The organism is Flavobacterium sp. CECT 9288 (genome assembly GCF_918731615.1).
Taxonomy (GTDB): domain Bacteria; phylum Bacteroidota; class Bacteroidia; order Flavobacteriales; family Flavobacteriaceae; genus Flavobacterium.
This window is the reverse complement of the sequence record NZ_OU957226.1, coordinates 1-115,343: the sequence shown is the minus strand read 5'-3', so window position 1 is coordinate 115,343 and position 115,343 is coordinate 1. Positions and strand designations below refer to the sequence as shown.

Here is a 115,343-nt window from a genome sequence, read left to right as displayed (position 1 = left end):
ACATCAAATGGAAATCCATTATAAAAAGAACTAACCATAATATCCAACTGCTCATCATCAATATCCGAGGTTCGACCTATTTGTACTGGAGTTTTCCCTATAATTTCATCTTTAGAATAACCCGTATAGGTGGTATAAGCATCATTACACCAAAATATTTTACCATTAGGCTTGGTAAACACAATACCATTATTATTTAAACTTGCCACGAGTGACAATCTTTTTAGCTCTTCTTCATCTTCCTTTTTTGCTGTAATATCCTCTATTAACGCAAAATATTCCTTTACATTTCCCTCACTGTCAAATAAAGGTTGCCCTTCAGCTTTTGCCCAAAACCACGTACTATCTTTTTTATAATGTATTAATTCCTGACTAAAATGCTCCCCTTTTGCTTTAGCGATTTTTATAGCCTCAAAGGTGGATTGATCCACTAGTGCTCCTTGAAACAAATCCTCAGTGGTACGACCTATTGCTTCCTTCAAGGAGAAACCTGTAAGTTTCACAAATCCTTCATTGGCCCAATTGATAGTTCCATCTAGGGCTGTAAAAATTACTGCATTAACATTAGTACTAGCTACAAGAGACAATCTATTTATCTCTTCCTGACTTTTTTTCTGTTCAGTTACATCACGGCCGTAAATGTTTACATAACCCAAATCCTTGAGTGTCTTGCATACAAAGGAATAATCTCTATTATTAGTTTGCGCTTCAAAAATCCATCGATCTGTATCAAAATCAATTTTAGAAGCAATGTGTTTAAAAAATGCCTCGGTTGAATATTCTATTTCGTCATGAACAAATATTGTTAATTTTTCTCCTGCTGGATTACGTTTCAAAAGATTTCCCTGCGTGTCAATTCGGATTAAAGGATCTGGATTTTGAGTAGGAAAAAGTGCAATATCTTGAATTTCTTTATTGGCTTGTTTTAACTTGTTTTTTTGTTCGTTAATGGTTGCCAATAATTCCTTTAATTCCTTAGAAGTGTTATCGGCATTATTAAGCACATGAAGTAAATCAATAGAAGGATCATTAGGAGCAAAATCTTCAAAAGTCAAGCCTTTATTCATCAATTCAACCATTGATGTAAACCAAGGGGAACCTACAAATAAAACATTATCTCCCATTAATTCAAACTGTCCTCTTAAATTTAGACCAGATGAACTATGCTGTAAAACAAGATGATTATTACAATGTGATACTATTTCCTGGAACGAAAAAGTTTCTAAATATGGTCTAGTAATTTTAAATAAATCCGAAAATAATTTAGTGTTACTTAAATCATGGCACACTTTACCTAAGCTAGAACCAAAATTTATAATTTCAAAATTTGGTGAAACCAATATGTAAAATGGAAACAATCTATTCAAACTTTTTTCATTAAAACAAAGTGCTAGATTCTTCATGCAACTACCAATTAATTTGAATTTTTAATAAGATTTATTTTCTTTTATTGATTAAAGTTAAGATATGAATACTTATGTTTTTAAACAACACATAATCACTGAGAGTTTATTAAAGATACCGTACATAATCCCTAATTTGTGATTAACTCATTTGCACTCCAATATTCAACAAGCTTAGTAACCCTATCCACATACTCATCGTATTTTAAGGGTTTTAGTAAATATCCTGCGATACCTATTTTATAACACTCAAACAAATCAGACCTATTACTTGATGTGGTCAATATAATGGCTGGAATGTATTTTAAATATTCATCTGACTTTAATATTCCTAAAAACTCTATTCCATTAATCTTAGGCATATTTAGATCTAAAACAATGATATCAGGAATCATTTCTTTTTCTTTTAAAATTGTAATAGCTTCTTCACCATTATTTGCTTCAACAATTTTATGGGTTGTTTTTAAATTGCTCAAAACTCTATTGAACTTCATTACTTCAATTTCATCGTCTTCTATTAGCAAAATATTTAGTGCCTTTGTCATGGTATTTAGTTGTTATTTTAAAAAACTAAAAGTACTAAAGTTATACCTAGCAATTGGGCTCAATCGGTAATACTGAATTTGATATAGACCAAAACCCATTTAGTGTCGATAAGTGGTCGTCATAAATTATGCTCTACTCGAACTTTTTTAGGCAAACTTTTACAAATTAATTCATAAGAATGCTGAATCAAGTTTTTTATCATATCATCTGGAACAGATTGATTTATAGCAATCGTGTTCCAATGTATCTTACTCATATGAAAACCTGGCTGAATATCATCATATTCTGCACGCAATTCAAGAGCACGCTCAGGATCACACTTTAAGTTAACAGCTGGATTGCCTTTTTCCCATTGGCTTAAAGACGATAGCGCAAACATTTTACCGCCTACTTTAAAAACCAAAGTATCTTGATCAAAAGGAAAATGTTCTGTCACACCTTTTTTTGAAAGGCAATATTCGTAGTAGGTTTCTAAATTCATAGCTATTGAATAAGGTATAAAACAGGTTTACTCGGACTAGCGTCATTCTCAAAAGAAGCAATCTGTAAATTCAGTACATAGCTACCGTCAAGAACTTCATCAGGCACATAAATCATCTCTGTAATCGTGCAATCTAATCGTGCATCAGGATTGAGATTATGAACATCGGTTACATTCCAAAAGGCTTTGTGTGCCACTAATTTCCCATCATCGTGTTCTTTGTCCACACTCGGTAAATCAATCAGCAAATGTTTAATTCCGCTTTCGCGAATGAAACGCGCGGCATCTTCAGCTAAATATGGCGGATTGGTATTCGAATATTTCAGATTCTTTTTGCTCTCTAAATTGGGTAATGTTCTAATAACAATTGCTTCAGGGAATTTCCCATTCAAAGCTTTTTCAATTTGATTTTTGGTAATCACTAAATCATCACCAATAATTTCCGGTTGAACCGAAATTAATTCGGCCAAAAAGAAAAACTGTTTCAAACATTGATTGATGCTGTAAAAGTCTCGGGTGATATGCCCCAAACACTCTGTGTGCGTTCCGTGTCCGTGTGGATTAAAGAAAATATTATTAAAGTTCGTTGATGATTTCCCTTCAGATACTTTCCCAATCCAATCCCCAAAAATAACGGGTTCAATTGTTGGTTTTTCAATATACCAAGCAATTGGGTTTTCATCAGTATTGGTTAATGGAATCGAAATATCAATGGGTTTTGATAGGTCGATATTAATGTTGTTGTTGATGGTTGCTATCATTTTTCTTTAAACACTAAGTTCACAAAGAAGGCACTAGGCACACAAAAGCTTAGTGAACTTTGTGCGTTCTTTGTTTCTTTGTGGTTAATTTGCTATTCCAAATTTAAGTAAAATAAGTCTGATGCAATTCCATCTGTCAAAAACTTTCCTTTGGGTGTTGGCTTCAAGATGTTGTTTTCAATAAAAACCAAATCATCATCAAGGAATTTCTTAGATTGTTTATTCATATATTCTAGATATTCGCTTCCAAATTCAGTTTGAATTCTAGTTAATGAAACGCCCCAAATAGTACGCAAACCCGTCATAACATATTCGTTGTAACGATCTGACACCGAAAGAATTTCTATTTCATTAGGTAATTTATCCTGCTGAATACCTTTTAAATACAAGGCATTATTTGCTATGTTCCAACTACGAGTAACACCATCATAACTATGTGCCGAAGGACCAATTCCGATGTATTTTTTACCCAACCAATAAGCCGAATTATTTTTAGAAAAATAATTGACTTTGCCAAAATTTGACAATTCATAATGTACAAAATTATTAGCCTCGAGCTTGGTAACCAAAATCATAAAATGCGCCTCGGCAACTTCATCTTTTGGAGCAGCAACAGCGCCGGTTTGAATTAGTTTTTTCAAAGCTGTTTTTGGCTCTACCGTTAAGGCATAACTGGAAATATGCGGGATTCCAAAACTCAAGGCTGTGTCGATATTTTGCTCCCATTTCTCATTGCTCATGGCAGGAATTCCGTATATTAAATCAAGAGAGATGTTATCAAAATATTGAGTAGCTACTTGCAAACATTTTTTGGCTTCAGCAGAATTATGAGCTCGATTCATCAGAAGCAAATCTTCCTCAAAAAAAGACTGAATCCCGATACTCAAACGGTTGATTTTACTTTTTGATAATTCGATAATGCGTTCCTCTGACAAGTCGTCTGGATTGGCTTCGAGCGTAATTTCGGGATTTTCAATTACTACATAATGACTATAAACCGTCTCAATCAAAAAATTAATTTCTTCTGAAGTTAAGACACTTGGCGTTCCTCCGCCAAAATAAATAGTCTCAACTTGTTCCTTTTCAAACTCGCTTTTACGCATTTGCAATTCTTTGGCAATAGCCAAAACCATCTCCTCTTTCTTCTTCATAGAAGTCGAAAAATGAAAATCACAGTAATGACAAGCCTGCTTGCAAAAGGGTATGTGTATGTAGATTCCGCTCATTTCTATAGTATTCAGTCACAGTCGCAGTTTACAGTTGCTGCGACTGAAAACTATTTCTTCACTCGTTCCTCATTTTGTTTCACAAAAGCATCCCAACCGGTATAACTTTTAGCACCAACCACTTTTCCTGAATTGAAAAAATGACAAACTGCTGCTGCCAATCCATCCGTACTATCGAGATTTTTAGGCAATTCCTTCAGTCCTAAAAGTTGTTGCAGCATTTTGGCTACTTGCTCTTTTGTGGCATTTCCGTTTCCGGTGATAGCCATTTTAATTTTCTTTGGTTCGTATTCCGTAATAGGGATATCTCTAGAAAGTCCCGCCGCCATGGCCACACCTTGGGCTCGACCCAACTTGAGCATCGACTGTACGTTTTTACCAAAAAAAGGGGCTTCAATTGCAATTTCATCTGGATGGTGAGTATCGATTAACTCAATCGTTCGTTCAAAAATGATTTTAAGTTTTTGATAATGATTGTCGTATTTAGACAATTGCAATTCGTTCAACTGCAAAAAATGCATTTTTTTATTGACAATTTTGATCAATCCAAAACCCATGATCATGGTTCCAGGGTCAATTCCTAATATGATGCGTTCGTTTGCCAATTCTTTTTAATTTATACTTTTTTGTTATTACACGAAGATGCTCTAATGAACCACAAAGGTTCACTAAGCCTACCATGCTTCTACTATTTTTGTAAATCTTCGCGAATTCTTTGTGAATCTCTGTGAAATAGCTTTTTCACAATAGTTTTCCTTTACTTTGCAAAATGATTTCAATTCCACACAAAACTAAGCAATTCCTCGTACTTCTAATCAAAGTTTTGATTGTGGCCGGTGCGTTTTATTTTATTTACAATCAACTAGCCCATAATGATAAATTAGATTGGCAAAAATTCATTGTTCTTTTCCAAAAAAACCAATCTATTACTGGAATTGCGTTTCTTTTATTGCTAAGTGTTTTGAATCGATTTTTTGAAATATTGAAATGGCAAAACCTAGTAGCATTTATCCATAAAATAACTTTAGGCGAAGCCACAAAACAAGTTCTGGGCGCACTAACTGCTGGTCTTTTTACGCCAAACGGAGTGGGAGAATATGCCGGAAAAGCACTGTTTTTTGAAAAAAAAGAAACTAAAAAAGTCATATTCCTAAACCTGATTTGCAACGGAATTCAAATGATTCTGACTGTTATTTTTGGGCTTTTTGGGTTGCTATATTTTAATGCACAATACCATGTGATTACAATAAAAACAGTTGCGTTGATTTTTGGAATGGTTTTACTCCTTTTTATCATTTTATTTTCGGTCAAAAAAATTACTATCAAAGGATATTCAATCGAAAAACTGATTCATAAAATTAATGAAATTCCAAAACCCATACATCAAAAAAACATCTTATTGGGTATTTGTCGCTATCTGGTTTTCTCGCACCAACATTACTTTTTGTTTTTAGCTTTTGATGTAAATTTACCTTACTTCACCCTGATTGCAACAATTTCATCCGTTTATTTTTTAGCGTCATCCTTACCCACTTTTCAATTTTTAGACTTTGCCGTTAAAGGAAGTGTTGCGGTTTATTTCTTTGGAATTCTAGGCGTAAACGAATGGATTGTAATTTTTATTTCGACTTTGATGTGGTTTTTAAATGTAGTTTTACCTGTTGTAATTGGTACATATTATGTTTTGAATTTTAATAGTAAATCCATAATAAAAGAAACTAAAAAACAATAAAAAGATGCTGTTTTCAATTATAGTTTCCCTCATCATACTTTTGTACTGCTTAGCAATACTGGCGTTAATTTATGGTTTTAAAAAGGTAAATACAATAAATTACTTGGGCTTAAAGCCAAAAACAAAATTCTCAATTATTGTTCCTTTCCGGAATGAAGCCGAAAATTTACCCATTTTATTAGAAAGTTTGTCGAAGTTGAATTATCCAATGGAATTGTTTGAGGTGATTTTAGTAGACGATGAATCGGAAGAGGTGTTCAGTCCCCAGTATTCAGTTCTCAAAGTTCGAATAATAAAGAATATTAGGGTTTCTAATTCTCCTAAAAAAGATGCTATAGTAACTGCAATGCAAATTGTGAACTCCAATTGGGTTATTACCACCGATGCCGATTGTATAGTCCCAGAAAACTGGTTATTAACTTTAGACAATTACATTCAGCTTCATGATGTAGCTATGATTGCAGGAGCGGTCACGTATGCGTGTACTAATTCATTTCTACATCAATTTCAGCAATTGGATTTGGCAAGTTTACAAGGCGCAACCATTGGAAGTTTTGGCATTAACAAAGGATTTATGTGTAATGGCGCCAACTTTGCCTATACCAAATCCTTTTTCCAAGACCTCAATGGTTTTGAAGGAAATGACAAAATTGCTAGTGGTGACGATGTCTTTTTACTCCAAAAAGCAATTGCAAAATCACCCGAAAAAGTGCATTATCTAAAGTCTAAAAACAATATTATCATTACAAAACCAATGAACGATTGGAAATCTTTGTTCTACCAACGCGTTCGTTGGGCTTCTAAAACGGGTTCTTATCAAAGTAGTTTCGGAAAAGGATTGGGATTGATCGTTTTTGCTGGGAATTTGAGTTGGGTGTTGATTCTTGGATCTTGGTTCTTAGTTTTAACTACTTTTCAAGATGTCATTTTAGCATCTACTTTCAAGTTCACTGTTGATACCGTTTTGATCTACAAAACCAATCATTTTTTATCTAAAAGGAAAATGCATCATTTGATTTTAAGCAGTTTATTTTATCCTTTTTTTAGCACAACCGTGGCTTTATATTCCCTATTTGGAAACTACGAATGGAAAGGCAGAAAATTTACTAAATAATTTTTTTATTTCTAAAAATCAAACCTGTTAAAGTAATAGCCAGTATTATTGAAGAAATAATAGTCACAATAACATTACCTATTTGATTCAATTGTGTTCCAAAATAAAATCTAAGAGTAATAAAAACTACAGTAAAAAAAATAGACAAATACCAATAATTAAAATTAACTATTTTACCGTTTTCATATTTTTCTGGAAGTTTATAAATATAAAACAAGATCCACAACAAACCAATAACGGAACTTGAATGCTGAGCTATTTTATAAAACGGAATTGAAAAAAACTTTAGATTAAAAAAATAAAATTGTTGTACTATAAAACCATCCCAATGCGTCATTGAATCCCATACTATATGAGTAACCGCTCCTAAAAAAAAGGATATCAAAACTACAAAAAAATTACTTTTGAAATAAAACAACCAATTGAATTTTCTTAATTCCTCTACCCTATTTTGAAGAAAATGAGGCAAATTTTCAATGAAAGGACGTTTTATAATTTCATGAAAAACAAACATAACTATAAACCCAAGAGGAAAATCAATTAGAAAAATTCCTAAAAAAGTATGACTAATTTCGCTTTGTATTTTCATTCTGAAAAAATATTCAAAATCAGGAGACATAGAGCCAACTATCAAAGCGGTAGCTGATAGTTTTTTATTTTTTAAAAAAGGCAAAAGTATGGCTGGGTGAGAAAATGTAAATGGCATTAACTACTCTACTTTTAAAATCACCGGAAGAACAAATTGTGTTTTCACTGGAACACCACGTTTTATGGCTGGATTAATTTTTGGAAAATCAACTAGACGAACTTTGAGTATGCTGTCAATTTTGATTTTGTCATACGCTATAGAATCTTTTGGAAATTGAGGTTCAAACTGCATCGTTGCATTTGGAAAAATAGTAACTTTAACTTCAATTGTATCCAGCTCAGGATAAAGAATTGAAAGCGTATCTACACTCAATTTCTCTTGAATCAATTGAGTTAAAACCTCAAAAAAACACTTTTGGCGCTGCTTTTTATCTTCTATTTTTTCACAATCTACCACAGATGGATACTCATCAACCTCTTTCCAATTGATGGATTTCAGTTCCTTTTCTAAAAGCTCTTGCTCTGAAGGAACAGGAGTCTCAAAATACTGACATGAGTGAAAAATAAGAAAAACTATTAAAAGATAATATGGCTTCAAAATATGTGTATTTGCTATTTTTTTTTAAAGGATAAAACTACAACTATTTTTTTTGCGAATTTTTGATTTTCAAATAATCCTCATAACTTTCAGCAAACCATTTATTCCTACTCTCTATAGCTACTGCTTTCTGGTCTGGGTATAAAGCTGCAAGACGTTCAGAGAATATTGCAATTCGAATCGTATAAGAATAAAACTCCACTTTATTTAAAACAGTTGGGCTTGCTTTTTTATCAAAAAATTCAAAAAAAAGCGCATCAAAATCTTTCATCGAAAAATTTAAAACTTTCATTTTATTCTTATTGTATATGCTATCTTTTACTAGAACATCTTTTTGATTATCAAAACCACTTTGAGCATAAATAGAATTACAACTACTCATAATTAGCATTAAGAACACTAAAAGTGACAAACTATTTATTGCTTTCATTTGAAAAATTCGAGTTATATTTATGTTGTACAAAAATACTAAAAATAAATTATGGATTTATTTCTTTTACTCCTTGGATTTTGTTGTGTCATTATCGGGATAATAGGGAGTTTTTTACCCGTATTACCAGGCCCTACAATTAGTTGGCTTGGGGTTGCATTACTTTATTTTACACATGCTGTACCCATGAACCACTGGATTCTTTGGAGTACCTTACTCATTACTATTGTAATTTCTATTTTAGATTACATTATTCCTGCCAAAGGAACTAAAAAATTTGGCGGCAGTAGTTACGGTGTTTGGGGTACCAATATTGGACTTGTAATTGGGATATTTGCACCAATCCCTTTTGGATTTCTTATTGGCCCTTTCTTGGGTGCTTTAATAGGTGAACTTATTTATGATTTTAAAGATCATAATAGAGCTCTAAAAGCCGCTACTGGCTCTTTCATTGGCTTCCTGGCCTCTAGCTTCATGAAGTTTGTTCTATGTATGGTTTTTTTAGGACTCTATATTTGGATTGTTTGGCAATACAAAGCAGTTTTGTTTTAATTTACGACATGTAAACTAAATACATAATAGCAACTATTTTATTTTACCAAACAAAAAAGTCTTTCTTTCGAAAGACTTTTTTTAAATACTAGCGGTCTGGACGGGACTCGAACCCGCGACCCCATGCGTGACAGGCATGTATTCTAACCAACTGAACTACCAAACCAGTATTATTTTATATCACTTTTGATTCTAAAATTTAATTTATTAACGAAATTAACTGAGGTTCAAACAATTAAGAACTAAATCCATTTCAATCTATAAATTAAAACCGTTCCTTCAAATTAAATCAAAAAAGCTATTCGCCGAGGCGAAAAGCTTTTCATTGGTCTAACTACTAAACCCGCTACGAGTTACAAATTCGTAGCAAACAACACAACTAACGTTAAAAACCGTAAAGGGGCAAAAAAGCCTTTCTGTTACGAAAGGCTTTCCCCAATATTGCGGTCTGGACGGGACTCGAACCCGCGACCCCATGCGTGACAGGCATGTATTCTAACCAACTGAACTACCAAACCTCTGCGTTATTGCGGTGGCAAAGATACAATAGATTTCCGTTTGCGCAAGCGTTTTTTAAAAATAATTTCAAAAAAATTATCACTTATTACCCAAAGTTTTGTTTTTCAGCTAAATATGTCATCATTATTTTTTCAAAATTTTCATCAACATGAACTGGAACGTACTTAATTCTGTTTTGTGAGCAAGTCATAGACAGCTTTTTTAAGTATAATTGCATCTGATTTTGGTATTCTTCTTGTACTGTATCTGAGAAAACAGCAACTTCTTCTCCTGTTTCCACATCAACAAACTTCCTAGGTGTGTTGTCAAATTCAAAATCAAGCTCCGTTTTGCCATCAATTACATGAAACAAGACTACTTTGTGCTTATTGTGCTTTAAGTGCTGTAGAGCACCAAATAAGGCTTGTTCTTTTTTAGAATCAACAGACTCATCAAAACTCTGAAACATATCCGTAAACAAGATAATCATAGACCTACGATGCATCTTCTCGGCTATTTGATGTAAATATGTTACGGTATCTGTACTTTTTGCAACCATAGGCTTTTGGAGTAAGCCTTCAAGGGCATTCAAAATCATTCTGTGGTGTCGGTCGCTTCCTTTTTCTGGCGCATAGTACTCATACGTATCCGAAAAAACACTTAAACCAACTGCATCTCTCTGTTTCTTTAATAAATTCATCAATACCGCTGAGGCCAATACTGAAAACCCTATCTTGTTCTCAAAAAAGTTTTGGTTCGCTAACAATTGAGGATAATGCATAGAAGACGAATTATCAATTATAATATGACATCTTAAATTAGTCTCTTCTTCATAACGTTTGGTATACAACCTATCGGTTTTGGCATACAACTTCCAGTCAATATGCTTTGTGCTCTCTCCAGCATTATAAACTTTATGCTCAGCAAACTCTGCCGAGAAGCCATGAAACGGACTCTTGTGCATTCCTGAAATAAATCCTTCTACAACCTGATTAGCCAGTAATTCAAGATGCTGGAAACTAGTAATTTTTTCTATTTGCGATTCAATCTTCATAATCCAAATATATTAAAAGATTAAATGATTTAAAAATTAAAGCGCCACATAACAAGATTAGCCCAAAATAAAACACAAAACTGTTCTTAAACAAAAAAAAGGTTTGACTTGCGCCAAACCTTTTCTATATCTAAAATTGATTCTAAAAGTTCAATGTTAATTACAACAAAGCGTCAAGACTATCTGCATACGTTTGCTTAGGAGCAACTCCTACTTGCTTTCCTACTACTTCTCCGTTATGAAAAACCAATACTGTTGGGATGTTTCTAACGCCGTATTTTGCAGCAAATTCTTGATTTGCATCAACATCAACCTTACCAACAACCACTTTCCCTTCGTATTCGTTGCTTAATTCATCAATGATTGGACCTACCATTCTACATGGTCCACACCATGCTGCCCAAAAATCTACCATTACCGGTTTGTCTGATTTCAAAACTACTTCTTCAAAAGTAGCATCCGTTATTGCTAATGCCATAATATATATTTTAAGTTTATGATTTGAATTTTTAAATATTCAAACTAGAGTACAAATTTATAAATTAAAAACAAATCAATCACTATTCCCAAATTAGTTTTGACTATTAATCTATTATCAATTCCTATATACTTACTTTATACTAGAAATTTATTTTCTTTTGGAGCTTTTTCCCGCTGTACGCTGTATTCCCGATAAATAAAAACTACGGCAAAAAAGCCTTATTTTTCTAAATCGGGAGATGCCGCTTCCATCAGGGCTAACTCTGTAATCAAATTAACAGAATTAAGCCATTTTTTTTCAATTATGTTACTAATTCTAAAGATATTTCACAGCTAACATAATTTAAGTTACTCTTCGTTTTAAATACTAGTTCTAATTCATAGTGATATTCAAAAATATTTAAATGCTTTTAATAAAATACATCGATAAAACAAACATAGTTATCAACAAATACAGACTAGTCACAAAATTAAATTACCTTAAACTTTTTTTTAAACTAAATAATAAATTCAAAGCACTTACGGATTAGACCTACTATTATTTTCCTATTAGTCTATACACTTTAATTCTACATATTTTTTTTTAAAACTATCATATATTAATCTAAAAAAAATTATTTTTGCCGAATAAACAATTTATCAAAATATAATGAACAAAATTTTATTTTTTATTTTAATGTTAGTTACAACGACCGCATCTGCTCAGTATTATGTTTCAGTGTCAGGTGGCTATTCTATACCTAGCTCAAGAATGATACTTGGAACTTCATTGAATAGTGACCAATCTATCGCAACAGTAAAAAAGGGCAGTTACGGCGAAGGATTCAATTCTCAATTTAGAGCTGGATATTTTTTTTCTGAAACTTTTGGAGTAGAGTTAGGATTTGCATACCTGCATGGTAATGACCAAAACGTAGATTCTTACAGAACTAATGTATCTGCCGCTAATGTTACTTCAATTGTGGAGCGAACTACAGGTACTGCGCATGCACGTGCATACGGATTAAACCTTGCCTTAATTTACAACTTTAACGATAATATTTATGGTAAATTTGGGGCGATTACAAAAATTGCGGGAGCAACTAAAGCTGAGTTTGTAAAAACAACCAATACAGCTTTTGGACCAATTATAGCAACAGGAAAAATAGATTATAGCGGAAGACTTCCACTAGGTTTTACAGCTTCTATTGGGTACAAACATAAAATTTCTAGTAATGTAAGCTTATTTGCTGAATTAGAATACTTGGGTATCAATCTAACAAGAGACTCATCAGAATATACTAAATTAGCCGTTGCATATCCAGCAGTTCCACAAGGTTCTTTAGATGGAGGCCAACCAGCTCAAACAATACCAGCCTATACATGGCAATTGGGTCAGGCCAATCATCCTGTATTCCCAACACCTACAAAGGACATTGAATATGTTGATTCTTTAGACCCATTAAATAAAGATCAATCAAAATCATTAACCTCTGTAGTCCCTTATTCTTCTTTTGGACTTAATATTGGTGTTATTTATTCTTTTGGAAAATAATTCACATCTCATTTTTAAACAAAAATGTCTCGCCAATGCGAGACATTTTTGTTTAAAATAACCATAACTAAACTAAAACAGCAATTTTAGATAATCATCATCTTTCATAACTATTCAAATAACTAACGTAATTAAATGATATTAATTCAATTTAAAGTTTACTTGCATTTTCTCCAATGCTATCAGTAACTCGTTTGAAATTCTAACTTTCAATTTTCTACTAGCCATTGCTAGCTTTGTAACTACTTTTATCTCCTCAACCTCTTCAACTTTTACAACTGTAGATGCTTCAGCTAGTTCTCCATTTACAGTATCAACCTCTTCTAAATCATCTGCAAAACTCATCTCTTCTGGATCTATATCTGGTGTTGCAACAGGAATTAATTTTTTTATTTTTTCTAGCTCCATTACTTCAAATGAAACGGTGTTATCTCCTTTATACTCCTGAAAAAGTCGACTTAAATTGTGAATAAAATCAGCATGTAAATCATTTATGTTAAGATATAAAATGAGTTTTTTGGCAAACGTAGCCAATACATCCTGCAATTGCTTAACCTCTACAAATTGCATTCTTGGCTCACTTTTTTTGCCTGTATCTTGATTGACCCAACCTTCTTTAATGAGCACTTTTATAAATACAAATTGATTATTGTATAAAAAATGATAAAACTTGAGGTACTCTTCTCCAAAAATTTTGAACTCAAAACTTTCTTCAAATCCCTCCAGTGTAAATATTGCCCAGTCCTTACCATTCTTAGCTGTTCGGCGTTGAAAATTACTTACAATACCTGCAAAAGTTAAATTCTTACCTACATATTGTTCCATATTTCTGAGCGCATCTAAACGAGCATTGCAAAAATATTTCATTTCAAATCTAAAATCATCCAGCGGATGCCCAGAAATATAAATACCTACAACCTCCTTTTCTCTTGATAACTTTTCCATCGTACTCCAATCTTCACATGGAGGCACAACTGGCTCAGCAATTTGCACCTCGCTAGCATCGCCAAACAAACTTACCTGAGAGGAATTTTCGTTTTCCTGGAACTTAGCACCATACCGAATCGCTTTTTCGTAAAACGTTATTCCGTCTCCATCATCATGAAAGTATTGCGCTCTCGTTGTATCGCCAAAAGAGTCAAATCCCCCAGCCAAGGCTAAGTTTTCTAACGCTTTTTTATTGGCAGCACGTAAATCAATTCGTTTGGTCAAATCAAAAATAGACTTGTATTTCCCGTCTTTTCTTTTCTCCACTATGGTTGCAACCGCTCCAGAACCGACACCCTTTATAGCTCCCATCCCAAAACGTACCGCATAATCATCATTTACAGTAAATTTATAGAATGATTCATTTACATCAGGACCCAAAACTTGCAAGCCCATTCGCTTACACTCTTCCATAAAGAACGAAACTTGTTTGATATCACTCATATTATTAGAGAGTACCGCAGCCATATACTCTGCAGGGTAATTTGCTTTTAAGTAAGCCGTTTGATAAGCAATCCAAGCATAACAGGTAGAGTGGGATTTATTAAAGGCATATTCTGCAAAGGCTTCCCAGTCTTTCCAAATTTTCTCCAGTTTATCTTCGGCATGCCCTTTGGCGGCAGCCTGACTGATAAATTTAGGTTTCATTTTGTCCAAAACGTCCTTTTGCTTTTTTCCCATTGCTTTACGCAAAACATCGGCATCACCCTTAGAGAAATCAGCCAGTTTTTGGGATAAAAGCATTACTTGCTCTTGATAAACGGTAATTCCGTAGGTATCCTTAAGTAATTCTTCGCAAGCTTCAAGATCGTAAATAATCTCTTCCTCACCATTTTTTCGCTTGACGAAACTCGGAATATAAGCTATCGGACCCGGACGGTATAAGGCATTCATGGCAATTAAATCGGGGAAAACCGTAGGCTTTAACTCCTTCATGTATTTTTGCATTCCAGGACTTTCATACTGAAAAATACCAACCGTTTCACCGCGCTGAAAAAGCTCGTATGTTTTTAGATCATCAATAGGAAACTCATCTGGATTGAGCTCAATTCCGCTTCGGTATTTTACTAGCTTAACGGTATCTTTTATCAACGTTAGGGTCTTCAAACCCAAGAAGTCCATCTTTAATAAACCAGCGCTCTCTACCACCGAGTTATCAAATTGAGTCACATACAAATCCGAATCTTTGGCCGTAGCCACAGGAACAAAATTGGTAATATCACTTGGTGTAATAATCACTCCACAAGCGTGAATCCCCGTATTTCTTAGATTCCCCTCTAAAACTTTGGCTTGCTGAATGGTTTCACCTCCAAGGTCATCTTCACTTGCAAGTCCTATTAATTCTTTTATTTTATCATACTCTTCCGGACGAACCGCCTTTTTTATGATGTCTTCTTTTTCATTTAAAAACCGAGCTAAATTCCACTTAGACGGCATCATTCCCGGAATCAATTTCGCAATTTTATCTGCTTCAAAAAGTGGTAAATCTAGTACACGAGCAGTATCACGAATTGCTGATTTGGTAGCCATTTTACCATAGGTGATAATTTGCGCCACTTGCTTGGAACCGTATTTTCGGATCACATAATCCATCACACTGCTTCGGCCTTCATCATCAAAATCGATATCAATATCGGGTAATGACACACGATCCGGATTCAGGAAACGCTCAAAAAGCAAGTTGTACTTTAAAGGATCTATATTGGTAATTTTCAAACAATAAGCCACCACAGAACCCGCCGCAGAACCCCTTCCTGGACCTACCGAAACGCCCATACTTCTGGCTTCGGCGATTAAATCCTGTACAATCAAGAAATATCCAGGATAACCAGAATTAGAAATGGTCAATAATTCAAAATCCAATCGTTCCTGAATTTCTTCAGTAATTACTGGATATCTTTTTTTAGCTCCTTCAAAAGTAAGATGTCTTAAATAGGCATTTTCGCCGCGCACTCCGCCATCAACGGCGTCTTCGGGATTATTAAATTCAACTGGAATTTCAAACTTGGGGAGCAATACTTCTCGTGCCAAATCGTAAATTTCAATTTTATCTACAATCTCCGAAATATTTGAAATCGCCTCAGGTAAATTTGCAAAGAGTTGCTTCATTTCGTCCCCAGACTTGAAATAATATTCCTGATTAGGCAATCCATAGCGATAACCGCGACCACGACCAATAGGTGTAGTTTGTTTTTCACCATCACGCACACAAAGCAAAATATCATGTGCATTCGAATTTTCTTTGTCTATATAAAAGATATTGTTTGTAGCCACAATTTTGACCTCATGTTTTCTGGCTAAAGCAACCAAAGAAGAATTCACCCTATTTTCATCTTCTTGATTGTGGCGCATGACCTCAATATAAAAATCATCCTTGAATTCATTTTTCCACCAGATCAAGGCTTCTTCGGCTTGGTTTTCACCAATGTTTAAAATCTTATTTGGTATTTCTCCGTACAAATTTCCAGACAAAACAATAATATCTTCTTTGAATTCCTGAATGACTTTTCGATCAATTCTAGGTACATAATAGAATCCTTCTGTGTATGCAATAGAGGACATTTTAGCCAAATTATGATATCCTTTTTTGGTCTTCGCCAAAAGGACTATTTGGTACCCATTATCCTTAACCGACTTATTTTTATGGTCTTCACACACAAAAAATTCGCAACCAACGATAGGTTTCATAGGAACTTCGGTAGGTTCCTCCCCGTTTTCAACAGCTGCTTTATTTTTAGCCACAGCTGCTTTATTGTGATTTAAAATATCACGCACAAAGTGAAAAGCTCCCATCAAATTCGCATGATCGGTCATGGCAACCGCAGGCATTTTTTGTTGGGCTGCCGCTTTTACTAATGCCGCAATACTAATGGTAGATTGCAATACCGAAAACTGGGTATGATTGTGCAAATGAACAAAGGGCGCATCAACTAAAACTTTCTTATTTTCTGAAAGGTCCTCTTTTGAAACAGTTGGCGCTTGCTTATCGCCAAATTGTTGTCGGATTTTATCTGAAGCCTCTTTTAAATTGATATGCTTTAACCCAATGAGTTTGATTTCGGTTGGGTTTTTACTTTGGAAATCTTTGAAATATGAAGCTGGAACTTCTAGTTCTTCTTTCGTAAAAATTTCACGACGAATTAATTCTAAAAAACAGCGTGTTGTTGCCTCCACATCGGCAGTAGCGTTGTGTGCTTCGCCAAAAGGTTTATTAAAAAGGTACGAGTGCAACTCCGTCAACGTAGGTAACTTGAATTTTCCTCCTCGACCACCCGGTAATTTTAATAATGAAGCAGTAACTTCAGTACATGTGTCTAAAATAGGCATCGAGCTCATTTGGCTTTCCACTCCCATTCGATAAAATTCGCAACCCATAATATTGATGTCAAAACCTAAATTTTGACCCACAATAAACTTCGCTTTACCTAAGGCTACGTTGAATTTCTCTAAAACTTCAGACAATGAAACGCCATTGGCCTCTGCCAATTCAGTAGAAATACCGTGAATTCGTTCCGCATCATACGGTATATTAAAACCTTCGGGCTTGACCAAATAATCTTGATGCTCGATGAGTTTTCCCATATCATCATGCAACTGCCAAGCAATTTGTATACATCTTGGCCAATTGTCTGTGTCAGAAATAGGAGCGCCCCAGCGTTTTGGTAATCCTGTGGTTTCGGTATCGAATATTAAGTACATAAATCCCCTCCCCAGCCCTCCCCAAAGGGAAGGGCGCCTAAACCCATAGATTTAGACTGTGTATTTAACTGGCTTTAAACACTTTAAAATTAATGAAAGTAGCAAAAAATGAAATTCAAATTTAGTTTTTTTTGAGTAGAACTGAAGCTATGTTAACAATAAAAAACAAATTTATTTTCCAAGACTATTCTCCTACTAAAACCAAAATCACTTGGAACAAATCGTCTAAAACGTAATTTATAATAAACATAAAAGACCACATATTGATTTTTGGATGTCGTAGTATTTCATCAAAAAAAAAACTAAATACAAATGAAAAACAACCAACTTATTCCTAAAATTAGGTTTAAAAAAAGCTTCGTCAAAAGTCAAAAAAAACGAATTTAAAATTGAAAAAAAAATTAATTTTAACCTAATTTAATTAAATATTCTCAATCCAAACCACTTGAAAGATACAAATACTAACTATTCAATAAATATCAAAAATTAAAAAAAACGACGATACATTTTATCAAAATAAAAACCACACTTAAAAAAAAGAAGTCAAAAAGACGAAATTTAGTTATGAAATATTCGGTTGGGATTTTGGGCATCGTATAAATTAGAAAAATCAAAAATATACATTAACTCCTTTTTTTAGTTTTGCGTTCTTGATTATCCTAAGGCCTATTTGGCCATAAAACTAAAATTGATACAATGAGTACTACATTATTTGACAAAGTATGGGATGCACACGTGGTGCGCAAAATAGAAGATGGGCCCGATATTTTTTTTATTGACCGTCATTTCATTCATGAAGTTACCAGTCCAGTAGCTTTTTTAGGTTTAAAAGAAAGAGGAATACCCGTTTTATATCCAGAACGTACATTTGCAACTGCAGATCACAACACCCCAACCATAAACCAACATTTACCCGTACAAGATCCGTTGTCTGCAAACCAGTTGCAAGCTTTAGAGGACAACGCAGCCGCTCATGGAATCTCTCATTGGGGACTGGGACATCACAAAAACGGAATTGTGCATGTTGTAGGACCTGAAAACGGAATTACACTTCCGGGAGCTACTATTGTTTGTGGAGATTCCCACACCTCTACGCACGGTGCCTTTGGCGCTATCGCTTTTGGAATAGGAACTTCGGAGGTCGAAATGGTTTTGGCAACCCAATGCATCATGCAACCCAAACCAAAAAAAATGCGCATCAATGTAAACGGAACTTTAAGCAAAGGTGTAGGGCCAAAAGATGTGGCATTGTATATCATATCCCAACTGACCACTTCTGGCGGAACAGGGTATTTTGTTGAGTACGCAGGAAATGTTTTTGAAGAAATGTCTATGGAAGGCCGTATGACTGTTTGTAACCTAAGTATCGAAATGGGTGCTCGAGGTGGCATGATAGCTCCAGATCAAAAAACATTTGATTTCCTTGAAGGAAGATTATATGCCCCAAAAGGCGAAGCTTGGACAAAAGCAGTTGCATATTGGGAAACCTTAAAAACCGATGCTGACGCCGTTTTTGATGCTGAACTAAATATAAATGCAGCATCTATTGAACCCATGATTACTTACGGTACAAATCCAGGGATGGGAATTGCTATTTCAGCAACTATTCCAAATGCAAGTCAAGTAGAAGGTGGAGCCGACACCTACAAAAAATCGTTAGCTTATATGGGATTCCAAGAAGATGATGTAATGATAGGCAAACCAATTGATTATGTTTTCTTAGGAAGCTGCACTAACGGTCGTATTGAAGATTTTAGAGCTTTTACAGAAATTGTAAAAGGTAGAAAAAAAGCAGACAATGTTACCGCTTGGTTGGTTCCAGGTTCTCACGTTGTGGAAGCACAGATTAAAGAGGAAGGTCTTCTAGACATTTTAACAGATGCTGGTTTTGTATTGCGTCAGCCGGGTTGTTCTGCCTGCTTGGCCATGAACGATGATAAAGTTCCTGCAGGAAAATATGCTGTAAGTACATCAAACAGAAACTTCGAAGGTCGTCAAGGTCCTGGTTCAAGAACGCTATTGGCTAGCCCAATTATGGCTGCAGCTGCTGCAGTTACTGGAGTTTTAACAGATCCAAGAAAATTAATGTAGCCTCCTAACCACAAAGGGGGAATTCCCAACATAGTAAATAGTACAATTAAAGAAAATAACTTTCGCCTCCAACAACTTCCCATTCGAGGGTTGGGAGCTAATAAAAAATAAAAATGGCATACGATAAATTCAATATACTAACGAGCACTGCGGTACCCCTACCTATAGAAAACGTAGATACGGATCAAATTATTCCAGCTCGTTTCTTAAAAGCCACTACTCGAGAGGGTTTTGGCGACAATCTTTTTAGAGACTGGAGATACAACCCTGACGGATCTATTAAAGAAGATTTTGTTTTAAATAACAGTACTTATAGCGGTAAAATTTTAGTGGGCGGAAAAAATTTTGGCTCTGGTTCTTCTCGTGAACACGCCGCATGGGCGGTATATGATTACGGATTTAGAGCAGTTGTATCTAGTTTTTTTGCAGATATCTTTAAAGGAAACTGTTTGAATATTGGCGTTTTGCCTGTGCAGGTGAGCCCCGAATTTGCCGATTCTATTTTTAAAGCCATTGCCGAAGATCCTTCTACGCAACTAGAAATCAACTTACCAAATCAAACCTTAACCTTGTTAACCACAGGTCAGCAAGAATCTTTTGCCATTAACGGCTACAAAAAGAACAACATGGTCAACGGTTTTGATGATATTGATTACCTACAAAACATGAAAAAAGATATTAAAGAATTTGCAAACACACGTCCCTTTTAAGTACAAAATCAAATACGAAGCACTATCGTAAAACCTAAAAATACAGCTAGTAAAAAGTTGGTTTTTTGAGTTCCAAATTTATAATGATGAAAAGAAAAATTGAAATAATGGACACAACGCTCCGTGATGGTGAACAAACCTCAGGAGTATCCTTTTCTGCTGCAGAAAAATTGACCATTGCACAATTATTGATCGAAGAATTAAATATTGACCGTATAGAAATTGCCTCTGCACGAGTGAGCGACGGAGAATTTCAGGGAGTAAAAGGCATTATGGCCTGGGCCAATAAACAAAATTATACAGAAAGAATAGAAGTGCTCACCTTTGTAGATGGCGGATTATCTATTGAATGGATGAAAAAAACAGGTGCTAAAGTTCAAAATTTATTAACCAAAGGATCCTTGAATCATCTAACGCATCAGTTAAAAAAAACTCCCCAAGAACACTTTGATGAAATTACTGCAGCCATTGCATTAGCCCAAGAAAATAACATTTCTACAAATGTATATCTAGAAGACTGGAGCAACGGCATGCGTAATTCTCCTGAATATGTGTTTCAATATTTAGATTTCCTAACACAACAGCCCGTGAAAAGAATCTTACTTCCAGATACATTGGGAGTATTGATCCCATCAGAAACATTTGAGTTCATTTCGAAAATCACAACTCGATATCCTTCTATCCATTTTGATTTTCATGCCCACAATGATTATGATTTAAGCATTGCCAATGTTATGGAAGCTATAAAAGCTGGAATTCATGGTTTGCATGTTACCGTAAATGGTATGGGGGAGCGTGCAGGAAATGCACCACTAGAAAGTGCCGTTGCCGTAATCAATGACTTTTTTCCAGAAATAGCTATTGGCGTAAAAGAATCATCTTTATATTCTGTGAGTAAGTTGGTCGAAACTTTTACAGGATATAGAATTCCTGCAAACAAACCTATAGTAGGCGATAATGTATTTACCCAAACAGCCGGAATTCATGCTGACGGAGACAATAAAAACAACCTTTATTTTAATGATTTATTACCGGAACGTTTTGGTCGAAAAAGAAAGTATGCTCTTGGAAAAACTTCTGGCAAAGCTAATATTGAAAAGAATCTTCAGGAATTAGGCCTTCAATTAAACCCTGAGGATTTAAAATTAGTTACGCAACGCATTATAGAACTTGGAGACAAAAAAGAAACAGTAACTAAAGAGGACTTGCCCTATATTATATCTGATGTTTTAGACAGCCAAACCTACCAAGATAAAATAATTGTAGAATCCTATATATTATCTCATGCAAAAGGCATGCGACCATCAACCACTTTATCATTAAAAATGTATGGTGAAATCATAGAAGAACATGCACAAGGTGATGGACAATTTGATGCTTTTATGAATGCCTTAGCCAAAATATATAAAAGTAAAAACCTTGAGCTTCCACATTTAATAGATTATGCAGTACGAATCCCACCCGGAAGTAGTTCTGATGCCTTATGTGAAACCATCATAACATGGACCAACGGAGGAAAAGAGTTTAAAACACGAGGATTAGATTCTGACCAAACCGTAGCAGCAATTATTGCAACACAAAAAATGCTAAATGTAGTATCTAATTAAAGGTATAATGGCTAAGAGTGGCAAAGGTTCAAAGTTTTTCTTTGTTGCTTTGACTTTGAATCTTTAAATCTTTGATCCTTTGAATCTTTGAATCTTTGAACCTTTGAATCCTTGAACCTTAAATAATAAATACTTAAAAAATGAAATTAAACATAGCCCTTTTAGCCGGAGACGGAATTGGACCCGAAGTAATCAACGAAGCCGTAAAAGTTTCTGACGCCATTGCAAAAAAATTCAATCATGAAATCACTTGGACCCCAGCATTAACAGGCGCATGTGCTATTGATGCTGTTGGTGTGCCTTATCCAGATGAAACCCATGAAATTTGTCTTGCTGCAGATGCAGTACTGTTTGGAGCTATTGGTCATCCAAAATACGACAATGACCCAACCGCAACGGTCCGACCAGAACAAGGACTATTACTCATGCGAAAAAAATTAGGCTTATTTGCAAATGTGAGACCAACTTTTACTTTCCCGTCTTTGATTGACAATTCTCCTTTGAAACGAGAACGCATAGAGGGAACCGACTTGATTTTCCTAAGAGAATTAACTGGTGGGATCTATTTTGGAAAAAAAGGAAGATTAGACGAAGGCGAAACCGCGTACGATACGTGCACCTATACCAGAGCAGAAGTGAAACGACTGGCAAAAAAAGGCTTTGAATTGGCCATGAGCCGTTCTAAAAAACTATGTTGTGTAGACAAAGCTAATGTTATGGAAACTTCCAGGCTATGGAGAGAAACCGTTCAAGCCATGGAAAAAGACTATCCTGAAGTTACAGTTTCCTATGAATTTGTTGATGCCGTAGCAATGCGATTAGTGCAATGGCCCAATTCTTATGATGTGTTGATTACTGAAAATTTATTTGGTGATATATTAACGGATGAAGCTTCGGTAATATCAGGATCTATGGGATTAATGCCTTCTGCATCTGTGGGCGAACATACTTCTTTATACGAACCCATTCACGGATCATATCCTCAAGCAACAGGCCTCAATATTGCAAATCCGCTGGCAACAATTTTATCCGCAGCAATGATGTTTGAAGACGCTTTTGGATTAAAAGAAGAAGCAGAAGCCATAAGAGCAGTTGTAAATAGTTCCCTTGAACAAGGAATAGTAACGGAGGATTTAGTCAGCAAAGGAAACAAAGCTTACAAAACAAGCGAAGTAGGCGACTGGCTTGTTGCAAACCTATAAAAACAAAAAAGGTGTCAATTTTCATTGACACCTTTTTTTATAGCTAGAAAAAAATATTAATATCCTCCTCTGTTTCCACCACCACGGTTGTCTCCACCACGGCTGTTTCCACCATAACCACCACGTGAGTCACCTCCACGGTTGTTATTAAAACTTCTTCTTTCACCTTCTGGTTTAGGCTCAGATTTGTTTACTACAATTGCACGTCCTTGAACAGTAGCACCGTTCAACTCGTCAATTGCTTTTTGAGCTTCATCATCATTTGGCATCTCAACAAAACCGAATCCTTTACTTCTTCCTGTAAATTTATCTGAGATAATTTTAACTGAATCAACTGCTCCGTAAGCCTCGAAAGACTCTCTTAAATCTGCTTCCTCAATACTGAATGGAAGGCTTCCAACAAAAATATTCATATGTACTTATTTAAATAATACAACAAATGTACTGCTATTTTTCTCTAATCTACTATATATTAGCTTATTTATGATTTTATTTTTAATTTGCGTTTTTAAAACTAAGAAATAAATACAGCAAACTGGTCTTTGTTTTTCTAAAACTATCCTATTTCATTTCAAAAAGAACAGATTAAAAAAATTATTTAACAAATTTTAATTGTTGAAAGAAATAGAAATGTATTGACCCAAAAATCATAACAAAACCACCTAACCTATTCCTTTACATTATTTTAAAATTCACAGTAGTAATTTTGAATAAAAAATGTATCTTTGCACCCTTAATTAATCGAGGTCGAGTACCTCAAAATTTAATCACAAGATTATGTCAGTAAAAATTAGATTACAAAGACACGGTAAAAAACAAAAACCTTTTTACTGGGTTGTAGCTGCAGATGCACGCTCAAAAAGAGATGGTAAATACCTAGAAAAAATTGGTACTTACAATCCTAACACTAACCCAGCGACTATCGAGTTAAACCTTGAAAGCGCAGTAAAATGGTTACACAATGGTGCACAACCCACAGATACTGCAAAAGCAATTCTTTCTTACAAAGGTGCTTTATTGAAACACCACCTTGATGGAGGTATTCGTAAAGGTGCTTTAACACAAGAGCAAGCTGATGCAAAATTAGCGGCTTGGTTAGAAGCTAAAGCTGGTAAAGTTGACGCTAAAAAAGAAGGTTTGACTAAAGCTCAAGCTGCTGATAAAGCTAAAGCTTTCAAAGCAGAACAAGAAGTAAATGCAAAACGTTTAGCTGCTGCTGCACAAGCAGAAGCAGATGCTATTGCTGCTGCAACTCCAGCTGCTGAAGAAGTTGCTGAAGAGGCTCCTGCTGCTGAAGAAAACAACGAAACTACTGAAGCATAATTTATAAGGCGACGATGCGTAAAGAAGACTGTTTCTACTTAGGTAAAATCGCTAAAAAATTTAGTTTCAAAGGGGAAGTTCTTGCCTATTTAGACACGGACGAACCTGAGTTATACGAAAACTTGGAATCAGTGTTTGTTGAATGCAACAAACACTTGGTTCCTTTTTTTATTGAAAGCAGTTCGCTGCACAAAAACGATTTTTTACGAATCCGTTTTGAAGATACAAATACCGAAGAAGAAGCCGATGCATTGATAGGCAATGATTTGTATTTACCCTTGAAAATGTTGCCAAAACTAACCGGTAACAAGTTTTATTTCCACGAAGTAATTGGTTTTGAAGTTGAAGACAAACGCCTAGGAATCGTTGGTAAAATAGAATCTATCAATGACACCACTGCACAACCCTTATTTGAGGTTTTAAATGGTAGTGTAGAAATCTTAATCCCTATGATTGACCATTTCTTAGTTAAAATTGATCGTGAAAACAAAAAAGTAATCATGGATTTACCAGAAGGATTAATTGAAATGTACCTTTAGTTGAAATTCCAAAAAATAAATTCCAAATTCCAACCCAAAAAGTAAGTTCCAAAAAAAGGATTCTAATTTATAATTTCGTTGTAGAAGTTCGAATATTTAACCTAAATTTGATTACTTAACGAATTTTGAAGAGCATATTCTTCTATTGTGGAATTTATCATTTATTCGGAATTTGCCAAAATTATGGAAAAACCTTATAACCTTGAAGAAAGAACTTTTTTGTTCGCTAAAGAGTGTAGATTGTATGTTCAAAAACTACATAAAACTATTTCAAATATTGAAGATAGTAAGCAATTAGTAAGGTCCTCTGGATCAATTGGAGCTAATTACATAGAGGCAAATGAGAAGCTTGGAGACAAAGACTTAGTCTTTCGTTTAAAAATCGCAAGAAAAGAAGCTAAAGAATCAATATATTGGATTCGCTTATTAAATGCGCTGAATCCAGAACATAAAGAAATATCAGAATCACTTCTATATGAAGTTGAGGAATTAAGAAAAATTTTATCCGCAATTATAACAAAAATAAATCCTAATATTTAAATCTGAGATTCTAACAAAAAGTAATAACGTCCTCAAGTTTGGAATTTATCTCAAAAAGTATTGGAATTTGGAATTTAAAAAATTGGAATTTTAATTTATGTTTACATTCAAACAATTTGCTGTTGAGCAAGACCGTTGTGCTATGAAAATTGGAACCGATGGAGTTCTTCTTGGCGCTTGGACTCCTATAACCAATAATCCTTTTAGTATTTTAGATATTGGAGCTGGAACTGGAATCATTGCCCTGATGCTAGCACAACGAAGCAACGCTGAACAAATTGATGCTTTAGAGATTGACGAGGATGCGCATGAACAAGCAACCGATAATTTCGAAAATTCGCCTTGGAGCGATCGCTTATTTTGTTATCATGCTGGTCTAGATGAATTTGTTGAAGAACCCGAAGACGAGTACGATATAATTGTTTCCAACCCACCTTTTTACACCGAAGATTACAAAACGGAAAATGAGCAGCGTGATATCGCCCGTTTTGCTGATGCCATGCCTTTTGACGAATTGATTGAAGCCGCCGATTTATTACTTTCTGAAAACGGAATATTCGCCGTAATCATTCCTTACAGAGAAGAAGAAAACTTTATTGCTTTGGCCAATGAATACGAGTTATATCCCTTAAAAATTACTCGTGTAAAAGGATCACCAACCACTGAAATCAAACGCAGCTTATTAGCTTTTACTCGAAAAGAAACTACTAATTTTGCAGTTGACGAATTGATTATCGAAACCGCAAGACACGTTTACACTCCAGAATATATTGCCTTGACAAAGGATTTTTATTTGAAGATGTAAAGACTTTAACTACACTCAACTAACAAATACTACTCTTGATAGAAAAGGTAAAACTATTTATAAAAAAAGAACAGTAAAGTCCTTTTCTAAAATTACTTAGTTCCCTTCTTACATAATATTCATAAAATAAAATGCAATTGTATTTTATTTCATGTATATTATCAACTTATATAGCCCCCAAAAATATAAATAACAAGTGAGAAATGAATCCTAAATAAATGCTCTAATCTTAAGAAATTAAAAAGCTAATTAAAAAATTCTTCTATCAGGAGTAAAGCTCAGTGTAAATTGCACGATTTTTTTTAAAAAAAATAGAAAATGATGCATATTAATTGAGTTAACCGATCAATAAATATATAGCAAGATTAAAAGGGAAAGGTAGTTTATGTTTTAACTATGCAGGACTAAAATCCAAAAAAATGACCCTTTGAAGAATGTCTCCAGTGTAACTAAATCTTAAAAAATAAAAATTCTATTTTAAATAAATACAAAAACAACCTTTTTTTAACTCACAATCAATTAAATTGGAATAAAGCACAAACAAAACCAGATACAAATTAATAAAAAAAGCACAAAAACTTAATTATTTCTGACTTGTCTATTATTTAACTTCATTTACACTTTAAGTGTAAAGCTAAACTCTACTTCAGTAATATCTTTGTCCTATAAATTTCTTTTAAAGATATCTAATAGGTAAGATTTAATAGATCAAACAAAAAATTCTATCTTTTATCAGTCTATAGGTAATTGGAAAATAATAAGAAACCAAAAAGTTTGAATTTTGCTTTACATCAGCTTTTTAAACAAGTAATCAATAGAATTTAATACAACAATAGGCATCAATACAAAAGTGCCAAAAAACAGATTAGTTTTTAAAACTATCGTGTTAATCAAAAAGATTTTCTCGATTCTAGATTGTAAAATTACACACAAAATAGAGCCGTCTAAATAAACCGCTTGCAAGCAAAAATTAATGTTACTTTTTAAAGAGTTGGTTTGGTAACATTTCTGATAAAAAAATCAACCACAAAAAAACAGCCATACTTCAAAAATGTTTTCGACGACATAAAGTATGACTGCAAATAATTAAAAAACAAAAATATGAAAAAATTATTATTTGGCCTAGTGGCTACAATTATGTTTTCTTTTACAGGGTCTGCAAACACTATTGATCCTACTTTGAATTCAATGAATGAGGTAAGAACAGAAAAAGCATCTATATCTATTCAAACTGCTGATGCTAAAACAGTTTACAATTTTAATTCCATCAATGATTTTAAAAATCATACCAATGAAATCATAGAAGATGTAAACAATCAATCACTTGATGAGGCTTGTACCGTAACTATTACAATGACAGTTACTGTTACTGTAAGTGGTGGTATACCTGGTGTAGTGGGCGGAGAAGTGTCAACTACTGTTTCAGGCTCAGTTACAGCTTCATGTGCAGGAGCTGTTGCTGCTGGCAAAAAGCTACGTGCTAGTCTTGTAGAGATGGCCCAAGGTTAAATAATATAAAAGCCCTAACTTTACAGTTAGGGCTAACTTAAAAAATAGTTATGAATATAAACAAAATTCTTTTTTTACTTTTTTGTGGAGTAAATAGTTTCTCTCAAAACTTTATTTCTGCTGGGAAAATAGACTATGAAATGATGATTTATTCAGGAACTTCATATGATAACTATACCGCTTCATTATTGTTTAATGACTCTTTTTCGAGATTTAATTATAATAGTAAAGATATTGGAGATAGAGTTACTGAAAACAAAGTGAACGATAATAACACCTCAATAATTATCAAAAAATCAGACACTACTAATTATGCTATTTTTAATGATTTAAAAAAAGTGGTCTTGTATACTGTAGGTGGTAATGAAGTTATTTTTGAAAATGGAACAAAACAAGAATGGGAGCTAGTAAACGAAGAAAAAAAAATAGGTAATTTAGTTTGTTTCAAAGCGACTTGCGACTTTAGAGGACGCTCATACACTGCATGGTACGCTATTTCTATTCCAATTCCGTTGGGTCCATGGAAATTTAAAGGACTACCTGGATTAATTATTGAACTTTCGGATTCCAAAAATGAAGTGATTTTTTCTGTTAAAAAAATAGAAATCCCTTTTCAAAGTGAAGTAAATGGTATAGATCCTAAATACAATTTAATATCAAGGGAAGAAGCCAAAATAATTACTAGTGCACAATTGATCAAGCAAAAAGCTAAGTTGGAAGAGCGAGCTAAAATTTTGGAAAGTAAAGTTTCAAAAGGAGAGCGTTTGAAAATAAATGTATCTACACCTATTTTAAAAAAAGGAATTGAATTAGATTAAGGTGTAAATATTTAAAAATTAAAACATTACGAACACATAACATAGGAAAAGACGTTAAAAAACTATGAAATTATTACTCACTTTTCTGTTATTACCCTTTTATCTACTTTGTCAAAATTCGACAAGTGAAATTGTATATTCATGTAATGTAAATAATGGAGGTTATTACAAATCAACCCCTTTCAATTTTTCAAACTGAAAATTTATTTAAGAAAACTATAAAAAGGGTTGCTGTTAAGTTCAATGATAAAAAGAATGAAGTCGATTTAAGTTTCAACTAGATTCTACAATCCCAGATGCATTAGGGATGCTTACCAATTTAAAAGAAGGTTTAATTATTGAAAATTTTTATCTTTATGTAGGATTATGAAATATAAATGACACGCTCTATGTAAAAGATAAAACGAGAATTATTGATTGGGAAGTAAGTGAAGAAACAAAAATGATAAGTTAGTTTCTATGTCAAAAAGCCATGGGGAAATTTCGTGATAGAGTTCATACGGTATGGTTTACCAATGAAATTCCACTAAGTTTTGTTCCATGGAAATTAAACGGATTGCCTGGTATAATAATTGGAAGCGCAAGCTAAACAAAAACATTTATGTTTTTTACTAAAAATGTAACACTAAATAAATCAAGATAAATTTATTGTTAAAAAATACACTACACCTATCAATGCTAAAGACAAGTCTATTGCTATGTAAAAAAAACAGAAGAAGATATTTCAATGAAAATAAGAACTTCTTTACCTAGAGATGTAAAAATAACTAGTACAAAAACTGAAACAAAAGGAGTTGATGAAAATGATTTTATTGAAAAAAGTTTCGATGACATAAAATAAAAATAACGTATTACATTCTAATACGACGATACGAAAATGAACAAATTTCTCTTTCTCCTTTTACTAAGTTTTACCATACAAGCACAATCGACTCTGACAGGTCACATACATGACATTGTAAAAAATCCCATTCCGTTTGTGAATGTATATATAAAGCCAACCGGGAGCAATGCAATTGCTGCTTATACCACTTCTGATAAAGACGGGAATTACAGTCTGACAACAAAAAAAACAGGAACCTTTGAGCTTAGTTTTAGTGCCATGTCCTACAAAACGGCTACTTTTTCAGTAGAAATAGAGCCCAATAAAGCATCTGTACAAAACGCAGTGTTAAGTAACGAGCAACTAGTCCTCAAAGAAGTAATTGTACAGTCGGAAAGACCCGTAACTATCAAAAAAGATACAATTACGATTAATGTGAAAACATTTTTAAAAGGTAATGAAACTGTAGTTGAAGATCTACTAAGAAATTTACCTGGTGTGAATGTAGGTGACGATGGCACGATTAAAATAGGAAATAAAGAAATTGAAAAAGTAATGGTAGAAGGTGACGATTTCTTTGAACGGGGCTACAAATTACTGACGAAAAACTTGAATGCAAACACAATCGATAAAGTAGAAATTTACCAAAAATACTCTAACAATAGATTACTCAAAGGAATTGAAAACAGCGACAAAGTAGCGATCAATTTAAAACTTAAAAAAGATTTAAAATTGCAGTGGTTTGGCAACATGAGTATGGGTTATGGCGTGGTAAGTGAAAATAGATATGAACTAAGAACCAACTTAATGTCTTTTGGTAAAAAAGCTAAATACTACCTCATTGGGAACCTCAACAATACAGGAATTGATGGAACTGGTGATATTGACCAACTCATTCGACCGTTTCAAATGGATGACATAGGTACTTTGGGTGATGATGAACAGTCGAATAGTTTGCTAAGTTTAAATAGTACAAGTCCATCTTTGAAAAAAGAAATCACCAATTTTAATAATGCCGAAATGACATCGCTTAATACGATATTTACATTATCTCCAAAAGTTAAAATGAAAACCTTGGGCTTTTTCAATTGGGATGAAAATGATTTTTTTAGAAATGGATTCCAATCATACAAAATCAACAATACCTCTTTTACCAATACCGAAGATTATGCTTTGAAGAAAAAAAAGGTGATTGGTTTTGGGAAAATAGATTTGACTTATGATGTGTCCAAAACCAAAATGTTGGAATTTACTAGTAAGTACAACAATGGTCGACATGATAGTCAGTCTAGTTTGGTATTCAACAATGATCCTACCATTGAAAAACTTAAGGAAGACAACCAATTGATTGATCAAAAATTGGTTTTTACCAATAAAATATCCGACAAAAAAGTGTTTATTATATCTGGACGATATATCAATGAGAAATCGCCACAACAATATAATATTAATTCGTTTTTGTTTCCTGATTTATTTCCTAAGCAAAGCAATACTGAAGCTTTGTCGCAAATGAGTGAAAACAAAATGCAATTTGCCGCCATCGATGGTCATTTATTAGACCGAAAAAAGAACGATAATTTACTTGAAATACAAGCGGGTTTTAAATTCCGTCATGATATTGTAAATACATCCTTGTTTTTTGAAACCAACAATACAAGCTCATTAGCTTCGCAAGATTACCAGAACCAAGTACAATACAACAGTAGCGATTTTTATTTTAAATCGAAATATCTATACAAAAAAGGGAAGTATGGCCTTGTTGCTCAAATAGATGCACATCAACTTATTAATCATTTCTCTTCTTTTAATGAGGAGCAAAAGCAACAACCGTTTTTTGTGAATCCAAAAATTGGCATAAACTGGGAAATCAACAAAAATAACAAAGTAGTTACCTCTTATTCTTATAACACGACCAATGCTAAAATTCTTGATCTCTATTCTAATTATGTACTTACAAGTTATCGCAACTTTGATAAAGGAGTTTCTAGCTTAAACCAGCTTAACGCGAGCACATTCTTTTTTAATTATGGCATAGGCAATTGGGGCAATAAGTTTTTTGCTAATTTCTCGGCGGTTTATAACAAAGACCATGATTTTTATTCCACTAACACTACTTTAGCTCCTAATTATTCGCAAACAGAAAAAATCATTATCAATAACCGTGATATGTTTAGTTTGAGTACTAATGCTGATTATTTCATTAAATATATTAGTTCCAATCTAAAACTGACTTCGAGTTATTCGAAATCCAATTATAAAAACATTGTGAATAGCACCAACTTAAGGGAAGTAATCGCAAACAATTACAATTATGGCTTTGAACTGAGATCAGGTTTTAAAGGGATTTTCAACTATCATATCGGTAGTAAATGGACAACAAGCGAAGTGGAGACATCGATTGTAAATACAAATACAAACAATATGAGTTTTTTAGATTTGAATTTTAATTTTTCTAAAAAATTCAATGTCGATATTCAAAGTGAAAGGTACTTTTTTGGCAACCTAAATAAAAACAACAACCGATATTACTTTTTAGATTTAGAATCAAAGTACACTGTTAAAGATAATAAATTATCGTTTGTTCTCTCTGGCAAAAATCTTTTCAATACTAAAAAATTCACCGAATACTATGTGAGTGATATCTCTGTATCTTCTACAGAATATCGTTTGTTATCTCGATATGTACTATTAAAGATTGACTACAGGTTTTGATGAACTTATTGAAGCAACGGAAGACGAACCGAGCGATAGCGAACTGGCGCAGCAATACGATGTAATTGTATCCAACCCTCCCTTTTATACAGAAGATTACAGAACAGAAAATGACCAACGTGATATCGCCCGTTTTGCTGATGCAATGCCTTTTGAAGAATTAATCGAAGCCGCAGATTTATTGCTTTCTGAAAACGGAATGTTCTCCGTAATCATTCCTTACAAAGAAGAAGAAAACTTTTGGCTATAGCCAATGAATAAGAATTATATCCCTTAAAAATCACTCGCGTCAAAGGAACACCAACCACGGAAATCAAACGTACATTATTTGCTTTTAGCCGAAAAGAAACAATACATTTTCCAATTGAAGAATTAATTATCGAAACCGCAAGACACGTTTACACTCCAGAATACATTGATCTAACTAAGGATTTTTATTTGAAGATGTAGTGGTTTGATTTTGTACATTAAACAGATCTCTAAATTGATACAACAAACGTTCTATTAATCTCAAATCTTCGGTCACAATATCTGCAGACCCCTTCATCTCTTGCTGAAAAGGGATTTGCTTTTTATAAGAAGACTCCAATCCTTTTGGCAGAGACACATCTATTAGTAAATTACCATCTTTGTCTGGTACCAGAGAAATATTACTTACTTTACCACTCAAAACACCAAATTCCCTATCTGGAAAATTAAACAAGCGAATATTTACTTTTTGCCCTACTTTAATTTTACCAGAATTTAATGAAGCTGCTTTTACTTTACCAACATAACCTTCTTTTATTGTGGGTATAACAGAAAACACATTATCTCCTGAAACGATAGTCTGATTTTTACTCCAAACTTGCAAAAAAGAAACAGTTCCGCCAACAGAGGATTTTAAAGTATAAGTCAATTCCCAATCTTTTATTGCTTTTTTTAATTGGTAAAAAGCCTGGGTAACATTACGATCTAGGTTTACAGTTTCTCTTGTTCCATTTATTTGTGAGCTTTGACTTGACCTTGTATTATCAATCAAGGATGATTTTAATTGAGAAATTGAAGACAATAAACTCCTATAATTCTTGTCAGCCTGAAGATATCCTAATTTTTTATTTTCAAGATCCTGTGTAGAAACCACTCCTTTGTTATATAGAATTTCATAACGATTGACATCATTTTTTTGAAGCTGTAATTCACTTTCATTAATTGTTTTTTGTTGCTCTAATAATCGTAAACGTTCTTTTATCTGAGCATTCTCTAAATGTTGCGAATTGTTTTCCAATTGGAAAGGTTGCAATTGCGAATTTAACTCCTCGGCAATATACTCTTTTTGAAAAATAGCATACGCGTTTTCTACATCTCCTAATTGTGCATTATCAAGTAAATGAAAAGGAAATTTTGTAGTTCCGTTTAAATCAAAATGTTCCATACAGTTCTTCAAAACAAATACATCTTTATAATTGGCATTATTCTCAATTATAGCAAGTGTTGTGTTCCCTGTAGTTACTTCTTTATCTCTTACTAAAATAGCCTCGATTCTTCCCGTAGTTTTAGCCACTATCTTCTCAGGCGGAATATTAGTCGTAATTACCACCTCTGTACTAACGATATCTGGATATTTCAAAAACCAAGACACAAAAAAGAGCATCACAATGATAGCAAAAATCAAAACGGTTCCCCAGCGAATCATCCAATGTGGAACTTTTGAAAGTATGTCTTGAACTTCTTCGCTTCTTAGCTCAAATGAAGTGTCGTATTTTTCTTGTACCATAATTAATTTCCTAATTGCAATTGATTTCGAACCAATTCAAAATAATTCCCTTTTTGTTCTACCAATTCAGAATGGCTTCCTATTTCAATGATTTTTCCTTTATCGAGTACTACAATTTGATCTGCATTCATTACGGTACTCAAACGGTGCGCTATAACCACTACTGTTTTGTTTTTGAAAAAAAGATCTAATTTACTCATAATTACTTTTTCATTATTAGCATCCAAAGCCGAAGTAGCCTCATCAAAAAACAACATTTCTGGGTTTTTATATACTGCTCTAGCAATAAGCAATCGCTGCTTTTGCCCAGTACTCATTCCTACTCCTTCCGAGCCAATTTTAGTATTGTATCCTAATGGAAGACCATTAATATAATCGCTAATATTAGCCACATCTGCTGCATACACTAAGCGGTCTTTATTGACTTTATCAACACCTACCGCAATATTATTTGCAATAGTATCATTAAAGATAAATCCTTCTTGCATAACCGCTCCAATACAATTTCTCCAAGCCCTCTGAGAAATATTTTTAAGTGGCGCATTACCCACAAGGACTTCTCCTTTCTCTGGTTCATAGAATTTTAAAAGTAATTTCATTAAAGTAGTTTTACCGCTTCCACTAACACCCACAATTGCAGTTACTTTCTTAGCAGGAATCACCAAACTTAAGTCTTCTAGAACAGGCACATCTGAACCTAAATATCTATAAGTTAAATTTTTTATAGAAATATCTTGATTACTTGGTACCTCATGCATTTGAAATTCTTCTTGTTGTACCTCATCCTCCTTTTCATGAATCTCTGATAAGCGTGCTAAAGATATTTTAGCATCTTGCAATTCTCTAACAAAACCAATTAATTGGGCTATTGGACCATTTAATGTACCGACGATTCCATTTATTGCTAACATCATCCCGAAAGTCAACTGCCCATCAATAACTAATTTTGCTGAAACAAAAGTAATCATGATATTTTTCAATTCATTTATAATAGAAGACCCTATACTTTGAGTTTGTTCAAGTACTAAACCTTTCATAGAAACTTTAAACAACCTTGCTTGAACATGTTCCCAACCCCACCTTTTTTGTTTTTCAGCGTTATGCAATTTTATTTCCTGCATACCGTTAATAAGCTCCATAACTTTACTTTGCTCCTGACTCACTTCTGAAAACCGCTTATAATCCAAGGCTTCTCTACGTTTTAAAAACAAAGTAATCCAGATAAAATACAATAAACTACCTGCAAAAAATATAAAGAAAATCTGAAGATTATAATAGGCCAAAACCCCACCCATGACAATCATGTTAATGACAGAAAAAATCACATTTAGTGATGAAGTAGTCAAAATTCTTTCAATTCTACGATGGTCATTGATACGCTGCATGATATCTGCTGTCATTCGCACATCAAAAAACGAAATTGGCAAATTCATCAGCTTAATGAAAAAATCAGAAATTAACGATATATTAATTCTTGTCGATAAATGTAGTAGAATCCAACTTCGTATGAGTTCGATTCCTGTTCTCCCTACAAATAAAAAAATTTGCGCAAAGAGAATAAGATATACAAAACCCATGTTTTGATTTTGGATACCTATATCAACCAAACTCTGATTTAGAAATGGAAAAACTAATTGTAATAAAGTTCCTGCTAGTAAGCCAATACTTAACTGCACTAAAAAGGATTTATATTTCCATAAATATTGATAAAGAATACCAAAGCCTAAAGCTTTCTTTTCTTCCTTATCAAAATCAGTTTCAAAAAATTTGGGTGTAGTTTCTAACAATAATGCAACTCCTTCCTGAGTTTTGTCATCAGCATTGTTACCAATCCAAAATTTCAAAAATTCATTTTCATTATACTCTATTAACCCAAAACCTGGATCAGAAACATAATACCTGCCTTTTTTAACATGATATAGCACCACATAGTGTTCTTTATTCCAATGTAAAATACAAGGCAAAGGCGCCTCTTTAAGGCTTTCTAAATCAAGTTTTACTCCTAAAGTTCTAAAGCCCACACGATCTGCGGCATCACTCAAAAAAAGTAAATTACTACCTTCACGGGTAGTTTCAGAATAATCGCGTAATTGCTGAATATTAATTGTTCTACCATAGTATTTCGAAACTATTTTTAAACAGGTAGGTCCACAATCTTTCGCATCCGCTTGAATGTATGATGGAAACTTTTTCAATTTAAGGATTTATTATTATGAAGGCAAAGTAATACTAATATTTCAAATCTACACTCTGAAAAAATTAGAGAGAAAATAAATTTTCTCTCTAAGAATTTTGAATTGAAAAATTTGAACTAAAGACAAATATTTTCTGTTACTATGCATTTACCTAAAACGATTACTCCACCATCCATTGCACACTGAGCTGGTGTCGCAATATACCTGAAAGTTCTAAGACATACATTAATACCTCCGTTAATTTCTTTTTGCTCCTTATTTGATAATTGTTGAGCACCTTCTAAGTTTAAAATGTTTTTTAACATGATTTAATGATTTAATAATTTATTATTAATAACAACATTTTCCGCAAGCTGCAATGATTGAGTTCCCATTTGCATCTTCAACAGGACATCCTGTCGCAGGTTTTGGATAGCAAATGCTATTAGACCATACATCAGCACATACCTTGGTAATTCCTCCTTTAATTGATTTTTGCTCATTGCTAGATAATGCAATAGCACCTTCTAAGTTTAAAATGTTTTTTAACATGATTTAAAGTTTAATAATTTACTTTTCTCAATCATTTAAAGACAGTTGAGATTTCTGTCTATTCTTGGCCAAGAATATTTTTTATAGTATTTTAATTTTTATTTATTTTTTAATGTTTGTCTTTCTTCTTCAAAATCATTCAAGAAATATTTTATATCAGTCAATTCATATTCATCAGGAAACAATTCACCATTAACAATTTTTACTGGGGTAAAATTGAAATTGTTTACCAAACACCATTCATACTGTTTTATCATTTGATCATTCACTATCTTATCAAATGACGATGAAGACCATTTTACTTTCCATTCTATCAAACTCATGTTTTTAATGTGCCAATCTACTAGAGCTTCTTTAGCCACCTCTTCATTAGATGTATTTAATACCAATAAAGTTTCCACAACTGACAAATACTCATTGCTGCTGTTTTCAGGGTTTACATTAAACAATATGTTGAGATATACCTTGCTTTTATTTTTTTGGAATAAATCCAATGCATCTTGAAATGCCTTATGACAATGACCACAACTTGGACTTAAAAAAAGAGTCAATGAAATAGTTGCATTACTATCACCGTATTGAATTCCTTTTAATTTTTCAAAACCTTCTACTACTTCTACTTTTTTACTAAAAGATTTAAACACTTTAAAATTTCTTTTAAGACGTTTGTAAACATTTAATTTGTCTTTCAACATAATATTCTCTTCCATTATGGGTCTGATAAAAAACCAACTTGAGGTAATCAATATGGAAGATATTACATAAGCAAAAGAATTACATAATGTGAAATAGTTAAAAGGTTCTAAATTTAAAAAGATAAGCATTCCTTGTGCCAAAATAACTACTGATACTAATAAACACAGAAAACACCATTTTTTTAAAGTCACTTTTTGAAGCCATACTGAATAACCTAAAAAAGGAATTGAAATCAAACTCAAACCAACAATCAATGAGCTTGAATTAATTGGATCTATAAGCAATGCTAAAAAATTAGTTCCAAAAAAAAGAATAGGCAAATCATAAAAACTTAACCCTTTAAAAATTTCACTTTTTTTTGATTTTATTACGGATTCACATGAAGCTTGGGCGCTTACGTTACAAAGTTTTGATCCAATTTCTGTTTTGATTCCAAATTTTTCTTGCAAAATCAAAACACTTGCTAATAACCCCATAATTGTTAGCCCTAACATAGAGAAACTAAGGGCTGAAAAATTAAATAAAGAAAGTGATAAAGAAACTAATAGTACGACAGGCAATAAATACCATACCCATTTTGAAAAACCATTTTTTATTTTAATATTATTTAACTCGATATTTGATCCTATAATAACAACAATCTGACTCCATTCTTTTAAAAATTCATCAGAAGAGATAATGCGTCTTTTCCCTTTTTCATTCTCAATTAATACTGATGAATTTTCTTTTTTAGTTAGAACAAGTTCTCCATTATGCATGGTCAAAAAATATTCAGGCAATTCAATAAATTGTTCTTTGGGAATTTTAACTGCTAAATTATCAATCGACAAATAACTTAATGTATCTGTAACTGCATATAAACTTGGATAATTGGGATGAGATAAAAAAGCCTCTTCAAATAATTCTTTTTGATTATAATACTTGTTTAGGTTTAAGTATTTTTTTATGATGTTTAACATAGTATTAGCCTCTTTATATTTTATTGACAAGGCAAATTTTAATGTATTTTAAGTGTAAACAAAACAAATACAACCGCAATTTTTAAATTGTAACTGATACAATTTATAAATTAACATAGTGTAAAAAAAATACAATTAATTAATAATCAATTATTTGTAAATTAATTTTTCAAAGTAAGTCAGGACTTTAAAAAACAAACTAAATGATTAACTAAATTTGAAGAAATAAATATTGAAAGAAAATGAAAAACAACAAATCGAAAATTAGTGAATTTGAGAAGTACTCTTTGTCAACTAAATCTCAAACTATAATTAAAGGAGGTCAACCTGATGGGTGGTTAAATACAAATGATCTTGATGAAAATGAATTACCTGAAGACCCCACCAACCCAGGGGGGCAAAATGGAACAGGTGGACCAGGTGGATCACCAATAATTTCAACTTATATCAAATCGGAAATAGTTGATCAAATTAAACCAAATACACAATACTTTACAATTAAACCTTAATTATCATTTACATCTAACTTATCCAATTTTTGGGCAAATTGAACTGGACTAAGTCCAGTTTTTTTGTTAAATGTCCTTGCAAAAGAAGTTGCATTTTTATACCCAACACTTTCAGCTATGGCTTGAGTAGAGTATTTTCTATATAATGAATTCTTGATCATTTGCGCTACAACATAGTTAACTTTCAATTCGTTTGCATATTCACTAAATGTTTTTTGAAAATTTTTATTTACCACATACGATAAATATGTTGTATTTGTTTTGATTTTTTTAGCCACAAATTGAAGTGTAAAATCTTGATTTAAGAAAACTTCTTTTTCTTCAAGTTCTTTTAATTTATTTAATAATTGAATCTCTTTCTCTACGTCTAAATTTAATGAAGCACTACTATTTTGTAGATTTTCAATACTCGCTTCAAACTCAACATTAGAATCACTTACAATTTTGTTATCTAACTTTTTATATTGGTCCATAATGTCATTAAACTTGGCTTCCTCGGTTTTCCTAAGTTTATAACCTCGTACGACAAAAAAGATTAACAAAGCAATAGTGATTAATAATAAATACAAACCTAATTTCCTTAAAACAACTTGAGTGATATACTTATCATGTAATTGCTGCATTTCATTTTTTAAACCCAAATTGTTTTGAATAATGCTAATTTTTTGTTTTTCTTCTACTAACTTCAGCTCATTTTTCTCAAAATTTTTGAGATAGATAGAAGCATATTGAATTGCTTTATCGTAATCCTTTTTAATTTCATAAATTTTAGATTGATAATATTTGGAATTAGTATATTCATCAGGCCTAGAATTATCAATATTATATAGAGAATCTACTTTATTAAAATAAACCAAAGACTTTTCATACTTTTTAGCCACGAAATAAGAATATCCTAAATTATAGGAGGCAATGTAAAGCTCTTCTTTTAAATTATTATCTTTACTTTCAACTAAAACATTTTGATATATATTTATAGCACTATCTATTTTATTTAATTCTGTATAAAGCAGTGCAATGTTGTTTTGAACTTTAATTTTATTAGATAAAGCGTGCTTAGAATAAGGAATCGCCTTTTTGTAAAAAAACATAGCCGAATCTAAAAATTTCCTATTCACTTTACTTGTATCATTTTTAAATAAAGCTTCATAGTTTACACCCAAATCAGAAAACAAATTAGATTTAGTTATAAAAAAGTCATCATGATTAAATAAAATATTATTTTTTTGGATTAACTTTTCAGAATTTTTAAGTGATTTTATTGCTAACTTATAATTTCCTATTCCGTAGTTAATTCCCGCAATATTCATTTCCATCTTTACAACCTGTATAATATCATTAGCCTTTTTTGAAAACTCTAAACCTTTGTTAAGTTTTAATAAAGCTGAACTTAATTTACCTCTTAATCGGTCAATAACTCCCATGTAGTTATTTAAATAAGCTAAAGTCCTGTATTTTTTTTCTGAATTTGGAATTTTTGCAGAAAGCCTAATTGCTTCATTAATTTCTTGATTTGATCGTACTGTATCGCCTTTGATTTGATTTAAAAATGCAATAGAGCCTTTGGCAAAAATTTTTTGTTCAAAATCTATTGATTTTTCTAATCTCTTTGCAACAATTAAAGCACTATCAGGGTAAGAGCTTGCTAATCTCCTAATTTCATCTTGAAAATGTGTGTATTGATTTATTTCAAAAACCTTTTGTGCTTGAAGTGGTAAATAAAAAAATGAAAAGAAAGAGATCAGATATAAAAAATAAGTTTTCATTTGTTGTTTTTTTGAGCCTGTAAAGAAACTCATTTTTTAAGAGATATCAGAATTTCACAAATAATCTATAAAAATCAATTGAAATTTAATTAAAAAATCAAGTCGTACAAAAATATAACAATTGTTAATGGTTTTGTTATATTTCTTTATGTAAATTTGTAGCTATAAAATTCTAAACCATGAAACCAGACTTATTTCAATCACCAGATTATTATAACTTAGACGATTTACTAACCGAAGAACACAAACTAGTGCGCGAATCGGCACGTGCTTGGGTAAAAAAAAAAGTATCGCCTATTATTGAAGACTTTGCACAACGTGCTGAATTCCCGAAACAAATTATAAAAGGTTTGGGTGAAATTGGTGGTTTTGGTCCGTACATCCCTGTTGAATACGGAGGTGCTGGTTTAGACCAAATATCATACGGTTTGATCATGCAAGAAATTGAGCGCGGAGATTCTGGTGTTCGTTCTACTTCATCTGTGCAATCCTCTTTAGTGATGTATCCTATTTGGAAATATGGAAACGAAGAGCAACGCATGAAATACTTACCAAAATTAGCTACCGGAGAATTCATGGGTTGTTTTGGCTTGACCGAACCTGATCATGGATCTAATCCTGGTGGAATGACAACCAACTTTAAGGACATGGGTGACCATTACCTTTTAAATGGTGCCAAAATGTGGATTTCTAATGCTCCGTTTGCAGATATTGCTGTAGTTTGGGCTAAAAATGAAGAAGGTAGAATTCACGGTTTGATTGTAGAGCGTGGCATGGAAGGTTTCACTACTCCAGAAACGCACAACAAATGGTCGCTTCGTGCATCATCTACAGGAGAATTAATTTTTGACAACGTAAAGGTTCCAAAAGAAAACCTTTTACCAAATAAATCTGGATTAGGAGCACCGCTTGGTTGCTTAGACTCGGCTCGTTACGGAATTGCTTGGGGCGCTATTGGTGCCGCTATGGATTGCTACGATACTGCTTTGCGTTATGCTAAAGAAAGAATTCAGTTTGACAAACCAATTGCAGGAACACAATTACAACAAAAGAAATTGGCGGAAATGATTACCGAAATCACCAAAGCACAATTACTAACTTGGAGACTTGGTGTTTTACGAAATGAAGGAAAAGCAACAACGGCTCAAATCTCGATGGCCAAAAGAAACAATGTTGACATGGCTATCAATATAGCTCGTGAAGCCAGACAAATTTTAGGTGGAATGGGGATTACTGGAGAATACTCAATTATGCGCCACATGATGAACTTAGAATCTGTAATTACATACGAAGGGACACACGACATTCACTTGCTAATCACAGGTATGGATATTACTGGAATTCCAGCTTTTAAGTAGTAGTAAACGTTTATTAAAGTATACTTAAAAATGATAACAAAGGCTTCTTGGAAACAAGAAGCTTTTTTATCTTTACACAAAAATACCACCTATGAATATTGCCACAATAAACAAAAGTATTCAATCACAAAAAGAACAATTACTGCAGCACACATTGTACAACAAAGTGAGAACAATTGAAGATTTACAGTGTTTTCTTGAAAATCACGTCTACGCTGTTTGGGATTTTATGTCACTTTTAAAAGCGCTTCAGTCAAAGCTTACCTGCACAACAACACCTTGGTTTGCAACTGTAAATCCTGAAACGAGATATTTAATCAATGAAATTGTATTAGCCGAAGAGTCTGATTTGACTCTTGATGGTAAACGTTCCAGTCATTATGAAATGTATATTGAGGCCATGGAAGCGTGTCAAGCAGATACCAATGGAATCAAAAGCTTTTTACAAGAAGTAGACTCTTTGAAAAATATTTTTGTTGCTATTAAAACAAGTAATTTACATCCCAACATTAAAGCTTTTTTAGACTTTACTTTCCGAGTTATTGAAGAAGGTAAATCTCATGAAATTGCCGCTGCTTTCACTTTTGGTAGAGAAGATTTAATTCCAAGTATGTTTACTGAAATCTTGAAGAACTTTCAAGCTAATTTCCCTGAAACAGACTTGAGTAAACTTATCTATTATTTTGAAAGACATATTGAACTTGACGGTGACGAACACGGACCAATGGCCATGAAAATGATCACAGAGCTATGTGGTACTGACGAACAAAAATGGTCAGATGTGGAGGAAGTTTCGAAAATGGCATTAGAAAAAAGAATTGGACTTTGGGATGCTATAGAAGAGTCATTAACACTAAATGTCGCTTTGGCTTAAGCCAGGATTTTAAATAATAAATACGGTAAAGAGTAGGCTTATGGACTACTTTTTACCGTATTTTTTTTATCTTTATTGCACTAAAAAGCAAAGATGTCATCCCAAAAAAGATTAACAAGAGCATACACAGAAGCAGCAAGAATTCCCTTTGATGACACATCAAAATTCATTTTATTTAGTGATTGCCACAGAAGTGATAATAGTTTTGCAGATGACTTTGCAGACAATAGAAATGTGTATTTTCACGCCATGACCCAATATTACAAAGAAGGCTTTTCTTATTTTGAACTTGGTGACGGTGATGAATTATGGGAAAACGTCTATTTCAAAACCATTTTTGAAGCCCATAAAAGCGTGTACTTGTTGTTAAAAAAATTCCACGATTCAAATCGGTATTTTAAAATTTGGGGGAATCATGAAATGAATTTTAAGGACAAAAAAAATGTTGAAAAAATACTGTTTACCTATACCAATACTCAAAACGATACCGTTCAGCCCCTGTTTACTGGTATTCAATGTCACGAAGCTTTAGTTCTACAACATAAAGAAACCAAACAAGAATTGTTTTTAACCCACGGTCATCAAGCCGATTATATGAATTATGTAGGTTGGAAAATAAATCGGTTTTTAGTACGAATATTATGGAGACCACTGCAAATATGGGGAATTTCTGATCCTACAAGTCCAGCAAAAAATTATGTGGAACGCATAAAAATTGAACTCAGAATAAAAAAATGGATTGCAAATAACAATAGGAAACTTACCATTGTAGGACATACACACAGACCTAGTTTTTCTTATCCCAATGCTCATACTGTTCCTTATTTTAACGACGGTAGTTGCGTACATCCGCGTAGCATAACCGGAATAGAAATCGTTGAAGGAACCATAACATTAATAAAATGGTTTATTGATACTAAAGAAGATGGTACGCTGCAGGTAGTAAAAGAAATCCTTGAAGGCCCCACACTTTTAAAAGACTATATTTAAACTGTTGCGAAAAGATTACTTCGCAGAACGAAAATTAAAAACCGACTTTACACAGCAAATTTTTACTTGGATTTCCAAATAAAACCATCAAGCAAGTAATGGGTAAATTGAGGTACTGTGAGTAAGGGAACCAAGATAAATTGCCAGCTAGAAAAATCATAATTAACAACAGCAAACTGATCGTTCCAAACCAATATTTCCCAAAAATATTCTTCGCAAAAAGCGATAAAAAGCACAAAACTAATAAAAAGAAGTACTCCTCTAGCGCCACGCAGAGAACCTAAAAAACGATATGAATTGGTACTATTTTTTTGAATGTCATTAAGATAAATCAAAGCCATATACGGAATACCGTGAGAAACCACATTGAGTAACGTAAAAACCAAATCATTATTAAAATATACGATTCCGAAATACCATGATAAAAAAGTTCCGGCAATAATGGCATTTTTTGGAATATTAAAATACTGATCTTTTACATATTTATACCCCGTAAAAACTAGATAACTTACAAGAATTAGTGCGTAAACCCAACCCAATACACTTAAAATCCCTTGATGTTCAAGTTTTACAAAATCATGGGGCGTGAACCAGTTGAAAGCTCTAGGTGTTGAGAAAAACCAATACAACATAGGATATCCTGTAGCGGTATAAATAACTAAAGCATCGAAAAAAGTACTCCACTTGGTTTTTACTTCTTTACGTGAATACAAGCGCATGAATCCATATTGCTGCCTTATAAAATGAAAAACAGCTACATACGCCAAGACTGACCAAAAGACAAGGCTTCCAAAACTAAAGAGAATCATACCAATTACAAAACATAAAATCGGGAGAAAAATCAATAAAGACCGTTTTTTTTGAAATGCCTCTGGAACAAAATACGTTTTAAACAAGGTAGCATACACATGAGCCACATCTATAAAAACAATCAGAAACAACCAGGTATAAAAGGAAAAATGCTCCTCCACATACTGTAACGCATCTTGAAATAAAAAAACAACAGCAACCAGAAAAAAAGCAGGTGCTAGAATAAAAACAACATCTGTTTTAGGCTTATCAATCCACGGTTGTTCCATCTAGAATTGTGTTAACAATATTAATACCTTGATGAAATGCTTCTTCAAAAATTGAAATTCCAGCCAAATCAGAATGAGCAAATAAAATCCGATTATCAATGCTAGCTGAAGCTTCTTTTTTGGCTTGACCAAAAATAAAATCCGGAACAGGACTAATCATTCCATGTCCCAATCTATGAATGTGTATGTCCTCTATAAAACTTTCAATGGTGGGATGTGCCATTTTTAAATCGTTAAGAACTATTTGTTTCCAATAGCTTTCTTTTTGGGAGTACAAAAGTCTGCGATTTTCCTTGATCTCAACCGTTGAAAAACTATAGTAGTACGTAATCACTTTTTTGGGTTGGATTTGCTCTAAAGTTTGATGTTGGTCGTAGATATACCCCAACCCTTTTGAACCATAAATTACATTGTCCCAACACAAAGGAAAACTACCATTATCTGGAAGTTCTGAAACTACTAGAGTTGCCAAAAACCATGGTGCGTAATGAAAATCTTTAGTGATTTTTTTTCGATCCTTAAAAAAGTATTGATTGACAAACTGAGGTGTAGCCATAATAACCTTATCGGCAATTATCTCAAGTGAAGTTTGATTTTGCGCATCATATGTGGCAGCAATTACTTTCTTATTTTCAATTTTTATATCAAATACAATGTGATTGGTTAGTGTTTTAGAATGAGCATATTTTTTTAAATGTGATGCTAAACGCGCATTTCCTTCTGGCCAAGTAAGTACGGTATCATTTCCATCTGGAGCCGTGTCTTGCTTACGAGCTGCAAAGTAGTGTATACCGGCCCAAGCCGAAACTTCTTTGATCCCTAAACCAAAATCATCTCTACAGCAATAATCAATGTAATTCAAGAGTGGTTGCGCTGTATACCCATCTTGCGCGCACCATTGCAGCATTGTCATTTTGTCTAAAGCTCGTATGGATGAGTCCTGAGAAGACTTGGATAACGGAATATCAAAATAATACACTCCATCTTTATCTTTACCCGTTCTAAAAGTACTCATCTTCAAGAAAAAATCTTGAATTTGTGCATCTTCATCTGGCGTGTTTCCAGTTTTTGGCACCAAACCTTCCTGCCAATTGTTTCTATAAAACAATCTTTCATCTGGTGCAAATGTGAGTTGTTGCGCATCAAATATTGGAAAACCCTCATGGTCATAACCTTGAATAATGGCTTCTTCCTCAAGAAAATCAAGCAGTTCTTGATCGGCTTTATTAGGCAATGGTAAGTAGTGCGCTCCTAGCGGATATTTAGAATACTTATTTTCTCCACTTGATGAATTTCCTCCCAAATGGTTTTCTAATTCCACCACTAAAAAATCATGAATTCCTTTTTTTGAAAATTGCCTAGCAGCACTTAGCCCGGATATTCCGCCTCCCACAATTAAATAGGGAATATGAATTTGCTTGGTTGGTTTTGGAAAGTTTTTGGTACGCAATCGGTGACCCAAGATATGATTGGTGCCAGACAAACGAATAAGAACCTGAATCACCTTTTCTTGACAAGCCTGCAAAAACGGAACTGCTAATAAAGCTAATCCAACCGTCTTTACAAAAAAGCGTCTCGAGGTATTATAATTTTCCCCATTCTTCATCAAAGTAGCGCACTAAAATTTGGTTATCTAATCGATTGATTTCAATGTCTTTTGAAATCATATCTTTGGCAAAATAATTGAATTTATCAAACTGATAATTGTAAAAACGCAACCCTTCTACTTGTCTGTTGACCCTGTTAAAATTAGTTTGAAACCCATTCAGAGCAATGGAAAACCCCCATTCTCCAAAAGAGGGAACATAGGCATGATACGCATCCACCTGAGGAAAAACTTCCATCATGGTTTTATTGATACACCAAAACGATTTTGGAGCAAAATACGGCGAGGTTGTTTGCACTACCACCACGGCATCAGGAGTTAAAATTTGTTTGAGGGTGCTGTAAAAACTCCAAGAATACAACTTCCCTAAGCTGTAATTTGAAGGATCTGGAAAGTCCACCACCACTACATCATATTGTTTTTTGGTATTCTTAGCCCATACAAAAGCATCTCTGTTGAGTACTTCTACTTTGGGATTATTCAAGGAATTTGCATTGAATTTAGTTAAAACAGAATTGGTTTGAAACATCTTGGTCATTCCTTCATCAAGATCTACAAGAGTAACATGCTTTACATCTTTGTATTTCAAAATTTCTCGAACGGCTAATCCGTCTCCACCGCCTAAAACCAAAACATTATCTACTTTTTTAGCCATAGACATAGCAGGATGCACCAGTGCTTCATGATATCTGTATTCATCTGTTGAGCTGAATTGCAAATTATTATTCAAGTACAAGCGGTAATCACTCTTGTTATGAGTAAGCACAATGCGCTGGTAGGGAGTTGCATTTGAGTAAATAATATTTTCCCCATACAGTTTACCCTCAGAATATGACAAAATAGAATTTGAAAACAAGTACACTACAAACAAGATTAAGAAAGCTCCAATGGCCTTGGTTCTTAATAGATATACGCTCTTCAATTCGGCTTTTAAAAGAAAGCACAAGGCAATGGCAATACTCACGTTGATCATCCCAAAAAACAAGGAAGTTCCCATGATTCCGAGTTTAGGAACCAACACTAACGGAAATAATATGGATGCCAATAATGCACCGATATAATCAAAAGTAAACACATTAGAAACCAAGTCTCTAAACTGTACTTTGTCTTTTAAAATGTTCATCAACAATGGGATTTCAAGTCCTACAAGACAGCCTGTTACAAACACCAAAAGGTATAAAATAAATTGAAAAGAGTACACGCTCTCAAACAGTAAGAACAGCACCACTGAACTTAAACCACCAATAAGTCCAACCAAGATTTCAATTTCAACAAAGGTGTTGAGCATGTTCTTAGTTAGGAATTTAGAAAAATAAGAACCTACTCCCATGGAGAAAAGATAGACCCCTATGATAAACGAAAACTGTTTCACTGAATCGCCTAATAAATAACTGGCAAGCGTTCCTGCGACTAGTTCATATACCAAACCACAGGTTGCAATTGTAAAAACAGCAAAAAGAAGTAGGTATTCAAACTTTAAAAATTTTTTACCCATGTATTGCGGCACTAATAATCATTGAAAAACCAATAATAAGTGCACCAAAAACAATAGCTACAGCGGTATTATTTTTTTCTGTAATTTGTTTCCAAGTATTCTCGGGAGTTAGTTTTTCAATAATAAAGTACGCTATCAGCAAAATGATAATTCCTAAAAGTGAAAAAACAAGCGAGTTTAAAATAGGTTTTGAAGCGATAAAATCCATATTTGATAGTTTAAAATTAATTTATTTATGATAAAAACGGTTTACTGCACCGCGTGAATTTGAAGAGGAAGGTCTATAATTTTCGGTAGATTCGCAATCACACAACTGACTTCCAGAGGTGTTGTAATATAAAAACAATGCATAAAAAAGTGCTCCTATTACAAGTGAAAGAGCATTACTGCGCATAAAATCTAAAATCTTATCCATACTTAAGAATTAAAAAAAGACTCGTTAGTTTCTCCCCATCTTTTAGCTTCGAAATTTTTCTCTACATAATACAAGACCAGTACAAAAACAACCATGATTATTAAAATGAGCCAAATATTTCTGGATGAAGGCTCGCTCCATACCACTTTTACATTCATAAAATCACTGGTCACATCCTCTGGTGCTTTCATTGGGGTGATGTTTAAATGATAGGTACCCGCTGGGACACCACATAAATTAAACTCCTCCGAGTTTGAACCTTCGGTCCATGACTCACCATCTGTGTAGCCTGAATAATGCTCAATATCTTTACTAGCATAAACTTCTTCACCTGTTTTTTCGTTGATCAGCGCCACTTGAACATTGACCCATGAATTGCTCACGGGTGCATACAACTGTACTTTTAATGGTGCAGCGCTACCGGTGAGTGTAAAACTAGGACTTACAAAATCTTTATTAGTAAAGTTAGCCAACGCTAATTGGGTATCCAGGACTTCTGTTCGAACACGATCTTTGTTTAAATACCAGTTAGACACTAAAATTAATGCCAAAACACAACATAAAGTAATGGCTAAATTACGCAAGTTAAACAGAAAAGGCTGCACCATTCCTACACCAACTTTAGTGGGTAAATAAGAAGCATTGAAGGCTTTTTTTACAGCTGCTTTAGAAATGTGTTTCCCCAAAAAAGCATTTTGTTCGCTTCCATTTCGTTCAAAAGAAAGTACTTGAGGCGGATTTATATACTCAATGAGCTCTGCTTTCTCAAAAATATCAAAGTCAAAAAAACCGCGAGCTGCTATTAATTTGGGATAGAAATAATCGTATCTGTCAAAAGTTAGTTCTTCATAATCAACCGTTAATGGATGATTCCCTACTTTTGAAGCAAATTCTATTTCTTCAAGAATAATCCAGTGCCCATCGGCTTCGGATAGATATAAAAAATTTTCTTTGCCTTGCAGGATGTATTCCGTCCATTCAAATCCTTCATTTTCTTTGACCAAAATCCCCGTAATGGTATAATCGGTATTGTTAAAAAAACCTACTTGACCCACTAGTAATTGATCTGAAAATGTAAATGGTCTTAATTGATCTTTAAATAGTAAACCATCTCGTTCTTGATAAACATAAACGCAATTGGTACACGCATAGATTTTTACATCAAAGTTTAGATCTAATTGTGTGGTATGATTGCAATTTGTACAGGTAACTTCCATGCGTATTATCTGTTAATTTCGAAATCTTTTATAAGCACCCCATCAAAATAAGAAACATAGGCAGCCATTACATCTTTTACTTTTTGTGAATTGTCTTGTAAATAATTGCACAAATAGACATCTAAAGTCAGCTGGTTGTACTCAGGCCAAGTGTGAATACAAATGTGGGATTCTTTGAGGCAAAATGAAATGGTGAAACTTCTATTTTCGAAATCATGAACTACGACACCTACTTTTTCTAGCGAAAATTGAGTCAGAATTTCTTCTGTAACCTTAGTGAAACCGGCACTATCCGTTAATTTTTGAGAGTCCTGAACTTGCAAGGTAACTAGTTTATGCAATCCAGGGGAATAGGTCGTAAGGTCCATGTATTCGTAATGAAAATTTGAAATGTGATTTTTACTGTACGAATATATCTCTTTTATTTTGAATAAAAAAAAACCTCAAATAATTTTCATTATTTGAGGTTGTATGTTAGTGGTAACTTTTGCTTAATTTTCAGGAGCTAATTCTAATTCTAATCCTTCTAACTCTTCTGTAATTGGGATTTGGCATCCCAAACGGCTGTTTGATTTAACATAAAAAGCTTCAGATAACATGGCCTCTTCATCATCACCCATTTCTGGCAGGGCAACATCATTTAAAACATAGCATTGGCAAGAAGCACACATGGCCATACCGCCACAAGTTCCTTCTACAGGAAGTTCATAAGCTTTACAAAGCTCCATTATATTCATTGCCATATCTGTAGGAGCTTGTAATTCATGCACTACTCCTTCTCTATCTTTTATTTTGATTAATACATCCATGCTATTCTATTGTGTGTGTTACGATTATGTAGTTAGTTGCGCCCGCGTGAAGGATAGAAGCAATCCGCCAAAGCGGAGCGGATAGCCTGACCGTTTTATTAAAATAGGCTTCTCAGTTGTACTACTTGTAGCCTATTTTAATAAAAGGGTCACGCCATACTGATGTTATAAAATATTGACAACAGTTTCTATTTGAGGAGCAAATTTTTTGATGGTTGTTTCAACACCTGCTCGCAGCGTCATTTGGTTTACGCTACAACTGGTGCAAGCTCCTTCAAGACGAACCTTTACATGCTTGTCATCTTCAATGGAGATAAGTGTAATATCGCCCCCATCTGAATTCAAGAAAGGTCTTATTTCTTCGAGTGCTTTTTGAACTTCTATTGTTAATTCTTCTGTTGTCATTTTCTTTATTTAAAGAGTGAAAGATTAGAAAATTGAAAGATTATAAATCATTTTCAAAAAATTCTAATATTATTTTTTTACCGCTGAGCAACCGGCCATTGTTGTTATTTTTACTGCTTCGGTGGCTGGTAAACTTTCGTTACGAGCTACTACCTCACGCACTACATTGCGGGTTACCTCATCAAAAATATGTTCTACTACTGAGGCCATTTGCATGGCTGCAGGACGACCGTAATCTCCAGCTTCGCGAATAGATTGTACAATTGGAATTTCCCCCAAGAAAGGTACGCCTAAATCCTCTGAAAGATTCTTGGCTCCTTCTTGACCAAAGATGTAGTATTTGTTTTCTGGTAACTCTTCGGGTGTGAAATACGCCATGTTTTCAATAATTCCTAAAACAGGAACGTTGATAGCTTCAGACAAGAACATGGATACACCTTTTTTGGCATCAGCCAAAGCAACCGCTTGTGGTGTACTTACTACAACGGCACCGGTAATAGGCAATGATTGTACAATAGACAAGTGAATATCTCCTGTTCCTGGAGGCAAATCAATAAGCATAAAATCAAGTTCTCCCCAATCAGCATCAAAAATCATTTGGTTCAATGCTTTGGAAGCCATTGGTCCTCTCCAGATTACGGCTTGACTTGGTGCTGTAAAAAACCCAATAGATAGAATTTTAACTTCATAACTTTCTACTGGTTTCATTTTAGACCTTCCATCAACAGTAACTGATATTGGTTTTTCATTTTCAACATCAAACATAATAGGCATAGATGGTCCGTAAATATCAGCATCTAAAATCCCTACTGAAAAACCCATTTTTGCTAATGTTACAGCTAGGTTTGCTGTAACTGTTGATTTACCTACTCCTCCTTTTCCAGAGGCTACGGCTATAATATTTTTGATTCCTGGTATTGATTTTCCTTTAATTTCTGGCTTATCAGCTACTTCAACTTTCGTATTGATTTTAATTTTGGCTTCAGCCGAAACCAATTCAAGGATCGTTTTTTTGATATCATCTTCAGCGCGTTTCTTGATGTGCATCGCTGGTGTATGCAATACTAAATCAACAACTACCTCATCTCCAAAAGTGATTACGTTTGTAATTGCACCGCTCTCTACCATATTCTTTCCTTCACCAGCAATTGTAATTGTTTCTAGGGCTTTAAGTATTTCTTTTCTATCTAGTTTCATGGTGTGTTTATTTATTCTAATAGTATTTTTAGAATGCTACATTATGTTTATTTAAACTCATTTCAGATTACAAAGATAGGATGAAAAGTTAATATTTTAAAGGATTTACATTGCATTTATTGATTTATCAATCAGTAGGAATTATAACTGATTTTCAGCTTAAAATTGTTACTCAACGGCGGTTTCGGGCTGCCAAAAATGTTTCTTAAAATCAACAATTTGGTTGTCTAGCACTACAATTCCCTCGTTTTCTAGAAGTTGTTGCATTAAATTGGTGCCATCAAAGTGCATTTTGCCAGTAAGCAAACCATTTCTATTAACAACTCTGTGTGCAGGAACATCCTCAAGAGTGTGTGATGCATTCATGGCCCAACCCACCATTCTGGCTGATCGCGCTGCTCCTAGCGCTTTTGCAATAGCGCCGTATGAAGTTACTTTACCATGAGGTATTTGCCTTACGATATCATAAACACGTTCAAAGAAATTAGTATCAGTCATGATTGTGGAGTTCTACAATGAGTTACAAGAATTATCCCCAATAGTATCGAACAATATTTACTAAGGTGAAAAGAGATATCAAACCTGTAATACTGCCAATTATGGTATTCATGTTGCGCATGAGATAATCTGTCTTATCTTGAATTTTTTGAAAAAAAGTGATGTAACAATAAAAGACTAAAAAAGATCCTAACACTACCCCAGAAACAAAAATAAAGACATGGGTAGTATCAAAATAAAATAAGTTGTAGGAAGCAAGTGTAACCCCTACAAAAACATAATACGGAATAGGGAAAAAATTAAGTGCAGACAGTAGCATGCCTAAGAAAAAACGTGTGGACGTACTTCGTTTCTTGATTTTGTCTTTTTTCTTAACCGGTTTTTTGGCTAAAAACAAAAAATAAATGGTGAGTAAAGCAAATATTCCAAAACCTATTTCACGCAAGAGCACTATAACATCTGGACGTTCTTTGATAAATTGGGCGAAAAAAAGTGCCAAGGCCGCCTGAAAAAAGATCACAATTACAGCGCCTAGTACAAACCAGTAGGCACTACTTTTCCCTTCCTTGATATTGACTTTGGCGGCAGTCATATTGATTAAGCCCGGAGGTGTAATCCCTACAAAAGCGGTAATAAAACCCAAAAACAAGGAAGTGATTAAATTCATAGTCAAAGTGCTAGTACAGAAATATCTGCCTCAAATATAAAACTATTCTTTGATTTTGAATCGAATATATGTTATTGCTTTGTTAATTTCTAAGTATTGTTTTTCATAGAACGTCTGAAAAGCAGTTACCTCTTCTGGACTTCCTTCATTAACATACACATTGTGATTGGCATACAAAACCTCATGACCTTCACCGTGTAGCAAACCTAGCGTATATCCATGCATGAACTCACTATCGGTTTTTAAGTTTACAACACCGTCTTTTTTGAGGATTTTTTTATACAATTGTAAAAACTCTGAATTTGTCATTCGGTGTTTTGTTCGCTTGTATTTTATTTGTGGATCTGGAAAAGTGATCCAGATTTCATCTACTTCGTTTTCAGCAAAAATATGGTTGATGAGTTCAATTTGAGTTCGAATAAAAGCCACATTATACAAGCCGGTTTCAACCGCTGTTTTAGCTCCACGCCAAAAACGAGCTCCTTTGATATCGATACCTACAAAATTTTTGTTTGGATATCTTTCAGCAAGTCCCACAGAATATTCGCCTTTTCCGCAACCCAATTCTAAAACAAGTGGATTGTCATTTTTAAAAAAATCTGTATTCCACTTTCCTTTCAACGGAAATAAATCACCTACTACTTCTTCTCTCGTTGGTTGAAAAACGTTATTGAATGTCTCGTTTTCTTTGAACCTCTTTAATTTATTTTTGCTTCCCACTTTTTTTGAATATTTGGGCAAAATTAAGGAATTATATAAGATAGAATGTCAAAGTATCAAAAAAATGAAAAATCAAGAGACAAACTCTCGATAACGAAACCTTTTCTTGCTTAAAAAAAGAACTAGCTCTTAGTTTTTTATTCCTTGAGCTTTGAGCTTATCGATAATAACCGACTCGCTTGCTGCTTTCAATTCAATCACTTTGCTAGAATTTTCATTAGGAATGGTCATGGATAAAACATAATGCTGTATTTTCCACTGATTTCCCACTTTTATCAAAACACCAGATCCTCTGCAAATTTTCATTTGGGTGTCAAGCAATTCATCAAACCAAGCTGTAGTTCCGGTTTTATCAAAAAACAAATGTCGTTCCAGCGGTGTAAAACTCCAAGCTTTACCTTTATCAAAATGAGGTTTTGCGTAGGCTTGAAAGGCTTTTTTATCCCAATTTTCTGTTGCATCGGTGCCAATAAAAACGGCATCATCGGTCATTAAACTAAAATAGTCTTTATAGTTTGCTTCTGCTGCGGCTTTGTGCCAATTATTGAGTACGGTATGAATGGCGTCTTTATCTTTTTGCTGTTGTGCTGTTGCAAAAGGTGCTCCACACACCAAAAAAACTACTACAAAAAGACATACAGACTTACTGAAAAAAATTGCTTTATTCATGATTTTTGTTCCATTTAATTTTAATTTTCCCATCGACATCTGCGGCTAGTAAGTGCAACACGATGCCTTTGGTACGTTTTTCTTCTCGCTCTTTATCCGTTGCGAGTAAGTGATCTTTTTTTGGATTTCGCAATGGAATAGTCATAGCCAAGCGAGTTCCTCTACCATACGAATATACTCCTTTTGCATCTAAATTCAGCACATTCGAACTCACTTTTAAAGCGTTTACCTGAATTTTTTCACCATTTATTTTGAAATCACCTGATAAATCACTGAAGGAAATAGTATTTACATCACGAAAAGGAAAGGCAAACTTGGCAATGTTAGTAATAGGTTTAAAATCTATCAACGCTCCTTTTACCACTTCAAATTTGGCTACACCTGTCATGGAGTTGGTTTTAAGCTGTCCGCCAGGTTGCAACAGTCCTTGCACGGCAGCAGTTGCGGTAAGCTTCCCTTTGACATTGCGAGGTTCAAAAGATGTGATGCCAAAGTTGTTCAATCCTTCTAAAAATTGATTCAAGTTTACTTTCTGTATTTTTGTTTCTGACTGCCATTTAAAATGATCTTTTTCTGGAGTCAATTGCCCTTCAAAATCTACGGTTCCGCCTGCACATTGCACGCTGGCATTATTTACGCGTAAAGAATTATTTGCCAATACAATTGTTGCTTTGGTTTGGGTAGCCACAAGTTTGCTGTACGTCATTTTATCTGCTTTTAGCTTTAGTACAACTTGGCATTTATCTATGACTTCATACAATTCTTTTGAGAATGAATCTTGTGATTTTTCTTGAATGGCTGGCTTACCACTGCTACTCGTTAAGGCTACTATACATTGTTTCACATCTAAAAAAGGAGCGTAGATATCCCAATTCACAATCATTTTTTCAGGATTGTCATAGTACAGGGTCATGAAATTGTCTATACGACCGTCCATAAAAACCGAGTTGCGGTTGTCCTTGAAATTAATTTTTTTAATGAGCAACGCTTTCTCTGTAAAGTCAAGTTGTATATCGGTTTTAAGAAACGTCAGGTTTCGTGGGCCATAATTTACAATAGCATCTTTAACATAAACATTACCAGTAAACTTGGGTTTTTTAATGCGTAACTTTTGAACATCAAACTTAAAATCTAAATTCACTTTGGCTTGACCGCCAGAAAAATGCATCAATTCTTTATTGATCACTTGATTCAATTGTGTAATCGAGAAATTAGATCGAAAACTTCCAGCTGCTTCTGTTTTCTCCAAATTCAAAATGATTCCGATAGGAATTTCAAAAGGGATGGTTTTAAACTTTCCTTTCATATCGGTAATCGTAATGGCTGAATTAGCATCATTAAAACCCGCTCCTTTTTTATAATTATTGGTAAACGTAGCATCAAAGGTGCAGGCTGTAATTAGTCCATCAGGAAGTTTTAAATCATTGTTTTTTATTTTGGCTTGCACTATAATTTCCGGATCACCCGTTTTACTCATGTCTCCGTTTATAGTACAACCCACCTGAATGGGTTTTTTAAAATCAAATTGATTTACCTTTTCACTAATGTTATTGCTCAATAAACTTGAGGCTTCACGCCAAAGCAAGGTCGCGTTTAACGCAATTTTAAAAGGTGATGTATTAGGGTCTAAATTAAAACGGGCATCAACCTCAAAAAACGTATTTCCTATAGCCAGTTCCTTAGACACCACAGCAATGGAATTACTTTCGGCATTAAAATCTAAACCCAAAAGGCCTTCCACTTTTTTATTTTCTATAAAACTACCTCTTTGTGTGTTAAATGCCATGCTTCTTGCGTGTGTACTCAAATCAGCGAAGGCATGCCAATTATCTCCATCATATTGCACTTTACTTTGCAAAGAAATGGAATCAAAATCAAACAGTTTGTGGTTTTCTTGATGCTCAGATATAAACCGAACTTGGCTTAAAATTATTTGATCAATGGATGGTGGCGATTTTTTATTCTCCTCTTTATTTTTGGGTTTAACCCGAAACAAAAGCGTATTGTCTAAACCGTTTTTCCCTTTAAAAAGATGGATTTTGGCATGCTGAATTTCAATTTTATCCATTTCAATTTGATTGCCCAAAAGTGCTATTACGTTCAATCGCAACTCGATTTTTTCGGCACGAAGCAGTGTCCTTTTGTGTGCTTGCCACATGCTATCTCTTACTACAACTTGGCTTAAAGCCAATGTCATGCTAGGAAAACCCTTGAACAACTTATAATCTATGTCACCTATAACTACTGACGCGGTGCTTTTTTCATTGATTTTAGCATTTACAAGTGCTACAATTTCTTTTTTATGGCTTGTAAAATACCAAGAGAAGAGTCCGGTAACTAGCACCAATACAGCCACAAGTACCACTATAAAAACACCAACACCCTTTAAGATTTTATTGTAAGGCATGGCTTTGAGATGGTTTATTATATTCAAGATTCTTTTTTTCATACTACATGGTGCATTCCGTCAAAATAAAGGTACAGGATTATCAGCTTTATATCTTTGGCAACAGCCTGAAATACAAAACTATTTGGCACCAAAAAGCTATTCAATACTCACAACAGTACCAAACAACAAAATAGCGCCATAAAAACTAGATATTAGTTACAAGTATTTGCTCATTTGTTGTATAATTATTGGATTAGAACCCTTGTTTTGTAATCCTAATGCAGTTAAACAAAACAAAAATTACTTTGCAAAACGTTTATTTACAGTAATTTACTATTTTTACTTTTTAAAAAAATATAAAATAAAACAAACAGTAGTAGTCTTACCACAAGCTTGACACTATTTCATTGTGGTCGGTGAGGTTCCTATTTACCTTAATTTTGCATCACAAAACCGCTGTTTTTAAAATATTATTTGGTCTTATGAAAAAACTGTACGTTACCGTATTTTGCCTTGTTTTTATCTTGTTGTTGACCTTTGTTTCTTGCAAGAAAAAGGAACTCGCCACAAACGCTACAAAAAGCACCCCTGTATTTGAAGCCACTTTTGATAGCACTCAAATTCAAACTTTTTTTACCCAGCATCCCGCCTTGCAACAGTATCAAACCGAAGTGGCGCAATTGTACCGCAAACATCAGTTCAAGTACATTTGGTATGATAAAAACGGTATCAATGAGTTTGCTGGCGTTATGTACAATAAAGTCAACAACATCAGTGAAGAAGGCGTGCGAACCAAAATACCCTACAAGGAAAAACTGGATGCTTTGTTCACAAGTCCTGCCGAAACTAAAAAACCCAATATCAACACGGAGCTGCTATGCTCTGCCATATATTTCTTTTATGTAGACAAAGTATTCCACGGTATTGATCCAGAGAAATCTAAAGAACTAGGATGGTTTCTACCAAGACAAAAACAATCCTATGTGGACTATTTGGACTCCTTATTAGTTGATCCTAAGTTGATTCATAAAAATGAAAAAGGTGCCATCAAGCAGTATTATTTATTAAAAAACGTTCTTGAAGAATATAGAAAAATAGAAAAAAAAGGCGGCTGGAAACCCATTCCTATTGACTCCACTGTTGCGTCCTACAAACCTGGAGACAGCGCAGCCACCATTGCAGCCATTCGCACCCGCTTGTTTATCACTAAAGATATTTCTACCGATTCTAAAAGTGCTGTTTATGACGAGGAACTAGCTGAAGGAATACTACACTTTAAGAAAAGAAGCGGCAATCTCTTGAACAAAACGATTTTACCAAAACACATTCGGTATATGAATGTGCCAGTGGAAAGTAGAATTAGGACCTTAATGATCAATATGGAACGCTGCAGATGGATATCAAAAGACATCACAAAATCCAAAGAACTGATTGTAGTTAACATTCCTGCCTACGAACTTACTTTTTTTAGAGACGGAAAACCCGAACTCCAGTCGAAAGTTGTGGTGGGCAAGACCCTGAATAAAACAGTGATTTTTAGCGCGCCCATGAAGTATATTGTTTTTAGACCGTACTGGAATGTGCCGCAAAGCATCATTAAAAAAGAAATCTTACCCGCTATTGCTAAAAACCCCAATTATTTGGAGCAACACAATATGGAGTGGAAAGACAATCTGGTGCGACAAAAACCCGGAAATCATAATTCTCTAGGTCTTGTGAAATTTTTATTTCCCAATTCAAATTCAATTTACCTGCATGATACGCCCTCCAAAGGTTTGTTTGGCAGAGAAGACCGCGCTTTTAGCCATGGATGTATTCGGGTTGCAAAACCAAGACAACTAGCGGCAGCCATTATGAAAGACGACCCAAAATGGAATCCTGAAAAAATTAATGCCGCCATGGATACCGGCGATGAAAAATGGTATACGCTAAAAAATAAAATTCCGGTTTACATAGGTTATTTTACCGCTTGGGTAGATCCCGATGGTGTGATTCATTTTTACGAAGACGTCTATGAGCGTGATGAGGCGCTGGCCAACTTACTGTTTGATCAGTAACCAGTTCCAGTAATACTTTTACGTATGCTACCAAAAAAAATGACACTATCTCCATAAGACAGTGTCATTTTTTTTGGTGTGCCAAAAGGCTATGATTTAAAACGTTCTAAAACTAGTTCATCGTTTAATTTGTTGTTTCAACTATTCTTTTAATTTATTATTATCTTCTTTTAAAACTTTAGCATTTTGTGGGCTAACAATTTTTTTACCCGTTTGTTCTTCAATTTGCTTTCGGGTATTTCCAGCAATTTCACCGCCTTTTCGGGCAATTTTTTTATTATCTGCAAAGGTTTTAGGATTGTTTTCTTTACTAATCTCTGTTGTGGTTGCTTCCGCCAACATATTTAATACCAATTCTAAATTGGTCATATTATCTCTTAGATTTTCTTTTTTTAAGCCTTTTAAATTCTTGTACTGCTTTACTGTGTTTCCGCTCCAAGCTTGGGTAATTATATCAGTAAGTGAAGCAAATTCCTGCCCTTTTTTAACACCTCTATTTTCCCATTCATCGGTGAGTTCTTTTCTAACTTCGATGCTTTTCAAGCGCTGATTAATCCATGCTGTAGAGTATCCTAATTTCAAATAATTTTCCATAGCACGATCAATCGCCTTTTCTGGATCTTGACTCTCTTCTATTCGTTCGTAGCCTATTTTAGCTAACCATTGTTTAAAAGGCTCTGCTTTTGGCGAAGGAATAGATTGAATCAAACGGAATAGTTGCTCTGTATCAGCAACATCTGTTAAACGCATTTTACCATCAGGAGCTACCATTTTCAAACCGTTACAATTTGTAACGGTTTCATTTCCCTCAGCCAAAAGTCGTTTTTTTAAAACACGCCAATACACTTGTGGATTATTACTATCAGTTAAAGCAGCAATGATATCTACAATGGAGAAAAACCATTTCTCTTGTTCATTATCCCACAAGGAACGTATTTTTTGGCTTTCGAATAATTTTATGTTTTCCATTATTTTGTTCTAATAAATTTCGTTTTCTCAAATGACTACTTTTCAATACTTTTTGGAATCACAGCGAGCATACTAATTTACTATTAAAATAATAAAAACTACTATTGCAATTCTAAAGATTCTTAACCAAAAAAATGACACTATCTCCACAAGACAGTGTCATTTTTTTTTAGTGTGCCAAAAGGCTATGGTTTAAAAAGCTCTCTTTTTCTCGAAAGAGGTTTCTAGTACTTTTTTTATTTTATCAAGTGCGCCGTGAAAAGCTTTTTCAGTAGTATCGGCGTGGTTTGTAACTGCTACAGGCTGCATGTTGATAGGTCTAGCCTCAATGGTACAACGCTTGTCATTTACTCCGCCTTTATCACTATTTTCATCTCCTAAATGTACCTCAAGGCGAGTTACCTTTTCCTCAAAACGAGCCAAAGTAGTGGCTACCTCATCTTGGATATATGATTTTAAGCGTGCATGTCCCTCTACGTTATTGTCGGTGTTAATTTGTACTGTCATAATTTTTATTATTTAATGTTCTATTCTCAAATTTACCGATTGCTGTATGAAAAACCGAACACCTTAATAAAATATTGGGAAAATAAAGCACACTTGATTATCGAAGTTGTTGCGGATAAACATTATTGAAAAAGTTTTCAAAAGCCTCACAGAGCAATTCTTTATCAAGATCAAATAACTCCTTTCTATCATCCCTATCCTTTATATATTCTTCGTCTTCTTTACAAATTGCTTCTCCATTAAGCTTTTTGGTAAGAATATCACTTAATAAAACTTTATCACAATTGGAATATTTTGGATAGTATTTTTCTATGAAGGACCAATAATCAAATTTACTTTTTTGGACTTCCATGGCAGCATTTTTCTTTCAAAGATAACAAAAACCGGACTATACTCCGTTGCAATATAGACCACATTTTGTAATATTTGTCAACATGAATATTAAACAAAAACTAGGTTTAAAAATAAAAGAGCTAAGAAAAGCTAAAGGTCTTTCACAAGAAAGACTTGCAAATCTTGCTGAAATTGACAGAACCTATTTACCAACAATTGAAAAAGGTGAAAGAAATGTTTCTATTGAAGTTGTTGAAAAATTGGCAAAAGCTCTTGATGTAAAAATTAAAGACTTGTTTGATGAATAGAGCTTACTATTCCAGCACCATTAATGAATTTATTAATGAAAATTCCCAAACTATTTTCGGTAAAATTTCTGGACAATATGATTTGAATAAATTGAATATTCTACAATCTAATGCATGGAAAAGTCAAATAGAAATCCTAAAAGACACCATCTCCTTTTTTACTGGAAAAATATATTTTGAATTTACTATTCCTAGAATGGGAAAGCGTGTTGACAATATATTAATCATTCAAAACTGCATTTTTGTATTGGAGTTTAAAATAGGGTCAAATACCTATGACAAATATGCAACCAATCAAGCTTTTGATTATGGTTTAGATTTGAATAATTTTCACGAAGGAAGTCATAACAAAATAATCATTCCAATTTTAGTCGCAGATAAAGCACCTTATTTAGAAAATATTTACTGTCCTAGTTTTGATAATTTATATGAAACAATTTATGCGAATTCTAGTAATTTGTCAGAGGTAATTAATGCTGCATTAATACATTTTGAAGATACAGAAACAATTGACATCGAATATTGGGAAAACTCAATTTACAAACCGACTCCGACTATAATTGAAGCCGCTACGGCATTATATAAAAAACATAATGTAAGTGAAATTTCAAGAAGTGATTCGGGAGCTGAAAACTTATCAGTAACGTCAGAATGTATTTCTCAAATCATTGATTTTTCAAAGGACAACAATAGAAAATCTATTTGTTTTATTACTGGAGTTCCTGGCGCTGGGAAAACTTTAGCAGGTTTAAACATTGCCAATCTTCGCTCAAATTATAAAGAAGAAGAACACGCAGTATTTTTATCAGGAAATGGGCCTTTAGTCGATGTACTAAGAGAAGCATTAGCCAGAGACAAAGTAATTACAGGAAAAGAAAACGGCGAAAGCTTAACAAAAGATATAGCAAAATCGCAAGTAAAATCATTTATACAAAATATTCATCATTTTAGAGACGCTTCTATAAAAGATGGAAAAGCACCCATTGAAAAAGTAACTATTTTTGATGAAGCGCAACGAGCTTGGACCAAAGAACAAGCTTCTAATTTTATGAAACGAAATAAAGGAATTACTGATTTTGATAAATCAGAACCTGAATTTCTTATTGAAGTTATGGACAGACATCAGGATTGGTGCACAATAGTTTGTTTAATTGGAGGAGGACAAGAAATCAATACTGGTGAAGCTGGATTAGAAGAATGGATTAGACCATTTGCGGGTAAGTTTAAAGATTGGAATATTTATTATTCTTCAAAAATTATTGAGGATGGAAATTACATTAAAGACAAAGAAGCATTGACTGTTTTAAATGAAAGGAAAGCTATTAAAAAAGATCAACTACATCTATCCATTTCATTAAGATCATTTAGAAGCGCTCAATTATCAAATCTTATTCAAGAAATTATTAATAATGATATTGACAAAGCTAAAAGTATTTATATAAATTTTATCAAAAAAGACTATCCAATTAAAATAACCCGAGATCTAGACAGTGCTAGAGGTTGGTTAAAAAAATCAGCAAAAGGTTCCGAAAGAACCGGAGTTGTGGCTTCATCTGGTGGAATTCGCTTGAGACCTTTTGGATTAAATGTGAAAGCTAAAATTAATGCGCCAATTTGGTTTTTAAATGATAAAGATGATATTCGCTCTTCTTACTTTTTAGAAGAAGTTGCAACAGAATTTGACATTCAAGGCTTAGAATTAGATTGGACATGTGTAGCTTGGGATGGTGATTTATTTTACGACAATAATCAATGGAACTACAGAAAATTCAAAGGCACAAAGTGGCAAAATATAAATAGTAATGACATTACTAACTATTTAATTAACTCTTACAGAGTTTTACTTACAAGAGCAAGACAAGGAATGGTAATTTATATTCCATTCGGCAATAATGAAGATATTACAAGACCAACTTATATGTATGATGGTACTTTTGATTTTTTCAAATCATTAGGGATTGAAGAAATTTAGCGAGAACTACATTCCAAAAAAAAAAACGCTACTCTTTCGAATAGCGTTTTTTGAAATTTGTGTGGTGACGACTTCATTTCTCGTGAAGAAAATCGTCTGAGGAGTTGAATGCCCTAGCCCTGATTACTTCACTATACTTTTATTTCCATAGGAGTTCAGTGAATTCCATTTGAAGTGAAAATCCTTTATTTCCGCCTTTTCGGCGGATATAAAGATTGTAACGGATAGCAGGATTAAGCTCCTAAAAAAGAGTAACCGCACCGTACCTCTTTTGCTTTTATTTACTTGCAGGGATGGTCATAATCCCCATGTTGTAGAGCGTAAAGGCTTGTATGTCTACGTTTTCTTGTATGGTTGCTGCTACTGATTTTCCAGCGCCGTGTCCTGCATTGATGTCTATGCGAATAAGGGTTGGGTTTGTTCCTACTTGTTTTTCTTGCAACTCGGCAGCAAACTTAAAGCTGTGTGCCGGAACTACTCTATCATCATGATCTCCTGTAGTAACCATAGTGGCTGGGTACTGGGTTCCTGTTTTTACATTGTGTACCGGTGAATATCCTTGAATGTAGTTGAACATTTCTTTGCTGTCCTGAGCTGTTCCGTAATCATACGCCCAACCTGCTCCTGCGGTAAAGGTATGGTAACGCAACATGTCCATCACACCTACTGCTGGCAAGGCTACCTTCATTAAATCTGGGCGTTGTGTCATGGTAGCGCCTACTAACAAACCTCCGTTTGACCCACCACGAATGGCTAAGTATTGTGAAGAGGTGTATTTTTGTGCAATTAAATATTCGGCTGCTGCAATGAAATCGTCAAACACGTTTTGCTTTTGCATTTTGGTTCCGGCATCATGCCATTTTTTTCCGTATTCTCCACCACCACGTAAGTTGGGTACGGCATACACGCCTCCGTTTTCCATCCAGATGGCATTGGCTATGCTAAAACTTGGTGTTAAACTCACGTTGAATCCGCCATATCCGTAAAGCATGGTTGGATTTGTCCCATCAAGTTTTAATCCTTTTTTGTGGGTGATAATCATTGGGATTTTGGTACCGTCTTTTGAGGTATAAAACACTTGTTTAGACTCATACAGATCTGTATTGAAATCTACTTTTGGTTTTTCATACACAACAGAGGTTCCTGTTTGTGTATCTAAAGTAAAAATAGAACCCGGTGTGATGTAATTTGTAAATGAGAAATAAAGGTTTTTCTCTTTTTTCTTTCCGCTAAAACCGCCCGCAGTTCCTACTCCTGGCAGTTTGATTTCGCGTATCAATTTTCCTGTGTAATCATATTGTTTTACTAATGAAACGGCATCTTTCATGTAATTTGCAAAGAAATAACCGCCACCTGTTGATGGTGATAAAACATTCTCTGTTTCTGGAATGAAGTCTTTCCAATTTTCTGGTTTTGGATTTTTGATATCCACCGTAACAATGCGTTTGTTGGGTGCATTCAAATCAGTTTCTATGAATAATTTTCCGCCTTCGTTTTCAATGATACTGTTGTCACTCTTGAAATTATCTACAATGGTCACAATAGGAATGTTGGGTTTTGTTAAATCTTTGATGTACAACTCATTCCCATAGGTGGAGTTTGCCGCTGATATGATAAGGTAGCGGTCGTCTTCAGTCACGCCACCGCCTACATAACGGCGTTTTTGATCGGCACCAAAAATAATTTGATCGTCTTTTTGAGCTGTTCCTAATTTATGAAAATAGAGTTTGTGCTGATCTGTTTTTGCTGATAATTCACTTCCCTTTGGTTTGTCATAACTGGAATAGTAGAACCCTTCGTTCCCTCTCCAGGACACGCCGCTGAATTTTACATCGACAATGGTGTCTTCAATAATTGTATTGGTAATGGCATCCATGATGATTACTTTTCGCCAGTCGCTTCCACCTTCTGAGATGGCATAGGCTACTTTTGAACCGTCTTTGGAAAAATCCAATCCGCCAAGTGATGTGGTTCCGTCTTTAGAAAAGGTGTTGGGATCTAAGAAAACCGTTTCGGTTCCTTTGACATCTTTTCTATACAACACCGACTGGTTTTGCAAACCGTTGTTTTTGTAGTAATATGTGAAATTCCCTTCTTTGAAAGGCGCACCTATTTTTTCGTAATTCCACAGTTTTTCCATTCTTGCTTTTAATGCATCACGAAACGGAATTTGGTTGAGATACCCGTAGGTTACTTCGTTTTGGGCTTTGACCCAAGCACCGGTCTCAGCTGATTTGTCGTCTTCTAGCCAACGGTAGGGATCTGGGACTTTTGCATCAAAATAAGCATCTACCGTAGTACCTTTGCTGGTCGTTGGGTATGATATTTTTTCGTTTTTATTTTGGCCAAAAGTTGCCATTGCAGAGGTTACAGCCATTATTAAAAAGGATTTCTTCATTAGTTATTTTTTTAGGTTGTTACAAAAATAGGGAAATAGTTAGTGTGGTAAAGGTGGAAAAGTCTTAAATAAAACTAAAAAAACGTTACTCTTGCGGGTAAAGTATTTTGCTACAGTTTTGTCGTTTCCTTAATTATTTTCTTTGGCTTCCTCAAAATTTTGCAATTCTATATTTACAGCTTCCAGCAACTGTTGTTCAGTAGGTAGGTATAGTTTATATTGACTGGCTACAATATTTTTCTCGTTTTCCGGCAGCGTAAATTTTACAACGCCGTCATTTTTATTTGCACAAAGCAAAATACCTATAGTTGGATTTTCACGAGGCAGTTTTTCTACTCGATCGTAATAATTCACATACATCTGTAGTTGCCCTATATCCTGATGCGTAAGTTTATCTGTTTTGATTTCGATAATGACAAAGCATTGTAATATCCGATTATAAAAAACTAAGTCTGTAAAAAATTCATCGCCATCAATGTGTATTCTTTTTTGTCTTGCTACAAATGAAAATCCATTTCCTAGTTCCAATAAAAAATCTTGCAAATGAGTAATTATAGCACTTTCTAAATCGTTTTCATAGTAAGCCGCTTCTCGTTTTAACCCCAGAAATTCAAGATACATAGGGTCTTTTATAATCTCTTTAGTATCTGAAGGAAGTTTTTCATTTTTGGCAACAGCGAGTACGCTTTCTTTATCATTGCTCATTAAAAGGCGTTCGTATAAGCTACTGTTAATTTGACGTTCGAGTTGTCTTGACGTCCAATTATTCTTTACGCTTTCCGCAATGTAAAATTCTCTTTTATACTGATTGTCAATTACCAAAAGGAATTTATATTGTGTCCAACTCAATTGCGTCCGCAGTGCGGACGCAATTGGAAACATTCTGTAGAACTGTCGGTATCTCTCTAATTGCCTCACTGAAAAACCACTCCCATATTCTGGCTGTAATTGTTGAGAAAGAAATTTAATTAAATAAGTCCCATAATCAGCACGGTCCTTTCCGTTTTGTTCTTCCTCGAAAATCCGTTGCCCAATATGCCAGTACATCAAGGTTCTTTCATTGTCAACCGCCCTAATTGCTTTGTCTTTTGAAGCTGCTATAATGGCTTTAATATCAGGAATTACAGATTGGTTTTGTAGCATCGTTATTTTGGATTATAAAAATTTAACTCGATTACACATACAATAATACGAAAAAAAGAACTGAAATGGTAACCCGTACTTTTGCACTTAAACCCAAAAAAAACGCTACTCTTTCGGGTAGCGTTTTTTTGGGTATAAATTGGTTTTAACCTTATTTAACTTGAACTGGGAAAGTCACCTGAGCATCTGTGGCACCGCCTGCATTAGTGATTGATCCAGTAGCTACTCCTGCAGCGTCTTTGTTTGGTTCGTGTCTAAGTACTACTGTTAAGGTTCCAGTTGCTGGAGCTGCTGCTGTTCTTAATGAAAAAGTTAACCCAACAGGTTTTCCGTTTTTGTCCGCATCTGTATACGTGAAAACTCCTATTGTAGTAGGCGCTTGATAGAACAATTGGTGCTCATAACCCTCTTCTTTAACCTCGGCAGTGATGTTGTCTACTGGCGTAACCGACTCATTTAAGAACGTGGTACTTCCTGTATAAGTAGTATTCACAAGTAAATCGCCTGATACGGTTACAACGGGTGCATTTGGCCCATCGCCATCAAGATCTTTTGAGGTTAATGTTACCGTTTGATTTCCAGCCACAAGTGTTGTGGTCACTGTAGTTATTAATTCTTCCTCATTTACTGCAATAGGATCATCTTTTTCACAAGAGGTAAAAGAAAAAAGAGCTATTAATGCTACTGCTGCGAATTTTGAATTTTTCATGATTTGTTGTTTTTTTAATTTTTTAATAATTGAATTTTAATTGAATTTGGAAGTTTCTACCCATTTCGTCAGCAAAAAAACGCTGTCTGTTTAAGTAGTCCCTGTACGTGGTGTTTGTTATATTTTGAACAGAAAACGCTAAGGCTGTCTGGGTTTTACCAATGCTTTTGAACTTAATTTCGGAGTAAAAATGAAACAATTGAAAACCTTCTGGCGGCGTACTGATATCTACCTGAACCGGAAACAACTCATTGTTTACAATAATATTTGTTTCAAAATTATTATTAGGAAATCTGTTCTGCCTTTGGAGTGCTTCATACTTTAGCTCCAATTTTAGGTTCATCCAACTTGGTTTTGAAAACTGCACTTTTTGAGTCATGGCAAATGGCGGAATGTCTATCAAGGCTTCTCTGTTTGAGATATCTTTGCCGTTTACATAAGACATTGTAAAATCATGTTGCCAGTTGTTGTTTATTTTCCAATGGGTTTGCACATCAAGACCTGCTAATTGCGCATTTGTTTGCTGGTAATCCCACACTGGAAACGCACCACGAATGGTATTCTCAAAACCCACTGGGCGCAAGAACATAAAATTACGAATGTAATTGATATACGGGTTTACCTCAACAGAAAAAGCAGTCCATTTTTTTTGGAGCGTTGTAGAAAACTTGGTAGATTGTTCTTTTTTTAGTGCTAAGTCTCCTATCTCTATAACTCCAGTAGAATGATGCAAACCATCACTAAAAAACTCCGATGGGTTTGGATTTCTTGTAGCCAAACTAACATTGGCATACCAATTTAAATCTTTCTCAAACTCTTTGTGAAATCCCACACTACTTGATAGGTTATGAAAAGCAAAGCTGGGTTTTACGAGCCATTTATCACCATCTTCGCCAGTTATAAAACGAGAAAACTGCGATTGATAACCACGTTCATTCCATCTTGATTTTGAATAAAACTTGGCAGCATCTACTTGAGAATAATCATACCGAAGTCCTGCATCAAAGACTAAACTTTCTGAAACGTCATAAGTTGCAATGCCGTATGTTCCCCAATCTATTTTATTGTATGTTGGGATCAAAGGGTTAACATTTGTAGTGACTACATTCGCAAAATTATTTTGAAATGCAGCTACCGTTCCCGTCTTTAATGTCCAGTCATGCAGTACTTTTTTATAATCAACATTAATGGCATGAGTTGCTAACTCAAGATCAAGTGCTGGTTTATTTTTATTTTCGCCTCTGCGTAAATCAAATTCGAACCTTTTGTTAAACTGAAAAGAATACTGTACCCCCAATGAAGCCGTTTCATTGAAAAAATAGTTGTAATTCAGCTTTGCCAAGTGATGTTGTACTTCTTGCTTAGGATTTTTAATTGAATAGGTAAAATCATTGACCACAGCAGGAACTTTATTCGTTATTGCGTTGTACAAATCATTAACATTACCAATGTGTGAAGCGCTCAAAATCCCAATAGTAGTATTGTAATAGCTATAAAAACCAGTAAAGTCATACTTTTTACCTGTGAATTTTAAATCGCCAGAGAAATTTGCTTCCCTATTTCCTGTATTTGATAATACATAATCTGGAGCTTCTCTATCACCAGCATATTTAAATGTTCCTAATACGTTCCAACTCCATCCTTTTTCGTTCCCTTTGTGCAAACTAGAACTAATAGAACCACCTCTACCATTTGAGGCTAGATTCACTATTGATTTGCCATAAATTGTGTCTTTTTTTACCTGAATAGGCTCAATAATAACTAAGCCACCCACGGCATCACCACCATATTGCAAGCCCGATGCACCCTTGATTACCGTAATTTTTCCTGCAGCGTTCACGTCAAAATTAGGAGCATGTTCTGTTCCCCATTCTTGATCTTGCAAACGTACGTTGTTATTAATTACAGGAACGCGACTCCCAAACAATCCATTGATCATTGGTTTTACAACATTACTTCCTGTTTTTAAACTTGAAACACCCGCTACCTCTTTAAGTAAATCTCCTAATGTTTGATTGCTATATTTTTCAATAGTTTCTGTTTTAATTTTTTGTTCCAATAAGGATTTATTGAGCGTATTTATTTTTTGCCTCACAATCACTTCTTGAAGGTCATCGGCTTTTTCTTTTAAAACAAAATCAAATACTTGATCACCCGATAAAGTAACAAGCGTATCCACAGATTGAAAACCTATGTAAGAAACAAATATTTTTTGGTTACCCAAAGGCAGTTTTTTAATGACATAATTGCCCGCAGCATCTGAGGACACTGTCTTTTTACCAATATGTATGTGACTTCCAGAAAGTGGTATTCCAGCTGTAGTAGTTATTTTTCCGCGTACTGTGCTTTGCGCAAAACCTATGGTGCAAAACAAAGAGATACAGAAAAACAGAAAGTTTTTTGTGTGCATTTTTTTTGTTCAAAATATATAAACATCCCTTGCATTTCCAAGATATGAAAATGCTATTGTTGTGTGTACTAATTTTAAACTAAAGGGGGTGCTCTAAGCCCGAAAAGGCTTCCTTTAAAATAGGAAATAGATACAATAGACTCTGCATCTATTGTGTTTTTAAAGTTGTCAAAATAAAAAGTGTCAAGAGATAAAAAATCTTGCGAAATAAAACCGCTTAATTTATAATCACACACGGCACACAATTCAAAACTGTGGTGCTGGTGTGTAATTTCTGGACCTTCTCCTTTTTCATGAACACATTCTACATGAGCAAGTTGCTGTGCTATATGCTCGTACTTGTGCAACGATTGAAACAGCATGGATACCAATACTGAAATCGTAAAAAGCAAACGCAATATAGAAAGTTTCTTTTTCATGAATCGCAAATATAACAATCCTTCACTAAAAAATCCATTTGTTTCAAAAAATTTACATTTTTAAAAACAAATGGATTATAAAGTTTTGCACGTTTCAAAAGGTGCTTAGTAAAATACGTTACAGGATTATACCAAATTATTAGCAACTAAATATTCAGCAATTTGAACGGTATTTGTAGCAGCTCCTTTACGCAAGTTATCTGCAACAATCCACATGTTTAGCGTGTTTTCTTGACTTTCGTCACGACGAATTCTACCCACAAAAACAGCGTCTTTCCCTTCGGCATAAAGTGGCATTGGATAGGTAAAAGCATCTATGTTATCTTGAAGAACAACTCCATCGGTGTGGTGTAAAATAGATCTCACCTCACTCACATCAAAGTCGTTTGTGAACTCCACATTCACAGCCTCACTGTGTCCACCTACAACAGGAACACGTACAGCGGTAGCCGTTACAGCAATAGTTCTGTCATCTAATATTTTTTGTGTTTCGCGAACCAATTTCATCTCTTCTTTGGTATAACCGTTTTCCTCAAAAGAGTCACATTGTGGAATCGCATTGCGGTGAATAGGATACTTATAGGCCATTTCCCCTTGTACGCCTGCATATTCGTTTTCTAATTGTTGCACTGCCTTAACTCCCGTTCCGGTGATGGATTGGTAAGTAGAAACAATCACACGTTTGATATTGTATTTACGGTGCAATGGCGCTAATACCAACACCATTTGAATAGTCGAACAGTTTGGATTGGCGATAATTTTATCATCAGCCGTAAGTTGACCCGCATTAATCTCTGGAACAATAAGTTTTTTGGTAGGATCCATTCTCCAAGCCGATGAGTTATCAATAACCGTAGTTCCGGCCGCAGCAAATTTTGGAGCCCACTCCAAAGAAGTTTCTCCTCCAGCTGAAAATAAAGCAATATCTGCTTTCATGTCAACAGCAGTTTGCAAGCCCACAACAGTATATTTTTGACCTTTAAAATCAATCTCTTTCCCTACAGAACGTTCTGATGCTACTGGAATTAATTCTGTTACTGGAAAGTTTCTTTCGGCTAAAACTTTTAACATGATCTCGCCTACCATTCCTGTGGCTCCTACAACTGCTATTTTCATCGTATGTGTTTTTTCTAGGTTTACATTTGAAGAACAAAAGTAATTAATATTAAAAACATTTCAATACCGTTCACAAAAAATAACAAAATGTTACAAAACAAACTTTTTATTAAACATGCTTCATTTGGCTTATGCCAAAACTTAGATACAGAATAAAATATACACAAAGAAAAACCGCCACAATTACGTAGCGGTTTAGTTAGAATATATAATGTAGCGGAAATTACTTTTTTAATAAATCTCTAATTTGAGTTAACAACTCTTCTTGAGTAGGACCAGCAGGAGCAGCTACAACTTCTTCTTTCTTTTTAGCTTTTTCAGCAGCTCTTAACACTACAAAAATAAAGAAAGCAATAATTATAAAATTGATGATTGCTTGTACCAAATTACCATAAGTAATTACGGCAGCACCAGCAGCTTTTGCAGCAGCTAAATCTGGGTATGAATTCCCGTTTAAAGCTACAAATTTCTGAGTAAAATCTATTCCACCTGTTACTAAACCTACAATAGGCATAATTACGTCATCAACAGCAGATCCTACAATTTTACCAAAAGCACCACCCATTACTACAGCAGTAGCAAGACTTAGTACATCACCTTTCATCAAAGAAGCTTTGAAATCACTAAAAAATCCCATAATAATTTAAATTTAAGTTAATATTTGTTTGTGACTACGAACTTAAATAAATTTTTAATGCAAATAAGCAGAAAATTAACAAAATTATAACTATTCTCTATAAAAGACACGTTTTACCCGTTGAGATACATTCGTTAATATTTCATACGGTATCGTATTGAGTTTTTCTGCAATTTCATTCACTCGGAGCTGCTCTCCAAAAAGCACCACAACATCTCCTTCTTTACAATCAATTCCAGTCACATCAACCATCAACATATCCATGCACACACTACCCACAATGGCCGCTTTAGTATTGCGCACTAGTACATGACCTACACCATTGCCCAATCCTCGTGAAATTCCATCTGCGTAGCCAATAGGTATCGTGGCAATTACCGTGTCTTTTGAAGCAACAAATCGCCTGCCATACCCTACGCTTTCTCCTGTTTTAATAATACGTAATTGTGAAATTATCGATTTAAGTGTCCCTACATTTTCAAGTTTAAGTTGTTCGTCACTATCATTTGAAACTCCATACAAACCAATTCCTAACCGAACCATGTCATATTGAGAATCCATAAAATTACTAATTCCAGATGTGTTCAAGATGTGTCGCAATGGAATATTTGGCAATTGAGCCATCAGTTTTGAAGATAGTTGCTCAAAAAGTGTTATTTGTGATCGAGCAAAATCATGCTGAGAAGGATCATCACTGGTTGCTAAATGTGATAAAATACTTTTGACTTGCACTGTTTTGTTTCCTTGCAAAGCCAAAATCAATTCGTCTATTGTAGCCGCTTCAAAACCCAATCGATGCATTCCAGTATCCATCTTAATATGAATGGGGAAATTCTCCAATCCCTTTTGTTTAGCAATTTTTAAAAAGGCGTAAAGACCTTTTAAACTGTATATCTCCGGTTCTAATTTATGTTTAATAATCGCTGAAAAACTGGTGCTTTCTGGATTAAGAACCATAATAGGAACTTTAATGCCGCCTTTTTTCAATGCTATTCCCTCATCTGCAAAGGCCACACCTAGGTAGTTTACTTTATTAAATTCTAACAATTTTGCAATTTCAAGACCGCCATTACCATATCCAAAAGCCTTGACCATTACCATAATTTTTACATTTGGCTTAAACTTAGCTTTGAAAAAATTTAGGTTGTGCGTGATGGCGTTCAAATTGATTTCTAAAACAGTTTCATGTGTTTTCTCCTCGAGTAAATACACTATTTCTTCAAATTGAAATACTCTAGCTCCTTTTATTAAAATGGTTTCATTATAAAAATCTAGTTGTGCTATATCGGCAATAAACTCGGCTGTAGTTTTGTAAAAAAGAGCATTGGTAAACTTATCTTGAAATCTACTAATAGTTTCACCAATAGCGATTACCCGATCAATATTATTGACTTTGATGAGATGCGAAACTTTATCATACAACTCCTCAAGAGACAAACCGCTTTGAAAAATATCCGATAAAATCAAAGTCTTTTTCTTAGACTGTTTTTGATTTTCTAAAAAGTCCAATGCAATTTTTAACGACTGAAAATCACTACTATAACTATCATCAATAATATTGCAGTTGTTGATACCATTTTTTAATTTCAATCGCATTTCAACAGGATATAATTGCGCTGTACGCTCCTGAATAGTATTGACCTCAACATGTAAAAACAACAAAACTAAAATACAAGAAATGGCATTTTCTATTGAAGCTTCATCAAAAAAAGGAATTTTGACATCAAAAACCACTTCTCCGTAATGAATGTGTAAAATAGTATTGGAATCCTTCACTTCTTTAGTAACAAGTACGGTTGCTAAGGGGTCTGAAAAACTCCAAGAGAATCTTTGTAAGTCTGGCTGTAAGTGCTCTTCAACAGTTTCATTTTTATTATAAATTAGTACATCAGCATTTTGAAACAATAATAGTTTCTCTTTAATTTTTTCAGTTGTATTGGTAAATCCTTCGTCATGTGCAGTACCTATATTGGTGAGCACTCCTATGGTTGGCTTGATGATTTTTTCTAAATTTTTCATTTCACCACGAGTTGAAATACCAGCCTCAAAAATACCTAAATTGTGCTTTTCATTGATTGCTATTACAGACAAAGGCACACCAACTTGTGAGTTATAACTTTTTGGACTGCGAATAATATTATAATCTGGGGCCAATAAAAAATTGAGCCACTCCTTAACAATGGTCTTTCCGTTGCTACCAGTTAACCCAATAACTGGAATTTGAAAAAGCGCTCTGTAATATGCTGCAAATTCTTGTAAGGCCGTCATCGTATTAGAAACAACATAAAAATTAGCTTTTCCTTCGCAGTCTTTTGGGATAAAAGTGACTACAAAGTTTTGAACTCCCGATACAATAAGATCATCTATGTAGTCATGCGCGTCATGCTGCACGCCAACCAAAGCAAAAAAAAGCGTTTGAACTCCGTTTTGTAACGATCGACTATCAATAGAAACCGCATCTAAGTCATCATTATCAAAATCGCCATGACGCACGGATTGAATTGTTTGCAAACTTGCTAAAATTTTTTGACTCATAGTTCTCCTTATTATCATGCTTAAAATTGCAATTAAGCTTTAATTTTTTATCAAAAATACACAAAAATAATACGCTCTTTCTACGATAAAGCTTCTAGAATTCAAAAAACAAGAGGCAAAAGAAAAAGGGTGTTTTTTACACTTATAAGATTCATTATATTTGTTTTCAAAAAAAAAATTGTCTTGAAAAAAATTCTTCCTATTTTCTCTTATATCTTTCACCCTGTTTTTATACCAACTATAGCAGCTTTACTATATATGTGGTATAGTGGAAACACGTTTCAATTTCAAGAAAAATTATTTGTGCTTTTTCAAGTGGCTTTATTAACCTCGTGTATTCCTATTTTGGGATTTTTTATCCTAAAGGTTTCTGGACAAATTGACTCTGTAATGGTTTATAAAATTGCACAACGAAAGATTCCGTTATTATTGCATTGTTTTTTAATTATTTTGCTAGTCAAAAACACAATCGTGATTAATCGTTATCCTGAATTGCATTTCTTTTTAATTGGCGGGCTTTTTAGTAGTTTAATGGCATTACTCTTGCTCTTTATGAACATTAAAGCAAGCTTACACCTACTAAGCATAAGCTCTTTGACTGTTTTTATTATAGGTTTAAGTATGCATTTGCAATTGCAAAATACAATTACCGTTGCATTACTCATTTTATTGAACGGACTTATAGCATCGTCCCGATTGGTAATGAACGCGCACACCTATAAAGAACTCGTTATTGGTTTTGCATTAGGCGCTGTACCGCAATTGTTTTTATTGTTTTTGTGGTTATAAAATATAAAATATAACTCCCAAATTAAACGCTCTCATGTTTACAGAAGCACCATTTAATGTTGCTTTTTGAAACAAAGGATTTAAACCATAATACATATATAAATTTACAGTGTTGTAGCCTGCAGCAAGATACGTCCCGTACTGAAGTGCATTAAAATCAGCATTGTTTTGAACTACAATACGCTCTGGACTTCCGTTAAAAAGGGAACGATCATACAACAAATAACTAAATTTTAAACCTGTATAAATGCGCCAAAATTTATGACTTTCATAATTAGATGTACGCCATCTTAATTCTATGGGCACATCCACAGACAGTTGAGAAAACTTGTTTTTATCAACACTTACATCGGCAGGAATGAGTTGGTAATCCACAACACCATTTTGCTCCTTCACTATAAGATTTTGATTGAAATTGTTATATGTAAATCCTAGTCCTGTGGCTATGGCCCAAGTTCTATTAGCATTAACAGGCATGTCTCTTAAAAACCCCAACGATACACCCGAAGAAAATTTATTTTGAGACACTCCTGTAGGTGTGTTTACCAATGAGTTATATGTTACAGCAAAATAAAACTGATCTTCTCTGTATAACGAATCTACCTTCACAATTACCTTTTCCTCAAGAGCTTGATTCTCTTGACCAAAAGCAGACATACTAATAAAAATACATCCTAAAAGAAAACTGTTTCTATATTTTTTTAGAACTTTTATCATTCCGTCTTACTTAATTTAATGTATTATACATCTTAGATTACGTTACAATTGTAGAAACAAAGATAGCATTTCCTTAGTATGAAGAGCACATTTATTGCTGTATTAAAATAATTCACTTCATAAACTAGCTGCAACTCTATTGCTTGTAAATAAACACCTAAGTTTACACTTGATACTGTGAATTCAAATATTGTAAATCTAAAATGTTGATTGATAAATGACTGATTGCGGATTTAGTGAGTCGCGTTGCAAACGTTATGGCTTTATTATAAGGTATGCAATAGTTGAAAACGAGAACAGGTGGGAAGTATTTGTAAACTACATAGAATTTTTTTTGAGAAAAAATGATAATCAGAAAATAACCTTCAATAAAAAAAGCCATAAACAATTTTATTTAAAAAATTATTTATGGCTTAAAAGGAAAGAGAAAAATAGAACTTCTTAACTCTTAGTAATCGTTTTTTCCAGATTTACGGTTGCACCTTCCTCAAAAACGCTTGTCGCAAAAAACCATTCTGCTTTTACATCTGATGCAGAGAAGGTAGCTTTTAAATACCCTCTTTTTGACAAATTAGAATATTCTAAATCATCAATTAACAAATTTAAAGCTTGTTCAAATTGTGCTAATTGAGTTCCACCTAATCCCAAATAAGTTTCTAAACCTGGGGAAGTAACAGATGAAGTTGCTAGTTCTAAACCTACCACTTTATTTGATGACGATTTTAATTCGCCTTGCCATGCATTGTGCGTATCTCCTGCTAATGTAACCATCTTTTTTCCGTTCAAAAGAGCAAATAACTTTTCTCTTTCTACCGGATAACCATCCCAAGCATCTAAATTATAGGGTAAAACAGTAGACAATCGTAATTTATCAGCTGCACTTACGGTAGGGTCATTAGCTAATATTCTTGATTTTATGGTCACTAAACCTCCTACTGATGTTTGAAACGCTTGCAAAGTAGCTGGTTGCGCGCTTCCCAGCGCATCAATTTCGCCATTAATTTGAGCCATTAGCATTAAAAGTTCTGACGGAAGCATCATTTTAGTCATTAAAACCTGTTGACCAAGAACCTGCCATTTTGAAGTACTCGATGCAATTTTAGATCCCAACCAGCCTAGTTGTTCTGCACCTAAAAGCTGTCTACTTGGATTTAACAGATCGGTTTGAAAAGCAGTTGCATTAAAAGAACCGTTAGAAGAAAAGTAAGTAGCATATTCTAATTGCTTATCTCGTGCAATAACACGAGTGTCTAGCATATACAAAGAGAGTAAATTTCCAAAATGGAAATCTCTATATATTCGGCTATCATTTCCTGTTTTAAGCGGAATATACTCGCTGTAAGCTTTTAGAGCTGCTAATTTTCTTGCTGAGAAGTCTCCTTCATTTGGTTGATGATTTTGCGCTCCATCTTTATAGGTATCATTGGTGATTTCATGATCATCCCAAACCGCAATAAAAGGTTTCTTTTGATGTGCTAATTTTAACTTTTCATCTTTTCTATATTGCTTATAACGTGCTCTATAATCATCTAAAGTGATAATTTCTTTAGCAGGAACATGCGTTCTACCTAAACTACTTGTATATTGATTTGTACCATATTCACCAGCACCATATTCATAAATATAATCGCCTAAATGTACAATTACATCAACATCTGATTTTGCCATTGCTTCGTAAACATTAAAAAGTCCTGCCGCAAAATTAGCACAGGAACAAACTGCCATTCTTACCTGCGAAATAGTATCAGATGAGGAAGGCAAAGTAATCGTTTCCCCTATTACCGAAACTTCTTTGGTCATCACGTTATAAAATCTATAATAAAAAGATTTGTTCGAAGGCAATCCTTGCACATCAACAGCTATTGTAAAATCTCGAGTTTCATCTGTTACTACCTTTCCTTGTCGTAAAACTTGACTAAATTTAGCATCAGTACTGATTTCCCAAGATAAATTAACGCTTCCACTTTTACTGGCAGTGTATCGAGTCCAAAGAATAATACTCGTAGCAGTTGGATCAAAACTGGCAACCCCTTCATTAAAATTAGATAGTTTTAAATCAGTCGGTGCTTGATTGATTGGTTCATCATCTTTAGAACAACTAATAAAATTGGGAGCTAATAAAACTCCTCCTGAAAACAACAAAGAGTTTTTAAGAAAAGCACGACGGCTAAAATTGGATTTCATGGTGTAGTTTTGTAAAATTTTAACAAATATACCGATGCTATGCAAGCATAGTATTTGCTAATCTTTAACAATATATTACCAATAGTTGACGCTAATGTTACCAACATTAACAAAATATAAATTAATTAAAACATCTTTTAAGAAAAGTTCGTCCAAATAAATGAATTCATTTTTTATATAAACTTCGCCTAGTTATCCCAAACTCGCTGATAAATATTCTCTGTTCATAAAAGCTATATTCTCTAATGAAATTCCTTTTGGATATTCTATCCTATCAAATTAAAAAATAAATCGTAGCATTGGCGCTAGCTTAAGATAGCCATGAAATGCAACCCATTTAAGTTATATAAGCTTTAAAACAAAAAATGCTCTCCTTGCGGAAAGCATTTTTTTTTTGCAGAGAGGAAGGGATTCGAACCCTCGATACAGTTACCCATATACTAGCTTTCCAGGCTAGCTCCTTCAACCACTCGGACACCTCTCTAATTAGGTTTGCAAATAACTTAAAAAAAACTGACTTTGAAAAGCAAAATCTAACTTTAAATCATTTCGCCACGCAATGGTGTTTCAAAAAAATCTTTAAAATCCTTGTTAGCAATATTTTGACCTAATACATACATGAGTTTTGTAATTGCAGCCTCGGTGGTGATGTCTTTCCCTGAAATTACTCCTATTTCTTTCATTCCTGTGCTGGTTTCATAATGTCCCATGCTTACACTTCCGCCAGAACACTGTGTTACATTCACAATATGCAATCCTGCTTTGATTGCTTTTTGTAATAAATCAAGAAACCAACTTTCTGTAGGTGCGTTTCCTGATCCATAGGTTTCTAGAACAATTCCTTTTAAGTTTGGGATATCAAAAATAGCCGCTAAAACAGCCTCACTTATACCCGGAAACATTTTTATAATGGCAACATTATTATCTAACTTCTTATGTACTTGAAATGATTTAGTAGTGCTTTTAGGCAAAAACATTTCAGGATTTATTTTCAAATGCACGCCAGACTCTACCAGCTCAGGATAATTAGGAGAGGTAAAAGCTTTAAAATGTTCGGCATTTATCTTTGTGGTGCGGTTTCCTCTGTACAACTTGTACTCAAAATAAAGGCAAACCTCTTGTATCAAAGGACCGTTTTCATCTCGTAACGACGCTATTTGTATGGCAGTAATTAAATTTTCTTTGGCATCAGTGCGCAAATCACCTATTGGCAATTGAGAGCCTGTAAAAATTACAGGTTTATCTAAATTTTCGAGCATAAAACTCAATGCCGATGCAGAGTAAGACATGGTATCTGATCCATGAAGTACTACAAAACCATCATAGCTAGTGTAATTCTGCTCAATTAAGGATGCTATTTTTGACCATTCAGCAGGATTCATGTTTGAGGAATCAATGGGCACCTCAAATGAAACTGTTTCAATATCACAATCTAATTGTTTTAGCTCTGGAATATTTTGCAATAATTTACTAAAATTGAAGGCTTTGAGTGCTCCTGTATCAAAATCCTTGCGCATACCAATGGTTCCGCCGGTATAAATTAAAAGTATTTTAGCTTTATACAATGTCATGGTATTTTAATTTATTGACAACAGGATTAGCATACATGGCTAAAAAACCATCAAGTGCCACAGGATTATCATGATCTATACGCATTTCTAATCGGCGTTCAAACAATGATTTTTCATTTTCAGTGTACAAGTGCGCGTATCTATCTGTTTTGTTAACAATATCATACGCAATAAAATTAGTGGGCCACAATTTGTAATTACTCAATATCGTATCGTCAATTTCTTGAGCCAGTGCTACAACTTGCTTGTTTGAATTGTCATTATCCGCTTTTATACGATCGATCTCGGCATCCAAAACAGTGCCTACATGAATATGAATTCGTTTCTTTTGACCTAAAGCTCCGCTAAGAATAGTCATGAAATCTTCATTTTTCTCCTTTACATACACCTCATTATTAGCTTCGGCCATTAATTGAGGCATTTTTAAGGCATCAGTAGGATCATATTCATAAGAAATAGAAACAGGAACTATTTTTATTTTCTTAAAATAGTCCATAACATTTTTCTCATCAGATGCCATTCCAATCATTTTTAAAACACCCGGATTTGTCTCGTCATTACCATCTTTTGTTCTTCCTTCGCGTTGTGCAATCCATACCGAACGATTTTCATGCAAAAGCAAATTACCCATAAACTCAGATAATAATTTAGAGCTTTGCAACATTTCTCTTGGCGTTAATCCCCTTTGCACTAAGAAATTCCTGTTGAGTTTTGCTAATGTTTTTAAAAATGATTTTTTAACTAAATTATCACCTATTGCCGATGCTGTCATTACTAAACCATGTTCAAACAAAGCTGTATTTAGCAAAGTTGTGTCTAATAAAATATCCCTATGATTTGAAATGAACATGTAAGACGTATTAGCCTCTAAGTTTTCAAATCCCGAAGTTGTAATACCGTCAGAGCTTTTCTCTAGCACTCTTTGTACAGATTGATATATAAAATTACATTGAAAATCACGAATAGAATGCGTTTTTTTCAGTTGCTCTTTCCATACCTCATCTGCCACATCTGGAAATGTAAAATTCATCAATGCCTTCATCATAGGATGATTTACCACATCATGAAGTGCTTCATTTATTTCCGAATCATAAAAGGGCCTAATAGCGTCAAATTTCTGCATTTTGGTTCTCAATTTTTGTGTGGGCAAATGAACAAAAAAAATATTAAAATAAAGTAAAATCTAGTTTAAATCCCAAAAATAGCTTTTGAATTTGCGGTAGTTATCGTAGCAATTTCATGTGCTGAAAGACCATAAAGTTGAGATAACTTTTCTACAACGCTTACAATATAACTGCTCTCATTTCTTTTTCCTCTATACGGCACGGGTGCTAAATAAGGAGAATCGGTTTCTAGAACAATATGCTCAAGGTCAATTTGATTTAAAAACTGATCTATTTTTCCGTTCTTGAAAGTAGCTACACCACCAATTCCTAGTTTCATGTTATACGAGATAGCCTGTAATGCTTGCTCATAGGTTCCTGAAAAACAATGAAAAATACCAAATAATTCGGGAGATTTCTCTTGTTTTAATATTTCAAATATTTCGTCAAAAGCTTCGCGACAATGAATCACAATAGGGAGTTTGTACTCTTTTGCAAGTTGTATTTGTTTTCTAAAAGCAATTTGTTGCTGTGGCAAATGAGTTTTATCCCAATACAAATCAATCCCTATTTCACCAATAGCATAAAACTTTCGCTTTGAAAGCTCGTCTGCAACATGCTGTAACTCTTGCTCATAATTTTCCTTAACATAAGTAGGATGCAATCCCATCATTAAGAAAATATGATCCGGATAATTCTGTTCTAAATCATACATAGACTGTGTGCAAGTAGAATCGATTGCGGGAATAAAAAAACGCGAAACACCAGCATCAATGGCTCGTTGAATCATTTGGTCTCTATCTTGATCAAAATCTTCGGCATAAAGGTGTGTATGTGTGTCAGTGATGACTATATTTGTTTCCAAGTGTATTTTTTCAGGTTTGAGATGCAAAATTACGATTATTAGACGTAGTTTCCCATACCTATAAACTATCAAGTTGTTAATTTAATGACTTTATTATCGCAAAATAAAGATTCAAAATCCCAACAGAAACTATGAAAAATTTAGATAAAATTCTCAAGAAAGTAAGCTACAAAAAAATCCCATTCAAGATTATGAAAACACAGCACTTGTTGATAAAAGCCAAAATCAACGGGATAAAAGGGAATTTTATTTTAGATACTGGCGCCTCAAACAGCTGCATAGGTTTTGAAAGTATAGAAGTATTTCAATTACAACCAAAAAACTCAGAGACTAAAGCCTCTGGTGCTGGTGCCACAGGCATGGAAACCCAACTGGCATTAAAAAACAAACTTCAATTAGGCACTTGGAAAGACAACCATTTCAATCTCGTAATTTTTGATTTATCACACGTAAACACGGCTTTATTGGCCCACAAAGCTAAACCCGTTCACGGAATAATAGGTGCTGATATCTTGATGAAAGGAAAAGGAATCATTGACTACTTTAACAATTGCTTATATTTGTTAAAGTAACGTACCTAAAAAATTCGATAACTGTTTTTTTTATACGCCTAATACCTAATCAACTATGAAGAAAATTTTACTTTCCTTTTTTTTATTCACGTCATTGAGTTTTTACGCTCAAGTTGCTAATTTGACCAATTGCGCAGGCACTAAAATTTTTAATTTAACACAAAACTACTCTTTACTGGTTGGGAATTTAAACCCTACTCAAACTACAGTAACGTATCATCTTACAGCCGCAGATGCCTTAAGTGGTGCCAATACAATCTCTAACCCTACTAATTTTACCATTACTGCTACTCCAGCTAATGGCGTGACATCGCAAACTATTTATGCAAGAATTAATAACCTTGGAAACATTACTACAAATTATTTTAATTTGATAGTAAACTCCACTATTATTCCTACTGCGATCATTAAACAAATAGATTGCATAAACAATGGCTCTGTAACCGTTACTGCGATAGGAGGCACTGCTCCATACACCTATTCTAAAAACGGAAGTTCATTTACACCAAATAATGTTTTTGATAACTTACTTCCTGGTAGCTACTCTTTCGACGTAAAAGATGCCCTTGGCTGCTTGAATGTTTTTAATATGGTTATAACTATTAATCAACTACCACCTCTTGTAATTACCGCTGCTAGTACATCCGTAAATTGTAGTGGTAATGCGGATGGCTCTATTACCGTCATTACAGCAGGAGGTACTTTACCTTACAAGTATTCATTAAATAACGGACCTAGCCAAGCCAGTACTGTATTTACAGGCTTACCAGCTGGAACACATATTATCACCGTAACAGATTCTAGCAATTGCCTGGCTACTGCAACAGCAACCATAACCGAACCTCTTGATTTAACAGCCACAACTGTTAGCAGCAATCAATCTGTAATAGTAACTGCATCAGGCGGGGTATCTCCTTATTCATATTCAGTAGATAATGGACAGGTTTTCCAAGTTAATAACACCTTTAATAATCTAATTCCAGGAAATTACGTAGTTACTATAAGAGATAATAATGGATGTACAACCCAAAATCCAATTGTTGTAAATACGCCATCTCCGCTGATAAATGGACAACCCAAATTAACCATAGAATTCAAGGCCGGTCAAACATTGGCCGATCTTGTCGTTGAAGGTCAAAATATTAAATGGTATTTGAATCAGAATCCATTGGCTGGAAAAACAAATAAAACAAGCCAAGTTCCTTTGCCATTAACCACTGTTATTGTGGATGGAACCACTTATTATGCATCACAAACGATAAACGGAATTGAAAGTGTGCAAAGACTAGCGGTAACTGTAAAATCTAGCACGTTGGGCATAGATGAATTGGCATTAAAAAACTTTTCTTATTATCCAAATCCAGTGAAAAACGTTATTTCAATTTCAAATGATTCCATTATTGACGAGCTAATATTTATCTCTGTAAAAGGAAAAACTATTTTAACCCAGAAACCTAATAGTCTGAGTGCTGAAATTGATTTATCTAATTTCTCTGCAGGTATTTATTTTTTAAAAGTAACATCAGATGGAGTTAAAAAAACAGTAAAAATTATAAAAAACTAAGTAAATATAAACCATCAAAAAACCCGACTTGTTGAGTACAGTCGGGTTTTTTTATTTTGAAAAATTATATTCTTTCTGATTACAATTCTAATGCTTTTTTAGGATTGTTGTCCATCAATAATTCCATTGGGTTTTCTAAAGCTTCTTTTACTGCTACTAAGAAACCAACAGACTCACGACCATCAATAATTCTGTGGTCATAAGAAAGTGCCACATACATCATTGGGTGAATTTCCACTTTACCATTTACAGCAATAGGACGTTCAATTATGTTGTGCATTCCTAAAATTCCTGACTGTGGAGGATTGATGATTGGAGTTGACAACATAGAACCAAACACACCACCGTTAGTAATTGTGAACGTTCCACCAGTCATATCATCTACTGTAATTTGACCGTCACGTGCTCTTAAAGCCAAACGTTTAATCTCAGCCTCAACACCACGGAAAGTTAAGTTTTCAGCATTACGAACCACAGGAACCATAAGACCTTTTGGTCCAGATACAGCAATAGAAATATCACAGAAATCGTAAGCTACTTTGTAATCCCCATCCATCATAGAGTTTACATCTGGATACAATTGTAAAGCTCTAGTTACTGCTTTTGTAAAAAATGACATGTAACCTAATCCTACTCCACCATGTTTTGCTTTGAAAGCATCCTTATATTCATTACGGATCAAGTTGATAGGTGTCATGTTTACTTCATTAAAAGTAGTCAACATGGCTGTTTCGTTTTTAGCAGCAACTAATCTTTCTGCTACCTTACGACGCAACATTGATAACTTCGTACGCTCTGTACCACGAGATCCTCCAGTAGGAGTTCCCATTGATGGCACTGCATTTACAGCATCTTCTTTTGTAATTCTTCCGCCTTTACCCGTACCTGAAATAGTGGTTGGCGCTATGTTTTTTTCGTCTAATATTTTTCTTGCTGCTGGAGATGCATGTCCTTCAGCTGCTGATGGTGGTGTTTGTGCCACTGGTGCCGCTTTTGGAGCTACAGTTTCTACAACTGCTTTTGCTCCCGAAGTCTCGGGATCAACTGCTGCCGCTGGTGCATCACCTGATGGTTTAGCTGCACTAGTGTCAATCAAGCAAACTACTGCTCCTACTGCTACAGCATCACCTTCTTCAGCTTTTAATGTAATGATTCCGCTAGCTTCAGCTGGCAATTCAAGTGTTGCTTTGTCTGAATCAACCTCTGCAATTGCTTGATCTTTTTCTACATAATCTCCATCTTTTACTAACCAAGTTGCAATTTCAACTTCTTTTATAGATTCCCCTGGCGAAGGGACTTTCATTTCTAAAATCATCTTTGTTATTGTTTAAGGTGTGAATTGTTTAAAGTTCAAAGTCACCCAAAAGTAGCTTTAAACCTTAAACTTTAAACTATTTTTTATCTAAATAAATTTTTGTCAAATACCATTCTAATTGCATCAGCGTGACGTCTTTTTGCTCTGGTGTAACTTCCTGCTGCTGGTGCCGCATAAGCTTTTAGAGATGCTAATCTCCATTTTACCAAATCAAAGTTCATCAACATATAACTGTAAGCTCCCATGTTCTTAGGTTCTTCTTGTGCCCAAACATAATCATCTGCATTAGGATACTGCGCAATTATTGCTTTAAGTTGGTCAACCGGCAGTGGAAACAATTGCTCCACACGAACTACTGCAACATCATTACGACCGTTGTTGGTTCTTTCGGCTACAATATCATAGTAAAATTTACCTGTACAGAATACTAGGGTCTTAACTTCTGCTTTGTTTACTGTAGCGTCATCAATAGTTTCTTGAAATTCTCCATTGGCTAATTCCTCAACTGTAGAAACACATCTTGGATCACGCAATAAACTTTTTGGTGAAAACACAACTAGCGGCTTACGGAAATTGGTTTTCATTTGTCTTCTCAACAAGTGAAAAAAGTTGGCTGGCGTTGTACAATCGGCAACGTACATGTTGTGACGTGCGCAAAGTTGTAAATAACGTTCCATTCTTGCTGATGAGTGCTCTGCTCCTTGCCCTTCATACCCATGAGGCAACAATAAAACAATCCCGTTCTGGTTGTTCCATTTGTCTTCGCCACAAGAAATGTACTGGTCAATCATGATTTGAGCTCCATTAGAGAAATCCCCAAATTGTGCTTCCCAAATGGTAAGTGCATTAGGATTTGCTAGTGCATACCCGTAATCAAAACCAAGAACACCATATTCTGAAAGGAAGGAATTGAAAATACGGAAGTTTCCTTTTTTGTTTTGGATGTGATCCAATAATACTACTTCTTCCTCAGAATCCTCAACTTTAACAACAGCATGACGGTGCGAAAAAGTACCACGTTCAACGTCTTGCCCTGAAATTCGAATATCATAACCTTCTGTCAACAAAGATCCATAAGCAAGAGTCTCTGCAGTTCCCCAGTCAATGGTATTGTTATCATAAACTGTTTTTCTATCAGTAACAATTTTTGTGATTTTGTTGATGAATTTTTTATCTGTTGGTAAGCTAGAAACCGTATTTATTATAGAATCTAAAGTGGCTTTGTCAACTTTAGTGTTCACTTTTTCTAGCATCACATCATTAGAAACTTGCTCGTATCCATCCCATTCGTTTTGCATGAAAGGGGTAATGATTGTTAAATCTTTTTTACGGGAAGCTTCTAGGTTGTGATCTAGATCGTCTTTATATTCTTTTTCTAATGTTTTTACTAAATCAGCAGTAATAACTCCTTCTGAAAGTAATTTTTCAGCATATAAATCTCTAGGATTTTTGTGCTTTGCAATAATTTTATATAAAACGGGCTGTGTAAAACGAGGTTCGTCACCTTCATTATGTCCGTATTTTCTATATCCTAATAAATCAATGAATACATCACACCCAAACTGCATACGGAAATCTAATGCAAACTGCATAGCATGCACAACAGACTCTGCATCATCAGCATTTACATGCAATACCGGCGAGAGCGTAACCTTTGCAACATCGGTACAATACGTAGATGAACGGGCATCAAGATAATTTGTGGTAAAACCTACTTGGTTATTGATCACAATATGAATGGTTCCGCCTGTTTTGTATCCGTCCAGTTGTGCCATTTGAACAATTTCATACAAAATTCCTTGGCCTGCAATGGCCGCATCACCGTGAACAGCAATAGGCAATACTTTAGAGAAATCTTCTGGGAAATATTTATCTTGTTTGGCACGCGTAATTCCTTCAATAACTGCTCCTACAGTCTCTAAGTGAGAAGGGTTAGGAGCTAAATTGATATTTATTTTTTTTCCTGATCTGGTAACTTTATCAGCGGTTAAACCTAAATGGTATTTAACATCTCCATCAAAATACTCTTGGTCGTAATCTTTACCATCAAATTCACTAAAGATATCTTGAGTAGATTTTCCAAAAATATTGGCCAAAACATTCAATCTACCTCGGTGAGCCATTCCCATTACAAACTGCTCAACACCTTTCTCTGCTGCTCTCTCGATAAGTGCATCAAGTGCAGGTATAACTGATTCCCCACCCTCAAGTGAAAAACGTTTTTGCCCCACATATTTTGTGTGTAAAAAGTTTTCAAAAGAAACAGCTTGATTTAATTTATTTAAAATAACTTTTTTCTCCTCTGCAGAAAACTTAGGTTGATTATCATTAACCCCTAGTTTTTTCTGAATCCACTCTACCACCTCAGGTTTACGAATGTACATATACTCAATACCTATGTGCTGGCAGTATATTTTATCTAAGTGTGTTACAATTTCTTGAAGCGTACATGGCTGGATATTGATTGCTTTTGCAGCATCAAAAACAGTATTTAAATCTGCAGCTGATAAGCCAAAATTAGTAATATCAAGTGTAGGAGATGCAGTACGTCTTTCTCTTACTGGGTTTGTTTTTGTAAACAAATGACCTCTGGTGCGGTATCCATCTATCAGTTTAAGAACATTAAATTCTTTTTGTAGTTTATCCGAAACTAAACTTACATCAGTATTTGTCGAGGCAAAATTTGCCAACTGTGCTACTGGATTTTCTTCATTGTAAGTTGTCATTCCAAAGTCAAAACCTTGAAAAAAACTTCTCCAACTTGGCTCCACGCTATCTGGATTCTCTAAATATTGATCGTATAACTGGGCAAAAAATTCGGTATGTGCTGCGTTTAAAAATGAAAACCTATCCATAATATGTAGTGAATATACTTTTTTGTTAAAATAGTTTGGCAAAAGTACGATAATACAATAAATTTATAATTTATTTTAAGATACTTTTACATTGAATATTGTTAAAAAACTAAAAACTTATAGCTATGAAATGTTTTTTCAATCGTTTTAGAAACCTTTTTGTATTATTTGCCTTGTTTTTTTTAAATGAGATGAAGGCACAGCAAGACAATACATCTACTCCAAAAGAGCAACAATTTTGGGATAAAGTACAATTTGGCGGCGGAATAGGTCTTGGTTTCGGATCGGGATTTACAGATATTTCTTTGGCACCCAGCGCCATTTATAATGTAAATGAATATGGATCCATAGGACTTGGTTTGCAATATAAATACCTAAAACAACAAAACAGTTTTGCCTCACACCTATACGGAGGAAGCGTTATCGGGTTATTAAATCCGTTACCAGAAATCCAGCTTTCTGCAGAATTAGAACAACTTAGAGTAAACGTAAACTTAGACGGATCTAATAGCAATTCTCAAAGTTTCTGGAGCACTGGTCTATTCTTGGGAGCAGGTTATCGCTCTGGATTTGCAACTATGGGTGTGCGCTACAATGTTCTTCAAGATGAAAACAATATTTACGGAAGCCGTTTTATGCCTTTTGTGAGGTTTTATTTTTAGTTTGAATTTACTTAAACAGTTGCTTTGAAAGCTTTATTTGTATTTGTTTTTAAACCATACTTTTTGCCATTCTCTTTTTAGAATTAAGAAAGCAACTTGTTCCGCTAGAATTACCAAATCAGATCCATCGAGTTTTTTGATTTCTTCTTCGGAGACATCAATGATGTAAAGTAAATTAAGGTATTCAGCAAACTTGTATTGAATGAGTCGGTAGATTTTTTCATGTAATTGCAACTTCAATTCAGTTGGAGAGGTGCTCAACGGAAAATCTATAGCTTCATTAGCTAAATTAAAATCCTTGTTCAATTGTTCTACTAATTTTAAATACAAGTTGTGGCCTTCTGCTTCAGAAAGTAGTAAATCGGTGTTTTTAGGGGCTACAAACATATGTTTAAAATTTCAATGGCAATGTTAAGATCAATTTTCAATTGTTATTAGGTATAATTTACTTCTTTTTAAACACTAAGTATCAATTTTCAATATCAACAATGTTATTGAAATTTAAAATTGTTTTTGAATTTGAATTATACTTTCCTTCCCATTAGGTTTTCACCAAAAGCTCTCAACATTTCCTTTTTCTCGATACTGATGTTCATTTTGTCCAGCGTTTGGAACGCCTTAAACGTAAAATCTTGAATGGCATCCTGAGTAGCTTTGGACGCACCTGAACTATTAAAAAGTGCCTTTACACGTTCTATCTTATCTGTGCTGTCTTCTGGCTGAATTGAAAAAAGACTTTTCAGTTCCTCCGCTTCTTTTTCATTTGAAAAAGCAACTGCTTTAAGGTATAAATAGGTTTTTTTGTTTTCAATGATATCTCCGCCTACTTGTTTTCCAAAAGTTTCTGGGTTTCCAAAAGCGTCTAAAAAGTCATCTTGCAATTGGAAAGCCAATCCTAAGTTAAGTCCAAAATCATAAATTAAATTTGCATTCTCTACTGAAGTTTCGGCAATAATTGCTCCCATTTTCATGGCTGCTGCCACTAAAACAGCTGTTTTATACTGAATCATTTTTAAATATTCAGGAATAGTAACATCTGTACGATCTTCAAAATCAACATCCCACTGTTGCCCTTCACAAACTTCAAGAGCTGTTTTGCTAAATAACTTGGCTAAATCTCTAAAAATCAACGGCTCGTATTGCTCAAAATACTGATAAGCCAAGATCAACATCGCATCCCCAGATAAAATTCCAGTATTGATATTCCATTTTTCATGAACCGTTTCATGTCCTCTTCTCAAAGGAGCATCGTCCATAATATCATCATGTACCAATGAAAAATTATGAAAAACCTCCACCGCTAAAGCTGCTGGAAGTGCTTTTTTATAATCGGCATCAAAAACTTCAGCACTCATTAAAGTAAGTACAGGACGCATTCTTTTACCACCTAAATCTAAAATATAATGAATAGGCTCATATAAATTCCTTGGTTCTTTGGTTTCATATTGAGATTGCAAATAAGCAGAAAGGAACTCTTGATATTGAACGATATTGTGCATTGTTGTTTTGTTTAGCGTTTAAAATTAAAAAAGGAATACAAAATATCCCAACTTTTGAACTTTATATCCGCAAAGAAACTCAAAAAACTTCAAACTAGCTAAAATGTTAAAGTTACTCAAACGTTAAATAAATCTAAATACTCAGGAAACTTATTTGGTATTTAAAGTTTCCGTCTTACATTTGCACTCGAAATTGATGGTAACTGTTTTCTACTTTCCCAAATGAAAACATTGTTGCTTTCTTTTCTAATTTTAACCTATTCAAATCCTTATGAAAACCACTTGGACCATTGACTCGAATCAATCTGATGTTCTTATTAAAATGAGACACTCTATCATTGCGTATTTAGCGGGCAGCATCAATGAATTTGACGGTCATATTGACATAGATAATAATGAAATAGCCGATGCATCAATCGCTTTTTCACTAGATGTAAATAACAGAGACGCTACATTAGAACAAATAGACAATCACTTAAAGATGAATGATTTCTTTAATGTGAAGGAATATCCATTGATTAGCTTTAAATCTACTTCATTTGAAAAAGTCACTCCCAATATCAATTTCTTAAAAGGAAATCTTACCATTAAAAATATCACCAAATCGGTAGAACTTGATGCAGAGTTTATTGGAATTAACGCGTACAATGGCAACAAAAAAGCTGCTTTTGAAATCACGGCCAATATCAATCGCAAAGACTTTGGGTTAACACCAAATACTTTCCAACAAGCAGGTGGACTATCTCTAGGTCAAGACATTAAGTTAATTGCCAATCTAGAATTTACAGTTTAACAAATTATAAAAAGCTAACGTTAAATAATTACTAATAAAAAGGAAACTTATTTAGTATCTAAAGTTTCCGTATTATCTTTGCATAGATTTTAAACAGCTGTAGAACAGCTATAAACTCCAAAAAGAAAACCAATTATAATTGCACAATTACAATGAAAGAGAAAATTATATCTAAAGCTAAGGAAATGTTTTTGAAACTCGGTTTCAAGAGTATCACTATGGACGATATTGCTGGCGAAATGTGTATTTCAAAAAAAACAATTTACAAGTATTTTGCTAACAAAGAGTTACTTATCGAAGAGAGTGTTCAAGTAATTCATACCGAAGTAAACACGATCATAAACACGATAACCTCTCAAGATTTTAATGCCATTGAAGAGAATTTTGAAATCAGACGTATGTTTGAAAACATGTTTAAGTCTACTGATACTTCGCCGGTGTACCAATTAAAAAAACATTACCCCGAAGTGTACCAAAAAGTATTATCTGATCAAGTGGAAATGTGCGAGTCCTGTTTTAGGAAAAACATAGAGAAAGGAATTGTACAAGGTTTATATAGAAAAGACTTAAACATAGACGCTTACATCAAGTTTTACTATACTTTAATTTTTTCGATTAACGAAAACATTAGATCAGAACGAGAAGCATTTGCACTTGAAATGGAAGCATTACAATACCATACCAGAGCTATGGCAACAGAAAATGGCATACTGGAACTAGAAAGAAATTTAATTAAATCAAGTTTATAAAATGAGAAAAATAATCATACTAATGACCGTGCTGCTGTCCATAAGCATTCATGCACAAGAACTAAAAAGCCTAACTTTAAAAGATGCTATTACGTACGCACTTGAAAACAAAGCCGATGCGAAAAAGGCAAGATTACAAGTAGAAAGAGGGGAATACGAAATTCAAGAAGTTCGTTCAAGGGCTTTGCCTCAAATTTCAGCAAATGGTAGCTTAAACTACAACCCTATCTTGCAAACTACTGTAATTGACGGCGCTGGATTTGGCGCACCAGGAACCACAATTCAAGCTGCGTTTGGTCAAAAATGGAACTCAACAGCGGGAGTTTCCCTTAATCAAGCCTTATACGACCAAGCTGTTTTTATAGGTTTGAAAGCGGCAAAATCAACTCGTGAGTTTTACCAAATAAACGCACAATTAACTGAAGAGCAAGTTATAGAGCGCGTAGCTAATGCATACTACCAAGTTTATGTAACGCGTCAAAACTTAACTGTACTTGATAACAACCTTAAAAATACCACAAAAGTTAAGGACATCATTCAAGGACAATATGATAACGGACTGGCTAAAAAAATTGATTTAGATAGAACGCTAGTTCGTATCTCAAACATTAATACTCTGCGACAACAAACTCTGAACGCTGTCACTTTACAAGAAAACGCTTTAAAATTTTTTATGGGTTTACCTGTAAATACGGCCATTTCTATTCCAGAAACAGAATTTGAGATTACTCCAAGTGCACTTTCACTAGCTCCAGATACAACAACTAGAACTGAATATTTGCTACTTAAAAAGAACGAACAATTACTGGAGTACCAAAAAAAATCTATTGAAGCAGCTTATTACCCAAGTTTATCGCTTACAGGCGGATATAACTTCATCGGTCAAGGTCCAGAAATGCCTTGGTTCAAGAAACCATCAGATGGCGTTTATTGGTCAGACTTTGCTTCTGTAGGACTGAATTTACGTATTCCAATCTTTTCAGGATTTGGAACAAAAGCAAGAGTAAGCCAAGCTAGTAACAAACTTGCTTCTATAAAAGTAGATTTAGAAGAAACAAAATTGGCATTGGATTTAGAATACAGCAATGCAAAAACGCAAATCGAGAATAGTATTGTATCGATCAACAATCAAAAAGAGAACGCAAAACTTGCTCAAGAAGTTTTAACAAATACGAACAACAACTACATTCAAGGCTTAGCATCACTTACTGATTTACTTGAAGCAGAAAGTGAACTTGTTGTAGCTCAAAACAATTACACATCGGCCTTATTAGATTACAAATTAGCTGAAATACAATTAATAAAAGCAAAAGGAGAACTAAAAACATTAACCAATAAATAATCAAAATGAAAAAAATTATAATAACCGCTGTAATCATCATAGGTAGTTTAGGTGTAATTGGATATATTTTAACCAATAACAAAAAAGAAAACGAGGCTAAAACTGCAGTAGTTGCTGAAAAAAATGCAACAGTATCGGTACGAACTGATGTGGTAAAAACAGAAGTAGTATCTCTTGACTTTACCTCAAATGGAAATTTTGAACCGGTGCAAGAACTAAAATTTTCAGCGGAGAAATCAGGAAAAATAACTAAAGTTTTAGCCAAAGAAGGTGATTACGTGAGCGTAGGACAAACTCTTGCTATTGTGCGTAGTGATGTGGTGAATGTAAATGCGCAAAATGCAAATGCTATTTATCAAAACGCAGTGGCTGATTACAACCGATTTGAAAACGCATTTAAAACCGGTGGTGTGACCAAGCAACAACTAGACCAAGCCAAACTACAAATGGTAAATGCTAAGTCACAATTGACACAAGCCAACATTAACGTAGGTGATACTAGAATCAAAGCACCAATAAGCGGATTCATCAATAAAAAACACATTGAGGTAGGATCTATAATTACCGGAATGCCTGCAACACAATTATTTGATATTGTAAACGTATCAAAACTAAAATTAAAAGTTAACGTAAACGAAAGTCAAGTAGCTGGATTAAAAGTAGGAAACGCTACAACAGTTGTTGCCAGTGTGTATCCAGACAAAACTTTCTCAGGAAAAATTACATTTATTGCTGCAAAAGCGGATGAAACTTTGAACTTCCCAGTAGAAATAGAAATCACAAACAATGCCAATAAAGACCTAAAAGCAGGAATGTATGGTACGGCAGAATTTGCATCAAACCAACAAAAACAAGCTTTAAAAATTGTTCCTAGAAATGCCTTTGTAGGTAGTGTAAGCAGCAATCAAGTATTTGTAATTGAAAACGGAACTGCTAAATTAAAAACAGTAACTGCTGGTAGAATTCTAGGTGATAAAGTAGAAATCTTAAACGGTCTTGAAGAAGGAGAGCAAATAATTGTAACGGGACAAATCAATTTGCAAGACGGTAGCAAAGTGGAGGTTATTAAATAAGACTAGAGACCGAAAGTCTTAAAGTCATAAAGAAAAAAAAGTATGAAATTAGCAGAAATATCCATAAAACGTCCGTCGTTAGTGATTGTATTGTTTACAATCCTAACACTTGGTGGACTGTTCAGTTACAGCAATTTGGGGTACGAATTGATCCCGAAATTTGAAACGAACGTAATTACTATTGCTACCATTTACCCGGGAGCATCGCCTAGTGAGGTAGAAAATACCGTTACTAAAAAAATTGAGGACGCGATTGCCTCTCTTGAAAACATAAAAAAAATAGACTCTAAGTCGTACGAAAGTTTATCTACTGTATCGATCACATTGACTTCAACAGCCGATGTTAATATTTCAATGAACGATGCGCAACGTAAAATTAATGCCGTTTTAGGAGAACTTCCTGACGATGTAGAAACTCCCTCTTTAACTAAATTCTCCTTGAGTGATTTACCAATTATGACTCTTGGTGCCAATGGAAATTTAGACGAGGTAGCTTTTTACGATCTTGTTGACAAAAAATTAGCTCCCGTTATTTCACGTGTTGAAGGTGTGGCACAAGTAAATATTATTGGTGGACAAGAACGTGAAATCCAAGTGAATCTAGATGCTGTAAAAATGCAAGCCTACGGACTTTCTATTCCACAGGTTCAACAAAATATTCTGGCTTCTAACTTAGATTTCCCTACCGGAAACATTCAAACTCGTGAGCAAAAAATATTAATTCGATTAGCTGGAAAGTACAAAAACGTTGACGAATTAAGAAACCTAATTGTTTCCTCTAGAAATGGTATCCAAGTACGTCTTAGCGATATTGCTGATGTACAAGATGGTCAAAAAATTACTGAAAAAGTAGCACGTGTAAACCGAAAAAGCGCTATCATTTTACAGATTATCAAACAATCTGATGCGAATGCGGTTGCGGTAAGTGAAGAGTTGGTGAAAACCATTGCTAAACTTGAATCGGATTACAAACCAGTAGGTCTAAAACTTGCAGTAGCTAAGGACAGTACTGTTTTTACACTTGAAGCGGCTGATGCAGTAGTTCATGATTTACTTATTGCGGTGCTTCTTGTAGCGCTAGTAATGTTATTCTTCTTACACAGTATCAGAAACTCATTGATCGTAATGGTATCTATTCCGGCTTCGTTAATTGCAACGTTTATCGGAATTTATTTGATGGGCTATACCTTAAACTTAATGAGTTTATTAGGATTGTCTCTTGTAGTAGGTATCTTGGTGGATGATGCCATTGTGGTACTCGAGAATATTTATAGGCACATGGAAATGGGCAAGAACAAAGTGCGAGCTGCTTATGATGGTACTGCCGAAATTGGTGGGACCGTAGTATCGATCACTTTAGTAATTGTGGTGGTATTTTTACCTATCGCTATGAGTACAGGTTTAGTATCAAACATTATCACGCAATTTTGTGTAACAGTAATTATCTCAACCTTATTGTCATTAGTAGCATCGTTTACTATTATTCCTTGGTTGTCTTCAAGATATGGTAGATTAGAACACATTACTGGTAAAAACCTTTTTGGAAGAATAATTCTTGGGTTTGAAAGTTACTTGACTCGTTTTACAAACTGGATCTCTAGATTATTAGAGTGGTGTTTGGATCATTATGTAAAAACCTTAGTGATTATAGTTGTGATCTTCTTTGGATCGATGATTAGTTTATTAGGTGGTGGATTCATTGGTGGAGAATTCTTTGCAGCTTCTGATAGTGGTGAGTTCTTGGTTCAAATAGAAATGCCAAAAGATGCGTCATTGGAACAAACCAATTTCATGACTCAAAAAGCAGAAGATTTCTTGTCGAAAGAAGAATATGTTTTTAGTCAAATTACAACTGTAGGACAAAACAGTACTGGATTAGGTGCTTCACAAGCTACGGCTTACAAAGCAGAAATCAACGTGAAAATGGTAGGCTTAGACAAGCGTGATGAACCTGCAAATGTATATGCAGCTAAGACCAAACGTAAACTAGAAAAAATTTTAGTGGGTGCAAAGGTAAAAACAGTTCCTGTTGGTATTTTAGGTACTGCTGAAGATGCTACTTTGAATTTAATTGTAACAGGTCCTGATGTAGCTAGCGCTATGCTTTTTGCAAAAGCGGCCGAAAAAGAATTACGTACAATTCCTGGAGCTACCGAAATTGAATTATCTGTTGAAGACGGTAATCCAGAAGTGAACGTAAAAGTAGATCGTGATAAAATGGCTGCTCTTGGGTTGAACCTGCAAACAGTAGGTATTACAATGCAAACGGCCTTTAGCGGAAACACTGACGGACGTTTTAGAGCGGGTGAATACGAGTACGACATCAACATTAAATACAACGCTTTTGATAGAAAAAGTATTGCCGATGTAAGCAACTTGATCTTCATAAACGATATGGGTCAGCAAATTAAATTGAATCAATTTGCAACCGTAACCGAAGGTTCTGGACCAAGTCAACTAGAACGTAGAGACAAATCAGCATCGGTAACGGTAAAAGGTCAAAACGTAGGAGTTGCTTCTGGTACCATTGTAGGAATGTGGCAAGAAAAAATTGATAAGCTTAAAAAACCTGTTGGGGTAAATTACATTTGGGGTGGTGATCAAGAAAACCAAGCTGAAGGTTTTGGAACGTTAGGAATTGCATTATTAGCGGCTATTATTTTGGTTTATCTGGTAATGGTTTCGTTATATGACAGTTTTGTGCATCCATTTGTAGTATTGTTTGCCATTCCGCTTTCGTTTATTGGAGCAATGTTGGCTTTGGCTTTGACCAATAATACATTGAACATATTTACCATTTTGGGTATCATAATGCTTATTGGTCTGGTTTGTAAAAATGCGATCATGTTGGTAGATTACACCAATCAAAGACGTAAAGCTGGTGAAACAGTAAGAACGGCTTTAATTCAAGCCAATCATGCTAGACTACGTCCTATTTTGATGACTACAATTGCCATGGTTTTTGGTATGTTCCCTATTGCATTAGCATCAGGAGCTGGAGCCGAATGGAAAAACGGTCTGGCTTGGGTAATTATTGGTGGATTAATATCTTCATTATTCTTAACGCTTGTTGTGGTTCCTGTAATTTACCAAATTATGGAGAAAATCATAAACAGAGTTTCTAAAGGTGAAAAAGTAGACTATGAAGCTGAAATGATCGCTGATTACGAGCACCGAGAAGTGAGTGAACACTAAACACTAGATCATTCTTATTTTATACAAAACCGACCTGCTATAGATAGATGCAGGTCGGTTTTTTTTTTGAATGTCATGCATTCAAATATCAAATTTAGATGTTCAAAATTCAGATTCAGGAGTTATAAAGAAAATCTAACTTTGAATAACAGTTGTCGTGGTCTTAATAGAAAATTAGTTGTCACATAACTATAATCATTGACATTGATAGTTTTGAAATTATTGGTACCAAAAATATTGTTCATTTGCATCTCAAAATCAATTTTTTTCTTCTGACTCGTGTATCTATAAATAAAATCTGCAAACAAATTTTCGTTTCTTTTATTGAACAAGGTCGTACTTACATACTCTGACTTTAGACCTAAATATTGTTTGTTTTTCAAATTAAAATTCAGATTCAAAACATGATTTTGTTGTTTTACTTGCGGTTGTTTTAGTTCCTCTAATTTGTTATTCGAGAACGTCCAACTTCCTGCGTATTCCAAGTTAAGCCAATCCGTTAAATCGGTATCTATTTTACTTCCAAAAATTAAATTTTGATTTGCTATATCTACTAAATTACCATTAATGCTTTGCTGAAATTCCTGCAAAGCAAAACTGCTATTAAGCGTTAGATTTGATTTAATAGCTGAAACATATTTCCCAATTCGGGTTGAAAAATTATGACTGTATCTTGTATTTAATTGTTCAATCGCCTCAATTGAAACTGCTCCATTTGCTAAAACTTCACTTTGGTACAGTAAATTATTCTCACTTTGCACATTGCTGTAGCTGGAATTAAAAAAAAGTGATTTCACAGGATTCCTAAATGAGACTCCCACATTAAAATTTTGAATTGTGGATTGTGGCAAGGAAGAATCAATTCTCTTAATGCTTCGGTAATTTTGTAAAATATAACCGTAATGCAACTGGTTTATAGTACCAAATTGATTCGAAATTCCTGCTGAAGAATTAATTTTCCAATATGAATTTATGTCATAGTTCACTGTCAATCTCGGTTCAAAAGTAGTTTGATTTACGTTTTCCGATTGTTGAAGTGGAGCGTCTTTTATTGTGTACGAATACAAATTAATTGGGGTTGACAATTCAATTCGCCAATTCGCTTTTTTAAATTGAGTTTGCAAATCAACATACACTTTAGAACGAAACCAATCTAAAGTATTCGAAAAATCAGAACTTAAAACGCTATTAGTTGATGTAGCTATATCACTATTGAGTTTTTGATTTTCTAATTGTAAACCTACTTTTGACTCCAATGTAAAATACTTTACCGCTTTGATCATCGATAACGTATTGTTTGTGTAATAGGTGAGTAAATCTGTTTGTTGTGTAACGGAGTCGTAAGGTTTGCTTTCGTTAAGTAAACCTTCAAACTGTCCGGGATTTACGCGAAGTTCTTGTGGTGTTTTGTTTAAACCTAGGTATGAAAAAAGTACAAGCTTTTGTTTTCCTAATGAAAAAATTGATTTCAAATTATTTGAAAACCTAAAATATTCATTTCCTAACTCCTGCTTTAAACCCTCGTTATTCAAAACGATATTACCGCGCTGACTATCCCAAAAGCCTTGAAACTCCAGACTGTTTTTAAAATAATTTTTGGTTGTGTTTTTTTGAAGCGTAAAATTTGTTTGCAAGGAATTGTAATAAAATTGATTGTATTTTTCTTCTAACAAATCAATTGTACCCGAAGGTGTAAAAAACTGCGTATTGGTAAAACCCTTTTGCTGTTGATAATCGTTTAAATACGAAACATTCACACGCAATTCATAGTCTTTCTGTAGCTTTTGCAAATAATTGCTTGACAATAAGTGAATGGAATTATCAAGCCATCTCTTTTCAGAAAATTTCGGATTAGCTAATTGCTGTACTGCAAGCCAATCTATTTTCTCTGAATTGTTTTCAAATTGATTTAGTAAATCTTCAATTGTTAACTTTTTAAGCTGCGAAGCTACATTATCTCCTGTATTATTCGTTTGGTAGGTAGTGAGCATTTGTCTTTTTTTAGAGAAAAGCATCGGAGTAATATTGGCATCCCAAAGTAATGGGCTAAAACCAGTGCCAATTCTAGCTTGACCTGTAAAAGTATAGGAGTTTTTAAGTTTGATATTGAGTGCCGTTCGATCAGAAAACTGTAAACTATCCAGCGTTTTTATAGGCTGATGGTTCTCCAGAATTTGTACTTGAGAAACCTCTTGATACGGCAAGTTGTCATTGGCTAAATTGTATTTTCCTTCTAACAAATCTAGACCTTCAATATAATATTTATTAATTGCTTTACCTTGATATAAAATTTTACCATCAGGTAGCACTTCAATTCCTGGCATTCTCTTTAACACATCACCAATGCTTCGATCTTGCTCTTTTGAAAATGAATTTACCAAATAGCGCAGAGTATCGCCCTTTTGTAAAATAGGTGCTGCTTTTACAGAAACCTCCTTTAAGACAAATGACTTTTCAGAAAGAATGAAATTTTTAGTTTGCGGAGTATTATTAATTGCACTTAATACTGTTTCATATCCGATACAGCGTACCTCCAAATCTACTACAGGATCAGGACTGACAAAGGTAATTGCAAACAGACCTTTACTATCTGTAATGGCATAAGCAATGATAGCAGAAGATGATTTTTTATAAATGGATACACTAGCACTAACAATTACCTTGCCTCGTGTATCCGAAATTTGCCCTTTAATTACGGTTTGAGAATACAAGCAATTACATAAAAATAACAGCAGCCAAAAAAATATTCGCATTAATCTGTAAGCTCCATAGGGTTGTTTTCAAACTTCATCTTTTCCTTGGCTCTTTGATCTGCTAAATCAAGCATTTCCTTTGGAAAAGTCATTCCACCTGAATTAATCAAGGTCGATGGTTTTTCCTTGTATCTCTTTTTTAGTTGTTTATACTCTTCATAAGTTATTTGAGTAGGTTTTTGTAATTGCTCCCCAGTATTACAAAAACTAGAACTATTTTTTATACTCGAAACAGTAAATTGATAATGTTTATTGGTATCATAAATCGATAAAATCAAACCAGGCAAACCATGAAATTTATATGGCCCATCGGCTATACTAATTTCTGTGGTATACCATGCCACATAAGTTCTACCCGCAAACTCAGTAGTCGCCTTTTTACAGTTATACCCCAATATTTCTTTTTGCTCCTCTTGTAATTTCCAACCAAACTTATCTAAATCTTGATTGTATGTATAAGTACCTTGTCCAATCCTATCGATAAGAGTTGATTTACTAGTACTATATTCCTTTACTATTGTATAATTTATTTTTGATCTCGATAGCGCCTTTCTATCAGGAAGTACCTTAGACACCTCATATTCGCGCGCCATATCAAGCAATTTCTTTTGATTCAAACTTATATAATATGAAAAATCTTTTGCAACATACAATGCCATTTGCTCTTTCTGTTTGCTGAGAGTATCCTCTTTGTTCACTTGATATGAATAATCATAAGTTATTTCATAACGCAAAGTATCTTTTGGAAAGTTTTGAGCGTAAATTAGAACTCCTGAAAAGTGGAAAATAACTAGTAGTAAAAGTGATTTCATATTCATTTTTTTGTTTTGTTTTAAATAGGTCTGCTTATCAAGCATTTATAAAATTTATTACGACTAACAACCAGTTTAAAAATGTAAATTACTACAGCTGCAGTAAGGAAAGCTGAATATGAAGTATAGACAGAACTTTCATATTCCACAATCCACTCGTTTCCAATATTCTCGATGAATAAAACATAGTTTTAAACCCTACATTTGAAACAAAAATACACGTGTAACTACTGTAAAACAAATCTGAAAAAAAATAAGGGACATTTGTAAAAATTAACAAATAATTAACAAAAATCCTAAATGAATAAAATGAAATTATATTTTGGTAAAAACATATAAGCATTTAAACAACAACTAATTAAATGAGAATAGAATTACTCCAAAACACCAACACCTTCTCATATCACAAAAAACGACCTGCTCTTGATAGATGCAGGTCGGTTTTTTTTATCAAAAAATTAAAATTACTTGGTAACTACAGTTTTTTAATCACGTAGGTTACAATACCCCAAATGAGGAGTTCGTTTTCCTCGGTGACTTTTATGGGTGGATAATTTGGGTTTTCTGGCATGAGATACAAACAATCTTTTTCTACCTTCATTCGCTTTACGGTGAACTCTCCATCAATAAAACAAATGGCTATTTTATTATTTTGTGGCTCTAAGCTTCGGTCAACAACAAGTACATCCTTGTCATCAATACCTGCATCAATCATAGAGTTTCCTTTGACCTTAATATAAAAAGTAGCCAGCGGGTTTTCACTCAATTGTTTGTTCAAATCAATACTCATTTCCATAAAATCAGCGGCTGGCGATGGAAATCCTGCTGAAACCCCTTCGTTTATAAAAGGAATGCGCAATTCACTTTCAAAATCAGGAAAGTAAAAAGTAAGTTTAGATGTTTTGTTTACTGGCATTTTATTTCAAGTATATCTTTAAAACTGGTGGTGTATCTAGGTGACAAATGGTTTTGTTTCATATTCCAGGTCAAACTTAAATTCTGCGATGCTAGTTTTATTTTCTTGTCGCCTATTTTAGCATTCAACCCATCAATTACTTTCATTAGTTGCAAATGTTTGGGATTTTCTTCCTCAAAAAGATCAAACTGTTTTTTATTTTCATCAATAAGTTCAGTAACAATTACACCTGCTTTTTTAAATTTTAAGTGCTCATTACCTGCATGAAGTTTTTTAAGTAAGGCTATCGCAGCATTAGCAATGGTCAATGTAGAATTAGACCCATAAGGCAATGTTACGGCGCAATTAAAATAATATTTAGATGTTTGTATGCTGTGTTTGTCTACAACTAGCATGACTATTATGGTGTGGCAACAAGATTTTTGCTTGCGTAATTTTTCGGCACATTGCGCTGCAAAAGTAGCTACACGCTCTCGTAATAAATCAAACTCCGCAATTTGTTTAGGAAAACTTCTGGTAGTAGCAATACTCTTTTTTTGGGTAGCAATAGGCTCTAGGTCTAATACGGATTTACCTTCTAGTTCATACTTTAAACGCATTCCCAGTACACCCATTTCTTTTTTTATCCAAGCCTCATGTTGTGGTGCGGTAAAGTCAAGAGCGGTTGCTATATTTCTAGTTTTCATTTTCTTATTCAGTCGATGTCCTATGCCCCAAACATCTTCAATCTTAGTCCATTTAAGCGCTTTTACTCGCTTTTCATCACTATCTATAACATAAACACCTTGCGTTCTATCTTGGAATTTTTTAGCAATTTTATTAGCTACTTTTGATAATGCTTTGGTTTCGCCAAAGCCAATGCAAACCGGAATACCCACCCATTTATGCACTCGGTTCTTCATTAGAATTCCATACTGGTGATAGTCCTCAATTGATAATCCATCAAAGTTTAAAAAAGCTTCATCAATACTATAAATCTCTACATTTGGTGTAAACTGCTCTAAAATCTTCATTACTCGATTGCTCAAATCACCATACAAGGCATAATTTGACGAAAATAATTGCACATCATGCTGTTTTACAATTTCTTTTATTTGAAAAGCGGGCGCTCCCATTCCTATTCCTACCGCCTTCGCTTCATTACTACGTGAAATGACACAACCATCATTATTAGACAAGATTGCAACAGGTTTCCCGTTGAATTTCGGCTGAAAAACACGTTCGCATGAGGCATAAAAATTGTTACAATCTACTAGTGCATACATGCTACAAAATTACTCAATATCAGTTGAAGCGTGTTCGTAACAGAAGTTAATTTTAAGCACTGTTGATAAGTAGTTTGATTCTGTTTGCTTAAAAAATTAAAAATAACCACTCTTTTGAAAATATTTTTAGCTTAATATTAATTCTATACACCATTGATATACTGCATATTAAATGATATAAAAACTACAACAGCAGCAGTTAAAATACTAGTTCTAGATCACAGCTACTTTTTTTTGGCACACTACTTGAATATCCCTATTCAACTAAATAGTTAAAGCGAAAGCCGAAAAGCTCAAGAGTAGGCAAAATTCAAAATAGAAGTATCATGAAAAAAATTACCCTTTTAGTTGCTAGTATCTTCGTATTTGGAGGTAGTGTTGCCAACGCAACAGAGAAAAAAGATTTCTCTGTAATTATAAAATCGTCTTCTCTTTTTGACAATGACGAACCTGTAGAATTCATAGAAAGAGGCATTGCTTTTTATGTATTTCCTGATGGTCAATTGGATTTTAATACCAGACCAACAACTCGCGGTGAGATGTATTACAAAGCAAACTCAAACAGTAGAGTCAATAGAACGTATGGAACACCTAATAGAAATCGTCCTATCAATTATGGAGTGAGAATTGAACATGACAATCTAGGCCGTGTGAGACAAGTAGGTAATGTATTTATCAATTACGATGCTAATGACCGAGTGAAGCGAATAGGATCTGTTTACATGACTTACAATAGATTTGCTCTAGAGCGTGTGGGCGGATTAGAAATCATCTACAATCGCAGAGGACAGGTCATAGATATGATAGGTAGTGTAAAAGGAGGAAAAGCATACTACTATGGTCAAAATTCAAACTCTGTAGACTATAGTAACAATCAAGATTCTTCTGATGAGGATTCTTATTATTACAGATCTACTAATTCAAAAAATAAAATTGAAGATCAAAAATCTAACAATGCTCCTATAGTAATCAATAGGAAGAATTAGAACTTATAAACTAAAACCATAGAAGAAATTATTCTATGGTTTTTTATAATTTTTCAACCAACAAAAAAGGCTATCCCGTTATGGATAGCCTTTTTTGATTTTTGTTGTTTAGAGAAGATTTATTGCATCGATATAACAATAAACTCACTTCTTCTATTGGCTTGATGTTGTGCCTCTGTACAGTTTGATTGGTTCGTAGGTTCACATCCGCAATCGTTTACAAGTTGTGATTCACCGTATCCTTTTGCTGTTAATCTATTTGCAGCTATACCGTTTTTGATCAACCATGCTTTCGTTGATTTAGCTCTTCTATCAGATAGTGCTTGGTTGTATGCTGCGGTTTGTCTGCAATCTGTATGGGATCTAATATCGATGGTCATCTTTGGGTATTGTTGCATCACTGCTAATACTTTTTCTAGCTCAAATGCCGCATCTTTTCGAATAAATGACTTGTCTAAATCAAAATAAAGTATTGGAATATCCAAGGTCTTAGCTAAGTCTGTACCTACTTCAATAACTTTTTTTCTTGGCTCTAAGGCCAATGGACCTTGTGTTGCTCCAGATACTTTTGCTATTACAATCTTATTCTCTTTGGTTTCATACTCTGGCTTTTCGCCACGTAAATAATATGTGGTTCCGCATGTTACCTCAAAGCTGTAGGCTCCTGATGATGGAGTGGTGATTTCTTTAATCAAATTAAAATTCGCGTCAAACAAACTTACCTTGGCATTGGCCAAGACTAAATCTGTATCTTGATCCTTTATTATTCCTTGAAGTACTTGATTACAAACAGGAACAGGAAATTTATTGAATCTATAGATGTCATCAGATCCTAACCCACCCTCTCTATTAGAGGTTACAAATCCTTTTTTATTCTCTGCATCAATCACAAATGAAAAATCATCTTGGGTACTGTTTATAGGTGTACCTATGTTTGTTATGGTACTACCAGGAGTTTTTGATGATAAATCCATCACAAACACATCTAACCCTCCTAGTCCTGGGTGGCCATCACTGGCAAAGTACATTTTATTGTCTGCTGAGATAAAAGGAAAGGTTTCTCTTGCCTCTGTGTTGATAGGCAATCCTAAATTCTCTGGTGTCCCGTAGGTGCCATTAGCATTGACGCTTACTTTAAAAAGATCTGACAATCCCTTGGTACCTGGCATGTCTGATGCAAAATACAAAGTTTTCTCGTCTACACTCAGCGCTGGATGCGCTACACTGTACTCATTACTGTTAAAAGGTAGCTCTTGTACATTGACCCATTTTCCATTTTCGTTCGTGGCCTTGTAGAGTTTTAATAATATAATACGTCTGCTGTCTTTTTGCTTTTTCCCGTTTAGGTAATTATTACGCGTGAAGTACATGGTTTGGCCATCTTTGGTAAAAACAGGTGTTGACTCATGAAACCTACTGTTGATGTTTTTATTAAACACCTCTGGTTTACCCACACTACCATCTGTACTGATCTGGGAGCTGTACAAGTTAGTGAAGGATTCATTGTTCCACTTGAACACTTTTTTAGCTACTCCGCCTGTATCGCGCGCCGATGCAAAAAGTAGGGTATTGTTGTAGTAAGCGCTTCCATAATCAGAGTAAGGGGAGTTGATTCCGGCATCAAATATTTCATATTTCCCTGAGTTTTCCTTGATGTCTTTTAAGTAATCACGCTGACTCGCAAAGAGTTTCCCTCGCTGGTCTGTGGCTGATTTGGAAATGAACTGTTCTAGCATTTTATCGGCCTTAGCATAGTTGCCTACGGCTTTTAACGATTGGGAATACCTGTAGTAATACTCGGCTTCTTGAACTGGGTTCATCGCAAAAAGAGCAGAATACCATTTCTCTGCCTTGATCAAATTGGCTATAAAGAAATAGGAGTCTCCCAGTTTTTGAAACATTTTCTCGTCTTTATATCCTTTCTCTGCTACTTTCTCATAGGTAGCTATGGCATCAACGTAAGAATAATTATCGAAGTTTTTATCCGCAATTGCAACTCCTTTTTTTTGGGCATACCCCATTACTGTTGACACTAAAAAAACTACACAGCATCCGAAATGTTTGGCGCTTAATTTCATAACGTTATATTAAATTAAAAGAATCTAGGTGATGTGATTTTGTTATATCGTTTGAATATTTCGTAACGAAGAAATATTTCATGTGACCCTGAATTGTAATTAGCCAGTCGTGTGGTTTCCATATCGTATGCATACCCAATAAACCAAGAGTCTGATACCTGAAAGCCTACCATGGCACTCAATGCAGCACTCCAGCGGTAAGCAGCTCCTACTGTAAACTTGTCATTAAACAAGAAGTTAGCCGATAAATCTACTTGTAGTGGAGCACCTTGAACCATCTTAGTCATCATGGCTGGTTTGAATTTTAAATTATAATCTAAATCAAATACGTGACCGGCTGTTAAGTAATAGTTTACGCGTTCTCGTGCAATATAAGAATTGGCTCCTACTCCTGCGTATTTATCAAAATGCTCTGTCTCTAACAAGTTAGGAACTGAAAGACCCACATAGGTTTTATCTGAGTACCAATAAAGTCCCACTCCTATATTAGGTGAAAACTTATTGTCTATGTTATTCTCAAAACTATAGTCATTAGGATCATACTGATTCAACTTATCAAAATTGACATTCAATAGATTTGCTGAGGCTTTTAATCCAAAGGAGAGTTTGAAGTCTTCTGAGGTATTGATGTAGTATGAAAAATCAACTGCTAGATTGCTCTCATCAGATGGCCCTATCCTGTCATTTATGATTGATACTCCTAGGCCTAGTTTAGTATCATTGATAGGAGTATTAATAGAGGCAGTATTAGTTACTGGTGCCCCATCTAGCCCTACCCACTGGGTGCGGTGTAGGGCAAAAATATTCATGGACTGACGCGAACCTGCATAGGCTGGATTTATATTGATCGAATTGTACATGTACTGTGTAAACTGAGCATCTTGCTGGGCATTTACTATACCCGAGAGTAAGAGTACCATTACTACTACTAATTTTGTCTTCATATTGCTTCCATTTTTAAACTTATGAGCTTTATTTATTTATTATCTGTTGATGTATAAGTATCCTGCTTTTTCAAAACTAGTGGCTGCACTGTCCTTATATCTCAAGATGTAATAATACGTTCCTTCTGGTAACTCTTCGGATTGTTTGATGGTTACTCTTCCTTCTGAAACGCCTCTAAAAGCTCTATCATCATTGTTATATCCTGCTCTCTCAAATACTAGTACTCCCCAGCGGTTGTATATCTCTACCGTATTGTCGCTGTAACATTCTAGTCCTCTAATGCGGAACACTTTGTTGTCTCCATTTCCATTTGGCGCTACTGCATTAAACACTTCGATCACACATCCTTGAATAGCAAGTACTGTTGGTCTATCACTTAAAGCACTAGAATCATCTGATAAATCACTTACTACAACTCCTAGTGGGGTAACTCCTGTTGCGGTTGCTTGGTTGGTTACGCTTCCTAAATTGATGTCGGATTGTTTCAAGCGATATACTCCTTGATAGGCTGTATTGTTTGTCGCTCCTACTGGCAATAAAGGTATGCTATTACCCGATAGTATCAAACCTGGTAGCACATCGGTTACTGTTACATTGTTTAATGGCGTGTTTCCTGTATTGCTTACCGCAAAACTGTAGGTAATAGTCTCTCCTGCTTGTGCAAAACCATCTCCATTTTCATCATTGAATACGGCTGTTTTAACTATGGCTATATCTGGCGTTTCGTTCACAACTACTGTAACTGTGGCTGTGGTACACACCAACGGATTAGAACCTGTTTCACATACTTGATACGTAATACTATAAGTTCCTGCTATTGTATTTGGCGATACAGTTAAGTTTCCATTTGCATCTATACTCAATGGTCCATTTGTTACTGGCGTCACATCTGTATTAGCAGCTGTTGCTGGTACTCCGTTAATGGTATCATTTGCTAGAACATTTCCTCCGGTGGCTGGTAGCGTATCATTTAAAGCTACTAATACATTGTTTACTACTACCGTTGCGGTAGCTGTGGTGCAATTTGCTGGTGTTGCTCCTACTTCACATATTTGATATGTTATCGTGTACGTGCCACTTGGGGTATTTGGTGCTACTGTTAAATTACCATTTGCATCTATACTCAATGGTCCACTTGTTACTGGCGTTACATCAGTATTAGCTGTAGTTACAGGTACTCCATTTATCGTATCGTTTGCTGTTACATTTCCTCCTGTCGATGGAATGGTTACGTTATTAGCTACGATTAAATTATTAATCACTACCGTTGCTATAGCTCGTGTACAATTTGATGGGCTTGCGCCGACTTCACAGATTTCGTATTCTATGTTGTAAGTACCACTTGGTGTATTAGGTGCTACTGTTAAGTTTCCATTTGCATCTATACTCAATGGTCCACTTGTTACTGGTGTTACATCAGTATTCGCTGGCGTGGCTGGTACACCATTAACCGTATCGTTTGCTGTTACATTACCGCCTGTTGGTGAGAATGTGTTGTTATTGGCAACAATGATATTGTTTACTACAACCGTTACTGTAGCTGTGGTACAGTTTGCAGGAGTCATTCCTGTTTGACAAATTTCATAAACGATAGTGTAGGTGCCACTTGGTGTGTTTGGTGCTACTGTTACATTTCCTGCAGCATCTATACTTAATGGCCCGCTAGTTACTGGTGTCACAACAGTATTTGTCATGGTTGCCGGTGATCCATTTACACTATCATTTCCTAACACATTCCCTCCTGCTGCTGTAAAAGTATCATTACTAGCAACTAATGGATTTACATAATTAACAGTGACCGTAGCTGTGGTACAATTTACTGGTACAGCTCCTGCTTCACAAATTTCATACGTGATGGTGTACGTACCATTTGGGGTGTTTGGCGCTACTGTTAAATTTCCATCTGCATCAATACTCAATGGTCCATTTGTTACTGGTGTTACATCAGTATTAGCTGTAGTTACCGGTACTCCATTTAAAGTATCGTTTGCTGTTACATTTCCTCCTGTTGATGGAAGAGGGTCGTTATTAGCAACTAATGCATCAGTTACTGCATTAACGATGATAGTCAAAGTAGCACTATTCGATACTATGCCACTATTGTCGTTTACGGTGTAAGTGATTGCTGTAGTAGTACCATTATAGTTCAATACCGGTGTAAAGGTTATTACTCCTAAATTATTTACCGTATAGGTACCTTCTCCTGCTACCGTGAATGTGGTTTGTATACCTGCTGTAGCAGGATCCAAATCTACTGTAGTAACATCAATGGTACCGTCACCATCAGTATCGTTAGTCGTTACATTAATTGTAACAGGTGTGTCTTCATCTGTTGTTACAACGTCGTTGGTAGCTATTGGTGTAACATCATCATCTAAAATTATTCCCGTGCTACTTACTGCTCCGCTGCTAATGCTAAAGCTTTCGTCTGCTTCATCAATAGTGTCTGCTGTAGTGGGTACACTTACCGTTCCCGTGGTTGCTCCTGCTGGAACTGTTACGGTAATGCTTGTTGTAGTGTAATCAGCACTTCCTGCGGTTCCATTGGTCAAAGTGAACGTATAGGTGGTATCTACCGCAGATGGGTTGCTCAACGTAAAGTTGAATACTACAGCATCTCCTTCAACAGCATTTGAAGGACTGATACTTGCTACTGTTGGTGCATTGTCATCATCATTGATTGTTCCTGTAGCGGTATCTGTTGTTGATCCAACGGTTCCTGTTGTACTGGTAATAGCTACGGTGAAGGTTTCGTCTAATTCATCGATAGTATCTGCCGTAGTGGGTACTGTTGCTGTAGCTGTTGTGGCTCCTGCTAAGAACGTTACCGTTACTGGAACTGTTGTATAATCGCCATTGGCTGTCGTTACATTGGTAAAGCCTAAAGTAACGGTGATGTCTGTAGCTGATGGGTTGCTCAATGTAACTGGGAAACTCAAGTTTCCTCCTTCTGTGATTGAAGCATCTGCAATCGTTACCACTGGTGCATCGTCATTATCATTGATTGTTCCTGTGCTACTTACTGCTCCGCTGCTAATGCTAAAGCTTTCGTCTGCTTCATCAATAGTGTCTGCTGTAGTGGGTACACTTACCGTTCCCGTGGTTGCTCCTGCTGGAACTGTTACGGTAATGCTTGTTGTAGTGTAATCAGCACTTCCTGCGGTTCCATTGGTCAAAGTGAACGTATAGGTGGTATCTACCGCAGATGGGTTGCTCAACGTAAAGTTGAATACTACAGCATCTCCTTCAACAGCATTTGAAGGACTGATACTTGCTACTGTTGGTGCATTGTCATCATCATTGATTGTTCCTGTAGCGGTATCTGTTGTTGATCCAACGGTTCCTGTTGTACTGGTAATAGCTACGGTGAAGGTTTCATCTAATTCATCGATAGTATCTGCCGTTGTGGGTACTGTTGCTGTAGCTGTTGTGGCTCCTGCTAAGAACGTTACCGTTACCGGAACTGTTGTATAATCGCCATTGGCTGTCGTTACATTGGTAAAGCCTAAAGTAACGGTGATGTCTGTAGCTGATGGGTTGCTCAATGTAACTGGGAAACTCAAGTTTCCTCCTTCTGTGATTGAAGCATCTGCAATCGTTACCACTGGTGCATCGTCATTATCATTGATTGTTCCTGTGCTACTTACTGCTCCGCTGCTAATGCTAAAGCTTTCGTCTGCTTCATCAATAGTGTCTGCTGTAGTGGGTACACTTACCGTTCCCGTGGTTGCTCCTGCTGGAACTGTTACGGTAATGCTTGTTGTAGTGTAATCAGCACTTCCTGCGGTTCCATTGGTCAAAGTGAACGTATAGGTGGTATCTACCGCAGATGGGTTGCTCAACGTAAAGTTGAATACTACAGCATCTCCTTCAACAGCATTTGAAGGACTGATACTTGCTACTGTTGGTGCATTGTCATCATCATTGATTGTTCCTGTAGCGGTATCTGTTGTTGATCCAACGGTTCCTGTTGTACTGGTAATAGCTACGGTGAAGGTTTCATCTAATTCATCGATAGTATCTGCCGTAGTGGGTACTGTTGCTGTAGCTGTTGTGGCTCCTGCTAAGAACGTTACCGTTACTGGAACTGTTGTATAATCGCCATTGGCTGTCGTTACATTGGTAAAGCCTAAAGTAACGGTGATGTCTGTAGCTGATGGGTTGCTCAATGTAACTGGGAAACTCAAGTTTCCTCCTTCTGTGATTGAAGCATCTGCAATCGTTACCACTGGTGCATCGTCATTATCATTGATTGTTCCTGTGCTACTTACTGCTCCGCTGCTAATGCTAAAGCTTTCGTCTGCTTCATCAATAGTGTCTGCTGTAGTGGGTACACTTACCGTTCCCGTGGTTGCTCCTGCTGGAACTGTTACGGTAATGCTTGTTGTAGTGTAATCAGCACTTCCTGCGGTTCCATTGGTCAAAGTGAACGTATAGGTGGTATCTACCGCAGATGGGTTGCTCAACGTAAAGTTGAATACTACAGCATCTCCTTCAACAGCATTTGAAGGACTGATACTTGCTACTGTTGGTGCATTGTCATCATCATTGATTGTTCCTGTAGCGGTATCTGTTGTTGATCCAACGGTTCCTGTTGTACTGGTAATAGCTACGGTGAAGGTTTCGTCTAATTCATCGATAGTATCAGCCGTTGTGGGTACTGTTGCTGTAGCTGTTGTGGCTCCTGCTAAGAACGTTACCGTTACCGGAACTGTTGTATAATCGCCATTGGCTGTCGTTACATTGGTAAAGCCTAAAGTAACGGTGATGTCTGTAGCTGATGGGTTGCTCAATGTAACTGGGAAACTCAAGTTTCCTCCTTCTGTGATTGAAGCATCTGCAATCGTTACCACTGGTGCATCGTCATTATCATTGATTGTTCCTGTGCTACTTACTGCTCCGCTGCTAATGCTAAAGCTTTCGTCTGCTTCATCAATAGTGTCTGCTGTAGTGGGTACACTTACCGTTCCCGTGGTTGCTCCTGCTGGAACTGTTACGGTAATGCTTGTTGTAGTGTAATCAGCACTTCCTGCGGTTCCATTGGTCAAAGTGAACGTATAGGTGGTATCTACCGCAGATGGGTTGCTCAACGTAAAGTTGAATACTACAGCATCTCCTTCAACAGCATTTGAAGGACTGATACTTGCTACTGTTGGTGCATTGTCATCATCATTGATTGTTCCTGTAGCGGTATCTGTTGTTGATCCAACGGTTCCTGTTGTACTGGTAATAGCTACGGTGAAGGTTTCGTCTAATTCATCGATAGTATCTGCCGTAGTGGGTACTGTTGCTGTAGCTGTTGTGGCTCCTGCTAAGAACGTTACCGTTACTGGAACTGTTGTATAATCGCCATTGGCTGTCGTTACATTGGTAAAGCCTAAAGTAACGGTGATGTCTGTAGCTGATGGGTTGCTCAATGTAACTGGGAAACTCAAGTTTCCTCCTTCTGTGATTGAAGCATCTGCAATCGTTACCACTGGTGCATCGTCATTATCATTGATTGTTCCTGTGCTACTTACTGCTCCGCTGCTAATGCTAAAGCTTTCGTCTGCTTCATCAATAGTGTCTGCTGTAGTGGGTACACTTACCGTTCCCGTGGTTGCTCCTGCTGGAACTGTTACGGTAATGCTTGTTGTAGTGTAATCAGCACTTCCTGCGGTTCCATTGGTCAAAGTGAACGTATAGGTGGTATCTACCGCAGATGGGTTGCTCAACGTAAAGTTGAATACTACAGCATCTCCTTCAACAGCATTTGAAGGACTGATACTTGCTACTGTTGGTGCATTGTCATCATCATTGATTGTTCCTGTAGCGGTATCTGTTGTTGATCCAACGGTTCCTGTTGTACTGGTAATAGCTACGGTGAAGGTTTCATCTAATTCATCGATAGTATCTGCCGTAGTGGGTACTGTTGCTGTAGCTGTTGTGGCTCCTGCTAAGAACGTTACCGTTACTGGAACTGTTGTATAATCGCCATTGGCTGTCGTTACATTGGTAAAGCCTAAAGTAACGGTGATGTCTGTAGCTGATGGGTTGCTCAATGTAACTGGGAAACTCAAGTTTCCTCCTTCTGTGATTGAAGCATCTGCAATCGTTACCACTGGTGCATCGTCATTATCATTGATTGTTCCTGTGCTACTTACTGCTCCGCTGCTAATGCTAAAGCTTTCGTCTGCTTCATCAATAGTGTCTGCTGTAGTGGGTACACTTACCGTTCCCGTGGTTGCTCCTGCTGGAACTGTTACGGTAATGCTTGTTGTAGTGTAATCAGCACTTCCTGCGGTTCCATTGGTCAAAGTGAACGTATAGGTGGTATCTACCGCAGATGGGTTGCTCAACGTAAAGTTGAATACTACAGCATCTCCTTCAACAGCATTTGAAGGACTGATACTTGCTACTGTTGGTGCATTGTCATCATCATTGATTGTTCCTGTAGCGGTATCTGTTGTTGATCCAACGGTTCCTGTTGTACTGGTAATAGCTACGGTGAAGGTTTCATCTAATTCATCGATAGTATCTGCCGTTGTGGGTACTGTTGCTGTAGCTGTTGTGGCTCCTGCTAAGAACGTTACCGTTACCGGAACTGTTGTATAATCGCCATTGGCTGTCGTTACATTGGTAAAGCCTAAAGTAACGGTGATGTCTGTAGCTGATGGGTTGCTCAATGTAACTGGGAAACTCAAGTTTCCTCCTTCTGTGATTGAAGCATCTGCAATCGTTACCACTGGTGCATCGTCATTATCATTGATTGTTCCTGTGCTACTTACTGCTCCGCTGCTAATGCTAAAGCTTTCGTCTGCTTCATCAATAGTGTCTGCTGTAGTGGGTACACTTACCGTTCCCGTGGTTGCTCCTGCTGGAACTGTTACGGTAATGCTTGTTGTAGTGTAATCAGCACTTCCTGCGGTTCCATTGGTCAAAGTGAACGTATAGGTGGTATCTACCGCAGATGGGTTGCTCAACGTAAAGTTGAATACTACAGCATCTCCTTCAACAGCATTTGAAGGACTGATACTTGCTACTGTTGGTGCATTGTCATCATCATTGATTGTTCCTGTAGCGGTATCTGTTGTTGATCCAACGGTTCCTGTTGTACTGGTAATAGCTACGGTGAAGGTTTCATCTAATTCATCGATAGTATCTGCCGTAGTGGGTACTGTTGCTGTAGCTGTTGTGGCTCCTGCTAAGAACGTTACCGTTACTGGAACTGTTGTATAATCGCCATTGGCTGTCGTTACATTGGTAAAGCCTAAAGTAACGGTGATGTCTGTAGCTGATGGGTTGCTCAATGTAACTGGGAAACTCAAGTTTCCTCCTTCTGTGATTGAAGCATCTGCAATCGTTACCACTGGTGCATCGTCATTATCATTGATTGTTCCTGTGCTACTTACTGCTCCGCTGCTAATGCTAAAGCTTTCGTCTGCTTCATCAATAGTGTCTGCTGTAGTGGGTACACTTACCGTTCCCGTGGTTGCTCCTGCTGGAACTGTTACGGTAATGCTTGTTGTAGTGTAATCAGCACTTCCTGCGGTTCCATTGGTCAAAGTGAACGTATAGGTGGTATCTACCGCAGATGGGTTGCTCAACGTAAAGTTGAATACTACAGCATCTCCTTCAACAGCATTTGAAGGACTGATACTTGCTACTGTTGGTGCATTGTCATCATCATTGATTGTTCCTGTAGCGGTATCTGTTGTTGATCCAACGGTTCCTGTTGTACTGGTAATAGCTACGGTGAAGGTTTCGTCTAATTCATCGATAGTATCAGCCGTTGTGGGTACTGTTGCTGTAGCTGTTGTGGCTCCTGCTAAGAACGTTACCGTTACCGGAACTGTTGTATAATCGCCATTGGCTGTCGTTACATTGGTAAAGCCTAAAGTAACGGTGATGTCTGTAGCTGATGGGTTGCTCAATGTAACTGGGAAACTCAAGTTTCCTCCTTCTGTGATTGAAGCATCTGCAATCGTTACCACTGGTGCATCGTCATTATCATTGATTGTTCCTGTGCTACTTATGCTCCGCTGCTAACGCTAAGCTTTGAAGGCTTTGTGAACAGCGTCACAAG

93 protein-coding genes, 3 tRNA genes and 3 pseudogenes (1 of these 99 running past the window's edge) are annotated in these 115,343 nt (G+C 34.9%); 34 read left to right on the top strand and 65 right to left on the bottom strand.

Annotation, left to right across the window (positions count from 1 at the left end; genetic code table 11):
* The 6 genes from LQ189_RS00495 to ruvC form a co-directional block, all read right to left on the bottom strand.
* Positions 1–1,403 carry the start of a PAS domain S-box protein gene (locus tag LQ189_RS00495; protein ID WP_230153837.1) on the bottom strand. Its footprint begins 1,582 nt before the window's first position, so 1,403 of the gene's 2,985 nt are visible here — the first part of the coding sequence; the start codon lies at positions 1,401–1,403; the stop codon falls past the left edge of the window.
* A 131-nt stretch (positions 1,404–1,534) separates the two neighbouring features.
* Positions 1,535–1,948, bottom strand: coding sequence for a response regulator (locus LQ189_RS00490; protein WP_230153836.1), 414 nt, complete (start codon positions 1,946–1,948; stop codon positions 1,535–1,537).
* A 119-nt stretch (positions 1,949–2,067) separates the two neighbouring features.
* Positions 2,068–2,430 (bottom strand): MmcQ/YjbR family DNA-binding protein, encoded by a 363-nt coding sequence (locus tag LQ189_RS00485; protein ID WP_230153835.1) that lies wholly within the window; start codon positions 2,428–2,430, stop codon positions 2,068–2,070.
* Positions 2,431–2,432: 2 nt separating this feature from the next.
* Entirely contained in the window at positions 2,433–3,191 is a 759-nt protein-coding gene (locus tag LQ189_RS00480; RefSeq protein ID WP_230153834.1) for a cyclase family protein, read from the bottom strand.
* Positions 3,192–3,283: 92 nt separating this feature from the next.
* Positions 3,284–4,417 (bottom strand): radical SAM family heme chaperone HemW, encoded by a 1,134-nt coding sequence (gene hemW, locus LQ189_RS00475; RefSeq protein ID WP_230153833.1) that lies wholly within the window; start codon positions 4,415–4,417, stop codon positions 3,284–3,286.
* A gap of 50 nt (positions 4,418–4,467) precedes the next feature.
* Complete coding sequence (gene ruvC / locus LQ189_RS00470) at positions 4,468–5,022, bottom strand: crossover junction endodeoxyribonuclease RuvC (protein WP_230153832.1); 555 nt, start codon at positions 5,020–5,022, stop codon at positions 4,468–4,470.
* A gap of 164 nt (positions 5,023–5,186) precedes the next feature.
* Here ruvC and LQ189_RS00465 point away from each other — a divergent pair, with 164 nt between their 5' ends.
* Complete coding sequence (locus LQ189_RS00465; RefSeq protein WP_230153831.1) at positions 5,187–6,149, top strand: hypothetical protein; 963 nt, start codon at positions 5,187–5,189, stop codon at positions 6,147–6,149.
* Positions 6,150–6,153: 4 nt separating this feature from the next.
* The gene (locus tag LQ189_RS00460; protein WP_230153830.1) at positions 6,154–7,263 is read left to right on the top strand and encodes a glycosyltransferase; all 1,110 of its coding nucleotides are present in this window, start codon (positions 6,154–6,156) and stop codon (positions 7,261–7,263) included.
* On the opposite strand, the gene LQ189_RS00455 is transcribed toward LQ189_RS00460, so the two are convergent.
* The 3 genes from LQ189_RS00455 to LQ189_RS00445 are packed head-to-tail and all read right to left on the bottom strand — an operon-like array spanning position 7,256 to position 8,879.
* Complete coding sequence (locus LQ189_RS00455) at positions 7,256–7,969, bottom strand: DUF4184 family protein (protein WP_230153829.1); 714 nt, start codon at positions 7,967–7,969, stop codon at positions 7,256–7,258. The genes LQ189_RS00460 and LQ189_RS00455 overlap by 8 nt on opposite strands.
* Positions 7,970–7,972: 3 nt before the next feature.
* Positions 7,973–8,449, bottom strand: a complete 477-nt coding sequence (locus LQ189_RS00450) for a hypothetical protein (protein ID WP_086452826.1) — start codon at positions 8,447–8,449, stop codon at positions 7,973–7,975.
* Between the two features lie 43 nt (positions 8,450–8,492).
* Entirely contained in the window at positions 8,493–8,879 is a 387-nt protein-coding gene (locus LQ189_RS00445; protein WP_230153828.1) for a hypothetical protein, read from the bottom strand.
* Positions 8,880–8,930: 51 nt separating this feature from the next.
* On the opposite strand from LQ189_RS00445, the gene LQ189_RS00440 reads away from it, so the two are divergent.
* On the top strand, positions 8,931–9,431 hold the full coding sequence (locus LQ189_RS00440) for a DUF456 domain-containing protein (protein ID WP_230153827.1): 501 nt from the start codon (positions 8,931–8,933) through the stop codon (positions 9,429–9,431).
* A gap of 92 nt (positions 9,432–9,523) precedes the next feature.
* Here LQ189_RS00440 and LQ189_RS00435 read toward each other — a convergent pair.
* From LQ189_RS00435 to trxA, 4 genes are all read right to left on the bottom strand, one after another.
* Positions 9,524–9,597 (bottom strand) — tRNA-Asp (locus tag LQ189_RS00435).
* 278 nt (positions 9,598–9,875) lie between these two features.
* Positions 9,876–9,949 (bottom strand) — tRNA-Asp (locus LQ189_RS00430).
* Between the two features lie 86 nt (positions 9,950–10,035).
* The gene (locus tag LQ189_RS00425; RefSeq protein WP_230153826.1) at positions 10,036–10,983 is read right to left on the bottom strand and encodes a DUF58 domain-containing protein; all 948 of its coding nucleotides are present in this window, start codon (positions 10,981–10,983) and stop codon (positions 10,036–10,038) included.
* A gap of 160 nt (positions 10,984–11,143) precedes the next feature.
* A complete protein-coding gene (trxA, locus tag LQ189_RS00420; protein ID WP_024980008.1) occupies positions 11,144–11,461 on the bottom strand; it encodes a thioredoxin in 318 nt (105 codons plus the stop codon).
* Positions 11,462–12,112: 651 nt separating this feature from the next.
* Here trxA and LQ189_RS00415 point away from each other — a divergent pair.
* Positions 12,113–12,997: an outer membrane beta-barrel protein gene (locus tag LQ189_RS00415; RefSeq protein WP_230153825.1), complete on the top strand. Its 885-nt coding sequence runs from the start codon at positions 12,113–12,115 to the stop codon at positions 12,995–12,997.
* Between the two features lie 141 nt (positions 12,998–13,138).
* Here LQ189_RS00415 and dnaE read toward each other — a convergent pair whose 3' ends face one another.
* Positions 13,139–17,683: a DNA polymerase III subunit alpha gene (dnaE, locus tag LQ189_RS00410; RefSeq protein ID WP_230153824.1), complete on the bottom strand. Its 4,545-nt coding sequence runs from the start codon at positions 17,681–17,683 to the stop codon at positions 13,139–13,141.
* Positions 17,684–18,379: 696 nt separating this feature from the next.
* On the opposite strand from dnaE, the gene leuC reads away from it, so the two are divergent.
* The 4 genes from leuC to leuB all read left to right on the top strand — a co-directional run bounded on the left by leuC (position 18,380) and on the right by leuB (position 23,293).
* Positions 18,380–19,774 carry a 3-isopropylmalate dehydratase large subunit gene (gene leuC, locus LQ189_RS00405; protein ID WP_230153823.1) on the top strand — a complete coding sequence of 465 codons (1,395 nt, stop codon included), beginning with the start codon at positions 18,380–18,382 and terminating at the stop codon, positions 19,772–19,774.
* 113 nt (positions 19,775–19,887) lie between these two features.
* A complete protein-coding gene (leuD, locus tag LQ189_RS00400; protein WP_230153822.1) occupies positions 19,888–20,484 on the top strand; it encodes a 3-isopropylmalate dehydratase small subunit in 597 nt (198 codons plus the stop codon).
* 83 nt (positions 20,485–20,567) lie between these two features.
* Complete coding sequence (locus LQ189_RS00395) at positions 20,568–22,091, top strand: alpha-isopropylmalate synthase regulatory domain-containing protein (RefSeq protein WP_230158590.1); 1,524 nt, start codon at positions 20,568–20,570, stop codon at positions 22,089–22,091.
* A 140-nt stretch (positions 22,092–22,231) separates the two neighbouring features.
* Positions 22,232–23,293, top strand: a complete 1,062-nt coding sequence (leuB, locus tag LQ189_RS00390) for a 3-isopropylmalate dehydrogenase (RefSeq protein WP_230153821.1) — start codon at positions 22,232–22,234, stop codon at positions 23,291–23,293.
* A gap of 56 nt (positions 23,294–23,349) precedes the next feature.
* Here leuB and LQ189_RS00385 read toward each other — a convergent pair whose 3' ends face one another.
* On the bottom strand, positions 23,350–23,706 hold the full coding sequence (locus LQ189_RS00385) for an RNA-binding protein (protein WP_086454735.1): 357 nt from the start codon (positions 23,704–23,706) through the stop codon (positions 23,350–23,352).
* Between the two features lie 364 nt (positions 23,707–24,070).
* Between LQ189_RS00385 and LQ189_RS00380 the strand changes: the two genes are divergently transcribed.
* The 9 genes and pseudogenes from LQ189_RS00380 to LQ189_RS00340 all read left to right on the top strand — a co-directional run.
* A complete protein-coding gene (locus LQ189_RS00380) occupies positions 24,071–24,616 on the top strand; it encodes a 30S ribosomal protein S16 (RefSeq protein ID WP_158728576.1) in 546 nt (181 codons plus the stop codon).
* A 14-nt stretch (positions 24,617–24,630) separates the two neighbouring features.
* Positions 24,631–25,155 (top strand): ribosome maturation factor RimM, encoded by a 525-nt coding sequence (rimM, locus tag LQ189_RS00375; protein WP_086454733.1) that lies wholly within the window; start codon positions 24,631–24,633, stop codon positions 25,153–25,155.
* A gap of 183 nt (positions 25,156–25,338) precedes the next feature.
* Complete coding sequence (locus LQ189_RS00370; protein WP_230153820.1) at positions 25,339–25,695, top strand: four helix bundle protein; 357 nt, start codon at positions 25,339–25,341, stop codon at positions 25,693–25,695.
* 97 nt (positions 25,696–25,792) lie between these two features.
* Positions 25,793–26,500: a tRNA1(Val) (adenine(37)-N6)-methyltransferase gene (locus tag LQ189_RS00365; RefSeq protein ID WP_230153819.1), complete on the top strand. Its 708-nt coding sequence runs from the start codon at positions 25,793–25,795 to the stop codon at positions 26,498–26,500.
* Positions 26,501–27,601: 1,101 nt separating this feature from the next.
* Positions 27,602–28,009, top strand: coding sequence for a hypothetical protein (locus LQ189_RS00360; RefSeq protein WP_230153818.1), 408 nt, complete (start codon positions 27,602–27,604; stop codon positions 28,007–28,009).
* 50 nt (positions 28,010–28,059) lie between these two features.
* Positions 28,060–28,827 carry a GLPGLI family protein gene (locus LQ189_RS00355; RefSeq protein WP_230153817.1) on the top strand — a complete coding sequence of 256 codons (768 nt, stop codon included), beginning with the start codon at positions 28,060–28,062 and terminating at the stop codon, positions 28,825–28,827.
* Positions 28,828–29,293: 466 nt separating this feature from the next.
* Positions 29,294–29,416: pseudogene (locus LQ189_RS00350) on the top strand (GLPGLI family protein); the annotation flags it as partial.
* A 288-nt stretch (positions 29,417–29,704) separates the two neighbouring features.
* The gene (locus LQ189_RS00345; RefSeq protein ID WP_230153815.1) at positions 29,705–32,362 is read left to right on the top strand and encodes a carboxypeptidase-like regulatory domain-containing protein; all 2,658 of its coding nucleotides are present in this window, start codon (positions 29,705–29,707) and stop codon (positions 32,360–32,362) included.
* Positions 32,355–32,812, top strand: a pseudogene (locus tag LQ189_RS00340) (tRNA (adenine-N(6)-)-methyltransferase); the annotation flags it as partial. The gene LQ189_RS00345 and the pseudogene LQ189_RS00340, both read left to right, overlap by 8 nt.
* Here the strand turns inward: LQ189_RS00340 and LQ189_RS00335 are convergent.
* The 5 genes from LQ189_RS00335 to LQ189_RS00315 form a co-directional block, all read right to left on the bottom strand.
* Positions 32,787–34,118: an HlyD family secretion protein gene (locus LQ189_RS00335; RefSeq protein WP_230153814.1), complete on the bottom strand. Its 1,332-nt coding sequence runs from the start codon at positions 34,116–34,118 to the stop codon at positions 32,787–32,789. The pseudogene LQ189_RS00340 and the gene LQ189_RS00335 overlap by 26 nt on opposite strands.
* A 2-nt stretch (positions 34,119–34,120) precedes the next feature.
* Entirely contained in the window at positions 34,121–36,313 is a 2,193-nt protein-coding gene (locus LQ189_RS00330; protein ID WP_230153813.1) for a peptidase domain-containing ABC transporter, read from the bottom strand.
* Positions 36,314–36,429: 116 nt separating this feature from the next.
* Positions 36,430–36,618: a hypothetical protein gene (locus LQ189_RS00325; protein ID WP_230153812.1), complete on the bottom strand. Its 189-nt coding sequence runs from the start codon at positions 36,616–36,618 to the stop codon at positions 36,430–36,432.
* Positions 36,619–36,643: 25 nt separating this feature from the next.
* Complete coding sequence (locus LQ189_RS00320) at positions 36,644–36,844, bottom strand: hypothetical protein (protein WP_230153811.1); 201 nt, start codon at positions 36,842–36,844, stop codon at positions 36,644–36,646.
* Between the two features lie 98 nt (positions 36,845–36,942).
* The gene (locus LQ189_RS00315) at positions 36,943–38,499 is read right to left on the bottom strand and encodes a vitamin K epoxide reductase family protein (protein ID WP_230153810.1); all 1,557 of its coding nucleotides are present in this window, start codon (positions 38,497–38,499) and stop codon (positions 36,943–36,945) included.
* Between the two features lie 242 nt (positions 38,500–38,741).
* On the opposite strand from LQ189_RS00315, the gene LQ189_RS00310 reads away from it, so the two are divergent.
* Entirely contained in the window at positions 38,742–39,008 is a 267-nt protein-coding gene (locus LQ189_RS00310) for a hypothetical protein (RefSeq protein ID WP_230153809.1), read from the top strand.
* Here LQ189_RS00310 and LQ189_RS00305 read toward each other — a convergent pair.
* A complete protein-coding gene (locus LQ189_RS00305; protein ID WP_230153808.1) occupies positions 39,005–40,807 on the bottom strand; it encodes a helix-turn-helix domain-containing protein in 1,803 nt (600 codons plus the stop codon). The two genes, LQ189_RS00310 and LQ189_RS00305, sit on opposite strands and share 4 nt — an antisense overlap.
* Before the next feature lie 146 nt (positions 40,808–40,953).
* Here LQ189_RS00305 and LQ189_RS00300 point away from each other — a divergent pair, with 146 nt between their 5' ends.
* The 3 genes from LQ189_RS00300 to LQ189_RS00290 all read left to right on the top strand — a co-directional run bounded on the left by LQ189_RS00300 (position 40,954) and on the right by LQ189_RS00290 (position 43,996).
* Positions 40,954–42,132, top strand: coding sequence for an acyl-CoA dehydrogenase family protein (locus tag LQ189_RS00300; RefSeq protein ID WP_230153807.1), 1,179 nt, complete (start codon positions 40,954–40,956; stop codon positions 42,130–42,132).
* A 91-nt stretch (positions 42,133–42,223) separates the two neighbouring features.
* Positions 42,224–43,006 (top strand): DUF3050 domain-containing protein, encoded by a 783-nt coding sequence (locus tag LQ189_RS00295; RefSeq protein WP_230153806.1) that lies wholly within the window; start codon positions 42,224–42,226, stop codon positions 43,004–43,006.
* A 93-nt stretch (positions 43,007–43,099) separates the two neighbouring features.
* Positions 43,100–43,996: a serine/threonine protein phosphatase gene (locus LQ189_RS00290; RefSeq protein ID WP_230153805.1), complete on the top strand. Its 897-nt coding sequence runs from the start codon at positions 43,100–43,102 to the stop codon at positions 43,994–43,996.
* A 62-nt stretch (positions 43,997–44,058) separates the two neighbouring features.
* Here the strand turns inward: LQ189_RS00290 and LQ189_RS00285 are convergent, their stop codons facing one another.
* The 15 genes from LQ189_RS00285 to LQ189_RS00215 form a co-directional block, all read right to left on the bottom strand.
* Entirely contained in the window at positions 44,059–45,075 is a 1,017-nt protein-coding gene (locus tag LQ189_RS00285; protein ID WP_230153804.1) for a hypothetical protein, read from the bottom strand.
* Positions 45,056–46,681: an NAD(P)-binding protein gene (locus tag LQ189_RS00280; RefSeq protein WP_230153803.1), complete on the bottom strand. Its 1,626-nt coding sequence runs from the start codon at positions 46,679–46,681 to the stop codon at positions 45,056–45,058. Before LQ189_RS00280 ends, LQ189_RS00285 begins: the two co-directional genes overlap by 20 nt.
* Positions 46,659–48,176: a polyamine aminopropyltransferase gene (locus LQ189_RS00275; protein ID WP_230153802.1), complete on the bottom strand. Its 1,518-nt coding sequence runs from the start codon at positions 48,174–48,176 to the stop codon at positions 46,659–46,661. The genes LQ189_RS00280 and LQ189_RS00275 overlap by 23 nt, the downstream gene beginning before the upstream one ends.
* Positions 48,169–48,384 (bottom strand): DUF350 domain-containing protein, encoded by a 216-nt coding sequence (locus LQ189_RS00270; RefSeq protein ID WP_144891223.1) that lies wholly within the window; start codon positions 48,382–48,384, stop codon positions 48,169–48,171. Before LQ189_RS00270 ends, LQ189_RS00275 begins: the two co-directional genes overlap by 8 nt.
* Before the next feature lie 21 nt (positions 48,385–48,405).
* Positions 48,406–48,591: a hypothetical protein gene (locus LQ189_RS00265; protein WP_158728589.1), complete on the bottom strand. Its 186-nt coding sequence runs from the start codon at positions 48,589–48,591 to the stop codon at positions 48,406–48,408.
* Between the two features lie 2 nt (positions 48,592–48,593).
* Entirely contained in the window at positions 48,594–49,808 is a 1,215-nt protein-coding gene (locus LQ189_RS00260; RefSeq protein ID WP_230153801.1) for a DUF4178 domain-containing protein, read from the bottom strand.
* Between the two features lie 5 nt (positions 49,809–49,813).
* A complete protein-coding gene (locus LQ189_RS00255) occupies positions 49,814–50,176 on the bottom strand; it encodes an S-adenosylmethionine decarboxylase family protein (protein WP_158728591.1) in 363 nt (120 codons plus the stop codon).
* Positions 50,177–50,299: 123 nt separating this feature from the next.
* Positions 50,300–50,617 (bottom strand): 2Fe-2S iron-sulfur cluster-binding protein, encoded by a 318-nt coding sequence (locus LQ189_RS00250; protein WP_086453350.1) that lies wholly within the window; start codon positions 50,615–50,617, stop codon positions 50,300–50,302.
* Positions 50,618–50,782: 165 nt separating this feature from the next.
* A complete protein-coding gene (locus tag LQ189_RS00245; RefSeq protein ID WP_073205171.1) occupies positions 50,783–51,022 on the bottom strand; it encodes a NifU family protein in 240 nt (79 codons plus the stop codon).
* A gap of 69 nt (positions 51,023–51,091) precedes the next feature.
* A complete protein-coding gene (locus LQ189_RS00240) occupies positions 51,092–52,219 on the bottom strand; it encodes an Mrp/NBP35 family ATP-binding protein (RefSeq protein ID WP_086453351.1) in 1,128 nt (375 codons plus the stop codon).
* A 168-nt stretch (positions 52,220–52,387) separates the two neighbouring features.
* Positions 52,388–52,717: an MGMT family protein gene (locus LQ189_RS00235; protein WP_230153800.1), complete on the bottom strand. Its 330-nt coding sequence runs from the start codon at positions 52,715–52,717 to the stop codon at positions 52,388–52,390.
* A gap of 31 nt (positions 52,718–52,748) precedes the next feature.
* Positions 52,749–53,384: a LysE family transporter gene (locus LQ189_RS00230; RefSeq protein WP_230153799.1), complete on the bottom strand. Its 636-nt coding sequence runs from the start codon at positions 53,382–53,384 to the stop codon at positions 52,749–52,751.
* A 42-nt stretch (positions 53,385–53,426) separates the two neighbouring features.
* Positions 53,427–54,104, bottom strand: coding sequence for a tRNA (guanosine(46)-N7)-methyltransferase TrmB (gene trmB / locus LQ189_RS00225; RefSeq protein ID WP_158728596.1), 678 nt, complete (start codon positions 54,102–54,104; stop codon positions 53,427–53,429).
* 129 nt (positions 54,105–54,233) lie between these two features.
* The gene (locus LQ189_RS00220; protein ID WP_230153798.1) at positions 54,234–54,773 is read right to left on the bottom strand and encodes a nuclear transport factor 2 family protein; all 540 of its coding nucleotides are present in this window, start codon (positions 54,771–54,773) and stop codon (positions 54,234–54,236) included.
* Complete coding sequence (locus LQ189_RS00215; protein WP_230153797.1) at positions 54,766–57,207, bottom strand: AsmA family protein; 2,442 nt, start codon at positions 57,205–57,207, stop codon at positions 54,766–54,768. The genes LQ189_RS00220 and LQ189_RS00215 overlap by 8 nt, the downstream gene beginning before the upstream one ends.
* Positions 57,208–57,644: 437 nt before the next feature.
* On the opposite strand from LQ189_RS00215, the gene LQ189_RS00210 reads away from it, so the two are divergent.
* On the top strand, positions 57,645–59,219 hold the full coding sequence (locus LQ189_RS00210; protein ID WP_230153796.1) for a murein L,D-transpeptidase: 1,575 nt from the start codon (positions 57,645–57,647) through the stop codon (positions 59,217–59,219).
* Between the two features lie 141 nt (positions 59,220–59,360).
* On the opposite strand, the gene LQ189_RS00205 is transcribed toward LQ189_RS00210, so the two are convergent.
* The 3 genes from LQ189_RS00205 to LQ189_RS00195 form a co-directional block, all read right to left on the bottom strand.
* A complete protein-coding gene (locus tag LQ189_RS00205; RefSeq protein ID WP_230153795.1) occupies positions 59,361–60,188 on the bottom strand; it encodes a Bro-N domain-containing protein in 828 nt (275 codons plus the stop codon).
* 192 nt (positions 60,189–60,380) lie between these two features.
* On the bottom strand, positions 60,381–60,695 hold the full coding sequence (locus tag LQ189_RS00200) for an HPF/RaiA family ribosome-associated protein (RefSeq protein WP_086453357.1): 315 nt from the start codon (positions 60,693–60,695) through the stop codon (positions 60,381–60,383).
* 97 nt (positions 60,696–60,792) lie between these two features.
* Positions 60,793–61,047, bottom strand: coding sequence for a hypothetical protein (locus LQ189_RS00195; RefSeq protein WP_230153794.1), 255 nt, complete (start codon positions 61,045–61,047; stop codon positions 60,793–60,795).
* A gap of 82 nt (positions 61,048–61,129) precedes the next feature.
* Here LQ189_RS00195 and LQ189_RS00190 point away from each other — a divergent pair, with 82 nt between their 5' ends.
* On the top strand, positions 61,130–61,336 hold the full coding sequence (locus LQ189_RS00190; RefSeq protein WP_230153793.1) for a helix-turn-helix domain-containing protein: 207 nt from the start codon (positions 61,130–61,132) through the stop codon (positions 61,334–61,336).
* The gene (locus LQ189_RS00185) at positions 61,329–63,308 is read left to right on the top strand and encodes a DUF2075 domain-containing protein (protein ID WP_230153792.1); all 1,980 of its coding nucleotides are present in this window, start codon (positions 61,329–61,331) and stop codon (positions 63,306–63,308) included. The genes LQ189_RS00190 and LQ189_RS00185 overlap by 8 nt, the downstream gene beginning before the upstream one ends.
* Before the next feature lie 277 nt (positions 63,309–63,585).
* Here LQ189_RS00185 and LQ189_RS00180 read toward each other — a convergent pair whose 3' ends face one another.
* From LQ189_RS00180 to LQ189_RS00145, 8 genes are all read right to left on the bottom strand, one after another.
* Positions 63,586–65,685 carry a prolyl oligopeptidase family protein gene (locus tag LQ189_RS00180; RefSeq protein WP_370634885.1) on the bottom strand — a complete coding sequence of 700 codons (2,100 nt, stop codon included), beginning with the start codon at positions 65,683–65,685 and terminating at the stop codon, positions 63,586–63,588.
* A 150-nt stretch (positions 65,686–65,835) separates the two neighbouring features.
* Complete coding sequence (locus LQ189_RS00175; RefSeq protein ID WP_230153790.1) at positions 65,836–66,849, bottom strand: YhcG family protein; 1,014 nt, start codon at positions 66,847–66,849, stop codon at positions 65,836–65,838.
* A gap of 151 nt (positions 66,850–67,000) precedes the next feature.
* On the bottom strand, positions 67,001–67,558 hold the full coding sequence (locus tag LQ189_RS00170; RefSeq protein ID WP_158728605.1) for a type 1 periplasmic binding fold superfamily protein: 558 nt from the start codon (positions 67,556–67,558) through the stop codon (positions 67,001–67,003).
* A 22-nt stretch (positions 67,559–67,580) separates the two neighbouring features.
* Positions 67,581–69,968, bottom strand: coding sequence for a TonB-dependent receptor domain-containing protein (locus LQ189_RS00165; protein WP_230153789.1), 2,388 nt, complete (start codon positions 69,966–69,968; stop codon positions 67,581–67,583).
* A 74-nt stretch (positions 69,969–70,042) separates the two neighbouring features.
* On the bottom strand, positions 70,043–70,387 hold the full coding sequence (locus tag LQ189_RS00160) for a hypothetical protein (protein WP_230153788.1): 345 nt from the start codon (positions 70,385–70,387) through the stop codon (positions 70,043–70,045).
* A gap of 126 nt (positions 70,388–70,513) precedes the next feature.
* Positions 70,514–71,503 carry an aspartate-semialdehyde dehydrogenase gene (locus LQ189_RS00155; RefSeq protein ID WP_221916058.1) on the bottom strand — a complete coding sequence of 330 codons (990 nt, stop codon included), beginning with the start codon at positions 71,501–71,503 and terminating at the stop codon, positions 70,514–70,516.
* A gap of 223 nt (positions 71,504–71,726) precedes the next feature.
* The gene (gene mscL, locus LQ189_RS00150) at positions 71,727–72,140 is read right to left on the bottom strand and encodes a large conductance mechanosensitive channel protein MscL (RefSeq protein ID WP_221916057.1); all 414 of its coding nucleotides are present in this window, start codon (positions 72,138–72,140) and stop codon (positions 71,727–71,729) included.
* Positions 72,141–72,230: 90 nt separating this feature from the next.
* Positions 72,231–74,675: a bifunctional UDP-N-acetylmuramoyl-tripeptide:D-alanyl-D-alanine ligase/alanine racemase gene (locus LQ189_RS00145; protein WP_230153787.1), complete on the bottom strand. Its 2,445-nt coding sequence runs from the start codon at positions 74,673–74,675 to the stop codon at positions 72,231–72,233.
* A 183-nt stretch (positions 74,676–74,858) separates the two neighbouring features.
* Between LQ189_RS00145 and LQ189_RS00140 the strand changes: the two genes are divergently transcribed.
* Entirely contained in the window at positions 74,859–75,464 is a 606-nt protein-coding gene (locus LQ189_RS00140) for a hypothetical protein (protein ID WP_230153786.1), read from the top strand.
* Here the strand turns inward: LQ189_RS00140 and LQ189_RS00135 are convergent.
* The 7 genes and pseudogenes from LQ189_RS00135 to LQ189_RS00105 form a co-directional block, all read right to left on the bottom strand.
* Positions 75,459–76,181, bottom strand: coding sequence for a porin family protein (locus tag LQ189_RS00135; protein WP_230153785.1), 723 nt, complete (start codon positions 76,179–76,181; stop codon positions 75,459–75,461). The two genes, LQ189_RS00140 and LQ189_RS00135, sit on opposite strands and share 6 nt — an antisense overlap.
* A gap of 441 nt (positions 76,182–76,622) precedes the next feature.
* Positions 76,623–78,365, bottom strand: a complete 1,743-nt coding sequence (locus tag LQ189_RS00130) for an alkaline phosphatase (RefSeq protein ID WP_230153784.1) — start codon at positions 78,363–78,365, stop codon at positions 76,623–76,625.
* A 192-nt stretch (positions 78,366–78,557) separates the two neighbouring features.
* Positions 78,558–78,635, bottom strand: a pseudogene (locus tag LQ189_RS00125) (succinate dehydrogenase/fumarate reductase iron-sulfur subunit); the annotation flags it as partial.
* Positions 78,636–78,762: 127 nt separating this feature from the next.
* Positions 78,763–78,849 (bottom strand) — tRNA-Ser (locus LQ189_RS00120).
* A gap of 55 nt (positions 78,850–78,904) precedes the next feature.
* Positions 78,905–79,936, bottom strand: coding sequence for an asparaginase (locus LQ189_RS00115; protein ID WP_230153783.1), 1,032 nt, complete (start codon positions 79,934–79,936; stop codon positions 78,905–78,907).
* On the bottom strand, positions 79,923–81,059 hold the full coding sequence (locus LQ189_RS00110; RefSeq protein ID WP_230153782.1) for a 1-acyl-sn-glycerol-3-phosphate acyltransferase: 1,137 nt from the start codon (positions 81,057–81,059) through the stop codon (positions 79,923–79,925). The genes LQ189_RS00115 and LQ189_RS00110 overlap by 14 nt, the downstream gene beginning before the upstream one ends.
* 65 nt (positions 81,060–81,124) lie before the next feature.
* Complete coding sequence (locus LQ189_RS00105) at positions 81,125–81,892, bottom strand: TatD family hydrolase (RefSeq protein WP_230158589.1); 768 nt, start codon at positions 81,890–81,892, stop codon at positions 81,125–81,127.
* A 143-nt stretch (positions 81,893–82,035) separates the two neighbouring features.
* Between LQ189_RS00105 and LQ189_RS00100 the strand changes: the two genes are divergently transcribed.
* Both LQ189_RS00100 and LQ189_RS00095 read left to right on the top strand, forming a co-directional pair.
* Positions 82,036–82,476, top strand: coding sequence for a retropepsin-like aspartic protease (locus LQ189_RS00100; RefSeq protein WP_086454080.1), 441 nt, complete (start codon positions 82,036–82,038; stop codon positions 82,474–82,476).
* A gap of 55 nt (positions 82,477–82,531) precedes the next feature.
* The gene (locus LQ189_RS00095) at positions 82,532–84,040 is read left to right on the top strand and encodes a T9SS type A sorting domain-containing protein (protein ID WP_230153781.1); all 1,509 of its coding nucleotides are present in this window, start codon (positions 82,532–82,534) and stop codon (positions 84,038–84,040) included.
* A 79-nt stretch (positions 84,041–84,119) separates the two neighbouring features.
* Here the strand turns inward: LQ189_RS00095 and odhB are convergent, their stop codons facing one another.
* Both odhB and LQ189_RS00085 read right to left on the bottom strand, forming a co-directional pair.
* Positions 84,120–85,355, bottom strand: coding sequence for a 2-oxoglutarate dehydrogenase complex dihydrolipoyllysine-residue succinyltransferase (gene odhB / locus LQ189_RS00090; RefSeq protein ID WP_230153780.1), 1,236 nt, complete (start codon positions 85,353–85,355; stop codon positions 84,120–84,122).
* Positions 85,356–85,438: 83 nt separating this feature from the next.
* The gene (locus tag LQ189_RS00085; RefSeq protein WP_230153779.1) at positions 85,439–88,210 is read right to left on the bottom strand and encodes a 2-oxoglutarate dehydrogenase E1 component; all 2,772 of its coding nucleotides are present in this window, start codon (positions 88,208–88,210) and stop codon (positions 85,439–85,441) included.
* A gap of 125 nt (positions 88,211–88,335) precedes the next feature.
* On the opposite strand from LQ189_RS00085, the gene LQ189_RS00080 reads away from it, so the two are divergent.
* On the top strand, positions 88,336–88,872 hold the full coding sequence (locus LQ189_RS00080) for a hypothetical protein (protein ID WP_230153778.1): 537 nt from the start codon (positions 88,336–88,338) through the stop codon (positions 88,870–88,872).
* A 33-nt stretch (positions 88,873–88,905) separates the two neighbouring features.
* On the opposite strand, the gene LQ189_RS00075 is transcribed toward LQ189_RS00080, so the two are convergent.
* Entirely contained in the window at positions 88,906–89,259 is a 354-nt protein-coding gene (locus tag LQ189_RS00075; RefSeq protein ID WP_230153777.1) for a hypothetical protein, read from the bottom strand.
* 137 nt (positions 89,260–89,396) lie between these two features.
* Positions 89,397–90,371, bottom strand: a complete 975-nt coding sequence (locus LQ189_RS00070) for a polyprenyl synthetase family protein (protein ID WP_230153776.1) — start codon at positions 90,369–90,371, stop codon at positions 89,397–89,399.
* A gap of 271 nt (positions 90,372–90,642) precedes the next feature.
* On the opposite strand from LQ189_RS00070, the gene LQ189_RS00065 reads away from it, so the two are divergent.
* From LQ189_RS00065 to LQ189_RS00045, 5 genes are all read left to right on the top strand, one after another.
* A complete protein-coding gene (locus tag LQ189_RS00065) occupies positions 90,643–91,164 on the top strand; it encodes a YceI family protein (protein ID WP_230153775.1) in 522 nt (173 codons plus the stop codon).
* Between the two features lie 152 nt (positions 91,165–91,316).
* Positions 91,317–91,913, top strand: a complete 597-nt coding sequence (locus LQ189_RS00060) for a TetR/AcrR family transcriptional regulator (protein ID WP_230153774.1) — start codon at positions 91,317–91,319, stop codon at positions 91,911–91,913.
* A 1-nt stretch (position 91,914) separates the two neighbouring features.
* Complete coding sequence (locus tag LQ189_RS00055) at positions 91,915–93,255, top strand: TolC family protein (RefSeq protein ID WP_230153773.1); 1,341 nt, start codon at positions 91,915–91,917, stop codon at positions 93,253–93,255.
* Between the two features lie 5 nt (positions 93,256–93,260).
* Positions 93,261–94,328 carry an efflux RND transporter periplasmic adaptor subunit gene (locus LQ189_RS00050; protein ID WP_230153772.1) on the top strand — a complete coding sequence of 356 codons (1,068 nt, stop codon included), beginning with the start codon at positions 93,261–93,263 and terminating at the stop codon, positions 94,326–94,328.
* Between the two features lie 42 nt (positions 94,329–94,370).
* Positions 94,371–97,523 (top strand): efflux RND transporter permease subunit, encoded by a 3,153-nt coding sequence (locus tag LQ189_RS00045; protein ID WP_210790368.1) that lies wholly within the window; start codon positions 94,371–94,373, stop codon positions 97,521–97,523.
* A 122-nt stretch (positions 97,524–97,645) separates the two neighbouring features.
* Here LQ189_RS00045 and LQ189_RS00040 read toward each other — a convergent pair whose 3' ends face one another.
* The 4 genes from LQ189_RS00040 to LQ189_RS00025 form a co-directional block, all read right to left on the bottom strand.
* The gene (locus LQ189_RS00040) at positions 97,646–100,234 is read right to left on the bottom strand and encodes a carboxypeptidase-like regulatory domain-containing protein (RefSeq protein ID WP_230153771.1); all 2,589 of its coding nucleotides are present in this window, start codon (positions 100,232–100,234) and stop codon (positions 97,646–97,648) included.
* Between the two features lie 41 nt (positions 100,235–100,275).
* Positions 100,276–101,088 (bottom strand): GLPGLI family protein, encoded by an 813-nt coding sequence (locus tag LQ189_RS00035; RefSeq protein WP_230153770.1) that lies wholly within the window; start codon positions 101,086–101,088, stop codon positions 100,276–100,278.
* A gap of 475 nt (positions 101,089–101,563) precedes the next feature.
* A complete protein-coding gene (locus LQ189_RS00030) occupies positions 101,564–102,004 on the bottom strand; it encodes a LexA family transcriptional regulator (protein ID WP_230153769.1) in 441 nt (146 codons plus the stop codon).
* Positions 101,995–103,269 carry a Y-family DNA polymerase gene (locus tag LQ189_RS00025; protein ID WP_230153768.1) on the bottom strand — a complete coding sequence of 425 codons (1,275 nt, stop codon included), beginning with the start codon at positions 103,267–103,269 and terminating at the stop codon, positions 101,995–101,997. The genes LQ189_RS00030 and LQ189_RS00025 overlap by 10 nt, the downstream gene beginning before the upstream one ends.
* A 326-nt stretch (positions 103,270–103,595) precedes the next feature.
* Here LQ189_RS00025 and LQ189_RS00020 point away from each other — a divergent pair, with 326 nt between their 5' ends.
* Entirely contained in the window at positions 103,596–104,255 is a 660-nt protein-coding gene (locus tag LQ189_RS00020; RefSeq protein ID WP_230153767.1) for a hypothetical protein, read from the top strand.
* A gap of 119 nt (positions 104,256–104,374) precedes the next feature.
* Here the strand turns inward: LQ189_RS00020 and LQ189_RS00015 are convergent, their stop codons facing one another.
* Genes LQ189_RS00015 through LQ189_RS00005 form a run of 3 tightly spaced genes read right to left on the bottom strand, consistent with a single transcriptional unit; the run spans position 104,375 to position 115,275 of the window.
* Complete coding sequence (locus LQ189_RS00015; RefSeq protein ID WP_230153766.1) at positions 104,375–106,333, bottom strand: OmpA family protein; 1,959 nt, start codon at positions 106,331–106,333, stop codon at positions 104,375–104,377.
* A 14-nt stretch (positions 106,334–106,347) separates the two neighbouring features.
* Positions 106,348–107,277, bottom strand: coding sequence for a type IX secretion system membrane protein PorP/SprF (locus LQ189_RS00010; RefSeq protein ID WP_086455432.1), 930 nt, complete (start codon positions 107,275–107,277; stop codon positions 106,348–106,350).
* Between the two features lie 39 nt (positions 107,278–107,316).
* The gene (locus tag LQ189_RS00005) at positions 107,317–115,275 is read right to left on the bottom strand and encodes a Calx-beta domain-containing protein (RefSeq protein WP_255667908.1); all 7,959 of its coding nucleotides are present in this window, start codon (positions 115,273–115,275) and stop codon (positions 107,317–107,319) included.
* Positions 115,276–115,343 lie beyond the last annotated feature (68 nt).

Bases quoted from the DNA above. Each gene is read 5' to 3' on its own strand.
- LQ189_RS00490 (WP_230153836.1), bottom strand. From the start codon at position 1,948: ATGACAAAGGCACTAAATATTTTGCTAATAGAAGACGATGAAATTGAA.
- LQ189_RS00485 (WP_230153835.1), bottom strand. From the start codon at position 2,430: ATGAATTTAGAAACCTACTACGAATATTGCCTTTCAAAAAAAGGTGTG.
- LQ189_RS00480 (WP_230153834.1), bottom strand. From the start codon at position 3,191: ATGATAGCAACCATCAACAACAACATTAATATCGACCTATCAAAACCC.
- hemW (WP_230153833.1), bottom strand. From the start codon at position 4,417: ATGAGCGGAATCTACATACACATACCCTTTTGCAAGCAGGCTTGTCAT.
- LQ189_RS00465 (WP_230153831.1), top strand. From the start codon at position 5,187: ATGATTTCAATTCCACACAAAACTAAGCAATTCCTCGTACTTCTAATC.
- LQ189_RS00460 (WP_230153830.1), top strand. From the start codon at position 6,154: ATGCTGTTTTCAATTATAGTTTCCCTCATCATACTTTTGTACTGCTTA.
- LQ189_RS00455 (WP_230153829.1), bottom strand. From the start codon at position 7,969: ATGCCATTTACATTTTCTCACCCAGCCATACTTTTGCCTTTTTTAAAA.
- LQ189_RS00445 (WP_230153828.1), bottom strand. From the start codon at position 8,879: ATGAAAGCAATAAATAGTTTGTCACTTTTAGTGTTCTTAATGCTAATT.
- LQ189_RS00440 (WP_230153827.1), top strand. From the start codon at position 8,931: ATGGATTTATTTCTTTTACTCCTTGGATTTTGTTGTGTCATTATCGGG.
- LQ189_RS00425 (WP_230153826.1), bottom strand. From the start codon at position 10,983: ATGAAGATTGAATCGCAAATAGAAAAAATTACTAGTTTCCAGCATCTT.
- trxA (WP_024980008.1), bottom strand. From the start codon at position 11,461: ATGGCATTAGCAATAACGGATGCTACTTTTGAAGAAGTAGTTTTGAAA.
- LQ189_RS00415 (WP_230153825.1), top strand. From the start codon at position 12,113: ATGAACAAAATTTTATTTTTTATTTTAATGTTAGTTACAACGACCGCA.
- dnaE (WP_230153824.1), bottom strand. From the start codon at position 17,683: ATGTACTTAATATTCGATACCGAAACCACAGGATTACCAAAACGCTGG.
- leuC (WP_230153823.1), top strand. From the start codon at position 18,380: ATGAGTACTACATTATTTGACAAAGTATGGGATGCACACGTGGTGCGC.
- leuD (WP_230153822.1), top strand. From the start codon at position 19,888: ATGGCATACGATAAATTCAATATACTAACGAGCACTGCGGTACCCCTA.
- LQ189_RS00395 (WP_230158590.1), top strand. From the start codon at position 20,568: ATGATGAAAAGAAAAATTGAAATAATGGACACAACGCTCCGTGATGGT.
- leuB (WP_230153821.1), top strand. From the start codon at position 22,232: ATGAAATTAAACATAGCCCTTTTAGCCGGAGACGGAATTGGACCCGAA.
- LQ189_RS00385 (WP_086454735.1), bottom strand. From the start codon at position 23,706: ATGAATATTTTTGTTGGAAGCCTTCCATTCAGTATTGAGGAAGCAGAT.
- LQ189_RS00380 (WP_158728576.1), top strand. From the start codon at position 24,071: ATGTCAGTAAAAATTAGATTACAAAGACACGGTAAAAAACAAAAACCT.
- rimM (WP_086454733.1), top strand. From the start codon at position 24,631: ATGCGTAAAGAAGACTGTTTCTACTTAGGTAAAATCGCTAAAAAATTT.
- LQ189_RS00370 (WP_230153820.1), top strand. From the start codon at position 25,339: ATGGAAAAACCTTATAACCTTGAAGAAAGAACTTTTTTGTTCGCTAAA.
- LQ189_RS00365 (WP_230153819.1), top strand. From the start codon at position 25,793: ATGTTTACATTCAAACAATTTGCTGTTGAGCAAGACCGTTGTGCTATG.
- LQ189_RS00360 (WP_230153818.1), top strand. From the start codon at position 27,602: ATGAAAAAATTATTATTTGGCCTAGTGGCTACAATTATGTTTTCTTTT.
- LQ189_RS00355 (WP_230153817.1), top strand. From the start codon at position 28,060: ATGAATATAAACAAAATTCTTTTTTTACTTTTTTGTGGAGTAAATAGT.
- LQ189_RS00345 (WP_230153815.1), top strand. From the start codon at position 29,705: ATGAACAAATTTCTCTTTCTCCTTTTACTAAGTTTTACCATACAAGCA.
- LQ189_RS00335 (WP_230153814.1), bottom strand. From the start codon at position 34,118: ATGGTACAAGAAAAATACGACACTTCATTTGAGCTAAGAAGCGAAGAA.
- LQ189_RS00325 (WP_230153812.1), bottom strand. From the start codon at position 36,618: ATGTTAAAAAACATTTTAAACTTAGAAGGTGCTCAACAATTATCAAAT.
- LQ189_RS00320 (WP_230153811.1), bottom strand. From the start codon at position 36,844: ATGTTAAAAAACATTTTAAACTTAGAAGGTGCTATTGCATTATCTAGC.
- LQ189_RS00315 (WP_230153810.1), bottom strand. From the start codon at position 38,499: ATGTTAAACATCATAAAAAAATACTTAAACCTAAACAAGTATTATAAT.
- LQ189_RS00310 (WP_230153809.1), top strand. From the start codon at position 38,742: ATGAAAAACAACAAATCGAAAATTAGTGAATTTGAGAAGTACTCTTTG.
- LQ189_RS00305 (WP_230153808.1), bottom strand. From the start codon at position 40,807: ATGAGTTTCTTTACAGGCTCAAAAAAACAACAAATGAAAACTTATTTT.
- LQ189_RS00300 (WP_230153807.1), top strand. From the start codon at position 40,954: ATGAAACCAGACTTATTTCAATCACCAGATTATTATAACTTAGACGAT.
- LQ189_RS00295 (WP_230153806.1), top strand. From the start codon at position 42,224: ATGAATATTGCCACAATAAACAAAAGTATTCAATCACAAAAAGAACAA.
- LQ189_RS00290 (WP_230153805.1), top strand. From the start codon at position 43,100: ATGTCATCCCAAAAAAGATTAACAAGAGCATACACAGAAGCAGCAAGA.
- LQ189_RS00285 (WP_230153804.1), bottom strand. From the start codon at position 45,075: ATGGAACAACCGTGGATTGATAAGCCTAAAACAGATGTTGTTTTTATT.
- LQ189_RS00280 (WP_230153803.1), bottom strand. From the start codon at position 46,681: ATGAAGAATGGGGAAAATTATAATACCTCGAGACGCTTTTTTGTAAAG.
- LQ189_RS00275 (WP_230153802.1), bottom strand. From the start codon at position 48,176: ATGGGTAAAAAATTTTTAAAGTTTGAATACCTACTTCTTTTTGCTGTT.
- LQ189_RS00270 (WP_144891223.1), bottom strand. From the start codon at position 48,384: ATGGATTTTATCGCTTCAAAACCTATTTTAAACTCGCTTGTTTTTTCA.
- LQ189_RS00265 (WP_158728589.1), bottom strand. From the start codon at position 48,591: ATGGATAAGATTTTAGATTTTATGCGCAGTAATGCTCTTTCACTTGTA.
- LQ189_RS00260 (WP_230153801.1), bottom strand. From the start codon at position 49,808: ATGGAAGTTACCTGTACAAATTGCAATCATACCACACAATTAGATCTA.
- LQ189_RS00255 (WP_158728591.1), bottom strand. From the start codon at position 50,176: ATGGACCTTACGACCTATTCCCCTGGATTGCATAAACTAGTTACCTTG.
- LQ189_RS00250 (WP_086453350.1), bottom strand. From the start codon at position 50,617: ATGGATGTATTAATCAAAATAAAAGATAGAGAAGGAGTAGTGCATGAA.
- LQ189_RS00245 (WP_073205171.1), bottom strand. From the start codon at position 51,022: ATGACAACAGAAGAATTAACAATAGAAGTTCAAAAAGCACTCGAAGAA.
- LQ189_RS00240 (WP_086453351.1), bottom strand. From the start codon at position 52,219: ATGAAACTAGATAGAAAAGAAATACTTAAAGCCCTAGAAACAATTACA.
- LQ189_RS00235 (WP_230153800.1), bottom strand. From the start codon at position 52,717: ATGACTGATACTAATTTCTTTGAACGTGTTTATGATATCGTAAGGCAA.
- LQ189_RS00230 (WP_230153799.1), bottom strand. From the start codon at position 53,384: ATGAATTTAATCACTTCCTTGTTTTTGGGTTTTATTACCGCTTTTGTA.
- LQ189_RS00220 (WP_230153798.1), bottom strand. From the start codon at position 54,773: ATGAATAAAGCAATTTTTTTCAGTAAGTCTGTATGTCTTTTTGTAGTA.
- LQ189_RS00210 (WP_230153796.1), top strand. From the start codon at position 57,645: ATGAAAAAACTGTACGTTACCGTATTTTGCCTTGTTTTTATCTTGTTG.
- LQ189_RS00205 (WP_230153795.1), bottom strand. From the start codon at position 60,188: ATGGAAAACATAAAATTATTCGAAAGCCAAAAAATACGTTCCTTGTGG.
- LQ189_RS00200 (WP_086453357.1), bottom strand. From the start codon at position 60,695: ATGACAGTACAAATTAACACCGACAATAACGTAGAGGGACATGCACGC.
- LQ189_RS00195 (WP_230153794.1), bottom strand. From the start codon at position 61,047: ATGGAAGTCCAAAAAAGTAAATTTGATTATTGGTCCTTCATAGAAAAA.
- LQ189_RS00190 (WP_230153793.1), top strand. From the start codon at position 61,130: ATGAATATTAAACAAAAACTAGGTTTAAAAATAAAAGAGCTAAGAAAA.
- LQ189_RS00185 (WP_230153792.1), top strand. From the start codon at position 61,329: ATGAATAGAGCTTACTATTCCAGCACCATTAATGAATTTATTAATGAA.
- LQ189_RS00180 (WP_370634885.1), bottom strand. From the start codon at position 65,685: ATGGCTGTAACCTCTGCAATGGCAACTTTTGGCCAAAATAAAAACGAA.
- LQ189_RS00175 (WP_230153790.1), bottom strand. From the start codon at position 66,849: ATGCTACAAAACCAATCTGTAATTCCTGATATTAAAGCCATTATAGCA.
- LQ189_RS00170 (WP_158728605.1), bottom strand. From the start codon at position 67,558: ATGAAAAATTCAAAATTCGCAGCAGTAGCATTAATAGCTCTTTTTTCT.
- LQ189_RS00165 (WP_230153789.1), bottom strand. From the start codon at position 69,968: ATGCACACAAAAAACTTTCTGTTTTTCTGTATCTCTTTGTTTTGCACC.
- LQ189_RS00160 (WP_230153788.1), bottom strand. From the start codon at position 70,387: ATGAAAAAGAAACTTTCTATATTGCGTTTGCTTTTTACGATTTCAGTA.
- LQ189_RS00155 (WP_221916058.1), bottom strand. From the start codon at position 71,503: ATGAAAATAGCAGTTGTAGGAGCCACAGGAATGGTAGGCGAGATCATG.
- mscL (WP_221916057.1), bottom strand. From the start codon at position 72,140: ATGGGATTTTTTAGTGATTTCAAAGCTTCTTTGATGAAAGGTGATGTA.
- LQ189_RS00145 (WP_230153787.1), bottom strand. From the start codon at position 74,675: ATGAGTCAAAAAATTTTAGCAAGTTTGCAAACAATTCAATCCGTGCGT.
- LQ189_RS00135 (WP_230153785.1), bottom strand. From the start codon at position 76,181: ATGATAAAAGTTCTAAAAAAATATAGAAACAGTTTTCTTTTAGGATGT.
- LQ189_RS00130 (WP_230153784.1), bottom strand. From the start codon at position 78,365: ATGAAATCCAATTTTAGCCGTCGTGCTTTTCTTAAAAACTCTTTGTTG.
- LQ189_RS00115 (WP_230153783.1), bottom strand. From the start codon at position 79,936: ATGACATTGTATAAAGCTAAAATACTTTTAATTTATACCGGCGGAACC.
- LQ189_RS00110 (WP_230153782.1), bottom strand. From the start codon at position 81,059: ATGCAGAAATTTGACGCTATTAGGCCCTTTTATGATTCGGAAATAAAT.
- LQ189_RS00100 (WP_086454080.1), top strand. From the start codon at position 82,036: ATGAAAAATTTAGATAAAATTCTCAAGAAAGTAAGCTACAAAAAAATC.
- LQ189_RS00095 (WP_230153781.1), top strand. From the start codon at position 82,532: ATGAAGAAAATTTTACTTTCCTTTTTTTTATTCACGTCATTGAGTTTT.
- odhB (WP_230153780.1), bottom strand. From the start codon at position 85,355: ATGATTTTAGAAATGAAAGTCCCTTCGCCAGGGGAATCTATAAAAGAA.
- LQ189_RS00085 (WP_230153779.1), bottom strand. From the start codon at position 88,210: ATGGATAGGTTTTCATTTTTAAACGCAGCACATACCGAATTTTTTGCC.
- LQ189_RS00080 (WP_230153778.1), top strand. From the start codon at position 88,336: ATGAAATGTTTTTTCAATCGTTTTAGAAACCTTTTTGTATTATTTGCC.
- LQ189_RS00075 (WP_230153777.1), bottom strand. From the start codon at position 89,259: ATGTTTGTAGCCCCTAAAAACACCGATTTACTACTTTCTGAAGCAGAA.
- LQ189_RS00070 (WP_230153776.1), bottom strand. From the start codon at position 90,371: ATGCACAATATCGTTCAATATCAAGAGTTCCTTTCTGCTTATTTGCAA.
- LQ189_RS00065 (WP_230153775.1), top strand. From the start codon at position 90,643: ATGAAAACCACTTGGACCATTGACTCGAATCAATCTGATGTTCTTATT.
- LQ189_RS00060 (WP_230153774.1), top strand. From the start codon at position 91,317: ATGAAAGAGAAAATTATATCTAAAGCTAAGGAAATGTTTTTGAAACTC.
- LQ189_RS00055 (WP_230153773.1), top strand. From the start codon at position 91,915: ATGAGAAAAATAATCATACTAATGACCGTGCTGCTGTCCATAAGCATT.
- LQ189_RS00050 (WP_230153772.1), top strand. From the start codon at position 93,261: ATGAAAAAAATTATAATAACCGCTGTAATCATCATAGGTAGTTTAGGT.
- LQ189_RS00045 (WP_210790368.1), top strand. From the start codon at position 94,371: ATGAAATTAGCAGAAATATCCATAAAACGTCCGTCGTTAGTGATTGTA.
- LQ189_RS00035 (WP_230153770.1), bottom strand. From the start codon at position 101,088: ATGAAATCACTTTTACTACTAGTTATTTTCCACTTTTCAGGAGTTCTA.
- LQ189_RS00030 (WP_230153769.1), bottom strand. From the start codon at position 102,004: ATGCCAGTAAACAAAACATCTAAACTTACTTTTTACTTTCCTGATTTT.
- LQ189_RS00025 (WP_230153768.1), bottom strand. From the start codon at position 103,269: ATGTATGCACTAGTAGATTGTAACAATTTTTATGCCTCATGCGAACGT.
- LQ189_RS00020 (WP_230153767.1), top strand. From the start codon at position 103,596: ATGAAAAAAATTACCCTTTTAGTTGCTAGTATCTTCGTATTTGGAGGT.
- LQ189_RS00015 (WP_230153766.1), bottom strand. From the start codon at position 106,333: ATGAAATTAAGCGCCAAACATTTCGGATGCTGTGTAGTTTTTTTAGTG.
- LQ189_RS00010 (WP_086455432.1), bottom strand. From the start codon at position 107,277: ATGAAGACAAAATTAGTAGTAGTAATGGTACTCTTACTCTCGGGTATA.